Here is a 115343-nt window from a genome sequence, read left to right as displayed (position 1 = left end):
AACTCTAAATGGTGAAGTTTTCTTATGCTTAATCATAAATTTAGCAGCCGCAACATTCGCCACAAGCATACATTCCTCAATCAACCTATGAGCATCATTACGATGCCTTGGCACAATTGAATCTATATGGTTATGCTCATCAAGGATTATCTGAGTTTCGACAGTATCAAAATCTATCGCACCTCTAATTTCCCTAGCACCATGTAGTACTTTAAATAAATCGTATAAATCAAATAGATTAGGTACTAATTCAGGATTTTTTTCAACAATAGTATTTTGTTTTTTCTCTAAAAGTTTAGCAACTTCTGTATAAGTAAGTCTTGCTTTTGAATTAATAACAGCTGAATAAAAGTTATATCTTGAGAGCTTACCTTGCTTACTAATATTCATCTCACAAACAAGAGAATATCGATCTTCTTCAGGCCTTAGTGAACATAAGCCATTAGAAAGTTTCTCTGGTAACATTGGTATAACATAGCCAGGAAAATAAACTGAAGTTGAACGACGCTTAGCATCTAAATCTAAACCAGAGTCTTTTGCTACATAATTTGATACATCAGCAATTGCGACATATAACTTCCAACTACCACTCTTTGTCTTATGTGCATATACAGCATCATCAAAATCTTTAGCATCTTCACCATCTATAGTTACAAAATGCTTATCACGTAAATCTACCCTACTACCAACAGACACCTCTTCAGAGATACTGTCTAAATACCTAAGTGCTTTTTTACTCCACTGTTCAACTAAATCATACTTTTGCGTCGCCATCATCATAGCTTCCTTGACAGGAGATACAGCTTCGACTTCTTGTTTAAATTTAGCAACAGCGCAACTATTTACACTTGGTTGAACAATTATTTCTACTTCTATTAATGAATTATGTTCGATCTTCTCTTTTGGTGGTAGAAGAACAATATCATTAGTTATATTTTTGCTTATTGGTTTTATAAAGTGGCAATCAAAACTTTTATAATAATATCCTGTAACAGTCTTTTGAGCTCTTGAAACAATAGTTTTTATTTCAGCCTCAACCCTGCCTCTCTTATTTATACCTAGAACTTTAGCTGTAACCTCATCACCAACCATTACTAGCTTTGATTGGTACGATAAAATGCCAACTTTAGTATTTAAAGTATTACTAAATAACTCTAATCGTGAATCTCTATCAGATGTAACTTTTGAAGTTATATAAATAGGAACCATCTCTGGCAAACTATAGTATGATTTATCTTTCTCTAACTGCTCATCCCTAACCATAGCTCCAAGGCGATTGACTAACCCCTCAAATAGACTTTTTTTAAAAATCTCTAATGCTGTCGCTATATTCTCAATACTTACAGGTAGCTTAGTATCTTTTATATAATTTAATATAACCTCTCTACTCGGTATAGGGTTATCGTATTTTTGTGCTTCTAGATCCTTATTAGGATCATTTTGTATGCTATATTTACTCACTTATCAATATATCCTGATCAAAAAATTTTTTACTTATTAATTTACCTTTATCAAATTCAGCTATAGCAACAAACTTTCCATCATCATATATTCTAACTGTTTTATCTAGGTTTGGTTTATCTGCTAAAAGCCCTCTTTTATATAAATTATCCTTCTCTTTTTCTTCAAGAGAATATATCGGCTTATCAACAAACACACTCTCTATATTAGCTATACTAGCAATTTTTTCTTCAAAGTTTAAACCTTTTAGTTGCTCAAGGCTAAATGCCTGATCTAAATTAAAAGGCCCACTTTGAGTTCTCTGTAAAGCTATCAGATGTCCACCACAGCCTAATTCTTTACCTATATCTATAGCTAAACTCCTGATATAGGTTCCTTTAGAGCATTTAACTCGCACTCTTATAGTAGTTTCAGAGAAATCTAATAACTCTAATTCATATATTTTTATACTACGTGGTTTTATCTCAACTTTTTTACCCTCTCTAGCAAGCTTATACAACGGTTGACCATTATATTTAAGAGCTGAATACATTGGAGGTACTTGAGATATTTCTCCACGAAACTTTTCTAACACAGTCTCAATTAAAAATTCTGTTAGTTCTGGTATATCTTTATTTTCAGCAACTACACTACCTTCAGCATCACCACTATCAGTCTCAATACCTAACTTAATAGTCGCAATATATTCTTTATCCGCATCAAGCAAATATTGGGCTATCTTAGTTGCTCTACCAAAACATATAGGTAAAACTCCTGTCGCCATAGGATCTAGCGTACCTGTATGCCCGGCTTTCTGAGCATTGAATAAGTATTTAAGTTGTTGAAGAACTTTATTTGAACTAATATCTTTAGATTTATTGACTACTATTACACCATTTAGATTTAATCTATTTTTTTTCATGTAAGCCTTGCTTTGCTAATATTTCTATCATTTTACCAGCAGCTTGTTGTTCTGCCTTTCTACGCGATGTACCTTGAGCTTTTATGTTAACCCCTAGCTCATTCGAGCTTACTTTAACAGTAAAAATCTGCTCATGATCTTTACCTTCTATAGTCTCAATACTATATTCAGGCAAACTTAGAGAATTTTGTAAAAGAATTTCTTGAAGCTTTGATTTGTTATCTTTTATTTTGACGCTATTTAAATTGATATTTGCTATTACATCTTTATACCAACTAAGCACAACTTTCTTAACAGTTCTAAAATCACTATCTAGATAAATAGCTCCAATTATAGCTTCAAAAATATCCTCAAGTATTTTTTCTCTCTTTTGTCCGCCTTGCTCGCTTGCACCTAAGATAACATACTCATCAATCTTAAACTGTAAAGCTAATTGAGCTAAAGTTGCTCCTTTGACTAGCTTTGATCTTATCTGAGAAAGTTTACCTTCCGCCATATCTGGAAACTTAAGGTATAACTCTTCTGCTATCACAAAACCAAGGATAGAATCCCCTAAGAACTCTAATCTTTCATAGTTTTTCTTTGTTTTACTACGATGAGTTAGAGCTCTTATTAAAAGAGTATGATCTTTAAACTTATAACCAAGAATATTATAAAGTCTAGAGTATTCAGGAATCATTTACTTAAAAAACCTTTCCGATTTGATCCCAGCGCACTTTCTTATCTATTTTGTCCCAGCTCATCCATACTAATTTAGCTTTTCCAACTAGATCTTTCTCTGGAACAAATCCCCAATAGCGACTATCCTCACTATTATCACGGTTGTCTCCCATAACAAAGTAGTGCCTTGCAGGAACTTTTAAGTTTTCGAAATTGTTGCCTTTGACCGACTCTATCCAATCAACTTGATGCTTAACACCATCAAGATCTTCTGTACAAATAGTATCACCAGCACCATCTGATATAGACTGATTATAGTAATTTACTGCATCTTTGTCACAATTAGTATACTTAAGCTTTTTACCATTTATCGTTAACATTTTGTCTTTATACGATATAACATCACCTGGTAGGCCTATAACTCTTTTGACAAAATCAACATTTGGATTAACTGGGAAATGAAACACAACGATATCCCCACGCTTAGGCTCACCCATCTTTATTAAGGTCTCATTTGAAAATGGTGCTCTTATACCATATGCTGTTTTATTTACAAAAATAAAATCACCAACAGGTAATGTTGGTGTCATCGATGCTGTTGGAATTAAAAAATTGCCAATAAAAAATGTTCTTATAAAAAACACTATAACAAAAACACTAAATAATGATCTTGCTTGATCTGCTATAAAAGGTGCTTTTAAATCATTGTCTTTATAAAACTGTCGTTTTTGTTTTTTATTAAGTCCATCTAAGTGTTCTTTATAAGGAGCTAGTCTCGGCTTTTGGAAAAAGAAATAATCTATAGCATAGATCAAACCACTAGCTAAAGTTAAGAATAATAACCAAAATGTAAAACCTAAATCTAAGAAATAATTAAATAATTCCATAAGGTTACTTAACTATTTTATCCTTTTGTACAAAGTAACCAACCCCTCTTATTGTTTGAATAAAACCTGGGATATTTAGTTTCTTTCTTAAGTTATGCATATGGACTTCTAAGGTATTTGTATCCATTTCCTTATCTGTTGCATAAACTTCTTCTAAAAGCTGTGTTTTAGGAACAACTCGACCAGCATTTTGTACTAAAATAGTTAAAAGTGCTAACTCTTTTTTAGATACAGATATAATCATACCATTTTTAGTAACAGTTTCTGAGCTAGGATTAAAACTATAATCGCCAAATTTAATTTCCTCAGTAACTTTTTTACCTGATCTTTTATCTATCCTACGAGAGATAGCTTTAATTCTTGCAACTAGTTCTTTAAGTTCAAAAGGTTTTGTTAAGTAGTCATCAGCACCTAGATCTAAGCCTTTAATTCTATCTTCTAGACCATCTCTAGCAGTTAATAGTAAAATTGGCACCTTGATACCTTTATTTCTTATATTTCTAAGAACTTCCAAACCAGTTTTAATAGGTAAACCAATATCTAACACTATTATGTCATAAAGACCTGATTCTATAAAAGTTTGTGCAGCCTCACCATCAGAAACCAAATTTACGACAAAACCTTCTTTCTGTAAAGCTTCCAATAACCCTTCTCCTAGATTCAGATCATCTTCTGCTAATAATAGTCTCATAGTTCATATACCTTTATAAATTTTATTAAAAAACCAATCATATTTAGAGTAACACATATCATGATTAGTATACCCTACAAGGTAAATAAAGCAAATATTTATTTAGTGTTCAGAACAATTGAAATACTTACATTTAAGTTTAATAAAATTGATAATTAGAATATAAAATAAACTAATAAATAATTATAAATTGTCACTAAACTCTTGAGTTAACTCTTTTGCTCTATCTGTATTTGCTTGAATTGCTTTATCCACAATACCTCCAAGATCAAATTTCTCAAATGTTTGTAAAGCTTCAAATGTTATACCATTTTTTGATGTGACATTTTTTCTTAAAGTTGCTATATCTTGATCACTATTTAAAGCCATCTGTGCCGCACCTAGACATGTTTGTGCAACTAACTTCTCTGCTTGTGATTTTTCCAGCCCTCTTTTAATAGCTGCATTAATCATATGTTCCATAAACTGAAAATAATAAGCCGGCCCAGAACTTGCTACAGCTGCGATAACATCAATTTCTTTTTCATCTTCAACTACTGTTACTACACCCATAGTCTTCATAATATCGATAATCATTTTTTTAGCTGTATCATTCACATTATCATTAAAATATACTCCTGTAGCTCCATAACCTAAGCTACTAGGTGTATTTGGAATGCTTCTAACAAACGAAACTTCTTTAGCAAAAAGTTTTTCATATGCTTTTGTTTCTATACCAGCGGCAACTGTTACTATCATTTGTCGATCCGTAACAAAGTCTCTAATTTGCTTAATTAAATCAGCCATTCCTTGTGGCTTAATCGACAATATTAGAATATCTGCCTGCTTAACTGTGTCTATTAGAGAATTAGAAGTTTTAATAGAATACTTTTGAACTAAACTCTCGAGCTTCTCTTCGTTTCTATCAAAAACGATTATATCTTGGCTATTATAACCATGAGCTACCATACCGGCTATCATCGCTGATGCCATATTTCCACCACCAATAAAACATATTTTCATAACACCCTCACTTTTTTACTTTCTTTGAAACATTTAAAGGATAACATTTACAACAAATATTGCTAACATATACATAAATAAAAAATTAACCTATAGTAAAAACATGAAAGAAGTAGTCTTGGCATCAAGCAATAAAGGCAAAATACAAGAGTTTACAGAGATTTTTGCTAAAAAAAATATAAAAATAATCCCCCAAACTGAATATAATGTCCCAGATGCTGAAGAAACTGGCCTTAGCTTTATTGAAAATGCTATTTTAAAAGCACGTAACTGTTCTGAACATACAGGACTGCCTGCAATAGCAGATGACTCTGGACTAGAGGTCTTCTCTTTAAACGGAGAACCAGGGATATATTCTGCTAGATACTCAGGAGAACATGGAAATGATAAGGCTAATATCGCAAAGTTACTCGACAAGTTAAAAGAAATTACTTGCAGAAAAGCTAGATTCGTATGTGCCTTAGCTTATGTAAGACACCCTCTAGATCCAACTCCAGTTACAGCTCTAGGGTTTCTAAATGGAGAAATCTCAAATACTCCCAAAGGTGATTATGGGTTTGGCTATGATCCTGTTTTTTTCATACCCAAACTTGAAAAAACCTTAGCTGAGATTTTACCTGAATATAAAAATAAAATTAGTCACAGAGCAATTGCTTTAAAGAACATCATTAAAGATTTAACTTAATTTTATAGCATTTCAAATTATCTAAATAATATATTATATGTTACAATAATTTGACATATTAACGGTTATTAGTTTATCAAATAAAATATTAGGCTAGAATGTGAAACATTTAAAAACTTTTCTTTATTCTCTTCTATCTCATGTATATTCGAGCCTATTTACTATTTTCATACCTATAATATATTTAAAAAAACTCCGTCGTAGTTTTAAAAACCCAAATTATAGGAAAAGATGGTCTGAAAGGTTTGGACAAACAAAGATTCGTTTAAAAGATTGTATTTGGTTACACTCTGTCTCTGTTGGTGAAACAGTTTCAGCAGAACCTTTAGTCAAAAAATTGCTTGAGAATTATCCAAATGATAATTTTGTAATAACGACTACTACTCCCACAGGAAGTGATGTCGTTGAGCGCTTATATGCAAATTATAAAAATGTTCACCACCTTTATATCCCTTACGATATATTACCGTTTATAAATAGCTTTTTCACAAAACTAAACCCTAAAATATTTATAATAATTGAAACCGAAATTTGGCCAAACATTTTAAATAAATGCTTTAATGAAGATATTCCCGTAATAATAACTAATGCAAGACTTTCAAAAAGGTCTATGCGTAACTATACAAAATTACCATTTGCCAGAGAATTTTTATTTAGTAGAATTTCTCATGTAAATGCGCAAACAGAGAAAGATGCAAAAAGATATCATTCATTAGGGATACCAAAAGATAGAATTTCATTAACAGGAAATTTAAAGTATAACCTTATCACTCCTGAAAACTTACAGGAAAAAATGGCAAACTTAAAAGAAAGTCTAGAAGGAAGACCTATATGGATCGCTGGCAGCACCCATCAAGGTGAGGAAGAAGAAATCCTCAAAGCACATAAAGATATTCTAAAAATCTATCCTCAATGTTTATTAATAATCGTTCCTAGACATAAAGAAAGATTTTTAAGAATAGAAAGACTTATTAATGATGAATGTTTTTCTCTTCAAAAAAGAAGTTTATTTAAAAATGAAATCTTTAGCCATACACAAGTATACCTTGGTGACACAATGGGCGAACTTCTAGACTTATATTATATCTCAGATATAGCTTTTGTTGGAGGCAGCCTAATAGATAATGGTGGTCATAACCTTCTTGAGCCAGCAGCATTAGCAAAGCCTATTATTAGCGGTACAAGTTTATTTAACTTCAGTAAGATATCTAAAGAATTAACTGAAAATGAAGCATTAGTAAAAGTAGCTAACCACAATGAATTAGCTGAGAATATAATACAAATTCTAGGCGATAAAAGTCTATCTGATAAAATGTCGACTGGATCACTTAAAACTTTTAGAGAACACAGTGATGTTCTAGAAAAACAATACAACAATATCATAAAGTTTTTATGAAAACTAAAAATACTTTAATAGACTTTAATAATTTTGCTGAAGATGTCTTTAACAATATTGCTTGCCCTTCTGATACTTTATTAGAAGCTATGAAATATAGTTTTTTTAGCGGCGGAAAAAGAGTAAGAGCGCAGTTTGTTTACTGTATAGGTGAAATATTTAATCTAAATATTAATAATTGTCACAAGATTGCATTTGCAATAGAAGCTATCCATACATACTCATTAATTCATGATGATTTACCAGCTATGGATAATGATGATCTACGTAGAGGTAAACTAACCTGTCACATAAAGTTTGATGAAGCCACTGCAATTTTAGCTGGCGATGCACTTCAAGCGTTAGCTTTTGAAGTGATACAAGATATTGAAGTAAAAAATATTGCTCAACTTAGAAACATTAATAAAATCTTCAGTAGATGTAGTGGCTCAGCTGGAATGGTCGCAGGTCAACAACTTGATATCGAAGGAGAAAATAAAAAGCTTAAATTAAATGCTTTAGAAACCGTTCATATCAATAAAACCGCAAAAATGTTTACAGCTAGTATACTACTTCCCTATTTAACTTTAGATCATCACTGTTGTGATATAAAAGCTTCCTTAATTAAGCTTTCAGAATTAATTGGTTTATGTTTTCAAATTAAAGATGACATTTTGGATGTCACAAAAACATCACAAGAGTTAGGTAAGACTAGCGCTAAAGATTTAGCCGCAAATAAATCAACATATGTTTCTTTAATGGGTTTATCTCAAGCTAATGAATACCTTAATAATAAGAGAAACCAAATCGATGCTATTCTCGAGCAATTTGAAGAAAAAAATCTAAATTTAGTAAAGCTTAAAGAACTTATTAATTTAGTTATTAATAGAAACTATTAATTATTTTTGCTACAATTTCGTAAATTTATTCATAATAAGTCAATTTAACAATGCAAATAATACAGAAAATATATGCTTGGTTAGTACACCTTTTCACATCTTTAGGAGCTGTATTTGGTATATTAGCTATTATTTTTTCAATTGAAGCAGCTCAAGCAAATGTAACTGGTCAGATAAACCTACACCACTATTATATTAAACTTTCTATGTTTAGTATAATAATGGCTATATTTATTGACTCAATAGATGGAACTTTAGCCCGACTAGTAGATATTAAAAATTTAGCTCCATTAGATGGAGCTCTTTTAGATAACATCATCGACTTTACAACTTACTCTATTGTACCTTGTATTTGGATATATGTTTCAGGAGTTGTAAGCCAGGAATGGTTAATCCCTGTAGTAGTAATGATAACAATTTCATCATCATACCAATTCTGCCAGCCCAATGCTAAAACCAACAATAACTTCTTTGTTGGTTTCCCAAGTTATTGGAATGTGATAGTAATGTTTATGCTGTGTTTTCAATCTTCGCAATTGATTAATGAAATCATAATAATTGTATTAACAATATTCTCTTTTATACCTATAAAATATATTTACCTTTCAAGAACAGAAAATATCAGTGATAGCAAAGCAGTAAAATTATTTACTTTTATATTTACCATGTTAGCTTCAGCATCAACATTTTTAGCAGTTCTTATCTACCCAATGAGAACTCCATCACTATTTATCGCTATAATAGTTTTATTCACAATTTTTTATATACTATTTAGCTTCAAACTAAACATAAAACCCGTAAAAAATTAATCTATCTATTTACTATCTCTATATGCTAATATATTACTCAAATCAATTATTTGAGTGTTGTTTATGAAAGTTCTAAGTCAAGAAGAACGCCAAAAACTTTTTGTTGAAAATATTTTCCCATATAAACACAAAATACCTCGTAAAGTTTATGAGAAACAAAAACATCACTTACAAATCGAGTTATTAAAATTCCAACGATGGGTAAAAGAAAACAACAAAAAGGTATTAATAATTTTTGAAGGCCGAGATGCTGCTGGTAAAGGTGGAACTATCAAGCGTATGATGGAACACCTTAATCCTCGTGGAGCTAAAGTTATTGCACTTGAGAAGCCTTCTGAAAGAGAAAGAAATCAATGGTATTTTCAACGATATATTGAACATTTACCATCTGGAGGAGAGATAGTTCTCTTCGATAGATCTTGGTATAATAGAGCTGGTGTAGAAAGAGTTATGGGATTCTGTACTGAAAGAGAATATTTCTCATTTCTAGAGCAGGCTCCACAGCTTGAAAAAATGTTAGTTGATAGTGGCACTATGATAATCAAGTTTTGGTTCTCAGTAAGCCAGCAAGAACAGAAAAATAGATTTACCGCTAGAGAATCGCATCCTCTAAAGCAATGGAAACTTAGCCCTATTGATAAAGCATCTCTTGATAAATGGGATGATTATACTGAAGCTAAAGAAAGAATGTTTATTTATACTGATAAACCATATGCTCCTTGGGTAATCGTCAAATCAGATGATAAGAAAAGAGCACGATTAAATGCCATAAGACACATTTTAAGCATTGTTGACTATGATAATAAAGATTCTGAAGTTGCTATTTCTCCAGATCCACTAATTGTTGGTACATCTTCAAAAATATATAAATAAAAGGCTATAATTTTAAAAATATATATTGACTAACAGCATTATTTTAAATATAATCTTGCTTATGTTTTGGGCCTATAGCTCAGTTGGTTAGAGCGCCGGACTCATAATCCGTAGGTCGTAGGTTCGAGTCCTACTGGGCCCACCATTACATTCTAATAGATCCAAGTTATTTCCTTATAAAAAAATTATCTATTTCTCTTTATCGGGATAAATATTTGAGCCTTTATGCTTATTTTCATCCCAAATTTCTTCTTCTGTTAAATCAGTTTCTATAAACTCGATTACAGCACCATTTTCCTCAACTATTGCGACTTTAAATCGCTCTATAGGAAAGTAAGGTCCTAAAAGAATGTTTTTACCTTTAATCACCTCTTCTAAATCTTCCACCTTATATGCTATATGAGGTACAGTCTGAATTAACTTATCTAGAGGACAGTTAGGTCCAAATCGATGATACTGTATCCTACCTGGTAGCTCGCCCCCAGAGGTATACATATCCATAACAGAACTATAACGTTCTCCTTGGAGAGGTTCTGTAACAGGAATTCCTACATGATGATATTCATATTTCATTTTACTAAAAACACCTTTATTATACTTTATTAATAATTATAATACTTTTATTCTAGATTTTAACTGAAACTATTTCAATAACTATGAACTTATAGTTTATAATAAAGTAATGCCCTATAAACCCTTTGTTACTAAGATGCTTAATTATTTACAGATTAAATATTTCATAAAAGTTGCCGAACATTTAAACTATAAAAATGCTGCCGATGATTTATGCATATCCCCAACAGCCGTAAGTAAACAAATAATAGCTCTGGAAAATTACTTATCTGAAAAATTATTTCACCGAAATACTCGAAGTGTAGAGTTAACTCCCTTTGGAATAATAATGTTAGATAAGTGTAAAAAACTAATCCAAGAAACTATTAATCTAGAAGAGTTTATAGAATCTCAACAAAGCATCCCTCAAGGTAAATTAACTATACTTGTCTCAAAAATACTCGCTAGAGAATTTATTCTAGAACGTTTGAATGATTTTATAAGAGAATATCCATCAATCCAATGTGAATTAATATTCTCTGAGCATGATTCAGATTTAGCACGAAAAGATATTGATATAATGGTTGGATTTCCACAGATTCCTCCTACTACAGATTCCTTTAAATATAAAAGAATGCAGCCAATAACAAATATACTATGTGGATCACCTGAATTAATTAAAAAGTATGGAGTACCTCAATCAATAGATGATCTGTTATCTTACCCCTTTATTTCTCATAGTCTAAGAAAGCCCGCTACAAAACTACCTTTACAAAATGGTGATTATATCCCTTGCTCCACCCCAATATTATTCATTGATGATTTTAATGCTCTTAACGAGGCATGTAAGAGAGGTATTGGACTTTTCTTAACTGGAGATAGGCTAGTAGAAAAAGACCTTAAAGAAGGCTCTTTAATCCAGCTTTTGCCAGAGATAAAATTCAAAGAGTACGAAATATTTACTTTTTACCAAAACTATGGATATGAAATCCCTAAAATAAGGGCTTTTTTAGATTTTTATCTTTAGATTATAATATAGCTTCTAAATAATTTTGTTTGTCCTTATTTGTAAGCCTAATCTTATGCTCATTCATTAAAGTACCGTGAAACGATTTACCCATAGCCTCTAGAATATCCATCATCAACTCATAGCAAGTTTTAACGTCATATTCCATTCCAGCTAATTTTCTATAGTTCATTACAGCTATAATACCTTCTACCTGACCTTCTTTTGCATCAGCAAATACTTGTTCTTCATTATCAGGTAAAATACTAAATATCACATCATTATAATTAAGCTTCTGAAAAACTTTTTCATCCGTATATTTGACTCCATAATACTTTAAGAATGTCGCTAAATCTTTTACATCAATTTTTTCAATCCCTTCAAAATAGAATAGCAAAAACCCTTCTCTTAATAATGGATATTCACGTTGAACATCCTCAACATACGCATATCCTGATGAGTTTTTTGCCTGCTCAAGAAGTTGCTCACTATCTTTCTGCTGAGTTCCTTCAAGAATCTCTTTTTGCTTAATACGAAGACTTTTGCGGTATAAGTCGATTATAATCAATACCACTAAAATTAAAACTAATACTAATATTAATGTCATTTATTGAACACCTAAATATAATTTTTTCTACACATGTATTATATATATAAAGCTTATAAAAATTAAGATTTTTCTAATAACATAGCATCTAATACCTCAATTATTTTATCATCGGTATCTACTATCATACTTTTATGAATTTTCTTAAACTCTTGTACAATGTAATCATTTCTTTGCTTGTCATCAAATAATTTCTTTAACTCTATAAATAAATTATCTACAGTACAATCTTCTTGAATTAACTCTTTAATAATCTCACTCTTATGTAAAATATTAGGAAAAGCCCAGTAACTATGACTCCCTACAAGCAATCTACCAAGAAAAGCTGAAATAGTTGATAGTTTATAACCAACAACCATTGGCAACTTACATAGCATGGCTTCTAAAGTAGCTGTACCAGAAGCTAACAGACTAAGATCAGAGGCTTTTAATACATCATGAGAGTTTGTTTTATAAACTTTTATACCAAGATTATCAATCTGCTCTTGATATTTATCAAATAAAGGTTCTAATGATGGTTTTGCTAAAGGCATAATTGCTTGGAATTTATAGCCCTCTTTAGCCAACTTATCTAATGCATCCAAAAACAAAGGTAGAAGTCTGGTTACCTCTGTGCTTCTACTTCCTGGCAACACAGATAATATCGGTAAACTAACATCATTTAAGCCAAGATTTTTCCTATAACTAGTTCTATCTATATTTACAGGTATGTCTTTTGCTAATGGATGACCTACATATATAGCTTCAAAGTTATGTCTTTTCTTATAGTAATCAACTTCAAAAGGAAGTATTGCTAGAATCTTATCGGTAGCCTTTCTAATCTTTTTAATGCGATATTCTCGCCAAACCCATATTTTAGGACTAACATAATGAATAGTCTTGATACCAGCAGCCTTTAAATCCTTTTCAACTGTAAGATTAAAATCAGGAGCATCAATACCTATAAAGATATCTGGTCTATTTTGTTTAAAATGATTAATGATCTTTTTGCGTATACCTAAAATACTTAGGCCCTTTGATATAATCTCAAAGAAACCTATCAATGAAAGAGCATCCATTGGATATAAGCTTTTAAAGCCAGCGGCTTGCATCTTAGGACCGCCAATACCTTCTATAACAGCATCAGGGTATTTATGTTTAAGAGCTTTTACTAAAGTCCCCCCAAGTTGATCCCCTGATAGCTCTCCAGCGACAATACCTATTCTCATTATCTCAAGATACCTCTTCTAGAAGTACTAATAACATCAACAAAAGGTTCTAATACAGGATCATTTTTTGCCATATCTTTAATAACTTCAGCAGCTTCTTTCATCATCAAACCGCGACGATAAAGAACTTTATAAACATCCTTTATCTTCTTTATATCTTCAGGACTAAAGCCACGACGTTTTAACCCTTCTGAGTTAATGCCACAAGGAGTAGATCCTGCTGTAACAGCTGTTACCATAAGATATGGGGGAACATCCTTTCCTATTAATGCTGCATGAGCAATAAATGCATGCTTACCAACCCTACAAAACTGATGAACACCAACATTAGAGCTAATTATAACAAAATCATCAATATGAACATGACCAGCTAAGCCAACACCATTGACTAAATTTATATGGTTACCAATTTTACAATCATGACCTATATGCACATAGCACATAATAAAATTGTTACTACCAACAGAAGTCACACCCGTTTCTTTAGCTGTTCCGCCATGGATTGTCGCACATTCTCTAATAATATTATTATCACCTATAGTAACTTGAGAGAAGTCACCTTTTTTGTAGGTATAATCAATAGGATCATCGCCAATTGAAGCATATTGATAAATACGATTATTTTTACCAATAATTGTATTATCACCTATAGTTACATGGCTTTTTAGTTCTGTACCTTCACCAATAACAACATTTTCTCCAATAACACAGAATGGCCCTATTATAGCACTATCTGCTATCTTGGCACTTTCATGTACTACTGCCAAACTATGTATCACGATTAATAATCCTTATATGCTGCCATTAATTGAGCTGAACAAACTACTTGCCCATCTACTTTTGCTACAGATTCTGCTGTACAAATAATATTTTTCTGTTTTACCATTTTTGACTCAATAATTAATACATCGCCAGGCACTACAGGTCTTTTAACTCTAACTTTATCAATGCCTGCTAGCATGAATGTTCTTCTACCACCACCTGCTTTTTTAACTACATGAGCAAACAAAGTTTCAGCCATTAATTCACCCAGTATAGCTGTAGCTTGTGCCATAGCTTCAACAATTAAAACTCCTGGCATTACTGGAAAATCAGGAAAATGCCCGTTAAAGAAATCTTCATTTATTGTTACATTCTTTTGAGCTGTAATAGTTCTTTCTTCAACATCCCAGTCAACAATTTTATCTAAAAGAGCAAAAGGATACCTATGAGGTAAAATTTCTCTAATCCCCATAATATCAATCTGTTTATTTTTCTCATCAAAATGGCTCATCAAACAATCCTTACTTATTTTAATTTTTCTTCTAATTCTTTTACTTTTGCCATTAGTTTATCTATTTTAGATAACTTAGCTACAAACCTACCCCACTGAATCCTTGGTTTAGCTTCAAAAGCAGCGTAATACATACCCGGCTTAGTTATAGATTTACCTATATTTGAAGCGCCTCCAATAACAGCGTTATCACAGATAGTTATATGTCCAGTTATTGCAGATTGTCCTCCAATTAGACAGTTATCGCCTATTTTTGTACTTCCTGCAACAGCTGTAACTCCTGCTAAGGCAGTATTTCTACCTATAACTACATTATGAGCTATCTGTACCAAATTATCAATACGAGCACCTTCTTTAATGATAGTATCATCAATAGCTCCTCTATCAACAGTAGTACCAGCACCAATCTCAACATTATTCTCTATGATTACTTTTCCTAACTGAGGAATCTTTGTCCAACTACCATCTTCATCACGAGCATTACCAAAACCATCACAGCCGATTGTAGCATTTTGATGAATTATACAGTCAGCACCAATCTCAACATCATGAGCTATTGATACATTACTTTTTATAATTGTATCTTTACCTATTCTTGTACTATCATGAACAGTTGCACAAGCACCTATGGTTACACCATCTTCTATTACAACATTTTCGCCTATTACTGCATTTGCATCTATTGTTACATTTTCACCAATAACTGCACTTGACGCGATAACTGCTTTACTATGGATTTTACCGTTAGGTTGCGGTGACTTATCAAATAGTTCCATAACTTTTGCTAAAGCCATATATGGATTGGATAAAACTACAGCATTAGTATTACAATAATCCAAAGCTTCTTCTGTAATTAAAACTGCTGAAGCTTTTGTTTCAGATAAATCCTTTAAATACTTAGGATTAGTACAAAATGAAATATCACCTTCACCAGCTTGAGATAGCGTTGCAATCTTTTTTATCTCAACACTACCATCGCCTTTTACTACACCATCAAGGTTAGATGCTAAAAAATCTAAAGTATACATTTAAAATTCCCCTAATTAAGAGTCCTTATTCATTAAGGTTATTACATCATTTGATATATCATCAACACCATCAACATATGCCAAAGCCTGTGTTGTAAGAACAACATTATAACCCTTTTGCTTAGCTATAGTTTTTACTGATCTATCAAAAGAAGCTTGGAATTTTTTAGCTAGCTTATCTTTTGATTCACCTTCTTTTTTCTGTAGAACCATTGCTTTTTCTCTGAAAGCTTGTTCTTGCTTTTGAATTTGTTGTTGTTTTTGAGTCAACTCTTGCTTAGTCATTGTAGCAGAGTTCTCTTGTAATGTTTTCATCTGCTGCATTATGTTATTTTGCTCTTGTCTTAATTGTGCTGCTTGTGGCTTAAGATCATTCTCTAATTTTTTCACGCTAACAGAACCAAGATCAGAATCATTAAAAATCTCAACCGGATTAACTACAGCCATTTTAGTATCAGCATAAGCACCTGTAAAAGCCGCTGTTATAAGTGATAGTGATAAAATTATTTTTTTCATACTCTTTTAATCTCCTTGATTATTTAATTTATATTTTAAAAATTCTGTCCTAGTGAGAACTGGAATTGCTGAGTTACATCTCCTGCTTGAACATTGAAAGGTTGGGCAAATGAAACAGCTAAAGGCCCCATTGGTGAATCCCATCTAAACTCAACACCTACTGAATATTTCAAGTTAGTAAAAGATGGTGAAGTTGGATGAGGTGGAGTCGGAGACAACACGCCTGGTATATCATAAGTAAGATATGTGTTACCCAAATCAAAAAAAGCACCTATTCGCATTTTTGAACTATCCTTAATAAATGGTACTGGAAACAGTAAATCATAGTTGTTATAAATATTAAGGTTACCACCAATTGAGTTCCCTGTCGAGGCTGGATTGGTGGCTAAGTTCATATCACGTGCACCTAATGAACCCTGTAGGAAACCACGTACGCTTCCCCAACCACCACCGTAGAAGTTCTCATAAAAAGGAAGCTCTTGAGTTTTACCATAGCCACCACCATAATCAACACCTGCTCTGATCTGTAAAGCTGACTGATCTGTATTTGGTACAGCTATATTGTAAGTACCACTAACCTGTACTTTATATGCTTGGATATTACTCACACCTGGTAAGTTTATTGAGCCATTTAACCCAAATGATCCACCTTCTGTAGGGAATATATACCTATTTGAATTATCATAACTCCAACCGGCAGTAAGGGCAGTCTCATAGAAATTGTTACCACCCTGCTGTTTCGTGAACCAATCTACAACAGCTGACTGATAACCCTGAGATTGCTTGACTGTATTGTCAGCAAATGTAAGACCGCCTGTTACATTACTAAAAGTTGATACCGGCACACCATATATTAACCTTGCACCCCACCTATCTAACTGGTATGCAGCAATTGCATTAGTTTCTGCAAAGTTTGAACGACTAACATATGCTGAAATACTTTGACTGACACCTGAAGTAGTAAAGTATGGATTAGTATAACTTACACCTAAGTTTTGATAAGGAACTGCTAACTGAGCATTAACATTAAATGTATTTCCCGTACCAAAAACATTTGGCATGTTTAATCTACCACCGATCATAAAACCGTATAGATCTGAATATCCTAAACTACCACTAACAGAGTTAGCATTCCTCTCTTTGATATTATAGTTAACATCAACCAAGTCATCAGAGCCTTGTACCGGGACAAGCTCCATATCAGCTGCCCCTACATAAGGTAACTGCTCTAATCTTCTTTGAGATTTATCTATTTGTTTTTTATTATATTGACTTTGCTCATAATACTGCAATTGCCTACGAAAAACATAATCATTTGTTACATTATTACCAAAGAAATTAACTCTATTTACATAAACCTTCTTACCCGCATCAACGACAAACTTAAAAGAAACTGTCCTTTTCTTTTTATCGACACTTGGGATAGGATTAACAGTAACGAAAGCATAACCTTTACTACCAAGCAAAGTTTTTATGGCATCAACACTTTCAACAAGTTTTTTCTTAGAAAAAACTTCGCCTTGTTTCAGCTTAATCAAAGATTGAATCTCAGATTTTGGCAAGAGAAACTTACCACTTAATGAAATACTACCAACCTTATATACTTTACCTTCAGTAACGCCAAAAGTTATATAAGAATGCTCACGATCTTTCGACATCGAGGCTTGCTTAGATTTAACTTTAAAATCCAGGTAACCTCTATCTAGATAATAGTTTGTGACTCCTTGAACAGATTGACCCATTCCTTGAGGAGAGTAATCATCAAACTTCGCTAGAAATCCCCACAAATTCCACATTGAAGGAACCGCAAAAGCTACACTTCCTTTTAAGTCGCTATCATCAAACTTCTTATTACCAATAAAGTTTATAGCGTTGATTTTAGCTGGTTCTCCCTCTTTAATATCTAGACTTATATCAATCCTATTGTTAGGCAGTTTTCTTATGTTCTCTTCAATTTTAGCGCCATACAACCCCATTGCAGAATATTGATTTAATAGAGATTGCTTAAGAAGAAACATCGTATTGGGGTTATAAACGTTACCAACATAGATACCAGCATCAGTAAAAACTTTTTGTAAATCTTCTTTTTTAAGTTTTTTATTACCATGGAAACTAAAACCAGAAATAATCGGACGCTCTTTAACATTAATAAAAAGATTACTTCCTTTACGATAAAGATCTACACTATTAAAAAAGCCTGTTCCATAAAGATTATTAATAATTTGGTTTGTATCCTCAGGTGTGATGTAGCTACCCTTTTTATAGCCTATACGACTTTTAACTACCTGACTCTGTAAACCTTGCAAGCCCTCTATAGATACATCATTTAAGACAAAGCTATTATTATCTGCTAAGCCATTTAATGCAATCCCCATAAGAAGAGAGGCTAATACAAACTTCTTTCTAAAAAAAACCACTCTAATTTACCCCAAAATAGAATCCACATATTCACGAGTTTTTCTATCAATCTCAAAAACCTCTTCTATATCGCATGGATTCCTAAAACTCAATTTTTTTGTTACTTCTTTATTTAATCTAATAATTTCTAAATATTTAATTTTCTCATTCAAAAAAGCTTCAACTAACTTCTCATTAGCTGCATTAAAAACTATATTTGCAGCATAATTTTTATTTTGTAAGTTATCAAATACAATCTTCAAAGCCTCAAATCTTTCAAGACAAGCCTTTTTAAAAGTTAGTTCCTGCTTTGTAAAGTCAAGCTCCTCAACATTTACAAAACCTCTTGTTGGATAATATAAGGCATTTGCAATCGGTGTTCTCATATCAGGAACACCTAATTGAGCCAAATAGCTACCATCAACATACTTTACCATCGAGTGAATCACACTCTGCGGATGGATTAAAACGCCTATTCTATCAATTTCAACATCAAAAAGCCAATAAGCTTCGATTACTTCTAATGCTTTATTTACCATTGTCGATGAATCAATGGAGATTTTTCTTCCCATATCCCAGTTAGGGTGGGCACATGCTTGCTCAGGTGTTACATTAACAAGCTCATCTAAATTTTTATCTCTAAAAGGTCCTCCAGATGCTGTCACAATTATTTGACTAATATCTGAAGCATATTTTTTTGTATTATTATCAATACATTGGAAGATTGCATTATGCTCACTATCAACAGGTATAAGTTGAGCATTATTCTTTTTCACCTCATCAACAAGTAAGTGACCCGCTGTTACTAGTGATTCTTTATTTGCCAAAAGTATTTTTTTACCAGCCTTAGCAGCTGCAAAAGTAGGTCTAAGACCAGCTATCCCAACTATAGCCGACATAACAATATCAACATCGCAAGAACTAGAAACTTTCTCAAGGCCATCGTTTCCAACTAAAATATCAACACCTGATATAATCAGTTGTAGCTGATGCTTTTTATCCAAGTCAGGTACTACTGCATATTTAGGTTTAAATTCTTCACAAAGTTTTGCTAATTTTTCAATATTATTAAACGCGGTTAATGCAAAAACTTCAAAATCAGCACTCTCTCTAATTACAGCAAGAGTACTATCTCCAATTGATCCAGTAGCTCCTAATATAGTAACACTGTTTACTTCAGACATATATTTATTCACTCTCTAACGAGCTATCTTCTAAAGATTCTTCTACTTGCTCATCAATTTCATCAAGATCTTCATCATCTTGTTTGACTACTTTTAAGCTGATAAGTCTTTCATTATTTCTTAGATTTATTAATCTAACACCTTGGGCAGAACGACCACACTCTCTAACTTGATCAGATGATGTTCTGACTAAAGTACCATTATCAGTAATTAAAACAATATCCTCATCATTTCCAGCAAGTACTGCAACCACAACTTTACCATTACGTTCTGAAGTTGAAATCGCAATAACACCTTGACTTGCTCTTTTCGTTTTTCTATACTCAGAAACAGCAGTTCTTTTTCCATAACCATTCTCTGTTGCTGCTAATACAACACCTTCATCAGGATTTGTAACAATCATAGAGACTATTTTTTGATTTGGCTGTAAACGCATACCTGTTACACCTGCAGCAGAACGCCCCATAGCTCTTACATCTGATTCATCGAAACGTATAGCTTTCCCTGCATCTGAGAATAGCATAACTTGCTTATTACCATCGGTAAGAGCAACATATGATAGCTCATCCCCATCATTCAAGCCAATTGCAATCTTACCAGTTGAACGTGGTCTAGCAAATTGAGACAAGTCAACTTTTTTAACACGACCTAACTTAGTAGTCATAAATACAAACCAACCTTCTTCAAACTGCGAAATTGGCATCAGTGCTGTTATCTTCTCATTCTTTTCTAATGGTAAAATATTATTAATTGGCCTACCTTTTGAAATTCTACTCGCTACAGGGAAATCATAAACTTTCGACCAATAAACTCGGCCTAAGCTAGAAAAACATAACATCGTATCATGAGTAGAAGCTAGCATTAACTTAAAGATACTATCTTCTTCTTTAGTCTTAGTTGCTGATTTACCTACTCCACCACGTTTCTGTGCGTTGTACATACTAAGAGGTTGTGTCTTTACATAACCATCCATAGAAAGTGTAACAACCATATCCTCTTCAGCAATTAAATCTTCTCTTGTTAAATCAAGCCTAGAAGTAATTATCTCTGATTTTCTTTCATCGCCATAATTATCTCTAATCTCAACAAGTTCTTCTTTAACTACACGAATTAGTTCATTAGTATCACTTAAAATACCAATCAAATATTTAATTCTTTCAATAAGTTCTTTAAATTCATTTGTAATTTTATCTTGCTCAAGACCAGTTAATCTGTGTAGCCTTAAAGCTAATATAGCCTCAGCTTGCTCTTGAGTTAAATTATATGAAGCATCTGTTTGAATACCGTAATGTGACGCTAAAGTTTCTTTGCGATACATTTTAACATCAACACCTTCAAGCATACTTTTTACTAAAGTACCATTCCATGATCTAGCTAGCATTGATTCTTTAGCATCTGCTGGCGATGGTGATGCTTTAATAAGCTCAATCATCTCATCTATATTTGCTAAAGAAAGCAATAGACCTTCTAAAATATGAGCTCTTTCTTTTGATTTTCTCAGTTCAAAAATAGTTCTTCTAGTTACAACTTCTTTTCTATGCTTAATAAACTGCTCTAAAATCTCTTTAAGGTTTAAAAGCTTAGGTCTATTGTCACTAAGAGCAACCATATTAATACCAAAACTACATTGAAGTTGAGTCTGGGCATATAGCGTATTTAGAACAACATCAGGAGACTCATCTCTTTTAAGATCTACAACAACTCTGATACCATCCTTATCTGACTCATCTCTTAACTCTGAAATTCCAGTTATTTTTTTCTCTTTAACTAATTCAGCTATTTTCTCAACAAGCTTAGCTTTATTGACTTGGTATGGAATTTCTGTAATAACTATTTGAGACTTACCTGAAGCTTCATCCTCATGAATGTCAGCTTTCGCACGCATAATTACTCGACCGCGCCCAGTTTTATAAGCCTCCAAGATACCATCTGTACCATTTATGTATGATCCTGTTGGGAAATCTGGTGCTGGAATATATTGTATAAGCTCTTCTATTGTAAGTTGTGCATTATCAATAAGTGCAATAGTTCCATTTATAACTTCTGTCATATTGTGAGGAGGTATATTTGTCGCCATACCAACAGCAATACCTGAAGACCCATTTACCAAAAGATTTGGTACTCTAGTTGGCAAGACATCAGGAACTAGCTCTGTACTATCATAGTTAGGAGAAAAATCTACAGTTTCTTTATCAATATCTATTAAAAGCTCATGTGTAAGCTTTTGCATTCTAATCTCTGTATAACGCATTGCTGCTGGAGAATCTCCATCAACAGAACCAAAGTTACCTTGCCCATCAACAAGTGTATAGCGTAATGAAAATGGTTGCGCCATTCTAACGATAGTATCATAAACTGCTGTATCACCATGTGGGTGATATTTACCTATAACGTCACCGACAACCCTAGCAGACTTTTTATAAGGTCTATTGTAATAGTTTGATAGCTCATTCATTGCAAAAAGTACACGACGATGCACCGGCTTCAAACCATCTCTAACATCTGGCAGAGCTCTACCAACAATTACACTCATTGCATAATCAAGATATGACTGTCTTAATTCTTTTTCTATATTTATAGATGATGATTCTTTAGTAGCTATAGACATTACTTACCGCTTTTAATAAAGATAAAACATATAGTCGATATTCTAGCATATCGAATAGAAAAAAGCACTCTTTAACACTTTGATTAAAATCATCAAAATAGATGTAACTATCAAAGGTTCCAATCTATCATTGGCTTTCCAATACTATTAAGATATTCATTAGCCATTTTAAAATGATTACAGCCTAAGAAACCTCTATGGGCTGATAATGGTGATGGATGTGTTGACTCTAAAATTAAATGCTTTGAACTATCTATAAGATTTTTTTTCTTACGTGCATGAGACCCCCATAACATAAAAACAACATGCTCTTTATGCCGTGAAATTTTCTCAATAACTGTATCTGTAAATATTTGCCAACCAATATCTTTATGAGAGTTCGCTTTATGTGCCTCTACAGTAAGGGTTGTATTTAAAAGAAAAACACCTTGTTCTGCCCATTTTGTCAGACATCCATGATCAGGAGTCTCAAATCCTTCTACACTGTTTGAAAGCTCTTTATACATATTGCGTAAAGATGGCGGTACATCGACTCCATTTTGTACAGAAAAAGCTAACCCATGTGCTTGATTATAGTTATGGTAAGGATCCTGGCCTAAAATGACTATTTTTAAATTATCTAACTCAGTATATTTAAAAGCATTAAAAATATTCTCTTTAAGTGGAAAAATAACTTTACCACTATTTGTTTCATTAGCCAAAAAATCTAGTATCTTCTTGAAATAAGGCTTTTGTTTTTCTTCTGAAAGAATATCTGACCAGCTCATAATGAACGCCTCTTAATATATTTTTTAACCCCACATACTCAATAGTTTTTTAGCTTTAGAACTGCCCATCTCGCTAGCAGTTTCAAGCATTTGTTTACCTTTTTCTTTATCAGAATCAGAAATTAAACCTTCAACATTTTCTTCACCATACTGAGTATATAAGGCTTCTGCTATTTTTTTAACATTATCGCTATGTGATGCTTTTGGATCATAATGATCTGTGAACATTTTTGCATACTTGGAACCTTCGTCAAGATTACCTACTTTCATATTTGATAATGCTGTAACTCCAACAGCATAAAGATCTGTAGGATTTGCTAAAGGTTTACAATAAGTTATAGCATCAACGTATTGTTTATTTTGCCATGCATTCATACAATTTTTCATAGCTGTTTCTGTGCTTGCAAAAGCTGATAATGATGTTGTCAGTAAAATAGTCGATAATAATATTTTTCTCATAAGTCTGATATTTAATAAAAATTGAACACAAAAGTTAGTATATCAAATCATATAAGATTTTTAATAACTATATCCGGTGAATTAAATTTAGATTTGATTAAACCACCTAAAGTGGTGGGTGCAGAGGGGTTCGAACCCCCGACCCTCGCCTTGTAAGGGCGATGCTCTCCCAGCTGAGCTATGCACCCGATTTTAAAAAAAGATCGAAAACTTTAATGGCGGAGAGGAAGAGATTCGAACTCTCGATAGGGTTTAACGCCTATACTCCCTTAGCAGGGGAGCGCCTTCAGCCACTCGGCCACCTCTCCTAAACCATGTGAGAAACTATTATATCTAGATAAAATATAGTGTCAAGAGTAATATAGAATTTTCAAAACAATTATTAAACTATTCAGCTAAATTTTCTAAGCAAAATAATTTAAAATCATTATAATATTTAAAATCAACGTAAAATTTCTTAATTAAATCTAATCAATATGCGAAAGATTCTAGTTACCAATGCCCTTCCTTATGCAAATGGAGATCTTCACTTAGGCCATATGCTTGGCTATATACAGTCAGATATCTGGGTTAGATTCCAAAAGCTACAAGGAAATAAGTGTATATTCGTCTGTGGTAGTGATACTCACGGCACACCAATTATGCTAAAAGCAAAAAACCTTGGTATAACTCCTGATGAATTAGTAGAAAAATACTCAAATAATCACCAAAAAGATTTTGCTGACTTTGAAGTTGCTTTTGATAATTATCACTCTACACATAACTCTTTAAACAAAGAAATTGTTGAAGATATCTATAACAAGTTAGATCAACAAAAGCTTATATCAAAAAAAGAAATAGCTCAGGCGTACGACCCTGAGGCTAAAATGTTCTTACCTGATAGGTTTGTAAAAGGCACATGCCCAAAATGTAAAGCCGAAGATCAATATGGCGATAGTTGTGAAGTTTGTGGTGCTACTTATGATCCAACTGAATTGATAGATCCAAAATCAGTTGTCTCTGGCAAAGCTCCTATACAAAAAAATTCAGAACATTTTTTCTTTGATCTACCAGCATTAGCAACAGATATAGAAGACTGGATAAAATCTAACAAAAACTTACAGCCAGAAGTTGCAAATAAGTTAGCCGAATGGTTTGACCAAGGTTTACAAAGTTGGGATATTTCTCGTGATGCCCCATACTTTGGTTTTGCAATACCAGGAACTAACGAGCAAAAATTCTTCTATGTTTGGCTAGATGCTCCTATGGGTTATATTGCTAGCTTTAAAGATTTTTGTAGCAAAAATGATGTTGATTTTGATCAATATTGGGGTGAGAACTCTAACGAAAGTGAACTTTATCACTTTATTGGTAAAGATATTATCTATTTCCACGCATTATTTTGGCCAGCAATTCTAACTTCTACAGGTTACAAGACACCTACAAGTGTATTTGCTAATGGCTTTTTAACCGTAAATGGTAAAAAAATGTCTAAATCTCGTGGAACTTTCATCCAAGCTAGAACATATTTGGATACTCTTGAGCCTAGTTATTTAAGATATTACTTCGCATCAAGACTAACATCTCGTATAGATGATATAGACTTAAATCTAGAAGAATTTGTTACCAAATCAAACTCTGATATTGTTGGGAAGGTAGTAAATATTGCTAGCCGTTGTGCTGGATTTGTTTATAAAAAATTTGATGCGACTTTAGCTGATGAAGTTTTTGATAAAGAGCTAGAAAAGGAATTTGCTGAAAATCATAGCACTATAACTCAGGCTTTTGAAAAAAGAGAATTTGCAAATGCTGTAAGACTTATAATGTCGTTAGCTGATAAAGCAAACCAGTTTATTGATCATCATAAGCCTTGGCAACTTGCTAAAGAAGAAGGACAAGAGCAAAAAGTCCATCAAGTATGTTCACAAGGTATAAACATGTTTAAGGTTTTAGTTTCATATCTTAAACCAATTATTCCAAGTATTGTTACTAAAGCTGAGAATTTCTTAAATATAGAAATATCTAACTGGGATGAAGCTCCAATATTTTTAAGAAACCATAAGATAAATAAATTTAAACCTCTTGCTACTCGCATAGAAAAAGAGAAAGTTGACAAAATCGTAGAGGATACAAAGAAAATGCTAGAAAAAGAGCAAACTGAACAACCAAAAAAAGAAGAGTCTAAACTTGATATCGCTGATGAATGTAGTTTTGATGATTTTATGAAAGTAGACCTACGCGTAGCTAAGATTGCTGAAGCGTCACATGTTGAAGGTGCTGATAAATTACTTAAGCTAATATTAGATTTAGGTGGTGTTAGAAAACAAGTTTTTGCTGGTATTAAATCAGCATATAACCCTGAAGAGCTTGTTGGCAAACATACAGTTATGGTTGCTAACTTAGCACCTAGAAAAATGAAATTTGGTATTTCTGAAGGTATGGTACTTGCTGCGGGAGATGGCAAAGGAATATACATATTAGAACCTCATGATGGTGCTCAACCTGGTATGCGCGTTAAGTAACACCCTATACAAATCAATTCTTTAAGGAAATTTTTTCCATCTGTTTATAAAAATTAGAAGCTAAGAAATCCTTATTATCTTTTTTTGAAAGTGATGCTAACCCTTGATAATAGTAGTTAGCAACTTTCATTGGTGATGAGAAGTCTTGAGATTTCCCAAAACCAACTATTGAAACTAATTCTCCTTTTCTACTTTTATTTAATTGTTTAGCTATTTCTTTATTAAAGTCATGTTTTTTTAATAGCATATCATACGGTCTTGCCCCAAAGCTTCTAAGAAAATAATAAGAGTAACCAATATTATTAGTAATAATTGAGTTATTAAAAATCTTTCCAGGAATATCAAAAACAGCAATATCAATATCAATACCCTTTACATTATTTTTAGCTAAATAGTTATTTAACTTTGATACCTGATTAAATAAAGATAAAAGATTTCGTGGTGAATACTCCATATTAACAGCTGCAATTAATTTAAAGCCAACCTTGTCATTCTTCGCTTCATTAAATAATATTTGTAAGTCGTCTTTCTTATAAGCATTACTAAAAATCAATTTACTACTATTTTTAGATGAATACAGTCCAAATATTGCTTTATCAGTAAAATACTCTCTCAAATTGGCTTTTTGAATGTATTGATTAACTAATTTAGTCGCTAAATAATATGACTGATAGCTATCGACAAACTCATTACTCTGAATATCATAAAAGCTTGTAAAGAGCATTCCACTGCTATCACGTATTACAAATTGATATGGAAGCTTTTTATTTGAAGGTGACATCTGCTCTCGATAAAGCACAAACTTCTTATGATATTTATTTTCTAAGTAAGGTATTACTTGCTTTGAATATTTATCAAGATTAGCTTGTTGCTGTGTAGTAATACCAAAAGTCACATTAATGCTAAGTATAAGGATAATAATAGATAAGGCTTTTTTCATATTCATTTACATTTAATTTCACTAAATTGTTTAACTTTATAATATAAATGATTACAATCAATAACAAAATGCATTCAATATATTTTTAATGAAAAGATCTCATTACGTAATAATAGTTAGCTTAATGTTTTTTTTAGCATTACTGAACTATCTTGATCGTTCAACCCTAAGTATTGCAAATACTGAAATAGCAAGTGCTTTTAACTTTGAGCCTACAGAAATGGGAATTCTACTTTCTGCATTTATGTGGCCATATGCTCTAGCAAGTTTACCAGCTGGCTACTTAGTTGATCGTCTTGGTATAAATAAAGTGATGCTAATAAGCATGGTTGCATGGTCAGCTGCTTGTGTCTTAGGTGGTTTAGTTGTTGGGTTTTACTCAATACTTTTTACAAGATTATTATTAGGGATTGCTGAGGCTCCTTTTTTTATAGTTGCCACAAAAATAATCCAACAAAACTTCCCAACCTCACAACGCGGACTTATATCATCAATTGTATCTTTAGGTCCAAGACTTGCAAACATCCTAGCTCCATTAGTTCTGGTTGCACTTATGATACTAATCAGTTGGCGTGGAATGTTTATCTTACTTGGAGTTGTAGGATTAATAGCTGCTGCATTCTGGCAACGTTTGCAAAAAAAAGGGCTACTAAAAGAGCCTCGTTCCGTAAGTAAAACACAGCAAGTATCTTTTAAAAAAGCCCTAAAGAATAAAAACGTTATCTTTTTATGTATAGGAAATCTCTGCTCATCATATGCTTACTGGCTATTTTTAACATGGCTACCTTATTACTTTATTAAAGTAAAAGGTTTAAGCTTATCTGAAATGAGTATTGCAACATCTGCCTCGTTTATTTCTGGTGTAGCATCTGTCATGCTTGGTGGAATAATTTCTGATTTTATGATTAAACGTAACTTTACTGCCGTATCTTCGCGTCTAACTCCAATAATAAGTGGCTGTTTAATTGCATCGATAGCAATACTCGCTTTACCATATATACAGAATATATTTTTAATCGTTGTTGTTATTGGCATAACAATATTTTGCCTAGGCCTTAGAGTTTCACCGACTTGGGCTCTTGTAGCAGATATATCTCCCAGTCACTTAGTAGGTACAATAGGTGGAGCACAAAATTTTGCCAATTTTGTTGGCGCTGGACTAGCTCCACTAATTACAGGTGCTATACTTCAAGCTACAAATAACAACTTTTTTGTTGTATTTATCTTTAGTGGAGTAATTTGTTTATTTGGATCAGTTATTTACATGCTTATTCGTAATCGAAGAGTTGTATAACAAATCAATCTTTCTCAAAAACTTTAAATTCAACTCTGCCTTTAGTTACACTTTTAAGTTCTTCTAAGAAACTTAGCTTATCTGAAGCGCTAATTTCAACAACCAGTTGAATCATTTCAGAATATTCTTGACTTAATATATTAGCATTAAAATGCTTTAAAACGATATCAATACTAGCTGTTTCATTATATCTGTATATTACTTGGATAGAACAATTAGGCTCTACAGCTATAATACTTGCTGATTCAAGCACTTCTTTAGCTGCATGTCCATATGCTCTTATTAGCCCTCCAACACCAAGTTTAGTCCCTCCAAAATATCGCACTACAACAACTAATGTATTTAACAAGCCATTACCCTGAATATGCGATAGTATTGGCTTACCAGCTGAGCCACTTGGTTCTCCATCATCACTAAATCTAAACTTATTATCTTTAATAAGTGCATAAGCCCAGCAATGATGATTAGCATCACTATGTTTTTCTTTAATATTAGTAATACTATCTAAGGCTTCTTGCTCATTCTCAATATGAAAGGCATAAGCAATAAAACGCGACTTTTTTATAGGCTCAATTTCAGTATTTATATCCTTTGATATTGTTTTATAAGCATTCATATTTTTTACAATTACTATCTTCTTTTTAACTCTTCTAAGAATTGACTTGCTTGTAATAACTGATCCTCATTAAATACTTTAACATCATTTTGCATCAGTAAGCTTGCAGTGACTCCATAACCATCCATTTTATTATTACTAAAAGTTCCGTCATATATTTGTTGATTACCACAGGATGGGCTATTTTTCTTTAAAACAGCAATTTTGATAGAGTGTTTTTTAACTAATTCTAAGACCGCTTCTGCACCCTTTATATATTCAGCAGAAAAGTCCTCGCCTATTTTAGATAAAACTTTAGCTTTATATACCAAAACTGTCCTACCATCACCACCGACAATCTCACAGGCAGATCTAGGAATAGGCAATCCACCGGCAGTCTCAGGACATACAGATACCAACCGCCCTTCATCCCTCCAAGACTTAAAAACCTCATCTGTAACTAAGTTACTATCACCATCATATCTAACTTTACAACCTAACAGACAACTACTTACTAATATCTTATGCATAATTAAAGATCTATATCACCAGCACCTTGTCTCAAAATCTGATATGGTAACTCTAGCATCTCTACAACAGTTGTTGATTCATAACCACAGTAGTCAGATTCTACAACTGCATCAATATTATTCATAACTTGATCATCAACTTCAGAACAATCAGTAACTGCATATTCTTGGCCTGGAAGAATAAAAGTACTGATAACTAAAGGCTCGCCAATCTCAGCTGAGATCGCTTGTGGCACATAATGCTCACTAACTCTTATTCCCACAGTATTCTTTGACTTAGTCACAAGTAATGATGAAACTTTTTTTGTAGCATTTAAAATAAATGTATATGGGCCGGGTGTATATCTTTTTAACAACCTATAAGCATTATTATCAACTTTTGCATATTCAGATATTTCAGATAAATCCTTACACGAAAGTGTAAAATTATGACTATTGTCTAAATCCCTTATTTTTATAATTTTATTAATCCCTTTTTTTGACTTCATCTTACAAGCCAAAGCATAGCCAGAGTCTGTAGGAATAGCTATAACCCCATCATTTTCTAATATATTTTCTATGTCTTTTAGCTCTAAATCATTATTACCATAACTATATAATTCTATTAATCTCTTCATAATCTTTAAAACAAGCGTTATACTTCTAGGACATTATACAATACTTACCGTTAATAAAAATGAATAAAATGATTAATGATTTGCTTCCAGCAATCGTTTTTTTTACCGTTTATAAAGTCTATGATATATTTTTTGCTACTGCAGCACTCATTATAGTAACATTAGCTCAGGTTGTTTGGGAATATATTGCCCACCGTAAAGTAGCTAAAGCACAGATCATTATTGCAATACTTGTTGTAATATTTGGAAGTGCAACATTATATTTTCATAATGAGGAATTCATAAAATGGAAAGTAAGTATTATTAACTGGCTAATGGGAGTTGGCCTAATAATAACTACTTACACCATGAAAGAAACACCTATGCAAAAGATCCTTAAAGACACTATTGATCTTAAAGAACACAAGTGGAAAGAAATTAACAATATGTGGGGAGCTTATTTTACAGTTCTTGGCACTTTAAACTTATTCGTAGCATACTTTTTTTCTACAAATATCTGGATGAACTTTAAGCTCTTTGGATTATTAGGTATAACATTTGTCTTTTTAATTATACAATCACTTTACCTATCTAAACATATTAAAAGATAATTTTAATTTTTAGTTTGCAAAGAATTCTTTTACAAATGTATAATAACAACACAATAATAAAAGTTTAGACAAATGAGCGAAAATAACTCTGAAATAAATAGTGCCACCATCTCTAAAAAATCAGCCTGTTCATATAAAGGTCTTTTAGGTTGTGCCTCTTTAGTATTTATATTAGCTATTTTTAGCATAGCAGAATTAGCTATAATGGTAGGTATTTTTATAGTTTTTATGTTTTTTTATATTGCTATAGCTGTATTTGGAGGAGCATACTTATTGTGTCTTGTCGCAATAAAAGTATCTAAATACCTAAAGGAGAAAAAAAGAGAAAAAACTACTAAAAACTGATCTAAGCTTATTTTACTAGACCTGCTGCATAAGTGCGCGCACCAACTAACCCAACATCAGTATTAGTTATTATATGGATCGGGAAATCTTTCATCATATTAGACATTCTTCCTTTATCTCTAAACTTCTCGAGAAATTTACTTTCCTTGATCTGCTTAATAAGTCTAGGGGCTATACCTCCAGCAATATATAGGCCTCTAAATGGTAAACTTGTAAGAGCCAAGTTCCCAGCTACAGAACCATAAATACTTAAAAATATATCTATTGTTCTTAGCGCAGATGGTTCTCTATGTTCGATAGCATATTTAACAATAACAGCTGCTTTGTCTGAATCTGAAACACTAAACAACTCTCTTCTTAAAGTCATGCATTCAGGTTGATCATATAATGGATTACGTACTACATACTTGTAGATATTATAAATACCATAACCACTACAGAACCTCTCTGGTGAAATTCTATGGAAAGTTTTACGCATAAATTTGAATAATTCTACTTGCTCATCATCAACTGGAGAAAAATCAACATGACCGCCTTCAGTCTTATAAACTCTAGGGGTATGATCCTTATCATAGCTAACCAAGCACATCCCAAGCCCTGTACCTGCCCCTATAACAGCACAAAGAGTATCTTCATCCTTTTTACCCTCTTGAATAGTTAAAATATCCTTATCTCTATCAAGAGATTCAATTCCATAACCTATCGCCTCAAAATCATTTATCACTTTAACCATGCTTTTATCTATACCTAGACTCTCTGATATATACTGTTCAGAAACCATCCATGGCAAATTAGTAACTTCTACTTCCCCATTTGATACAAAGCCAGCAACAGCTAAACATGCCGAATCAATTTGACCTGTTAGATCAACCTCTGAAAGAAACTTCTCTATAATAGCTGATAAACAATTATAGTTAGCTCCTTTATATTTTCTTACCGCTATACTTTCAGTTATGCCATTTTCTAAAAAAGAAACCTCTAGTCTCGTATTAGTCCCACCAATATCTCCAGATAATATATACATTTCTTATACTCCCATTTAGTAGTATCTTGTCAATACAAATAAATCATATTCTGCTATAATGAAGCAATAACTTAATATTATAATTTTTAGTTTAAATGTCTAAAGAAAATAAAACAACTGATTTTGGGTTTACAGAAGTCCCATGGGAAGAAAAACAAAAAAAAGTTGCTGGAGTATTCCATTCAGTAGCAGCTAAGTATGATCTAATGAATGATTTAATGTCTTTTGGCATACATCGTATTTGGAAAAAACAAACTCTTGCAAAGACAGGTGTCCGCAAAGGAGATAAGGTTTTAGATCTTGCTGGTGGAACTGGCGATTTAGCATATAAGTTTTGTCAAATGGTCGGCTCACAAGGCAAAGTTATTTTAAGTGATATTAACTCTTCCATGCTGGAAGTAGGTAAAGAAAAGCTTACTAATAAAGGCTGTGTCGGTAATATTGAATATGTCCAAGCTAACGCCGAATGCTTACCATTTCCTGATAACTATTTTGATTGTATAACAATCTCTTTCGGACTTAGAAATGTCACAGATAAAGCAAAAGCTATAGCATCTATGTGTCGAGTATTAAAACCAGGTGGACGACTTTTAGTCTTAGAGTTTTCTAAACCAATTGTACCTTTACTCTCAAAAGTTTACGATGAGTACTCTTTCAAAGCATTGCCTTTTTTAGGCAAAATCATTACTCAAGATGCTGAGAGCTATAAATACCTTGCTGAATCAATACGTAAGCACCCAGATCAAGAAACTCTAAAACAAATGATGCTTGATGCAGGTTTTGATAATGTTGAATATCAAAATATGACTGGTGGAATTGTAGCATTACATATTGGGTATAAATATTAAAATGATACAAACAATAAATAAAGCTCTTAGTTTTTTGCCAAAGCTTGACCCTCAAGCAGATGCTTTGTTATCACCACTAAAAGACAAAGCTCTAAGTGTAGTTATTAGTGACCTTGACTATAATATTTCTCTAAAAGTAGAAAATAATAACCTACATGCCACAAACGAGATCACTGATAATGTTTTAACAGGAAAACTAGCATATATTCTTGAGCTTGTTTTTAATAAAAACTTACAAGAGTTAATAATTGCTGAAAAACTTGATTATCAAGGTAGCCTAAAAGATCTAAATGAGTTCAATACATTTTTAAATGCTATAGACATAGATGTAGTTTATAGAATTTCTAGTCTGACTAGTCCAGAGTTTGCTAATATCATAACTAAGCCTTTTGATAAAGTGAAAGAATATTTGAAAACTTCACGTCAAGAAACAGTTATAGATATTAAAGACTATTTAACAGAAGAGAAAAGGACTTTAATCTCACAAAATGAGATTAATATCTTCTACAAGCAGGTACAGGAGTTAAAACAAGCTACTGATAGAGTAGAAGCAAAGCTAAAACTATTACAAGGCTCATAATATGATTAGAAAGTTCTTAAGACTCATATATATTTTTTATATTATAAATAGATACTGCCTACTTAATGAGCCTATTCGCGCCACAAATGTAAAGCCTTTAAAGGCATTACTCTTACTTAATCCTTTTTACTATTCAAGAAGAATTCGCAAGCTAGAACATGGTGTGCGTATTAGAGAAGCATTAGAAAAATTAGGGCCGATATTTATAAAATTTGGTCAAGCCTTATCTGTCAGAGCTGACTTACTTCCTCCAGAAGTTATAAAAGAAGTTGCAAGGCTTCAGGATAATGTGCCTCCTTTTGATAGTAATATAGCTACAACCCAAATTGAAAAAGCTACTAAGCAATCCATCAATGATATATTTAAAAATTTTGATAGCACTGCTTTAGCATCAGCCTCAGTTGCTCAAGTTCATAAAGCCACGCTTAAAAATGATGAAGAAGTAGTTGTTAAAGTATTACGTCCAGGAATTGAGAAAATATTAAAGCTAGATACCTCTTTGATGCTAATATTTGCAAAGGTCCTGAATCAGCTAAAAGAAATTCGACGCTTTAAGCCGGTAGAAATTGTCAAAGAGATTAATCAAAGTTTTTTTGATGAGTTAGATCTTGTTCGTGAAGCATCAAACGCCTCACAAATCCGTAGAAACTTTGAAAATTCACCTATACATTACGTACCAAAAATATACTGGGAATATACAAGCTCAACTGTAATGGTAATGGAAAAAGTTAGTGGCCTAAGAGTATCAGATATAGAAACTTTAGATGCTCTAGGTGTTGATCGTCGCCTACTAGCTCAACGCGGTGTTGAGATATTTTACTCTCAAGTGTTCGATGATTGTTTTTTCCATGCTGATATGCACCCTGGTAATATGTTTATTGATGCATCAAATCCAGCTGACCCCAAGTACATTTCAATTGATTTTGGAATTGTAGGAACCCTAAATCGTGATGATCAGCGCTATTTAGCTGGTAACTTCTTAGCATTTTTTAAACGTGATTATAGAAAAGTTGCCGAGTTACATATCGAATCTGGTTGGGTACCAAGTGATACCCGAGTTGATGTACTTGAGTCCGCGATTAGAACTGTGTGTGAGCCAATATTTGAGAAACCTATTCGTGAAATTTCCTTAGGATATACATTAATGCAGCTTTTCTCTGTTGCAAGACGCTTTAATATGAATATCCAACCTCAATTAACTTTGTTGCAAAAAACTCTTTTTCATGTAGAAGGTCTAGGTCAAAGGCTTTGTCCTGAACTAAATATTTGGGAAACGTCTCGCCCTATCTTAGAAAAATGGATGAAAGAACAAATGGGATTAAGAGGTTTTTATCATCGTTCTATCGAGAATATGCCAAGAGTTAGTGACAAACTTCCTGAGTTACCACGTATGGTTTTTGATATATTGCAGCAAACACAAATAAACCTAAAGCAAGGAATATCAAATCAACAAAATACATCACTAAAACCAAAGAAAAAGTACACATTTGCATTAGCAACTGGTGTTATTCTAACTGGCTTAGGTGTTGTATATACTTTACATAATGATTTATCACCTTTAGTTAAACTGCAAGGATTTATCGAAAATCATAGTACCGGCTTTATTGTAACAGGTATCGCATGTTTAATTTATTATGGTTTTAAAAAGGAGAAATAAATGTCTGACTGTATTTTTTGTAAAATTATTGCTGGTGAAATAGCATGTGAAAAAGTTTATGAAGATGAAAATATATTAGCCTTTCATGATATCAACCCAGTCGCGGATGTGCATGTTTTAGTTATTCCTAAGAAGCATATTGCTAGTTTAAATGAACTTTCTGACTCTGATGAAGGACTTATAGGAAAGTTTATGCTAAGTATTCCTAAAGTTGCTAAAAAGATGGGACTAAAAGGTTTTAAAACAATTTTTAATACAGGTAAGGAAGGCGGACAGACTGTTTTTCATATTCATGCACATATCCTTGGTGGCACTATCCATTCTATGCCACAATAATATTTCTATCTCTTAAGCAAAATTCATAACTGGTGGAGGAAAAGAGCCTGTTGCTACACCTCCAACTTGATGCAGTCCAACTCCAAAACTTACTGATACTACACTCATCATTAATCCTGCTACGATAACTACTTTTTTCATAATTTAACCTTTTAAAATATTCTCTTCTAATCTTATGTGAGTATTATGGCAGGCATCTAATATAAATAAAAATATATAGTTCTTATTACACTTATAACATTTTCTTATGACATATGATGTTAGTGTTGAGGTCGTACCAGTGTTACAATAGATATCTTTTCTATCTGACTATTTTCTTTGATAGTTTGAATAAATTCTTGCATTGTTGAGCCTGTAGTTAAAACATCATCAAAGATAAGCAAATGTTTCGCTGTAATTGGTTTATTTAAGATAAAAACACCTTTGATTTGTTCAACACGTTTTTGTCTTATAGATTTTGCCTGGGACTTTGTATATTTTATCCTTGAATAGCTTTCAAAAGTCTTTTGAATATTTGTATATTCAGACAGTTCCGTGATTAAAACCTCAGCTTGATTAAAACCTCTATATAAATATCTAAAACGATGTATCGGCACAACTGCTAAGGCATCAACATCTTGTAGATGTTCTTTTGTAATACTGTTCCACCAGTACCTAATAACTTTAGAAAAAACATTTGCTGATAATAAGTCTTTTTGGAACTTAAACTTTTGAAGAATATATTTAACTTCTGCAGAATAATTAAGTAGATGAAAATAGTCATATCCCTGATCCAAATCAACTTGTTGCTTCTCAAAATTTAAATGGTTTAGCAAATTCTCAAAGCAATAACTACAAACAATATCATTCGAGCTTTGTTTACACAAAAGACAGTTTTGTTTAAACAAGAAATTACAACTAGAGAGCATATTTATCAATATATTTATCATGCTTTGTAGAATATCTCTGAGGCATTAATATATTAATATTTTTACCTATAATTTCCTCAGTATCATATCCAAATAACAACTCTACAGTAGGATTCACATAAACGATAGCCGCTCTTTGATCTATTATGATAACACCATCTAATAGAGTAAATAATAATTTCTTTAATAGCGAATTTGGTTCAATATCTATTCCCATACAACCCTACTTTGTAAAAGTATAAGCCTAGCTATCAAATATAATAGGCTTTTTATTTCTATATTAATGATATATCTACAAACGTGCCACATCAATCTCAACAGGTACATTATTTATATTATATTCTTCAGGAATTTCTTGTATAGGCTTTACAATAATGACAACTTTTGGCTCTTTTGAATCAAACATATCTCTATCATCATTCATCTCGGCAAATACAGGTCTAGATTCTATAACACCTTTAAATTTTGCACCATCTTGGAAACGTATATCCACTTTAGTTCCTTTTGAAACATAAGAAATAAACTCAGAATCAATATATGCTCGAATAAAAGGTTTATCAAATAATGATAATAATGCTAATTCTTGGCCTTTTTGCACAAATTCGCCTTTATAAACAAACACTCTATTAACTACTGCATCAACATCTATTTTTATATTAAGGCTGTTTATCTTTTCTTCAAGAATCTTCTTTTGTAAGATAAGTTTTCTCAATGTTTCAGCATAATTATTGTCTTTATCTAAAGAGTATTGCTGTTTCTCTACCTGAACATTCCCTAGGTCCATTTCTGCATTATGTAAAACCTGTGAAGATTGTTGTAACTCTATGATATTTATAATATTTTTCTTCCTCAATTTAACCATTGCATTATAGAATTTCTCATTAACATCAACATATTTCTTAGCAATATTGTATTTATGCTCTAAAGCTTTAAGATCACTTTTGTATAATTTTTGCTGTTGATTTTTGACATCTTTTATCTGAGAATTCACCTCATCAAGCTCAGTATTTAGAAGCGGCGAAGACATTATAAAAACATCATCACCATTTTTAACAAGCTTTCCTGCATGAATATTATTTTGTTTTATAAAACCATCTTCATGAGCTCTGATAAGATATTTTTTAGTCACTACAGAACCCTCTGCAACTATAAAATAATTACTACTAAAAATTAACCATCCTATATATATTAAAGGAGATATAACTACAATTATGACCGCATACCATTGCAACTTTGATATATTTTTCTTTACAGGAGATATCTCGGTTTGAATTGTCTGTTTATTTTTTGGTGGTTTAAACTTCATAACTTACAAACCTTTATTTAACTTTTTTGTTAACCCAAGTAGGAGCCATTGTACTGTCTCTATGTGTTTTTATAAAAACTTCGCTCAGTACAGCAACAGTTGCAACAAATTTTAGAAATATTGAATAAAAAGGCATAAGTGGAATTACATACCACATTGCTAAATCCTGTTTTTTTCTCTCTGATACTAAGATTATAAATGTCATAAACAAAAAACTACTAATTAAAAGATAATAAAAATATACCGCAATATAAATTGGGATAATAATATAAAATGGGAAAATAATTGCACTATAAATCAAACTTATAACTATTGCTATTGGTTGTACCGCATGAAAAAATAAACCTGAGAAAACTGTAAAAAAGAAAGTTCTCCATCCCAAGTACTTAGGCAATATCCTCTTGAGATGTCTTCTGATATATATAAAATATGTATCTCCATCCCAGCGCATCCTTTGCTTGATTAATCCCCAAACCTTCTCAGGCACTTCAGTATGAGCTATACTATTTTGAGAATGTGTGATCTTAAAATTTTTATGCCTTTTAAAAAAAATTGAAGTCTGAGTGTTAAATCAAGATCTTCAGCAGAACCATTTCGCCATAGTGTAGTCTTTTTTAATAATGATTTTCTAAAACAACCATAAGCACCAGATATATTATTTACACTATTAGCATTAGATAAAGCAATACGTGACATATGAATACCAAGCATATATTCTATCCCTTGCATACGTGTAAGAATATTTTTTTTGATATTTCTCGCCCTTAATGTTCCTGAAGAAGCTATCACATTTGGATCTGCAAATTGTTGTACCATATTACTAATCATATCATTATCATACGAAGTATCTGCATCAAGAGTCATAACTAGCTCACCAGAACTTAATTTAAACCCAAGGTTAGAAGATGATGCATGCCCCCTCTTTGCCATTTAGGAACTACTTTTAGTGATCTTCTAGCATCTGCTACAAAAGTTTTTTTATATTGCATTGCCACATCAAGAGTTTCTTTATTAACACTAGCACCATCTATTATAATTAAAACCTCGACATGTCCTTTGTATAATTGCTCTTCTAAACTTTTTAGTGTTATTAATATATCTTCTCCTTCATTATATGCTGTAATTACACAACTGACCTTTGGATAATAGGGAGCTCTTTGATTTGGACGTATTATTTGTTTTAAATAGCTAACTAATACACCAAGAAATATAAATATAGTGAAGGGCATTTCTAACAATAAGACAAAAGCAAAAACAAAGATAAAAAACTCTTTAGGGTTAGAAGAGATTAACAGTACCTGCTGATATAGCACATGCAATATATCCAAAAAATCACCTTTTATTAGCTAAGCCTTTTAACAAGCTCTCTGCTGTTTTAGTTATACTTATATCCGTTGAGTGAAAAGCTCTAACACTTACCGACTCTTCAAGCTTTTTATTTTCCATTGTCATATTTTTTAACTTTTCAACAACTTTTGTTGCGCCAGATAAGCCTGTACCCGGCAACCAAATCCAAATATTTTGATTATTAACTCTAGTTAACATATCTGTTTTTCTGAGTATCTCCCTTAACTTTTTTGATATGCTAGAAATATCAATCATAGTTATATAATCAAAAATATTAATATGTAGCAACGAAAACTCATATGCAGTATTTCTTTTCTGCATCTGAAAAGCCCATTCAATTAAACTATAGAAAAAATCTGGAGCTATATAGTTGATTTCATCAAATATCGACATTGAATATTCAAGTAGATTCATTTTTATATGGTGATGAGCTTTTTTTGTTAATTCATAATTATTAACCTTTTTCTTTATCATTTTTTCAGTCAAAGTTTTAAAACTACAGTCTACACATTCAGTGATAACCTCAGGATCAACAAAAATACTACCACAATCATTACATGAGTAACTCTCTAGTGGTCGATCATAATCGTGACCAATATGCTTGAGTTTTGTTTTACATTGAGAACAAACAAGTTCATCCTCTAGCATAAATTCTCTTTCAGGAGAGATATTACCACAGGTATAGCAATGCAAAAAATCTGCCAGTAAGATATTTTCGCTTTTGCAATCAGGACATCTTTCTGAAAATAAAGCTCTTACTGAATAACAATTACTACAACAAAAAAATGATTTAACGAAACTTTCAACTTTAAGAATTTCTCTTTGTGCAAGCTCTTTTATCCACTCAAAATAATCAAAGTTTTTTGTTTGACAAAAAACATCTAAAATAGGATAACTAAAGAATGATTTACTTGATATATCAGTACTAACATCAAGTGTCCTAACACTTCTTCTTGTATATAAATAAATCAAAAAACGTGCTTGCCAATCTTGTTCTATATTATCTTTTTTTTGTGTAACTTCCTCTATAGTACTAATCTCATAATCAACCATTTGCATAAATTTTTCTAAAGCAGCAAATGTGGTAAAAACTGTAGCTGTATAGTTAACAAAGCTATCATCCAAACAAAATACAGGTTTTAGATAAGTATGTATACTTGCTCTAATTTTTTTTACAAAATTTAAAAACTCTTGTATATCTCTAGTATTTAAAATAAAAGCATCAACGTCATCAAAAGACTCATCTATATCGTCATTTAAAGATATAGCAATAATTTCACAAGAAGATAATTTTTCTTTGAGATCTGTATTTAAATTATCTAATGTAACTACCTTATTAACTAATGACATATATAAAAAATAATTCTTACCTATAGTTAACAAAGTATATTTTTTACTAATTAATGTAAATGTTTTTTATATTTTTATACCAAATAGCATATAATTATGATTAAGTAATACAAGATTTTAGGATTACTTTAATGTACTTACCACAAAGAAAAGCTCAAACAGTTTCTAGCTTGATTGTTGTTGGTATCTCTTGTATTGTAATATTTGGCTGGATTACAAACAATACTAGTATAATTAAATTAAATCCTAGTTTTCCGCCAATGCAATTCAATACTGCATTGTGTTTTACTCTACTTGCTCTAGTTAACTTTATCCCAAAGACATCAAGATTTAATTATACTCGATGTATATTATCTATTATTGTTTTAATAATATCTTTCTTAACTCTATTAGAATATTTATTTGGGCTAAATTTTGGCATTGATCATATAATAGCTACACAAACCTTAGATCAATCATTATATCCAGGCAGAATGGCACCAAATACTGCCATTTGCTTCCTACTCTTGGCTATTGCAAATATACTACCTCGTTTTAAGAAAAATGTCTTGCTATTCAAAGGGCTATTTTTCAGCATGAATCTTATAGCTTTTTCATTAGCATATATAGCATTACTTGGATACTTTTTTGATATTTCATATTACTTTAGCTGGGGCCATATTACAGGTATGGCATTGCATACATCTATTTGCTTCTTTCTATTAACACTTTTTCGCATTTCTTTTGAGGGAGTAAAATCTAAAGTTCATATTGCAGGAATCATACTAAGTTCAGCTACTTTTGTATTATTTTTCTTATTTTGGCTATATACATTTGACCAAGATAATAATGCTATAAAAAGTAACGTCCAAAAAGAAATATCTCTAGTAAATGTAAATCTAGAGAAAAAACTAAACTTAGAAGCAACAGCTATAGATAGACTTTACAAACGCCTAAACACATCATCATACTCTAGTAGAAAAGCTATAATAGCTGATATGCAAGCTTACGAAGATGATTATCCAAATATCTACTTTATATACTACATAGAAGCTAAACAACAAAAGCCAATTTTCTTATCTAACTATAATATAACGCAAAACCAGGCTCTAGATGTTCTAAAAGAATGTGGTTCAAGTACAACTTTCTCTAAAGCAAAGATTATCTGTATTAGAAAACAAAATAACAACTTTAATGTTGTGTTTAAACCTAATTTTTCAGAAAAAGTCATGTCTGAGATAAATCGCAACGGCTATAATATTGAAGTTTATCTTGAAGGTCACAAAATATATTCAAACTTAAATCCTAAGCAATATTACGGATTAACGCTATCATATAACTTCTCTGGAGAAAAAAATTGGCAAATTAAAGTTTTCTTTACTGATAAAGGATATGAGGAGTTACAAAAAAGCTTCCCTTCATTTTTCTTCATATTAGGAATAATTATAGCATTAATGGTACAAGGATTATTTTACTTTATTACTATTAACTTCAGGAAAAATAGAATCCTTGAACAGAGACAAATAAAACTTAAAAAATTTAGCTCTATAGATACTTTAACAGGATGTTTAAATAGACATAGCTTTGAAAAAAAATTAAATACTATACTAAATAGTGATCGAGGATCTGATAATAATATCGTTATACTATTTATTGATCTGGATAATTTCAAATATATCAATGATGAATATGGTCATGAAGCTGGCGATATGATACTAAAAGAAGTAGCTCTTAGACTAAAACATCAACTTAGAGAAAATGATCTAATTTCAAGGATTGGTGGCGATGAGTTTGTAGCTGTTCTAAGGGATATTGATAGTAAAGATAGTGCTACAGCCATCATTAAAAGAATAATTGCTTCATTTGAAGAGAAAATAATCATTTCTGAAAACATTCAAATCATTCAGACTTTGAGTATAGGAGCCACTTTTGTTTCAAAAGAGCACCATAATATAAGCGGCGATAAGTTGATAATCAAAGCTGATTTGGCTATGTATGATGCTAAAAAATCAGGTAAAAATAAATTTACTTTTTCTAAATAGCATAAACCTTTAAGTAACATATTTTATTCTAAAAATTGTTTAACTTATGTTTATAGTTTATAATTTTTAGATATATATTGACTGGTTTTGTAATGTTATGAGTCACTACCTTAAAGAAGAGCTCTATGAGCTAATAAGCAAAAATCATAAAGTTTTTGACTCTTTACAACATTCTAGTCTTGATGGCTTATGGTACCTTGATTTAGAAAATCCTGAAAATGAATGGATGAATGATAAATTTTGGGAAATACTAGGTCATGATCCAAGAGAGAAAAAACCTCTATCTTCTGAATGGCAAGATCTAATTTTCCCAGAAGATTTTCAAGTTGCAATGCAAAATCTTGAGAAACATCTTAAAGACCCTAACTATGAGTATTCACAGATAGTTAGATATAAACATAAAGATGGTTCTACAGTATGGATAAGATGTCGCGGAATAGCAATTCGTAATGAAGAAGGTAAACCTATTAGAATGCTTGGAGCGCATAATGATCTAACTAAACTAAAAAATATACAGCAAGACTTAAAAGAATCTAAAGAATTCTCTGAGTTAATGTTTGATGCTAGTGAAGATATTATGTTCGTTAAAGATGAGAATTATCGTCTTGTCAAAGCAAATAAAGCTATGCTAAACCTATATCCAAAGGATATCCAACAGTCTGTCATTGGAACAACAACTGTTGAAAAATTCTCACCTGAAGAAGCTGAGTTTTTTTTAAAATATGACAAAATTGCTTTTGAAAAAGGCTCATCAAGAACTATTGAACATATAACTACTCCTGCCGGCGAAAAAAAAGTTATAGATACTTATAAGGTTAGGTTCTACAATAAAGCTGGAGAGCCTTTTATATTAGGAATAGCTAGAGATGTCACTGAAAGGGAAACATTACTTCAGAGTATAAAAGAAAAGAATACCAAACTTAACTATATAGCATATAATGATGAGCTAACTAAGCTTCTTAATCGTAAAGGATTTATCAAAGCTGCCGAAAAATCTCTTAAAAAAACTAAAGAAGATCACTTAGCGGCTCTAATAATGATAGATCTAGATAATTTTAAGTTTATAAATGGTTCTTTTGGATATTCTGTAGGTGACAAGCTTATAGTCACTATCTCTAACATACTAAAATCTTGTCTACCTGAGAATAGTGTCATTGGTAGATCTGGTGGCGATGACTTTTTAGTTCTAGTTGAAAATCAAAAAAGCCTTCAAGAAATCGAAGAAATTACTAAAAATATAATAAAACAGATATCTACTCCAATCGACATAAATAAAAACACTATAACCCAGTCTGTTAGTATAGGAATCGCAACATACCCTGATATCGCATCAAATATAGAAAAGCTGCTACAAAATGCTGATACAGCTATGCATAATGCTAAAGCTATGGGTAAAAATATATATTCTCACTATAGTATCGATTATGATGAAGCTACAAAGCGGCGTAATAGCATAGAACGCGAGTTATTAAATATAGATATGAGCGAGTTTAATATTGTTTATCATCCTCAGTTTGATATTAATACAAACATTTATGGAGTTGAAGCTCTAATACGTTGGAACTCACCTACCTTAGGCAATGTCACACCTGATGAGTTTATACCTATAGCAGAAAAAAATCAAACTATTGAAAAAATAGGCAAATGGATATTTAAAAGGACTATATCTGACTGGCAAAAGTTATTAAAAGATAAGCTAATAGGAAATATAAAGCTATCTATAAACATATCGAGTATACAACTTATTAACAATGAGTTTTCTGATAAGATAATTAAATATTTTGATAAAGTTGATAAAAAGCTAATAACTTTTGAAATTACAGAAACGTATTTACTAAGTGATATAAATTACACCAAATCAATTATTAATAAATTAAATAATAAAGGTTTTAGTTTTGCTCTAGATGATTTTGGTACAGGTTACTCTTCATTAAAATATCTGGCTAATTTACCTATTAGATACCTAAAAATCGATAAATCATTTGTAAGCGATCTTGATAAAGAAAATAACAAAACAATCATAAAAGCTATAGTACAATTGTCAAATAATTTAGATAAGAAGTGTGTTGCCGAAGGTGTTGAAACAGCTCAACAACTTGAGTTTTTAAAATCAATTGGCTGTGATTTTTATCAAGGATTCTATTTTAGTAAACCTATACCTTTTATAGAGCTCAAAAAACTATTACAATCACATCAACAAAATTAAATTTTAAATCAATATGTTTAACTATAATCTTTTTTTGCAGCATCTATCAAATAGAAAGATCTATCAAACATCATTTATAAAAAATGAAATTGCTCAAAGACTCTTAAAAAGGCTAGATTTTATAAAGCTTAATCCGATCGATATATTAGTTGTTGGATATCAGGATATAGATTATCTAAATATACTTAAGAGTCGCTTTCCTAATGCAAATATTCATAGCAATCAAACGGATAAAGAGCTATTTGATATTGTTATATCTAATTCTATTATTCATTTAACAGATAATTTAGCTCAAGAATTAGACAATTATTATGGGCTACTAAATAATGATGGAATCTTACTTTTTTCAACTTTTGGTGATAAATCTTTTACCTCAATGAAACAAGCATTTGCAACTGTGAGTGATAAAAAGCATACCAATGATATGATAGATTTATTAACATGGGGAAATACTCTACAATCAAGCAGATATAAAACCCCCGCTATAGAATCAGATTTAATTACTTTCACCTATGAAAATACAACTACTCTTTTTGAGGATATTAGAGCACTAAACGAGCCGCTAGCCGATACGACTATGCATGTAGGTTTAACTGGTAAAAAGTTATGGAACAACTTCCTAATAGAAGTTAAACAAAATTTACAATTAGAAATAGAAGCTCTATATGGCTATGCAATCCGTAAAGATGATGATAGCTTAAAGCCTCGTACCAATCCTAATAGAGTAAGCTTAGATGAGCTAAAAGAACAAATTGCTAACTTCAAAAAAGCTAACAATACATAATCGCCATTGTTGATAACTGTTTCCAATCATAATCAGGACATTGCGTTGGCTTCTTAAGTGGCTGACAATATGTACGCCAAGTACCACCACCATAGGTTTTCATGATCAAACATTTTTTTAAACGTTTATTTTGACCTGTTAAAGCTCCTACTGTAGTGACATCCTCAATTGAATAACCATCAGATAATTTATATTTAGACTTACTACTATTACTATCTATCTTATTAAATGAATTGTCTATTTGTTTTGGGGTTTTTACATCAGCCAAAAGTTCTTTATAATTTTTCATTTGATAAGCATCGGCATCATTGTAGCCTTGAGCTTCTTTTGTAATGTAATCCTTAGTTGACTTATCTCCTTGGTAAGCTCCGTACGAATCTTTAAAATCTTTACTAATTTCATTATGACGCTTGAGAATATCTCCAGCTGCTTTAACATCTTTTTGCATAGCTGCTTGTCTTTGATTTTTCTCTACGACAACTTTATTATCAGTATGCTTATTAATATGTTGTATTCTTTCAGCTATTTCTTGATCTGATGGTTTTTTATTATTATCACGGTCTGCTAGTATTTTCTCGGCATCTGCCAAAAGTGCATCGTAACTAGCATTACTAGTATCAACCATAATGCTTAAATCATCACCATAGCCCTGTGTAGCTGTTTGTTTAGATTTAGCTTGATTTTTACTAGTTTGATTTGCTGATGTAGCTTCTTGGCTAACTGTAGTGCTCGCTGTATCTTGCTTAGTTTGAGTAGCATTAGTATCAGCAAAAGCAGCACCATAACTTAGAGTCATAGAAAATAAAAGAAATATAATATTTTTTTTCATAATTAAATAAAAAACTTTTTCTTAAGCAAAGTATATTAGATATTAAACATATAAAAAAGTATTTTATATAAACACTTTAAATAACTATCTGTTCCTCATGAAGTTTTATATTATAATTTTCTAAAATTGTAGATTTTATAAACGCAATAAGCTCTATTATATCATTACCCGAAGCATTACCATTATTAACAATAATTCCACCATGCTTCGGCGAAATCTGTGCATCACCAATTGTTTTACCTTTAAGGCCAAGTTCTTCAACCATAACTCCCACAGGCATGTTTGCTTGTGGTCTTTTAAACACACTTCCTGCTGTAGGTTTTTGTGGTAAATTAGATAACCGACGTGAGTAAATATCATCCAACTTAGCTTTAATATCTGATTTTGACTTTCTTTCAAACTCAAATTTAGCAGATAATATACAAATATTACTATCATTTTTAAACATAGAGTATCTATAACCGTATTCTATATCTTCTTTTTTATACTCTATTATCTCTTTTTTATTGAGATCTAGAACTCTAACACTTTTGATATAAGTATAAATCTCATCTCCATAAGCTCCAGCATTCATAATTAACGCGCCACCTAAACTAGCTGGAACATCATAAAATGTCTCAATACCACTTAAACCAGCATCATATGTTGCTAATGCTAAATCTTGTAGCAAAGCTCCTGCTTGCACATCAACATCACAATCTGAAATACTAAAAGAATTAAAATTTTTACAGAAAACAACAAAAGCTATTTCATCATCATAATATTCTTTAGAAAAAATCACATTACTACCATTACCAAGAAAAAATACATTCTCATGTTTATCTACAATCTCTAAAAGATCCTTTTCATTACTGGGAAAATAAACATGTTTTGCAAATGATTTAATTCTATAAGTATTATATTTTTCTAAAGATATATATTGTGACATTATTTACCTAAATATTATTATCTAAAATCTCAATTTGCATAAAATGAGACATATTTTCTATGAGATTATTATACCCTCTAAATATCTGATGAGCATTATTTATAGTTGAAAATTCATCAAGTAATGATCCTGCCATTAGACAAGCCATTCCCGCACGCAGATCTTTAACACTCATCACTGCTGGGCGAATATTCTTAAAATTTTTCACTGGCTTTATTTCAATGAGATTATTATCTATAGAGATATCAAAACCCATTTTGCGAATCTGATACACATAGTTAATACGCTCAGGATAAACAGTATCTTGGATAGTACTACAGCTATTTGCCATAAATAGCATTACAGCGTATATGGGTTGTAAATCTGTCGGAAAATGAGGAAAAGGTGCGGCTATTATATCAACACCTTTGATATTACTACCTTTACCAAAAAACTTTAATGCCTTATTTTTTTGATCATATTCCCATTTAGCAGTCGCATTAGTAAGTTTTTCTAAAGGCTTTGCAATATTATATGTATCTTTTGTATTTATATTTGTAATAGTTACATTTGTTTTATATAAATACGCCATCGCAGCATAAGTCATAGCTTGAATACGATCAAAAATTATCTCAAATCCACAACCTAATAGTCTTGCAACACCTAATATTCTAATTTTTCGGCTCTCAATATCAAACTTGATACTTGCTCCACATTTATTTAAATAATCAATTAAGGTAACAACTTCAGGCTCTAAAGCAACATTCTCAAGAATAACTTCAGAGTTACCAATAACCGCATACATAACTAAGTTCATAGTTGCTCCAACAGAAGGAAAAGGCATTTTAAACTCAGCATCTTTTTCTTCTTTATAAACAACCTCTATATGCTCTTCTGCTAAAATAACTTTAGCACCTAGTGCTTCTAGTCCTTTTAAGTGAATATCAAAAGGTCTCTTTTCACTAAAACTACAGCCTCCAGGAAATCCAATTTTCACACGTCCTTTTTTCTTTAGCATTGAACCTAAAAGCATTAAAGAACAACGAGTCTTTGAGGTCATTTCACCACATAGCTCTAATGTCTGTGTTGATATCTTAGATGTCTCAATTGTTACATCTTCACCTTTTTCTGTAACAACTGCACCAACACTCTCTAATATTTCTTTTGCACCTTTATAATCTAATAAAGTTGTTGGGACATTACTAAATGTAGTTTCTGTATCTGGAATTAAACTAGCGAATATTAAATGCAATAAAGCATTCTTTGCACCACTAATATTTATTGTTATTTCATCAGCAATATTATTTAACTTTTTTACTCTTACTGCCTTCATCTTTTGATCTCTTATTTTTTTTAGTCGCAAATGGATTCTCTGATTGCCTAAATTCAAATACTATAGGAGTTCCTCTAAATTCTAAAGCTTCTCTAAAGAAGTTTTCTAAATATCTCTTATAAGAATGTGGTAGTTTAGTTACTTGATTACCATGTATAACAATTACAGGCGGATTATGACCACCTACATGAGCATATTTTAGTTTAATTCTAAATTTACCCACCATTGGCGGTGAATGTGCATCTATAGCAAGCTGTAACAATCTTGTAGCATCTGCTGTAGTTATTTTCTTATTGGCACACTCATAAGCAGTTTGTATAGACTCAAAAACATGACCTACATTTGTGCCATGAAGAGCTGATATAAAGTGAATATCTACATAGTCTTGTAAGAAATATAATCTTCTTTTTATATCTTCTTTAACCTTATTACGATCTTCTTCTGTCATGCCATCCCATTTATTGACAGCTAAAACTAGAGCTCTTCCGTTCTTAATTGCAAAATGTATCAAACTTAAATCTTGATCTGATATACCTTGCCTAGCATCAACTACTGCTACGACAACATTTGAATCTTGTATAGCCTGTAAAGTTTTAACTACTGAGAATTTCTCTAGTGTTTGTTTTACTTTACCTCTTTTGCGCACCCCAGCTGTATCAACTATAGTATATTTTTGGCCATGTCTCTCAAATGGGATACTGACACTATCAATAGTTGTTCCAGGCATATCAAACACCACAACTCTATCTTCCCCAAGCATCCTATTTGTAAGAGTTGATTTACCAACATTAGGCCTACCAATCAATGAGTAATGAATTCCATGACGGAGCTGCTCTTTATGCTCACCTGTTTGAGTATAGTCTTGATAGTAATCATTCAATGGTTTTTTTAGAAACTTATCTACTAACTTTTGAGTATTTCTGCGATGTGCTGCTGATATTGCAAAGACTTTATCAAAGCCAAAACTATAAAATTCAGCCATTGCAGCTTCTTCATCAACACCATCAACCTTATTAACGACAACTATTACCTTTTTGTCTCTTTGACGCAATAGATTAGCCACATACTCATCACCAGCTGTTAAGCCAGATCTACCATCAACAACAAAAAATACTAGATTAGCTTCATCTATAGCCATCTCAGATTGTTTCGCCATAAACTCATCAAAACCAGCATCCTGATCAGATATACCCCCAGTATCGACTACTAAATAATCTAAATCATCATATTTTGCTTGACCATATTGACGATCACGCGTCACACCTTCAAAATCAAAAACTAAAGCATCTCGAGAATTAGTAAGCACATTAAATAATGTTGATTTACCAACATTAGCTCTGCCCACTATAGCAACTAAAAAAGACATATACGTCCCATATTTTGTAACTTATATATTTACGCTAATGTTACTCTATTTAGATTATTTTATAAAGCTATATCTTTTTTAATCAAAAACTAAAATATTTTTTCAAAGATACATAATTGCTTTGATGATTATAATACTACTAGCTTTTTAGATCTTTTTATTAGATAAATATTCTACAAGAAAATATAAACGTACTATACGTATACCGACATATCTAGAGTAATAGTATTCATATATTGACCATTATATAGTTTTTGATATGAATATTCTGGACCAAATAAGACATTATTATCAAAATAAGCTCTGTTGGCGTTGAAAATAAGCTGCTCTTTTATTCCTGAAGTAGTACTATTCCCATTTATTGGTGATGCTGATAAGCTCATTGGTAGATTTGCAGCATTATATGACTGACCATACGAGACACCGAAACTGGTATTTCTACCGCCTAATACTAATGAGTAGTTGGCTGCACCATACCATGCTCCTGCAAGCACATTAGCCCCTGTTCCATTAAAGTCTTGTGCATTTGTTGTTGTCGACCAACCAGCACCTAAGTTTAAAAACCCTCCTAGTAAGCCATAAGTTAAGTTACCATCAAAGTTAAACGCTCCTATTGGCGTTGCTTTTGAGAGACCTACAGTATTTAAATAACTACTTAATGAACCATTATCTGCACCTGCCATATTATAAACATAACCAACGTTAAATGCTCCAATTAAGTTATCTGTCCAACTATCAGCATAGAATAGGCCTGTTGAGAAATCTGCTGTTTGGTCATCTGAACCAAAAACAGTAACATTAGCGTTCCATACTTCACTCTTATAATTCACTGAGACATTAGTAACTGTTCCAGGAGATAGAAAATCTGTAATACCTGAAGTCCATGGACCACCACCACCATATGTACCAACTGATAGTTTACTTCTACCTGCTGTAACAAAGAAAGGGGATGTATCTAAATTACCAAATATCACAAAAGCATTACCTAAGCTAAAATCACCTGATTCAGAAGTATCAAAGTCAAACTGTGCTGTTACATAGTGACCAAGGTTAGATAAGAAGTATAACTTTGCATTTGTTAAATAAATATTTTGTCCATTTCCAGATATTCCACCAGTACCATCAGATGATGGCGGAACAATATTACTACTACCAAACCAAGCTTGTGCATCTGCCTCAATGAAGCCACCAAAGAAAACTGAGTAGTCATCGAATCTCTCTCTTTGACCTAATAAAGTTGAAGCAAAAAGGTTTGATGGAATCTGACCAATAGGGATACTGTTGTTACCTGAATATGAACCTAGGAAAGTAACCTGACCTTGAGTCGTAATTGCTGGAGCACCGCCAACGTCAATACCACCATTTTGGTTAAATACCCCTCCTAATGATTTATTGCCTAAATCAATTATCGAGTTACTCGCGTTAACATTCTCCATAATATCTGATGCACTTTGTCCGCCTACTAAAGTTTGGCTTAGATCACCACTAGTTATTGTTTCAGATGAATTAGGCTTATTATCATATACTTTCCTACTATATGTAGTAAACTGTGAGTCGCCACCAGACATGTTTTTGACTTGCTGGCCTTTTTGCGATTTTATTTGCTGTAACTGTCCCTGTAACTGCTGAACTTGTTCTTGTAATTTAAGCAAAAGCTCCTTTTCATTAATATTTTGAGATCCTGACTTTGAGCTTTGTGGCTGAGTTGCTGTTGGGTTAGCACTTTTTGAGGTATTTGTAGTTGATGTATTATTTAGGTTTTGATCCCCTATACTTGTAGCGCCAAGAGGGCCTCCTTGAGAAACAACTTCAGGAGAGCTTTCTGAATATCCCAGACCATAGCAAACTAATACACTACCAATTACAATAAAGCTTTTTCTTAACTTTCGTACCACAATCGCGCTTCCTCAAAACATAATTAAATAAAAAAAGACTTATTGAGTTTAGCATAAAATAAAATCTATTTTCAATAAATTTTATTGTGGAGCAAACAATGTGAAATTTAAATTAAATAAGAGTTTTGAGAAGCTTAGTTTACTATATTTTAAAACTTTTAGATTGGCATATATGGTGCGTAAGTTGGTGTCCATGAAGATAAATTAATCAGTCTATTAATCTCATCATCAAGCTCTTCAGGTGTTAAGTCTTCTAAATCAATATCAACACCATGAACATCTTCTAATATAGCTTGTTTTGCTACAGCTTTTGTAATCTCTTTACTCACCGTTACTAAATCTGAAATATTTGCTAATAACGGCTGCGTTATATCTTCATGAACAACCATAGGAGATAACTCACTTAATCTATAGCACGCTGCTCTAATCATTCCATCAGTTAAAACTTTGGCATGTACTGCCACAGAACCAAGACCTAACCCAGGGAATATAAACGCATTATTACCTTGAGATATTCTATATTCTCTACCATTATATTCAACATCAGCAAAAGGACTCCCTGCTGCTATTAGAGCTTTTCCTTCAGTCCATTTAATAATATCTTCAGGTAAAGCTTCACAAAGTGATGTAGGATTTGACAACGGCATTATGATAGGATAATTGTTACACTCAGCCATTGTTTTAACAATTTCTTCTGTAAATGATCCTGGTTGACCAGAAGTACCAATTAAGATATCTGGTTTTGCATTTTTCACAGCTTCTGTCAAAGTTATATAATCAAAATCCTCAACATCCCATTTATCTATTTCATCACTTGTCTTAACAAAAGGTTTTTGCTCAGGAGTAATTCTTTTAGCTCTTAACTTATCACATACTAAACCATATCTATCAACTAGATAAATACTTTTTCTAGCTTGCTCAATTGTAATACCTGCTCTATCAGCTATCACATCAGCAAGTTGTCTAGCAATACCACAGCCAGCACTTCCTGCACCATAAATAATTATTTTAAGATCACAAATGCCGCCAATAGCTTCTTCTTCTGTCAATTCACCAGAATTAACTCTAATTGTCATTGCTGTTTTAATTGCAGCAATACAGTTAGCCGCAGCAACAATACCTGTACCTTCAATATCATCATTAAATGTACACAATCTTTCTTTATATTTCTCTAATATACGAGTAGCATTATCTCTACCTAAATCTTCCCAGTGTAAGAATACATTAGGGAACCTTGCTTTAACCTGAGTAACAAACTCTTCTATGAACTCATCGTATGTCTCACCAGAAACTCTTGGAAGACGCACCCCTAAATAACCAGGAGCAGCAAGAAGATCATCATTATTAGTTCCCATATCAAGCTGTACTGGTAAAACTCTAGCTGGATCTATACCACTAGCAGCAACATAAACCATAATTTTACCAATACTGATATTCATCCCACCAATACCTTGATCTCCAATACCAAGAACCGCCTCTCCATCTGTCACAAGAACAAGGTCAATACTGTTATACTCATATCTTTCTAGAATTTTAGGAATATGTCTTTTATGGTTAATTGATATGAAAAGACCATTTTGCTTCCTAAATTGACTACTATATTTCTGTACTGCCTCACCAACAGTAGGTGTATATATAATAGGCATTATTTCTTCTAAATTCTCACGCACAAAATGATAAAAAAGTGTTGTATTTAGATCATGTAGTCTATTTAAGAAAACATACTTTTCTAATGATGTTTGTTTAATGTTAAGCTGCTTTTTAACTCTTACTGCTTGCTCGTCCAAGCTCTCAACCTTTTCAGGTAGATAACCAAGTAGGTCAAATGCTATTCTTTCTTCTTGACTAAAAGCAACATCTTTATTCAAAACTCTATTATTGAGTAGTTGCCTACCTGTAAGATTTGTTTCAATTGCAAAAACCTTACCACTTTTATTTCGTAATTTTCTTATTCTCTTTACACGTCTTTCCATGACAAAACCACTTAAAAATATTTCACACAAATACAATAAAAAACTTCTAACTAATAAGTATCTAACAGTAGTTGCATTTTTTCAACAAAAAATGAATACTATTAGGTTATTATATTCCTTTAAAAAAAATAGCTTTAAACTATCTTCTTATAATGAAAATTAACACAAGCTTAAGAAAAGTTAAAAACTCTAAGCCTACAGCAGTAGCTATAGGATCTTTTGATGGTGTCCATTTAGGCCATCAAGCAATTATAAAAAAGTTGACATCTATTGCCAGAGAAAATCAGCTACAGCCTTATATTTTATTTTTTGAACCCTTACCAAAAGAATTTTTCCTTAAAGAAAACGCGCCAACTAGAATTTATGATTTTAGAAATAAAATCATAAATCTACATAATCTCGGTCTGGAAAATATTATATGCCAAAAATTCAACACTAACTTTGCTAATATTGAGGCTGAAGATTTTATAGAAAAATATTTGATAGAGAAATTAAATATAAAACATATTATCGTTGGCGATGATTTTAAATTTGGCAAAAAACGTAAAGGTGACTACGATCTTTTAAAAACATTTTCAACTAAATATAATTTCAAAGTCGATAAAATATCTACCCTAAATCTAGATAATCACCGCATTAGCAGCAGTCAAATACGTCAGGCTATTGCTGAGCATAATTTGGTTCAAGCTAGCAAACTTCTCGGAAGATCTTTAAAAATTAACTCAAGAGTTATACATGGGCAAAAAAACGGTAGAAAAATTGGCTTTCATACAGCAAACCAAAAATTACCAAAGAATTCTGCTCTTAAAGGCGTATATTTGACAAAAGTCCATTTTGATAATAACGAATGTTTTTATGGGATCTCCAACGCAGGAACTAGGCCTACTGTAGATGGTAAAAATAATCTTCTAGAGACACATATCTTTAATTTTGATAAGGATATTTACTCTAAACATATAACAACTGAGATAATAGAATTTATAAGACCAGAAAAAAAATTTAACTCTTTTGAAGAATTAAAATCTCAGATCTCTCAAGACATTAAGAAAGCAAAAAGTTTAATAACTACATTATAGACTATTAACATAATTACCTTTGTACATTATAATTTGTGCTTAAGTAATTTTTAAATTCTCAATAATTAACTATTTTAGATACCTAAGGAATTCAAATGAGTGACTATAAAGACACATTAAACCTTCCAAAAACATCTTTTTCAATGAAAGGTAACTTAGCCAACAAAGAACCAATGATTCTTAACAAATGGGAAAAACAAGGTATTTATAAAAAAATTAGAGAACATTTTGCTGGACGTGATAAATTTGTTCTTCATGATGGACCTCCATATGCAAATGGTAGTATACATGTTGGTCATGCTGTAAATAAGATTCTAAAGGATATAATTGTAAAATCTAAAACATTAAGTGGTTACGATGCCCCTTATATTCCAACTTGGGACTGTCATGGACTTCCAATTGAGCTACAAGTTGAGAAAAAACATGGTAAAGCTGGTCAAAAAATCTCTGAAAACTCTTTTAGAAAAGAGTGTCGTAAATACGCAAAAAAACAAGTTGAGATACAAAAGAAAGACTTTAAAAGGCTTGGAGTTTTAGGAGAATGGGAACAACCATACCTAACGATGAACTTTGACTACGAAGCTAATATGATTAGAACATTAGCTAAAATAGTAGAAAATGGTCATTTAAGTAAAGGGTTCAAACCTGTACATTGGTGTACTGACTGTGGATCAGCTCTAGCTGAAGCTGAAGTTGAATATGCAGACAAAGTCTCTCCTGCTATTGATGTGAAATTCAAAATCAAAGACCAAGATAAACTGGCTAAAGCATTTGGATTAGATTCTTTAAATCATGAAGCCTTCGCTATTATTTGGACAACTACTCCATGGACATTGCCAGCTAACCAAGCTATAGCCGTTCGTAATGACTTAAACTATAGCTTAATTATGATAGATGATTTCTATATAATCCTTGCGGAAAATCTAGCTGAGCAAACACTAAAAAGATATGCTATAGAAGATGCTAAAATAGTAGCTTCAACTACAGGTGAAAAGTTAGTAGGAATTATAGCTGAGCATCCTTTTTATAGTCGTCATGTACCAATCTTACACGGTGAGCATGTAACTGATGATTCCGGTACTGGTATGGTTCATACAGCTCCTACACATGGTGTTGAAGATTTTGCTCTAGGTAAAGAACACAATCTATCTATGGAAATTTTTGTCAAAGGAAATGGCTGCTACAGTGAAAATACTAAACTATTTGCTGGTGAATTTATTTTCAAAGCCAATGATAGAATTGTCGAGCTTTTAGGTGAGAAAAAGCGTTTAATGAACTTTGATAAAATTAAACACAGCTACCCTCATTGCTGGCGCCATAAAACTCCACTTATGTTTAGAGCTACTCCTCAATGGTTTATTAGCATGGAAAAAGAAGGTTTACGTGATAAAGCGTTAAAGGCTATTAGCGAAACAAATTGGGCACCTAGCTGGGGGCAAGCTCGTATAGAAGGAATGGTCAAAGATAGGCCTGACTGGTGTATATCTCGCCAAAGAACTTGGGGAGTACCTTTACCGTTATTTATTCACAAAGAAACTGAAGAGCTGCATCCAAACACTATAGAAATACTTCACAAAGTAGCAGAAAAAATAGAAAAAGGTGGTATTGAAGCATGGTTTAATGCTGATGATAGCGAGTTTATATCTGAAACAGACAAGTATAAATCTGTAAAAGATACTCTTGATGTTTGGTTTGATTCTGGCTCATCTAGCATGTGTATTTTAGATATCGACAAACGCCTAAGCTACCCTGCTGACTTATACCTAGAGGGTTCTGATCAACACCGTGGCTGGTTCCAAACATCATTATTAGTTGGTATGTCAGCTAAAGGTAGCCAACCATATAAAGAAGTCTTTACACATGGTTTTGTAGTGGATGAGCATGGCCGTAAGATGTCGAAGTCGTTAGGAAATGTAACATCTCCTCAAGATATTTATAACACGCTTGGCGCTGATATATTACGTCTTTGGACAGCTTCAACTGATTATAAAAGTGAAATGGCAGTATCTGATCAGATTCTAAAAAGAACCGCTGATACTTATCGTAGATTACGTAATACAGCTAGATTCTTGTTATCAAACCTAAATGGTTTTAACCCTGAAACAGATATTATCGAATTTGATGAGCTAGTTAAACTAGACCAATGGGCTATTGCTAAGGCTAAAGAATTCCAGGATAAAATCATCGATGCTTATGAGAAATATCAAACTCATACAGTAGCTCAGTTAATACATCACTTCTGCTCTGTTGAAATGGGAAGTTTCTATTTAGATATTATTAAAGATAGACAATACACTGCAAAAGCCGATGGTCATCCACGCAAATCAGCACAAACAGCAATCTATCATATTGTACATGCATTAGTTAGATGGATGTCTCCGATATTATCATATACTGCCGATGAAATATGGCAAGCAGTACCAAAAACAACTGACTTACCAATACAGCTGTGTGAATGGTATACAGAACTTGAATCATTTGATTCGAATGATGAGCTAAATCTAGACTTTTGGACTAAAATACAAGAGATACGTTCAGAAGTTAACAGGGTATTAGAGATCAAAAGAAATGAAGAGATTATTAAAGCATCACTAGAAGCACAAATAACTCTATATGCAGATCAAGAGAAATATACTCTTCTTAGTAAACTACAAGATGAGCTTAGATTTTTATTAATATCTTCTAAAGCAAACTTAAGGCCTCTAGAAGAGAAATCAGATAATTCAACTGAATCTCACATCCCAGGTTTATTTATTGATATTGATAAAGTAGAAGAACCTAAATGTGAAAGATGTTGGCATCGTAGCTCTAGTGTTGGTGAAAATGATGAATATCAAGATATTTGTAGTCGTTGTGTTGAAAATATTACGACTGAAACTGGAGAATCTCGTGAGTTCGCTTAAACCTAAAATAAAATACTTTATCTTAGCAATTATCATTATAGCTACTGATTTATATACAAAATATCTTGCCAATACCTCTTTGGAATTTGCTCAACCAGTCAAAATAACTAGCTTCTTTAACTTTACTCTTTTATATAATCATGGAGCGGCATTTAGTCTTTTAAGTAATGATCAAACGTCATGGCAAATGATTATGTTTTCAATAATTTCATTAATAGCAGCTATTGTTCTTGTTTATCTAATTATCAAACAACCTACTGATGCAAAACTTAACCTATTTTCGTTCTCACTTATTTTAGGTGGTGCTCTAGGTAATTTCTATGACCGCGCATTTAGAGGATATGTTATTGATTTTCTTGATTTTCATATTGGTGGCTATCATTGGCCATCATTTAATATAGCTGACTCTGCTATTACATGTGGGGTTATATTACTAATATTAGCATCATTATTTAGTAAGAAAAATTTATAAAGTTTTCTTATAATCATTATAGAATTTGCGAGCTTTAAATTTATTTCCTCCATAAGAAATATTATAAACTGTCTGTTGTAAGCGAGTATTCTGTTGCATTAATACACCTATATATTTAAGATCTGGCATAGGCTTATTAACCTCAGCAATCACAGTTGCTGTCAAAGGAAGCTTTTCGTTAGACATAATAGTATAGCCATTATCTTTTAGGTAACTAATTAGTTTGTCATATCTTTTATCAAAATCATCACTACCTTTAAGATTAATAATTTGATCTGGATAGTTAGCAACTAAAAAATTAATACCCTCGACACTATTTGTATGTTTTGAATATTCAACAGGTTTAACTTCACCATACCTTGTTAGCTTTTTATAGTGATCAATATTATCCTGTATACCATCCTCTACGGTAGAACAGGAGCTAACAGCAAATGAAACTAAGCAAATTGCTAAAATTTTCTTATTCATATTATTTGAAGAAACATATCTAATACTATTAATTATAACGATAAAGCCTATTTTTTAATACTATTATCAATCCAAATAAATCATAAAAGCTTTTAATTTACGAGTGAAATTATTTATAATATAACACCTAAAACAAAGATCATAAACTATACTAACAAATGTCAAAAGCCGCAAATACAAAACGCTGGATGCAAGACCATACTTCTGACTTTTACGTTAAACAAGCCAATAAGTTAGGCTATCGTAGTAGAGCAAGTTTCAAAATCCTTGAGATACAAGAAAAATATAAGATTTTTAAATCAAACATGTTTGTAGTTGATCTTGGAGCTGCTCCAGGAGGATGGTCTGAGCAAATTGTAAAATATATTGGTAATAATGGTAAACTTATAGCTCTTGATCTACTAGATGTGACTCCTATAGCTGGAGTTGACTTTATTCAAGGTGATTTCTCAAGTGATGAAACTTATGAAAAATTAAATAACCTTGTTAATGGACAAAAAATCGATTGTATCGTCTCAGATATGGCACCGAATCTAAGTGGCAATAAAACCTCAGATCAAGCAAAATCAATATACCTTTTAGAACTAGCCTTAGATTTTGCAAACACCAACCTTAAAGCAAATGGCTCATTCGTAGCAAAAATCTTCCAAGGGCAAGGAAGTGATGAATACTTGAAGCTAGTTAAAGAATCTTTCACTAAAGTAATACAATTTAAACCTAAATCTTCAAGACCAAAATCAAGAGAGTTTTATATAGTAGCAAGTGGCTTTAAAGGATAACTTTTCTCAATCAAAAAAATCTAAGATAGAAGTTTTTTATCATCATAATAAGGTTTTGTGATCTTCTTCCCTAAATACAGAATAGACACATATACTTTAGAATTAAACTCTATTCGTCAATTTTATATTAATTAGCATCAATATTTACTTTTTAGACAATAATTGTGGCTTTAGGTGCGCTGATCATTATTATCTGTAAAGGTTTAACTGATTAGAAAAGTTGATGTTAAAGTGATAATAATTAACTTTCTCTGAGAGCTAAGAGAATTACTAAACATTATACTTCCACAATTCAAACATCCTATTAGCCACGACCTTATTAGCTTTTGCTGTTGGATGACAATAGTCCCAGCATAAATATTTATCAGGATCACCTAGAATCTCTATATCATACTGAATATTACCTAATGAGTCTGCACCACCATAGCTGTCTATACAAGCATCGGTAACATTCTCAAAACCATACTTTACAGGATTATCTATGCATTCATTCAATAATGTAAAAAAGTCAAAAAGCTTAAGATTTACCTCTGGAAAATACATCTGTAGGTCTGCGACTCTATTTCTTAGTAAACCATTTTGTAAATTAATGTTTAGTTGCAAATAAGATTTAAAAAATTTACCTACCCAGTTAGATAAGTACTCTTTATATGCAGGAGCTCTTGTTACATCTGGAATATTCCAAACTATTATATTTTTTGCTCCCATCTTAATAGCTTTTCTAATTATTTTTTTTAAATCTCTAGCAACTCTAAGCTTTGCTGTCAGATTTATATATGGTATCTCATTATAAACAGTAAACATAAAGTTATTAGCGCCACCATTTATAATAACCATATCATCATTAGCAAACCTGCCCTCTTCATTCTCAAATCTTGCTAATTGCTCAGATACAGCAAATGCATGGTGCTTAAGTAGAGAAGATGGGTTTGGACCATGTGTTAATGCTCCACCTATTGCATAATTTTTATGCTTTACTTGATCTGACTTTTGTTCTTTAGTGATCAGCTCTGCTAAATACTCAGTCGAAACAAGTCCATTAGAGAATCTTCCTTCTAAATAAGGTTTTCCGGGAATATCAAGAGTTTTAATAATATTACCATTATCTAAAAGACTATCTCCAAAAACTACAAGTCTATTTATATTCATATTTTCACTGATCCTTATATTCAAAAAAATTAGCCATCCAATGAGCCATTATCAAACTATTATCTCTTATTCTTAAACTCTCTAAAGCATGTTGAAATTCATTCTTAATATCATCTTGATATTCTTTTATTAAAGCATGATTATGGACTTTTAACATCTCTGGATGTGCTTGAATTCCTAAAATATGATTATTGATACAAAACATTTGTACTTTACAATAATCACTAGTACTTATAAGCTCCGCACCTTCAGGTAATTCTACAACCATGTCTTGATGATAAAATAGCAAACTTAAATAATTATGAAATGGATTCATCCAGGGTCTCTTAGTTAGAACCTTAACATTTCTAACTCCCACTGCAAAACCTTTAGGTCCACGCTCAACTCTGCCACCTAAGGCTTGAGCTAATATTTGATGCCCAAAACATATTCCTATTATTTTCTTGTTTTTATTATATAGTTTTACTATTTCAGACTTTAGCTTAGTTATCCACGCTAAATTATCAAATGCTGTTGCTTTACTACCTGTTATTATAAAACCATCATAAATATCATAACTTTCAGGATATTCCTGCTCTGTTACATCAAAAATATCCAAATCAACAACTACTGATAGTTTAAAAAATAGATTAGCAAACATATCTGGATAATTTCCCCCTGAAACTACCCTTCTATGTTCAGGTATGTGATCTGTTTGTAAAATTGCGATTTTCATTTTTGTTATCTTTATAACTCTATTTTATTAATGCTTCAAATAATATTTTTTTAAATTCTTCTGTAATCTCAAAACTATATGTATGTGCTTTTCCGCCTAAACGAGAGCCTTTTATTTTTAGCAAATTATTATCTTTAGTAATATCTTTAATACTGATCACATCTGATTTTGAGTCATCCAAAATTTCAGCTTTACGTTTCCAATTATCTCTATATCTTGTAATTGCAGTACGATAAGATCCTGAAATCTTATTTTCTAAAGCTCTTTGAACAAACTCTTGTGCTCCTTGAGGAATTTCTTCAGCAAATTTCTTTAACTCATAAAGAGTTCTTACATCATCAATAATCCCTTTGTTTGATAACTCACGAATATTATCATCTGAATCAGAAATTTTAAGACGCATAGAAATCCAGCTATTATCTCTACCTAAGATTTTAGCGATATCAGATTTCTTCATTTGTTTATTATCTATTAAATCTTTTAAAGCATCTGCCTCTTCAAAAGGTGAGACACTTTCACGCTGATCATTCTCTAAAAGTTGTAAAAGTACAATACTAGCATCAGATTCATCTTGTCTAACTATACAAGGGATTGTCGTAAGGCCTGCTTCTTTACTTGCTAAATACCTTCTTTCTCCTGCTATGATATAATGTAAACCATCATCTTTTTTAGTCGTAACAATAATTGGTTGTATAACACCATTTTCTTTGATACTTTTGGCTAATGAGTCAATATTTTTAAAAGTTTTACGTGGCTGATCTTTATCTGGCTGAACAATATTTAGAGGCAACTCAAAAAGCTGACCTACCTTACTAGCCTGCTCATTTAGCTCTTGTAGCTGCATAGCTCTGAGCATATCTTTTTTCTCTTGAGCTACAGTATCATGAACTTTTTGATTAACTTTACGATTCATTAAAGATACTTTCTTAGCCATTATTTTTCTCCAAAGAATTCAGTTATCTCTCTAGCAAGCTTTTTAACTTGTACATGGACTTTGCTCTGCTTTGCATAATCACCAATATATAAGCCTTCTGCTTCAGATTCTATAAACTTGACACTTTGAGAAACGTAAGCTTCAAAAAAATTACCATCCTCTTCAAAAAAGTCCATCAAACTTTTTGACATATTAGATTGCATTTGCACTCTATTGGCAAAAAACTTATATGGCTTATCTGCAGTTAAAGCTAAATCCTTAGCTTCAATAAGTCCAGATAGATCCATGCCACTAGGAGAACATGGGATAACTACCAAATCAGATAATAAAGCCGATTTTAAGGCTGCTGTTTGAAAGTTTGGTGGTGTATCAATAACAATATAGTCCAAACCTGTTTTTAGCTCAGAAACTTTCTCACGGACAGTTTTCTCATCTAAATTATAGACAAAGCCTTCCGAATTATCGTTTTTCGTCATCCACATATATGCATCAGGCTTATCTTTGTCCATATCTATTATAGCAACTTTATAGCCTAACTCTTTCAATCCGCAAGCAATATTTATAGCTGTCGTAGTTTTTCCAGAACCACCCTTCTGTTGAAGCAAAGAAATCACTTTTGCATTTTTTTGACTCATCTTTTTAACCTTAATAAATATATAACTTATTTTATTTATATAAAATACTTAAAGAATTATAGTCTATATTTGTTCGCTATAAAACCAACTTTTGTACATTAGCTATTGATAAGCGAGATGTTTTCTTATATTTTATTAGATCACTGACGAGTGTTTCAAATACTCTTTTTATAAAAAAATTCATTCTAAAGGTTAAAAATGGCAAAAAACTTAGTAATTGTAGAGTCTCCAGCAAAAACAAAGACTATAAAAAAATATTTAGGAAGTGACTTTGATATCTTAGCATCTTTTGGGCATGTGCGTGAAATACCATCAAAAGATACTTCTATAGATGTAAATGATAATTTTAAAATTAAATTTACAACTAGCGATAGAAGTAAAAAACATTTAGATGCGATCAAAAAAGCCGCTAAAACTGCAGATAGTATCTATCTAGCTACCGATCCAGATAGAGAAGGTGAGGCAATATCATGGCATGTTAAAGAAGTTTTGAAAAATGCACGCTTACTTAAAGATAAGAATGTTTATAGAGTTAGCTTTAACGAAATTACAAAGTCTGCTGTTACTAATGCTATAGATAATCCTAAAGAGCTCTCTATGGACTTAGTAAATGCACAAAAAGCACGTCAAGCTTTAGATTTCTTAGTAGGCTTTAACTTATCTCCGCTACTATGGCGTAAAATAACAAGTGGACTATCTGCAGGAAGAGTTCAAAGTCCCGCACTAAGAATGATTGTTGAGCGTGAAATAGAACGTGAAAATTTTGTCAAAAAAGATTACTGGAGCCTAACAGCTGACACCTTCAAAAAGAAAAAAATTCTTGCTAATTTAATAGAATTTGATAATTCAAAGGTTGAGCAATTCACATTCACTAAAGACCAAGATGCAGAAACTGCAAAAGATACTATCTTAAAAGATGCTAATGGTTTTTTAATCGTTGATGGAATTACTGAGAAGAAAACCAGAAGAAATCCTTATCCTCCATTTATAACATCCACATTACAACAAGAAGCATCTAAAAAACTTGGTTTCACTGCAAAAAGAACTATGTCTACAGCTCAGAAATTATATGAAGGTATAGATCTAGGAAATGGTGAATCTGTAGGTCTTATCTCATATATGAGGACTGACTCAACAAACCTTTCTAATGATGCTTTAAATGATATTAGAAGTTTTATTGAATCAAAATATGATAAAGATATGTTACCAGCAAAACCTAGAGTTTTTGGTAAGAAATCACAAAATGCTCAAGAAGCTCACGAAGCTATTCGTGTAACTGCTGCAAACAGAACTCCTGAATCAATAAAGCAACGCCTAACAGCTGATGAGTTTAAGCTTTATAGCTTAATTTACAATAGAACTATAGCTTCTCAAATGAAGCATGCAACATTAAATAGCACTTCTATTGATTTAATTACTGAAAATAATAAACATAAATTTAGAGTTACTGGAACTGTTATCGTTGATGCTGGATTCTTAAAAATCTATAACGTTGAGAAAGATGAAGATGACAAAGACTCTGATGATGAAATAACTTTACCTAAGTTTGAAAAAGGTGAGAAGATAAAGCTTAATGATGTACTCGTTAAAGCTCATTCAACAGAGCCACCTCCTCGTTATACGGAAGCTTCCTTAGTCAAGGCTTTAGAAAAATATGGCATTGGCCGACCATCAACATACGCAACCATTATCTCCACGCTACAACAAAGAGAATACGTTGAAGTTGAGAAGCGTCGTTTTATCCCTACAGATAAAGGCCGTATTGTAAATAAATTCTTAACAGAATACTTTAAGAAATACGTTGAGTATTCATATACTGCTGGTCTAGAAAAAGAGCTTGATGAAATTGCTCATCATAAGAATGATTACTTAAATGTTTTAAATAGTTTCTGGCATCCTTTTATTGAGAAGATAAATAAAATCTCAGAAGATGTCTCACGTAAAGATGTTGTCACAGAAGAGCTTGATGAAGACTGCCCTGAGTGTGGTAGTAAGTTGTCTTCTCGTTTAGGTAAGAATGGTAGATTTATTGGTTGTACTAACTATCCAACTTGTAAATATACCCGTCGTGTTGATAGTGATGGCAAAGAAATCGAAAAAGAAGAGCCTACTATAGTTGAAGGTAGAAAATGCCCTGAATGCGAATCTGATTTACATATCAAACAAGGACGCTATGGTAAGTTTATAGGTTGTTCTAACTATCCAAAATGTAAACATATGGAGCCACTAGAAAAGCCAAAAGATACCGGTGTAATTTGTCCTAAATGTAATAAGAATAATATTGTTGAAAAAAAATCACGTAAAGGTAAAGTCTTTTATGCTTGTTCAGGATTCCCTAAATGTAAGAATGCCTACTGGTATCCTCCAATAAAAGAACCCTGCCCTAAATGTAACTCTCCGATTCTTTTACATAAGACAACTAAAAAAGATGGTGAACAAAAAGCATGTCCTAATACAGAATGTGATTATGCTGTACCTTTCGAAGATAGTAAATAACATCTAACACCATAATTAAAATCTATTCTATAGCAAGTTCTTTAATAATAAACTCTTTTAGATATATTTCAGAGACTTTAACCTTATGCTGAATATATATAGTTAATCCGAATGACTTATGTAAAATAAAACCTGTCATTCCGGGCTTGATCCGGAATCTCCCAAAGTAAAGAGATCCTGAATCAAATTCAGGATGACTGCATAAAAGTACACAATACAATCGGATTGACTATATATTTATTTCAGTATCTGATAAAAGTTATTAATTTTATTAAGTTCTTAAAATGAGTTTAAGATGACTGAGTATAATAAATTTGATGCTGAATTAAATCCACATTGGTGGAAAAATGATAGGTAAAATAACTATACAGAATAAACTAGCAATTATAGCTAGACTAATTATTAAATAGCTAATCTTTGATATATTTATATTATCTATAGTTTGTATTTTACTGGCAAATATAGATAAACAAAATCCAAATACAAAGACACAACCAAATAATCCTAATGAAGTTTTAAACATCGCATTTAACATCCCATCTATCATGCCAGCTGTTAGCATCATTATAAATATAAGATGATAAGGGTTTGAGCATATTTCTACTCTATTTTTAAATAAGTTTTTAACACTTGTAATAATAACTGTTGCTGCTGCTATAAATGCAGGTATGCCCCACTGTGACCATATTTCAAGTAATAAATTATGAGGGTAGCCATGCTGTTGGTATTTTGTAACAGCTATATAGTTCCATTGTCCAATACCTGTTAAAGGATGATTAATCCCAACCCAAAAAGCCTCATTCCATAAACCAAGTCTACCACTAGCACCAGTTCGCAAGAGATCTTCGGTTGAAGTTATTCCTGAATGTACATTTGCCATAATGAAATTAGTATAAAATAGATCAAGTAAAAAACCACAAATTAATGCAGATATTAGCAGTGTAAAAGCTAATCTAAAATACTGGCGCGCAAAAATAAAAAGTAATGGTAGTATCACTATATATTCTGCAAATATTGTTCTAAATGCATGATTAATTAATATAAACCAAGAAAGAGTTAAAGCAATAAATGCACCAATTTTATATATAGGTCTTAGATCAACAAACCATGGTAAAAGCAGAAGTGGTAAAAACCAACTAAAATAATTATCTAAAAAACGGGGATTTAAACAGTTATACATATACAATAAAACTTTCTGTATATTTCCTGCTATAGCTGGACCATATACAGAATAGTTAGCTAGAGATAGCTGCAAGAATAAAGCCCCGCCAAAAAATATTAGTGACAATAATATAATAGTAAAGAAAACTTGTATATTTTTAGTATTATCCCTGATATGAGTTGCTATAAATAAAACACAAAAAAATTGCAAAAACGTTACCGCGACACCTTTAAAGGCTATTGATGGTGATATAGCAAAAGCTGACGAAATAATTCCAAATATAAAAAATATAGCTATCGCATATTGAATCAATTTAGAGAAACTTTTAAATAATTCTATTACCTTTGACAATAACTGTTTATTGAGTAAGATCGCAGCACTTGCGATACAAAGGCTATAATAAAAAATATAATATCTATCTATAAATAGATAAAGATTCACCGAACGCAGGTCATTAAAATACTTACCTTTTTCTCCAGCTATAGACATTATATTTAACGTTGTAAAATGCATAAATGGCATTAAAAATACAATGAATATAGCTACTGCCAAAAAGTAAAAAACACAATCACTATATGTTATTCTTTGCAAGAATTGCTTCATTACTATTATTTCCAAATTAAAAGATTTATTAATCTAATAGTTTAGCAAAAATATAGACTTTATTCTTTGAAAAGATTAGAAATTTTAGTTACTTAATAGAGACAGAACCTTTAGCTAAAGTAGAATTATCTGATTTATTAACAATTGTTGCCGTCCACTTTCCTTGACAAACTTTACCATCACTAAGAACACTTTGACTATCACTTGTAAGATCTTGAGTATCTTTAAACTTAGTGATTGGAAATGAAGTACTATAACATTTAGTATCTTTAGGTGCTGACCATGTTAGGTAAATTGTCCCTTGAGGCGCACCATTCCAGTTTGTAACAATCTTAGCATCAATTTCATGAGTCTTAGGTTTGTATTTCAAATTTACTGTTGATGTTGGTTTATCTACAGCTAAATCCTCGCCATCTTGGTCTGGATTATCTAATTGATCATCAGGATTAACTTTTACTGAGTCATCAGAGCCATATAACCCACTAATAAAAGAACTATAAGATTTACTAAAAGAATGATAAGTATCACTACAACCAGCTAATCCTAAAACCATTATACAAAGCGCTATTTTCTTCATTAATTTTCACCTATTTTTCCAATCTACTAATATTTATTTTATTATCTATTTTCTTTCTAAATTCTCTCAAACTACTGTTTTGTTCAAGATCATCTTCTTATCTATACAATTACTAAATCATAAATACAAAGAAACATACTAAGTAACAAAATATTTTTCATAAAGATTTAATTAGTTTCTAATATAAGCTATATTTTAACACTTGCTCAAAGCAAGTAAAGAATATTAGCAACTATAAAGAGTAAAATCAGACTATTTATTATCTGCTTTTAATTGACTGATTTGCTGAGATATTTTAGAAGCCTCATTTGCCTGAGTTTGTGAAGTTACTTTTAGATCATCTATTTTAGCTTGATACTCATTAGCCTGAGCTCTATATTTATTTATTTTTTCATCTAATTTTGCTTTATCTAAAGTTTTTTGTACTAACTCTTTATTTACTGCAATAGCACTACTATTATTAGGATCTTTAAACTGAGAATATGCTGCTTTTAAATCACTAATATCAGTAGTCATAGCATCTGATTTCTTCTGTAGAGCATCGGCTTGTTTTCTATATGCAACCACTTTAGCACTATATGCCTCAGTATTAGCTAAGTTTTGTGAAGCTTGCTGATTTAATTGCTTCTGTGTTTGTTGCAACTGCTGCATTTGCTTATCTGCATCTGATGCACAAGATGTTAATATAGTAGCTGCTGCTAAAACTATTGATGCTGATATAATTTTATTCATAAATTTCAAGTCCAATAAAACAAATTATTTATTTACACTATACCAAAATATTAGGCAAAAAGACAAGAAAATAGATTTTAATTGATAAGATAAAAATTTTAGAAAGATTAAACAGTTATAGAGTCAGTAGCTATTACATTTTTATCAAATACTACATTTGCTGTCCATGTACCGTGACAATACTTATTACCTTGTTTAATTTCAACTGAAGCCCAAGTTTTATCTTTCTTATCACTATACTTAGTAATTGGGAAGCTAGTATTATAGCACTTAGTATCTTTAGGTGCTTGCCATTGCAGTTTAACACTTCCTTGAGGATTATTGTTATATGTAGTATATATTGTTGCAACAATTTGATCTTGAGTATTTTTCTTAAGACTAATTGTAGCTGTTGGCGCAGCCGAAGCAGATGCTACTGCTTCTTTAGTAGTAGCAGTTTCTTGAGCTTTATCTTGTGTAGCCGGCTGATTTTGCGAATCTTTCGCATCTTTATCGCTATCTAGACCTAATGTTGAGCAACTAGCAAGACCAATAACAGCTAAAGAAATTGCGCTTAACTTAACTATATTCTTCATAAATAACACTCCTTTAAGTAGCTTTATATTTTTTAACACTCAATAACATTATAACAACAATCAAAAGGAAACACACAAGTTATTTAACTAAATAACTATACAGCTAACATTGCGATTTTCATTGACTAAAAGGTTGTATGTTTTACATGCAGCATCACTTGCCATAAAATCAACACTTTTACCATTTTTAGCTAACTCTGCTATTATCTGTACTGGTGGTATAACCTGTGTTTTACCAGTCCCTATAATTACAACTTCCGGATCACTCTTAAGGATAAGCTCTAAATGGCTTTTCTTAATATCTTTAACTTCACTAATCTTGTCTTTATAGTCAAGAACCTCTGTTGAGGATAAAATAAGAGGATAGTTATATTCACCAACATTAAGTCTAAACTCACCATCGATATATTCTTTAAAAAAAACTGGTGCGGTTATTTTTTCTTCTTGTAAAGTCATCATAGTAAAAAAACCTTGATTATAATAATATAGTTATCATATATAAAATTATAACTTATCAATATCATATCTAAACAATATTTTAAGGTGATTATGAATTCAATAACTCAAAATACCGATTTACCTAATCTTTCACAATTTAAAGTAGATGAAGTAAAACCTGCAATAGACTCTTTATTAGAAATAGCAGATAAAAATTTAAAACAAGCTTTAGAAACCAAGGAACCAAACTGGAACACATTATTAAATTTAGAAGAAAATGATGAAAAAATTACCCAAGCATTTTCTTCTATTTCACACATGAATGCTGTTTGTAATACTAAAGAGCTTCGTGAAAGTTATGAATATGCTATAGCTAAACTGACTGAGTTTTATACAAAAGTTGGACAAAACAAAGAACTGTACAATTTATACAAGCAAGTTCAGAACCAACAGCTTGATAAAGAGCAAGCGCAAGCAGTACGTAAAGCTATAGTTAGTTTTGAGCAATCAGGTGTAAATCTTGATGAGTCTAAAAGAAAAAGGCTACAAGAAATATCTCAAGAATTAGCACAACTAAGTTCTAAGTTTGAAAATAATGTTTTAGATGCAACAATGGATTGGATATATTCCACAAGTGATGAAAAAGAGCTTAAAGGTTTATCCAGCAACACTATTGAAGCTGCAAAAGCTAAAGCAAAACAGAAAGAGCTAAATGATGTATACGCTTTTGGTATTGATATTCCAACATATCTTGCAGTTTTACAACAAGCAGATGACAGATCTCTAAGAGAAAAATTCTATAAAGCATACTGTTCAAGAGCATCAAAAGAAGCTGAGAATAAGAACTTTGATAATGATGAAGTAATAGAGCAAATACTCAAACTACGTATTGAGAAATCAGAAATTTTAGGTTTTAAAAACTATGCCGAGAATTCTCTTTTCACAAAAATGGCAGAGACTCCAGAGCAAGTCTTAGCACTTCTAAATAATCTTTTAGAAAAATCCACTCCACAAGCAAAAAAAGATCTTAACGAACTGCGTAGATTTGCTGAGGACGCTGGCTTAGTTGACGGACTACAACCTTGGGATACAGCATACTATTCTGAGAAACTTAAAAAAGCCAAGTTTGACTTTACAGAAGAGGAGCTAAGAGAATATTTTCCTCTAGAAAAAGTTCAACAAGGTTTATTTACTATACTTAATAAAATATACGGTTTAGAAATACGCGAAAATACAGAATATGCCAAGTATATAGATGAGCAGCAAACTTTTGATTTTTATAAAAATAATGAATATATTGGTAGTATAATTTGTGATCTTTTTGCTAGAGATAATAAACGCGGTGGTGCATGGATGGATGGATCGCGTACAGCATTTATTGACTCAGCCAACCAAAAACAAAAGCCTGTTGCTTATGTTAACTGTAATTTCCTTGCTCCATCAAAAGATGGTGCTAACTTAACTCATAACGATGTTGTTACACTTTTTCATGAGTTTGGTCATGCTTTACACCATATATTATCTCAAGTTAGTATACCATCTATTTCTGGTACAAATGGTGTTGAGTGGGATGCTATCGAACTGCCAAGTCAATTCATGGAGAACTTCTGTTGGAGTGAAGAAGGTCTAGAGTTAATGTCTGGCTCTCGTGATGGCAAAGAGTTAACTAAAAAGCAAATAGACAAACTTGTTGGTACAAGAGAATTCCATGCGGCTTTAATGATGGTTAGACAACTTGAATTTGCTATCTTTGATATGAATATTCACTATAAAAAACTAACAACAGTGGCAGATGTCCAAAGCGAGTTAGACAGTGTAAGAGAAAAAATAAATCTAATAAAAACTCCTAGCTATAATAAATTCCAAAATGGATTTTCACATATTTTTGCTGGAGGATACGCAGCTGGATACTATAGCTATAAATGGGCAGAGATACTATCATCAGATGTTTTCTCTCGTTTTGAGGAGGAAGGAATTCTTAGTGATAAAGTTGGCCAAGATTTACTTGAAAATATTATCTCAAAAGGTTCATCACGTGATGCTATGGATAACTTTGTAGCATTCATGGGTCGCAAGCCTAGTGAAGAGGCACTACTTAGACATAGTGGAATTAGTTAGCTGTAAATTTAACTGTCATTTCGGACTTGATCCGGAATCCTTTGACTAATGGTTAAGACTATAAAGGTTCTACCTGTGTAGGAATGACATAAAAAACTTCATAATAAAATACAACACATATTGTTCTATCACTACAAAAATAATCAAGTATGAATAAAACTAAGACAGAAATTGGCAACAAAGCAGAATTACAGGCCTGTAAATTCTTAAACTCTCAAGGTTTGAAAATTATAGATCAAAATTTTAAAGCTCTACCGTATGGCGAAATTGACATTATTACTTTAGATAAAAATATTCTGATTTTTGTTGAGGTTAAATATCGTAGCAAAACTAAATTTGCTAAAGCTGAAGAGATGCTTACTTATAGCAAACAACAAAAACTTATAAATACAGCAAATATATTCTTACAGCAAAATCCCAACTATGAAAATTATGAATGTCGCTTTGACTTAATTGCTATAAATGAAAGTGATATTAACTGGATTAAAAATGCTTTTGGTGTAATGTAAAACTTATAAACCACTACAAAGATTAGTAAAGCTACCTGTTACAAAAGAAGCCTTTTCACTTAATAACCATAAAATAGCTTCTGCAACCTCTTCAGGTTTGCCCCCTCTATTCATTGGTAAAGTTTTAGCAATCCTATCAACTCTATCAGGCTCTCCGCCATCTGCATGAATATCTGTATAGATAAAACCAGGCCTGACACAATTTACACGTATACCATCGGCAGCAACTTCTTTAGCAAGTCCAGTCGTTAGAGTATCAATAGCACCCTTAGAAGCTGCATAATCAACATATTCAAATGGAGCGCCTTTTCTAGAGGCTCCGGATGAGACATTTACTATTTGCCCCACTTTGACCACCTTTAGCTTTAGACATCCTAACTATTGCTTCCTTACAACAGTAAAAATGACTCATGATATTTGTATTAATAACAGTTTTAATACGCTCTCCACTCATTTCCATTAAAGGCATTTTAGTTTTTAAAATACCGACATTATTTACTAGATGAGTAATAGTTCCCATTTCACTATCAATTGTTTTAAATAGTTTTGAAACTTCTTTCTCATTAGAAACATCAGCCTGTATAGCAATACATCTAGCACCAGTTTCTAAAATTTCATTTCGAACTTTAAAAGCTGAGGACTCATCATTTAAGTAATTAATACATACAGAATACCCCTCTCTTGCTGCTTGAATTGCTGTAGCAGCTCCGATACCTCTACTTGATCCAGTAATTAGTAAAACTTTGTTATCCATATTCATACTAAGTTTTTCTATGGTTATTAAAGAATATACATAAACTTAGTTTTTTGAAATATATTAATGAGAAATAAAATTGAAGTAGACTGTTACTTCTATGGGATTATGCTAGATAACGTATTAGTTAAAGTTCTTCAGAAAGAGCAATTAGCTTCTTAGCCTGTAAAAGCTGATATTCATCAGTTTCATCATTAAGGTTAAGATTTAAATGTCCTACTTTACGCCCTTTTCTAGGCTCTTTGTTATAATTATGGATTTTAACTCTATCTAAAGATGATAAATCTTTTGTCGATGGCATACCACCTATACAATTTAGCATCATCGTTCTTCTACTTGTAGTATCACCTAGAATTAATCCAGCTATAGCTCTTACATGATTTTCAAATTGTGATGTAACTGCTCCATCTATGCTCCAGTGACCACTATTATGCACTCTAGGAGCTATTTCATTGACAATCAACTCATCACCTTTGACAAAAAACTCAATCGCAAGCGTACCAACATAACCAAACTCTTTAACTAAAGTCTTTGCAACTTGCTGAGCTTTTACTTCTAAAACATCATTTTCAAAAGGTGCTTCTGACACAACTATTATACCTTGCTTATGAGTATTTTTAGCTAAGGGATAAAACGCAATATTACCTTTAATATCAGCTGTACATATTTGAGAAACTTCATAATCAAAATTAACAAAAGCCTCATATATAAGACCATCTGGTGCATCTTTTAAAGCATTCCAAGCTTTGGCAACATCATCTTGCGATTTAATTACAAACTGACCTTTACCATCATAGCCAAATCTACGTGTTTTAACTATAGCTGGTAATCCATGTTCTTTAACAGCATTCTCAAGCTTCTTCAAACTATCAATATTGACAAACTTTGCAGTCTCAATACCATGATCACGCATAAAAGATTTTTCAAGTAAGCGATCTTGTGAAATCGCTATAGCTTTAGCAGATGGATAAACATTTACCTCATGATTAACTGCTTTTATAAGCTCATGAGATATGTTTTCATTTTCAAAAGTTATCACATCAAATTGCTTAGCCCAATTTACAACCTCATTGACCTTATCTAAATCAATATCTGTAACACTTTTTACAACCTCTTCAGCACAATCACCTAACTTACCTAAACAATAAAACTCTAGTCCAAGGGGTGTACCAGCAACACTTAACATCCTAGCAAGTTGACCTGCTCCAATAATACCTATTTTCATACTTACTGCTCTCTAGGGTTGGGATTTTCTAAAACAGTCTTAGTTTGATCAGCTCTAAATTTCTCTAGTGCCTGACCTATCTTAGAGTTTGTATGTTGTAAAATACTCGCTGCAAAAAGTGCTGCATTCTTGCTTCCTGCTACTCCTATTGCAAAAGTAGCAACTGGAATACCCGCTGGCATTTGCACTATAGATAGTAAACTATCTTTACCACTTAATGTACTAGATTTAACTGGAACTCCTAATACTGGTAGATCAGTTTTTGCAGCAACCATACCTGGAAGGTGCGCAGCTCCTCCAGCTCCAGCAATTATAACTTGAAGCCCTCGTTGTTTAGCAGTTTCAGCATAGCTAAACATTTTATCTGGAGTTCTATGAGCTGATACAACCTCACATTCGTATTTAATACCTAATTGCTCTAAAATATCACAACACTCTTTCATTGTACTCCAATCAGATTTAGAGCCCATTATTACACCAACATCTATACTCATCTCTTCTATCTCCAGCCCAATTTATAAGTTTATAAAACTATTAATTTAATACTTCTGGTCATTCCCGCGCAGGCGGGAATCTTTCTATAGTAAGCCAAAATGTAAGAGATACCCGCCTACGCGGGTATGACTATTAAATATAGGCTTTTTTAGCTTAAAAGCTTATCATATAAGTCGACCCAGTCAGAATTCATAGTATTTATAATTCTATCTTTCCAAGCCCTATTCCATTTCTTAAGCTGTTTCTCTCTAATTATAGCTTCTTCAATATTTTCATAAACCTCAAAATAAACAAGCTTATTTAAGCTATATTTCTTACTAAAACTATCTACAAATTTATTCTTATGTTCATAAACTCTTTTTATAATATCAGAAGTAACTCCTATATATAAAACACCATTATTTTTATTAGTTAATATGTATACATAGCCATTCTTCAAAGCTATTTCTTCCAACCTTTAATAACTTCAATCCACGCTTTACTTTCTAAATCCTGTACCTTAACTTTTAAACTTTCAGCTGTTTCATTTTCACTAACATCACACTTAAGCTGTAAAATAGTATCTCCAGCATCCACTTCTTCTGTGACTTGATGGATAGTGCAACCCGAGACATTATCGCCAGCATTAATAACAGATTGATGTACATCAATATCCATTAATCCTGCATGTTTTGGTAAAAGTGATGGATGAATATTCAAAATTTTATTTTTAAAGCTATTTATAAAAACAGGACTTAAAATACGCATAAAACCAATCAATAAAATCAAATCTGGATTATATTTTTGAATTTCATTAGCAATTATTTTATCGTATTCTTCTCGATCTAATCCTTTAGCACTTAAAAATTTATTTGGAATATTATAGTTTTCAGCTCTTTCTAATATATATGCAGATTTCCTATTTGAAATTACAGCATCTATACTAGCATGTATTTCTTTTGCTGATATAGCATCAATTATAGCTTGCATATTAGTACCTCGAGTTGAACCTAATATTACAAGTTTTAGCTTAGCCACGATTTATAGCTCCTGATACTTATCGCCACGTAATAAATTCATATGATTTATGCGTTTATTTATAAGTTTTTTTGTACCAATATCTGGACGATGATACATTTTTCCATAAATATTCTTCACTGCATTTTCAGCTTTTTGTTCAGCTTCTGCAATAGTATCTCCCAAACCAAGTACAGCTATTGCTCTTGATCCTGTGCCAATCAACTTACCACCTTTATAATCAACAGCTCCAAGGAAAAGCTCAACATTATCTGGACATTGTGAAATATCAATTTCAAAATTCTTCACTGATTGATTTGGATATCCAAGAGGAACCAGATATTTACAAACACTTGCTTGTTTTTTAAAGCTTGAACTTATCTTATCAAGTGTCCCTTTTGTTATTGCCTCAACAATTTCAACAAAATCAGTCTCAAGTAGCGTTAGCAAGTTCATTGCTTCAGGATCACCAAAACGAGCATTATACTCAATGACTTTGGTATCATTTTTAGTAGCCATAAAGCCACCATATAAAATACCTTGATATAGTTCACCAAATTTCTCTGCCAGTGCATGCACTACTTTTTCATTAATTTCTTTAGCTCTTTGGATATCTTTATCAGATAAAAACGGTAAGCTATGATCTGCATCAGAATATGTTCCCATACCACCAGTATTAGGACCTTTATCACCCTCATGAGCTCTTTTATGATCTTGCACAGCCGGCATATGGATAAAATTTTTACCATCAGTAAATGATATTAGAGAAAACTCTTGTCCGACTAGTTTCTCTTCTATTACAAACTCTTGTCCTGCATCTACTAATGATTGACAATGTTTGATAGCCTCTGACATGCTATGTAAATGATCGCCCCATACAAGTACACCTTTACCTCCGCAAAGTCCATCTGCTTTAATCACAAATTGCTTGGCATACTTCTTTAGTGTTTCCTCAACACCATCCATTGAGTTAAACTTCTTGAAAAACGGATTAGCTCCAACCTCATAATCACGAATTAAGTCTCTAGTAAAACCTTTAGAAGTTTCTAATTGAGCCAATTTTTTAGTTGGTCCAACTACGCCTATACCTTGAGATTTTAGAGTGTCTGCAAGACCAGCCTCTAAAGGAGCCTCTGGACCAATTATTGCTATATTTACATTTTTTGCTTTTGCATATTCCAAAACAGCATCACAATCACAGATATTAGCAATTTTATAACCTTGTGCTATTTTATCAATACCCGGGTTCACTGCACCACTGACACAATAAAGATTATTTTCAATAGAGCTCTTCTTAACAGCTTCAGCAATAGCATGCTCTCTACTTCCTGAGCCAACTAGAAGAATATTCATTTGTTTCTCCGTATTTAAATAATTTGTAACATTATCAGCTATTCGCTGATTTATATTTTCTAACTCTTTTGGTAACTCAAACTTTTGTCCAGTTATCATCTCAAAAAGCGTTATATACTTTTGTGATAGCTCAACAACTAGATCTTCAGGCGCTTCAGGCAAAACCTCATCATTATATGGATCACAATTTTTGGCAAACCAAAGTCTAAAGAACTCTTTATCAATATTCTCAGGCTCTAAACCTTTCTCGACTCTATCAATATAACTACTTTCTAACCAGAACCTTGAACTATCAGGAGTGTGTATTTCGTCAATTAAAATAATTTCGCCAGTTTTCTCATCAATACCAAACTCATACTTAGTATCAGCCAATATTAATCCATGCTCTAGTGCTTTCTGCTGTCCGAACTCAAAAAGCTCCAATGCCTTTTGTGAGGCAAAATCCCATTGTTCTTGAGTCAACCAACCTTCTTTAACAATATCTTGTGCTGAAATTGGACGATCATGATCTTGCTCTTTGGTAGTTGGAGTAAGTATATTTTGTGGAAGTTTTTGGTTTTTGACTAAACCTTCAGGCAGGATATTACCACAATAGTCACGACTACCATCTTTATAATGAGTCCATAAAGAAGTAGATGTTGAACCTGTTATATAACCTCTAACTACAAACTCAATAGGTAGTACTTTTGCTTTTCGAGCAATCACAACATTTGGATCTGGTGAGGCTATAAAATGATTTTTGACAATATGAGCAGTTTCTTTAAACCACCATACTGATGATTGTGCAAGTATCTGCCCTTTAAAAGGAATAAATCCTAAAGATCTATCAAATGCAGATTGTCTATCTGTGGATATCAAGATACTTCTATCATCTGTAAAGTACATATCTCTAACTTTACCTGTATACTTATCTTTGATATCGAGGTTTGTTGATTTTAAAACATTTCTTATATTATTTACGATAATCTGTTTATCAATCATTAGATGATTTCCACCTTACCTGAATTTGTAATTTTACCTATTTGATATAGCTTCGTATTAGTATGTTTTTCAGCAAGCTGTTGCATTTTCTCATATTGATCTTGACTAGCAATGATAGCCATACCTATACCCATATTAAATGACCTATACATTTCAAACTCACTAATTTCACCTATTCTCTGCATTACCTTAAAAACTGCAGGAGTATCAAAACTATCTTTAGAAATCTGCGCACCTAAACCTTCGGGTAACACACGTGGAATATTCTCGATAAAGCCACCACCTGTAATATGAGCCATACCTTTAATATCTACACCATTATCTAAAAAATCATGAACAATATTTGTGTAATTGATATGTGGCTCAAGTAACACATCACCGATTGTTTTACCTTCTAGCTCAGGGTAAGTATCTGTATGCTTATTACCAGCCACATCAAAGAATAGTTTACGTGCAAAAGAATAACCATTTGTATGCAGACCAGATGAGCTTAGTCCAAATACAACATCGCCCTCTTTAATATTTTCACCGTTAATAACTTTATTCTTATCAACTACTCCAGTAATAACACCCACCATATCAATTTCACCAGCTTGATATACACCAGGCATTTCTGCAGTCTCACCACCCACTAAAGACACTCCACACTCTGCACAGGCTTTTGACATCCCTTTAACAAGCTCTTCCATAATTTCAGGATCTAGCTTATCATGAGCAACATAATCTAAAAAAGTAATTGGCTTAGCTCCCATTACAACAATATCATTAGTAGCAGCTGAAAAAAGATCATAACCAAGATTCTCAAACTTGCCACACATTACAGCAACTTTAGTCTTTGTCCCAACACCATCTATAGACTGAACTAAAACAGGATCATCATAGTTATTAATGATATTCTTTAATGAATATAATGAGCCAAAGCTTCCCAAGCCAGTTAAAACATCTTTCGTGAATGTCTTTTTGACATGACCCTTCATTCTTTCTACAGCTTGGTTCCCTGCTTCAATATTTACTCCAGCATCTTCATATTTTAAGCTTGCCATTTTAAGTTCCTTTTTAATCAATTCAAAATATAATGTCATTCCGGACCTCGATCCGGAATCTTTTATAAGCAAAACTCAAGAGATCCTGAATCAAGTTCAGGATGACCAAAGCTTAAGTAACTATCCTTTCATATAAATCCTCAAAAGTAGGATTTACACTTTTCACCAAATCCAGCTTCCAGTTTCTATGCCAATTCTTCAATTGTTTTTCTCTAATTATAGCATCTTCAATATTTTCATATATTTCAAAATAAACTAATTTGTTTAAATTATATTTCCTGGTAAAGCCATCTACAAACTTACTTTTGTGCTCATAAATTCTTCTTACAATATCTGATGTAACTCTTACATACAGTACACTACTATTTTTATTTGTTAGCATGTATACATAACCATTTTTCATTACACCACTTCGTTATTCCCACGAAGGTGGAAATCTTTCTAATTAATAACCAATATCTAACAGATACCCGCCTTCGCGGGTATGACTTTTTAGGGATGATATAACAAATCCTAACTTTTCTAAGTCATTCCAGACAATGGTCCGGAATCTTTCAATTTATAAATCCTAAATCGAATTCAGGATAACCCTAATTTCATATCATTTCATTCTGCTCTTTACAACACTGGAATGTATTATATAAAAGCTCTGTAATTGTCATAGGACCAACACCTCCTGGTACAGGAGTAATAGCAGAAACTTTATCTTTCACAGCATCAAAGTCAACATCTCCACGTATTTTTCCATTAACATGATTTATACCAACATCGATCACCACAGCTCCAGGCTTAACCATGTCCGCAGTAAGGAAGTTATGTTTACCGACAGCTACAATCAATATATCTGCCTTAGTTGTATGAGACTTAAGATCTTGTGTAAATCTATGACAGGTTGTCACAGTTGCCTTAGCATTCAATAATAACTGAGAGACTGGCTTACCAACAATATTACTCGCACCAACTACTACAGCATAAGCACCTTCAGTTTTTATACCATACTCTCTTAACATTGTCATAATACCTTTAGGAGTACACGACTCGAGACATTTCTTATCTCTTAGCTGAAGTCTGCCTACGTTAGTAGGATGAAAACCATCCACATCCTTCTCAGGCTTAATATTGTATATAACCTTTTGTTTATCAATATGTGCTGGCAAAGGAAGTTGCACAAGAATCCCATTAACACTATTATCATCATTTAATTTGTCTATTAATGTTAATAGCTCTTGTTCTGAAGTTGTTTCAGGTAAAGTAATCACATCAGAATCAATACCAACCTTCGCGCAAGCTTTCTCCTTAGAGCCAACATAAGTTTTACTAGCAGGATCATCTCCAACTATTATAGCCACAAGCTTTGGAGTTATTCCTGTATCATTTTTATATTCTTTGACTTGTTGTGATAACCTCTCTTTTAGACTCAGAGAAAGAGCTTTTCCATCGATTAAAACCATAGTTAATTTGTTTAGGACATAAATTAAGATCTATGCTTATAATAATAACAAATTTATGTAAACTTTTGATATTTTTTTGAAACTATTTTTTGAACTAAAGATACAATAAATTTAGATTTAATCTTACAGCATTTTTCTATTTTTCATCCAATAATAAATATAAGTTGTACTATATAAGCCTATAGCTACACCAAATATAACATCACTGGGATAATGAGCAGCAATTATCACTCTACTACCAGCAAATATTACAATTAACACATACCACATATATTTTAACCTTGGTAGCATATACATAAATACTAAAAACATTGCTGCTACGGTTATTGAATGTCCTGATGGCATACTTGCAAAATTATATCCAGGAGCATGAAAGTGCTCAAAGTAATGAGAGCCATACTGCAAAAAGAACTTAGGACGTGCTCTACCTATTATCATTTTTAATATTTGCCCTACAATACCACTAATTGCAACTGTTGCAATCATAAACCCAGCATAAACTGATAATTTATTAAACAAACCTTCAAATTTTTCAGAAATCTTTTTAGGGTTACATACTAATCTTGCAAGAATTATAACTACACAGATTATCAGAATATATTCAGCCTTACCTACATTTGTAATATCTCTAAAGATAGTATCTATAATATGAGGCATAGAATGCTTGATATAATCCTCAACTGGGGTATCTACATTGTAAAACACAAATACCACAACTAGCATTATAAGTATAAAAGTATATTTTAACTCTAAGTATTTAGGAATTTTTTCATCTAAAACTTTAGGCTTTTTAAAAAAATCTTTTAGCTGTTCAAAATTATTTTTAACAATTTCTTTCATTATCTTTTTTCACATAAAGTATTTCTTTATAGAACAAGTATAACAGACATTTCCAGTACTCTATTAAAAATATAAAAGGCTGTTGGTTTAATATCTCTGGTCCTTCCCGCGTAGGCGGGAATCTTTGAAATAGCCAAAAGATCCCCGTGTCAAGCACGAGGATGACGATGTTTTATGGTATTATTATATAATTAATCCAAATGACTTATGTAAAATAAAACCTGTCATTCCGGATCCGGAATCAAATTCAAGATGATCGCATAAATATACACAATACATTCGGATTGACTATATTTTATAATTACAGGTTTGGAGTATTATTAAATCAACAATCTTTATAATCTTCCCGCCTTCATTAAATAAGGTTAATTACTTTTTTTTCAAAAATACTTGATTGAGTTATTTTTATCTTTATAATTACTCATACCTGATGGTAAGGATGAAATTTTCACCAAACCCTCAGAGAAATGTAAAATAACCTATAAGGAAAATAATCATGAAAAACTTAAAAGCAAAAACTCAAAAAGGTTTCTCACTAGTTGAGTTAATGGTAGTGATTGCTATTATTGCTATCTTAGCAGCAGTAGCTATCCCTATGTACTCGAACTATACGACTCGTGCAAGAATCGGTAGTGAAATCTCAAAAGTTGGTGGTGTAAAAGCTGATGTCAGTGAAGCTCTAAATCATGGAAGTACTCTACCGAGTACTCTTACAAATATTAATAGAGATCCTGAAATAGCATATGATGCTAATGGTAATATCAGTATTTCTATGGATGCTAATGGTGACGGTACTGCTGATGCTACTACTGGTCCTAACTTTGTTAGACTATCACCTACTAAAAACTCTGGTTCTGTAACGTGGACTTGTACTGGTTCTGGCTTTACTCAATCTCAACTGCCAAGTAACTGTACTGTATCAGGATCATCTGTAGCAGTAACTCAAATGACATAAAAGAATATTTCTTATATAATATATTAAATTAATCCTCTTACTATGTTTTTTTATTTCTAAATTTATTCACTTTTCTAATTTTTCCAAATATTGTTGCATAAGACCTTTTTATCTTTATAATTATTTATACCTAGTATTGTATATGTATAATAAACTAGGATTTTATAATAATATGTAAGGATAAAAATGAAAATTTTTAAAACAAAAACTCAAAAAGGCTTCTCACTTGTTGAGTTAATGGTTGTGATTGCTATTATTGCTATCTTAGCAGCAATAGCTATGCCCATGTACTCAGACTATACGGTTCGTGCTAAACTAGGATCTCAACTTACAAAAATTGGAGCAATAAAAACTAGTGCTGTAGAATATATTATAGAAAATGAAGGCAATACTAATTACTCTGTAATTAATATACAAAACTTACCTCCCGGAGTAACTGTAAATGATGGAGTAACTACTGGAAGAATAGACATAGATACAAGTAGTATTATTAGTGGTTCAAAAATAATGCTAACTCCAACTGCAGGAAGTGGATCGGTTACATGGGATTGTAGCGTAGAAGGTGTCGATCGGTCACAAGCTCCAACAAGTTGCTCTATAGTTTAGAACTAATAAAGATGTCTTAAAAAGATTGGATTTTTATAATGAAAATCAGTAAGTCAAAAGGTTTTACACTAATAGAGCTAATGGTAGTTATTGGTATAATAAGTATATTGGCCTCTATATCTATCCCAATATATAGCAACTATAAACTCCGTGCTCGAACAATATCTAACATATATGCCAATACTGGTCAATTACGTACAGCTATAGCTGATGATCTAAATTCGGGGCTAGGTATTTCCGAACAAGATTATACTTTATCTCAGGGTTATTCTGTAATAAATGTTAATACATCTGGAGCAACTATACAGTTAAGTCTTGGAGAATTATATCCCGACAGCGAATTTGACAGTACAGATTTAATTAGACTAGTCGGACAAATACAAGGAACTATTATAACTTGGCAATGTACATACAATGAAGATGCTAATCACTTAGAAAATGGAGATCTTCCAAATACTTGTATTAGTGAGTCATACTAATATTTACAGATCCAACAACTCCTTAGCATGCTTAAGCGTATTCTCAGATATATCTACTCCGCCTACTATCTTAGCTATCTCTGTAATACGCTGATCATAGTTAAGCTCTATAATTTTAGACTCTGTTGTATCTTTAAGGTACTTCTTACTTACATGCAGATGAGTTTGACCTTGAGCAGCAACTTGAGGTTGATGTGTAATACATAAAACTTGTAACTTCTCAGAAAGTTTCTTCAAAAGCTTACCAACTATTTCAGCAGTTGCCCCAGATATACCAACATCCACCTCATCAAAGATTAAAGTCGGATATGAACGTTTCTCAGCAGAAACAGCTTGTATTGATAACCCTATCCTACTTAATTCACCACCTGAAGCTACTTTTTTAACAGGCGCAAGTTCTTCTCCAAGATTAAAATTAATCATAAACTGACATTCATCAAACCCCCTTGAAGTATTTGTGTCGGTTTTTATCACTTGTGCAACAAAACTACCCTTAGGAATATTTAATGAACGAATATTTCTCTCTACTTGCTTTGAAAACTCTTTTGCAGCTTTATTACGAGCATTACTAAGCTTAGTTGCATACTCAGTATATTTTTGCTCTAAATCTTGCTTTTGCTCTTCAAGTTCATTTAATCTAGTATTTTCATTAGCAAAACTCTCAAGTTCAGCTTGTAGTTCCTGAATATATTGATATAAATAACTAGGCTCTACCTTATGCTTACGCGCAAGATCATATACTTCACTCATTCTTTGTTCTATTTTTGCAAGCTCTTTAGGATCTTGCTCAAGTGACTCTAATTTATTTTGAGCTTCTTGGTAAGCTTCTTGGGCATATACTTTTGTCTGAGATATTAGTTCTTGCAGATTACTAAAGCTTGCTCCTTCTAATTTTAATGCCTCTTTTTCAAGTTCACTAAGCATCGCTGTTATATTTGTCTCTTCATCATACATTAAATTAGATATGAGATTTAAACTATAACTAATATCATCTACGCTAGACAAATCCTTTTGCTTTTGAGATAACTCTTCAAACTCATTTTCACCCAATTCTAGAGAAATAAGTTCTTCTAATTTATATTCAAGCAACTCTCGTTGACTATTTTGGCTATCAACCAACTCTTGTAGACCTTTTATTTGGGAATTTACTTTTTGTAGTCGATAAAAAAATTCTGAAACAGAAGCTAACAATTGATCATTATTTGCAAAGCTATCTAATAAGCTTAACTGAGATTTTGGATCTAATAAATCTTGATGTGAATTTTGGCTATAAATATTTATTAGTTTATCTGATACCTTTTTGACATCTGCTGCTTTAACTACACTACCATTTATAAATAAGCGACTTTGTTTTGATTTATTAACAACACGTCTAAAAATACATTCATTACTTTCATAATCAATAAAGAGTTCATCCAAAAGCCTCTTTGCTTTTTGATTATCTTTTATACAGAAAGCAGCCGACACTTCAGTAACTTGATCATCATGCAAAAATGTCTTTTCAAGTCTGGCTCCAAGTACAAAACTTAAAGCATCAAGTAGTATAGACTTACCAGCACCGGTCTCTCCAGTTAAAACTGTCATACCACCTTTAAAATCGATCTCTGTAGATTTTATGATCGCAAAGTTTTTTATAGATAAATGTAGCAACATAAGTGATCAGATATTTTTTTATTGAACATACCTAATATATATTCTAGTTTGATTTTATACAAGTTTTGTCAACAAATATAATTCATTAACCTTTCTTTACTAGACAAAAATATATTATAATCGATTATGTGAAACCCAAAATATAGGATCAACAAAAAATGCAATTATCAAAAAGAGTACAGGCAATGCAAGCCTCTCCCGTGCGTAAGTTAGTGCCATATTCAATCCAAGCTGAAAAAGAAGGTAAAAAAGTTTATCATCTAAATATTGGTCAGCCAGATATTAAAACTCCTCGCGAGTTTATGGATGCTATTAGAGCTTATGATAAAGAAACTATTGCTTACTCAGTAGCAAATGGCGAACCTAGCCTAATCAAGGCAATTTCAAAATACTACAAAAGGTTTGGTATAGATTTTGCTGAGAATGAAATTTTAATCACAAATGGTGGTTCAGAAGCTCTTATATTTGCAGCAATTGCAACTTGTAATGCTGGTGATGAGATACTTGTACCAGAACCTTTCTATACAAACTACAACGGTTTTACTACTGCTGTTGATGTAGCTATCAAACCAATTACAACAAAAGCTGAAGATGGTTTTCATTTGCCATCAAAAGAAGAAATCTTAGCATGTGTTACAAATAAAACTCGTGCAATTATGATTTCTAACCCAGGAAATCCAACAGGTGTTGTCTATACTAAAGAAGAGCTTGAACTTTTAGCTGAAGTTGCTAAAGAGAAGGATCTATTTATTATTAGCGATGAAGTATATCGTGAGTTTACATATGATGGACTTACTTGCACTTCTTTCGGTAATATCAAAGGTGTTGAAGATAGAGTTATAGTAGTTGATTCAGTTTCTAAGCGTTATAGTGCTTGTGGAGCTAGAATTGGCTCTCTTTGCTCAAAGAATAAAGAGTTTATCACTCAAGTAACAAAGCTTTGTCAGACAAGATTATGTGCACCAACTCTTGAGCAAATAGGCTCAGCAGCTCTTTATGAAGTTTCTGAAGAATATTTACAAGAAGTAAATAAAGAGTATCAAAAAAGAAGAGATGTAACTTTTGAAGCTCTTTCTAAAATGGAAGATGTGATTTGTGAAAAACCAACTGGTGCTTTTTATGTAGTTGCAAAACTACCTATCGATGATGCAGAAAAATTTGCTCTGTGGTTACTAACTGATTTTGAAGATAATAAAGAAACAGTAATGGTATCACCAGCAGCTGATTTCTATGCGACTAAAGGTCTTGGTAAAGATGAAGTCCGAATTGCATATATCTTAGAAGAAAAATCGCTTAGAAGAGCTCTAGAACTACTTGAAAAGGCTATTAAAGCTTATAACAATAAATAATTTATTTTCTAGATATTTTTATTATAAAGCTAACTATACATAAAAATGTCATGCTGAATTTATTTCAGCATCTCACTATAAGTATTGATTTTTTGAGATCCTGAAACGAGTTCAGAATGATAGAATGTACTACTTTTATCCCTAATAAGCTATAACCAAATCTACAATAAAATGATACTGAATTAATTCGGTATCTCCTATAAAAAAATTATCGTCATCCCTCTAGTCACTGGAAGTGTGAGTAACCTCCTAGCTATTTAAAGGATTCCCGCCTTCGCAAAGAATGACTACAAAAATTTCTAAGAAATAATACTAAAAAGTAACAACTGTTCTAATATTGTTATACATATCTTCAAAACCTTTATTAATATCTTCAATTTTTATATTTGAAGTAATAAGGTTATCAATATCTATACGACCATCCATATACCAATCAACTATCATTGGCACATCAGTTCTACCACGCATACCACCAAAGGCTGAGCCCTTCCAAGTACGACCTGTTACAAGCTGAAATGGTCTTGTGCTAATTTCTTGACCAGCTCCGGCAACGCCTATTATTACACTTTGCCCCCAACCTTTATGAGCACACTCTAAAGCCTGGCGCATAACTTTTGTATTACCAATACATTCAAAACTATAATCAGCTCCACCACCAGTTAGACGTATTAAGTGTTGTACAAGATCTTCATCAATTTCATTTGGATTCACAAAATCTGTCATGCCATACTTTTCTGCTAACTCTTTTTTATCATTATTAAGATCAACACCAACTATTTGTCCAGCTCCAACAAGTTTAGCTCCCTGAATCACATTTAAACCAATTCCTCCTAGCCCAAATACAACAACACTAGATCCAGGCTCAACATTTGCAGTTTTAACAACAGCTCCAACACCAGTGGTTACTCCACACCCGATATAACAAACCTTATCCAAAGGGGCATCTTTACGGATCTTAGCCACAGCTATTTCTGGTAAGACTGTATAGTTTGAAAATGTCGAGCAACCCATATAATGAAATATTTCTTGACCATCTTGTGTAGTGAATCTTGAGCTACCATCAGGCATTAAACCTTTTCCTTGAGTCTCTCGAATTGCCTGACATAGATTAGTTTTTGGATTTAAACAATATTCACATTCTCTACATTCTGGAGTATAAAGAGCAATTACATGATCACCAGGTTTTACAGATGTAACATTTTTACCAACCTCTACTACAACACCAGCACCTTCATGACCTAATATTGCTGGAAATAGACCCTCTGGATCTGCACCTGATAGAGTAAATGCATCTGTATGACAAATACCAGTTGCTTTAATCTCAACTAAAACTTCATTATCTTTAGGTAAAGAAACATTAACCATCTCAACAGTTAATGGTTGACTTGCCTTATATGCAACAGCTGCCTTTGATTTTATAGTCATTAACTATCTCCAGTTTATAGCTTCATACTTACTTAACACTGAAATATCGTCATTCCAGACTTGATCTGGAATCTCTAAAATATAATCCATTAGCCAAGAGATCCTCGTGTCACAGCACGAGGATGACACAATTATTCTCTGAGGCTTTTATATGTTTAAACTAGGTAATCCTAATCACGCTTGTAGATATCTTCTAATCGTACGATATCGTCTTCACCAAGGTAATCACCTACTTGAACTTCAATAATTTGAATATCACCATCAGTAAAGTTTTCTAATCTATGTACAGACTCTTTAGGGATAAATATATGCTCTCCAACATTAAATTCTTTAACACTATCATCAACTGTTATAGTTGGCTTACCTGTCACAACAACCCAATGCTCAGCTCTTTTAAAATGTTTCTGCAAAGAAAGTTGTCCTTTAGGCTTTACTGTGATGATTTTAGTTTGACTTTTTTCTGTAAAATTAATTGTTTGATAAGTTCCCCAAGGACGCTCATAAACTTTACCTAACTCATTTATTGCTGACATCATTGATATCTCTCTTCTAAAGTTTAACTAGCTATTATTATCAATTAAATTAATCAACAATTCAAGCAAAAGCACGCACATAGAATTACCTAAGAAAAGGGATTTTAAGCATACTTTTAAGTTTTTGAGTTGTATTAGAATCTTTATATTCATCTAAACCTATATCCATTAATATATGACCTTTGTTAGGCTGACTTTTATATGTTCCAAGTAACCTATCCCAAAAAATTAAGTTAAAGCCAAAGTTTGAATTAGTTTCAGAGGATATAGTTGAATGATGCACTCTATGAACATCTGGAGTAACTATAAAGAATCTTAAAAAACCATCTAATTTCTTAAAAAGTCTAATATTGCCATGATTAAATAAGGCTAATCCATTTAAAGTAACCTCAAAAATAACTACCGCTAATACAGGAGCTCCTATAAAATATATTACTGCAAATTTTATAAACATTGATAAAACTATTTCAATAGGATGAAAGCGTAACCCTGTAGTAACATCATAATCTAAATCAATGTGATGAACCTTATGAAATCTCCATAACAAAGGTAAATAGTGAAATAATACATGCTGGGTATATATAGCAAAATCTAAAACTAAAAATGCTATAGTAATCTTAGACCATAAAGGTATATCCAATATATTAAGTAAACCCAAATTATAATCATTACAAAGTAACGCAACCCCAACTGCTGTTGTAGGGAAAATAACTCTAAGTAAAAGAGTATTTAATACTACTAACGCTAAGTTATTACTCCAACGCTTTTTCTTTGATATTTTTAACTTCCTCATAGGCGCAATAAGCTCCCATAAAGCTATAACTAGAAATATTCCTATAAAAAATCCTAAACGGATTACTGTTTCGTAATACATAATACTTAATCTGAAATAACTCCGCACCAGACTCTTTTACCTCCACCACCAAGAGGCTTAGGATTATCTGAATAATTATCTGATCCCTCATGAATCATTAGACTATGCCCAACGAGCTCCTCTAACGAATCTAATTTAGGTGCCAGCACAGGTTTATTAGCTGTACCATTAGGATTAACAATCAGAACAGGTAAATCACCTTTATGGCCATTTTCATTATACGGACCTAAATGCTTACCATTCTCTTGAGGATCCCAATGTCCTCCAGCTGCCTTTCCTTTATCTGCGCAACTTGGATTAATATGGATATGCATGCCATGTGTACCAGATTTGGGTAAATTATATAGATGAGGAGTTATCAACATGCCTTGTTGCTTATCATTTTGAATATAAGGTGATATTGTGATTGTGCCTACTTCTTTACCTGTATCTGTACTTTTCATATGAACAATTAGCTCGCCATCATGACCTCTATCATATGAACCCTCTTCAAAAAGAGAAAATCCTGTTAATAAAATTATAGCTATTCCTAAGCCTAATATTTTATAAGATTTATTTATAGTCATAAGTACTCTCCTATGTCTTAAATATACACTCTATTCAATAATACAAATATTTATAAATATAGTCCACATTAAAGATTTTTAATCTAAATAATACTCTTAACCTATGATATTTGCGAAGTTAGTTATGCTAAAATCAAAATATCATATTATTTCTAAATTCATCGCCTTTATGAAAAATTTTCTAGTTTTATTAATATTAACTATTCCAATATTTGGTTTATCTGAAACACCGAAGTGGCAAAATTATAATAAACAAGAAGCTCTAGGAAAACTTAATAAACTACAATACTACGTAACCCAAAAAGGAGGAACTGAAAGAGCCTTTAATAATAAATATTGGAATAATCATAAACAAGGTATATATGTAGATATTGTTTCAGGTGAGCCTTTATTTAGTTCAACAGATAAATATAACTCAGGAACAGGTTGGCCCAGTTTTACAAAGCCAATTGACAAGTCTTTTATTATCACAAAAACTGACAATAGCTGGTTTATGAGCAGAACAGAAGTTTTATCTAAACATGGCAAATCTCATTTAGGTCATGTTTTTAATGATGGTCCTCAACCTTCTGGTAAAAGATACTGTATGAATTCTGCAGCTCTTAAATTCATTCCCAAAAAAGATATGAAAAAAGATGGTTATGGTGCATATTTATATCTTTTTAACAAAAGTTAAAAATAAAGATAATATATTTAATAAAAAACTTATATAATATTAATAAACCACATTAATTATAGATTGAGGTTAATATTATTACTAAAGAGCTTGTTGGTGCAATAATTCTTAATGCTGGTTTTTTTGCATACTCAATACAGTACTTTCCGCAAGTCATATACAATATGAAACATAGGGAAAGATTAACTAACGTAAGTGTTTTATCTCAATTTGCAATTTTTATTTCTGTGCTATGTGATATGGTTATAACTATAGGATGTGGATATGAATGGCAATATGCAGTTGTAGCCATCTTTTACCTACTTGGAGTCTGTATCCAGCAGTTACAAATCACATTCTTATCTAAAAAGGTTCCTGAACTAGCTAACTTGCTTTTTATAATATGTTTTGCAATTGCAATGTTAGCAATGGGCTCAAACTCAGCTATTGTATATCAGGTTGCACAATATGTTGGTTTTACTATAAGCATATTCTTTTGGTTTCCCCAAATCTATAAAAACTATAAGCAAAAAAGAGCAGATGGATATAGTTTAGCTTTTATACTAATAGCTCTAGCGGGTACTTGCCTATATTTATCAAGTTGCATGTTTTTTTCTTGGGATAAGGTCTATAAAATTAATGCCGGCTCAATACTTCCAGTAATATTAGTTCTATTAATTCAGAAGATTTACTATAAAAATGCAACAAAAGCCAACTAAGACTATACTTTATAAATAAGTAGGTGACTAACATTGCTATACTTTGAAACTATTTATTTTCTTTTATCGCTGTTTTTATTAATTCTATCATCTAGAGCAAGTATCAATATAAAACAACTACCTACTCCTATAACTTTACAATCTTATGCAATAGGTCTTATTGTTTTATTTATTCCAACAGAAGTCATGCTTCTAAGTATCTTTGCTTATGTAATTCTTGGTATTGTTGGATTACCCATATTCTCAAATAACTCAACGGGAATAAAGGCTTTGCTTGGTCCTACTGGTGGATATATTATTGGTTTTCTTATAGTTGCAATTTTTTTCTATTTATTAAAAGAAAACTCATATTTTTCAGATGATAAAACATTTGTCATTTTTAATTGGATGATAGTTCTACATCTTATAATTATTATTTGTGGTTTTTGTAGGCTTATTTTTATAATTGGATCTAAAGAAGCATTTAATAAAGGAGTTGTATTAATATTTCCAGCAGTAATTAAATCCTTAATGCTAACTTTGACCTTTGTTATACTAAGGAATATAAGCCTATTATAATATCACCTACAAAGTTATAGAATCAAAACTAGATACATGTAAAATAAAATTAGTATTTATGCTATTATAAAACACATAAACTACTTACTATTTTCAAGCATGTCAGGAAACACTTTTGGTAAAATTTTTACAGTAACAACATGTGGCGAAAGTCACGGAGATTCTCTTGCTGCCATTATTGATGGTTGTCCGAGTAATATCCCACTAACTGAAGAAGATATTCAAATAGAGCTCGACAGACGTAAGCCAGGACAATCAAAATTTACAACGCAACGCAAAGAGCCAGATGAGGTTAAAATAATTTCTGGAGTTTTTGAGGGTAAAACAACAGGTACTCCTATTGGCTTAGTTATAAAAAACCAAGATCAAAAATCAAAAGACTATGGTGAAATAAAAGAGAAGTTCCGCCCTGGTCATGCTGATTATACATATTTTAAGAAATATGGAATTCGTGACTATAGAGGTGGTGGTAGATCTTCAGCACGCGAAACTGCTATGCGTGTTGCCGCAGGAGCAATAGCTAAAAAGATTTTGAAACATCATAATATTGAGGTTTATGGATACTGTTCACAGATAGGAGATCTCAAGATAGACTTTAAAGAACAAGATTTCATAAATCAAAATCCTTTTTTTATTGCTGATAAAAATGCTATCGAAAACTGTGAAAAACTAATTCATAAAATTCGTAAAGAAGGTGACTCAATAGGCGCTGAAGTAACAGTTGTTGCAACTGGCTTAGATGCGGGGCTAGGCAGGCCTGTCTTTGATAGACTTGATGCTAATATTGCTCATGCTCTAATGAGTATAAATGCTGTTAAAGCTGTAAGCATTGGTGATGGGTTTGACTGTGTTGCACAAAAAGGTAGTCAACACCGTGATGAAATAACTCAAGACCAAGGCTTTTTAACAAATCATGCCGGAGGAATTCTTGGAGGAATCTCTACGGGGCAAGATATAACTGCAAAACTAGCTTTTAAACCAACATCTAGTATTTTACAACCAGGTAAAAGCATAGATACTAAAGGTGATAATACTACAGTCATAACTAAGGGAAGACATGATCCTTGTGTTGGTATAAGAGGTGTACCAATAGCAGAAGCTATGTTAGCACTAGTTATATTAGATGAACTACTAATCACAAAAGCTTATAAGAAATAACTATGAGCCAACATGAGTTTTGGAGCCTATTAATTGATTGGGGCTATTTAGCTGTGGCTTTAGCTGTCTTTATTGAAGGAGAGATTTTCCTAATTATGGTAGGTATTGCTACAGCAGCTACTCTTTTTAGTTATCCTTTAGTTATTATAGCCGCAACTTTAGGAGCTATTGCACATGATAATACTATTTTTATTCTTTCTAAATTTATTGGCAAGAAGCTTATTCAAAGAAAAGCATCTTGGAGCTGTAAAGCTAAAAAATCTTCAGAATTTTTAGAAAAATATGAAACATTAGCTATCCTTAGCATTAGGTTTTTATATGGCTTAAGGACTGTAACTATATTGATAGTTGGCCTTAGTAATGTTAGTAAGTGTAAATTTGTTAGCTTGGATGCTTTAAGTAGTTTGATATGGTCATTTATCTATATAACATTGGGATATTTATTTGGTCATGCTATCTTAAAGTTTGTCAACCATGTAGATATATCTAACTGGATATCTGATAATAAATATCTATCTATATTTATACTTATTTTACTTTCAAGTATTATATATCTTAGCTATAAGATACTAAAATTAAGATCAAAGAGGCGTATGAAATGAGCAGTAGATTAGATCTTCTAAAAAAAGGTGCTGGAAATACTAAAGAAAAAGATAGCAAAAAAAATTCTCGATCTGGATTGCTTGATGAAAAACCTCAAAAATCACAACGCAGACAAGATGATTTAATAGATAAAGATAAACATAAAGATGATGAGTTTGAAAATGAGACTGATCATTCACAAAATCCTGAATATGATATTGATGATGACGATGATAATGATGATTCAGACGAGAATGTTAATGTTATTGAAATCAATTTAGATGAAAGCCAAGGCTTAGATCCATCGTTATTAGATGATGATTTTATCGAGGAAAAAGAAACAACTGAACCTTCTAAAGAAACGCATCAGGAGGAACCTGAAGAGAAGCATCAAGAGGAACCTGAAGATAGCTTTAATAGTGATATAGTAGAAGGTAGAGTATCAGTAGATTATGGCGAAGAAGATATTAAACAAGAGCTAGAGTACACCTTTGATCATCGTGAACAAGTTTACAACTCACATTTTCGTATAATTAAAGATGGTGGTATGGAAATTAGCACTCCTCAAACTCTACATCTAGGAGATATTATTAGAATTTCAATCACGCTAACTGAACTAAAAGAGCAAGTTGGTTGTGAAACACGAGTAGTTTCTGTTTACCCTAAAAATATTCGCTTATCAAATAAAGAAAATAGTAACCAATACCGCTACATAGTTCAATTCATTGGACCAAATGCATCAGAAACAGAAAGAATTCTTAATAAATATTTATTAGGATACAAAATAAAGTAATCTTTTTATGTCAAAGCAAAAAACTATATTTATTTGTCAAGAATGTGGCGCTACTTCGCATCGCTGGCAAGGACAATGCTACAGTTGCAATCAATGGAATACTCTTGTTGAGGAAATCCAAGCAGACCCTAAAAAGACTCCAAAATCTCGAGCTGGTTTTTCAGGAAGCATCTCAAAAGCTACAGCACTTTCAGATATCAAAGGTAAAGAATATTCTCGTACATCAACAAGCATAGCAGAGTTTGATCGGGTCCTTGGTGGTGGAATAGTTAAAGGCTCTGTGACTTTAGTTGGTGGAGACCCTGGTATTGGTAAATCTTCTATTTTATTACAAATAATGGCCTTTTTATCCTTAAATAAGAAGGTCTTATATGTAAGCGGAGAGGAATCTCTAGAACAAATCGCATTAAGAGCAGAAAGACTCGATCTACCTAAAGATGAGCTATTGGTAATGTGTGAAACTAATATTGAACAAATCTCTAATTACATTATTAAGCACAAGCCAGAAGTTATTGTTATCGACTCAATTCAAACTATGTATAACCCTGAGCTTCAATCTATGGTCGGGGGAGTTTCACAAGTACGTGAATCTACAGCATATATCACACAAGTTGCCAAACAACATGAAATAGCAATATTCCTTGTTGGACATGTCACAAAGTCTGGAGATGTAGCTGGGCCCAGAGTTTTAGAGCATATTGTTGATGCTGTAATCTTTATTGAGTCTCAAGATAATGGTAGATATCGTATGATGCGTGCACTTAAAAACAGATTTGGTGCTGTCAATGAAATAGGTATATTTGCCATGACTGACAAAGGTATGAAAGAAGTCAAAAACCCTTCGGCAATATTCTTAAATAACGGAAGGACAAATCTTGTTGGTAGTGTAATAGTCTCTGTCTGGGAGGGAACTCGTCCATTACTAGTTGAGCTACAATCTTTAGTTGTTGATAAAAATATCAACCAACCTCCAAGAAGATTATGTGTCGGTATTGATAGTAATCGTCTAGCGATGATTTTAGCTGTTATACAACGCTATATGCATATCGATTTATACGACAAAGATGTTTTTTTAAATGTTGTTGGTGGTATTAAAATAAATGAAACAAGTATCGACTTAGCACTTATTTTGATAATTTATTCAAGTATCAAAGAAATAGAAATACCTCATGATATGCTAATAATGGGAGAGGTTGGCTTATCTGGGGAAATACGCCCTATTCCATATGGCATCGAAAGAATTAATGAGGCTAAGAAACATGGTTTCAAAAAAATTATAGTTCCTCAGGCAAATATTTCAAAATCAGCAACTCCTAATGGTATTGAAATTATCGGAATAACTAATCTAAACCAAATAAAAGATATTATATCGGGATAGTAGAATATGGATTTTTTAGAGAGCATTAACTTTTTAGATATTTTAATAATAATAGTGATTTTAATATTAAGTCTTTTTGCTTCAGTAAAGGGATTATTTAAAAATATAGTATTACTGGTTCTTATGATTTTCTCAGTTGTTCTAGCTGGAATTTTAGCCCAAAAAATACAACAAGCATATATAAACTCTTTAATAGAAGATCTCAATATTGCGTATATCGTATCGTTTATATTAGTTCTTCTTGGCGCATATTTGATAATTTTCGGTATTATGAAAGTTTTTTTACGCAACAATAAAGAAAAAGAAAGTCTCACAAATACAATATTTGCTTTTTTTATTGCTTTAGTGCGTTTTGGCTTTGTCTTTGCAATAGTTTGTTCGACATTAAACTCTTTTGATTCAGTAAAAGAAAATAGTCTTTGGGAAAATTCAGCTCTTGTTAAGCCTCTTGTTAAAGTTGGTGATTATGCGTTTAATACAAGAGTTAGAATGCAAGAAACAAATCTTAAAGATTATGTTCCTAAAGAAGTTGCTGGAGGCTAAACTTAGTTTTCATTTTTTAGTTGACGAGTCATTAACTCTTTAACTATATTCTTGGGTTCAACAGACTCATATAAAACCTTATAAGCTGCGAAGACTAAAGGCATATCTACATCGTACTTTTTAGCAAGCTTATAAACCGCTTTTGCTGTTGAGTAACCCTCGACAACATTATTAACCTTTTTCAATGATTCTTCAATACTCATACCTTGGCCAAGATAAAGCCCAAACCTACGATTGCGTGATTGGTTATCAGAACAAGTCAAAAGTAAATCACCTAGACAACTAAGCCCCATAAATGTTTCTGAGCTTGCTCCTAGTTTAAGCCCTAATTTTTTAATCTCTGCAAGACCACGGGTAATTAAAGCTGCATGTGCATTTACACCAAACTTCATACCATCAGCTGCACCAGCTACTATTGCAAGAACATTCTTAACAGCGCCACCGACTTGAGCACCTATAATATCTGTAGTTGTATAACATCTAAAATTTTCATTGCTAAATAATTGCTGTGCATATTTAGCATAATCAATATCTTTAGATGCGATTACTACCGCAGTTGGTAATTTATTTGCGACTTCTTTAGCAAAGCTAGGACCTGTTAATAATGCAAAACTTACATCTGGCAAGATACTCTCGACAATTTCACTTAATAATGCATAAGTATCATGACAAAATCCTTTCGTTGCGCTAATGATATTCTGATGAGGTTTTATAACCTCTTTAATTTCTAAAATAATATTTTTAAATCCTGAGCTTGGAGTTGCTACCAAGATATCATCGAAGCCTCTAATATGAGTTTTCCAATCTTGAATAGCTTTTAATGTATCTGGAAACTTTTCTATACTTGGAAGGTAAGCTAAATTATTATTATCTTCTAACATTTGTTGATTATGCTCTTTTCTCCAAGAACTAATTTTGACATTATGTCCTTTGTAAGCCAGCTGTAAAGCTAGTGCTGTACCCCATGCCCCTGCTCCTAAAACAAGTATATTTTTTTGCATAACTAAAACCATATGACTACTTTATTTCTACTATATTCTATAGTTATTGAAGTGTAAACACTTGTTATGTTTTAATCTATAGTAATAATTCTTCTAACCAGTCATTTAACTTATCTCAGGATAGGCTTAGAATTTAAGCAATATTAAAAGAAGTTTATTAAAAAAATTGCTATAACAGTTGAAAATCAATATTTTTAAATATATTATTTCGTTATTTAGCGAAATATAGTTGTAAGAATGAAACTTCCAGACATTGTTGACTTTCAAAAAGCTTTAAGTGATGAAACAAGAATACGAATTTTAATGGTAATATACCAACATGAGTTGTGCCTTTGTCATTTAGCACATATATTCAAGCTCGCTAACTCTACTATATCAAAGCATCTAGATATTCTCAGACGTAATGGCTTTATCCATAAACGTAAACAAGGCCGATTTCATTATTTCTATTTTAACTCTATCTATAAAGAACAATTAACCTGGCTTTTTCAAATGCTTGGTGATGATAGTACCATCCAAAGTGATCAGAAATTAATTAAACAGATGATTAAAGAGAAACTCGAACATCTTCCTGAGATACATGCAAAGGAGAACTTAAAATGAATAAAAGTAATCAAAACTTAGAATTTAAGGTATACGGTTTAGATTGTGTCGAAGAAGTAAATATCATAAAAAAAGCTCTAGGTAGAAAAGTCTCAGAAGATAATATGCAGTTTGATTTACTCAATGGAAAACTTCTAATAAATCAACAAAATATTTCTGCAAAAGAAATTATTTCTGCAATTAAAAAGTCTGGATTAAATGCTGTAATATGGGAAGATTATATTTCAAATAGCCAAAATCCTAGCTTTATAAACAAACATCTTCGCTTAATTACAACATTATTTAGTGGAGCTTTGATTATTATTGCATATCTACTTCATGCTTTTGATCATGGCTTTATAAATGCATTTATAGATAATGATAATGGTTCGAATACAACATTAATTTTAATATCACAGCTTGGTTATATATTAGCTATATTATTTGGAAGTTGGTTTGTTTTTCCCAAAGCCCTATCTTCTTTAAAACGCCTCGATGCTGACATGAACTTACTTATGGTAATTGCTATAGTTTGTGCTGCGGCTATTGGACAACTTTTTGAAGCGGCTGTTGTGAGTTTCTTATTTTCACTTTCTCTGGTATTAGAATCATGGAGTGTTGGTAATGCTCGTTCAGCAATAGCTAAACTTATGGATCTTACTCCAGATACGGCTTTAGTCTACTGCTGTCACGATAAAGAATTTGAAGAAAAACCTTTAGCAGAAATTAATGTAGGTAAAAGACTACTTATTAAACCTGGGCAAAAAATTGCCCTTGATGGAGTTATTATAAAAGGTGATAGTTTCATAAACCAAGCTCCTATTACTGGAGAGTCAATCCCTGTAGAAAAACAAGTTGGTGATGAAGTCTTTGCTGGTAGTATAAATGGCAATTCAGCTATTGAAATTAAAACTACTAAAACAGCAAGCAACTCATCTATAGCAAAAATTATTCAAGCTGTAGAACATGCTCAATCAAAGCGTTCATCATCGGAAAAATGGGTTGATAAGTTTGCTAGAATTTATACTCCTTGCATGATAGTGCTAGCTATATTTATTGCTATAGTCCCTCCACTACTTTTAGCTCAATCATGGGTTAAATGGATATACCAAGCTTTAGTTATCCTTGTAATAGCTTGTCCTTGTGCGCTAGTTATATCAACTCCAATATCAATAGTTTCTAGCCTAGCAAGAGCTGCACGAAATGGTATTTTAATAAAAGGTGGTAATTTTATTGAGATTCCTACAAAGCTTAAAGCTATTGCATTTGATAAAACAGGAACCTTAACCAAAGGCCAACCTATAGTAAAACAAATTATCACCAGTGATAACTTTTCTGAAGAACAATTAATAACTATAGCTGCTAGCTTAGAAAAAGCTGTTGATCACCCTATTTCTAAAGCGATTATTGATTATGCTAATCAAAATAATATACAAATTGAAGAAACTATAAATACTAAGGTTATTGGTGGTAAAGGTATAACGGGACAAATAAAAGACTCGCCTTATTGGTTAGGAAGCCATGCTTTTGCCCATGAAAAACAACTTTGTAATAATACATCATTACATGAGCAAACAACAAAACTTGGAGATAATGGTTTTACATTAATATTTGTTGGCAACAATAAGCAGATAATCGGAGCTATTGGAATACAAGATAGTATAAAAGATAGTATTAGCGAGGCTTTAAAACAGCTAAAAGAATCTGGAATTAGCCAAAATGTAATGCTTACAGGTGATAATATTGGTACTGCAAAAGCTATTGCTAAACAAGCTGGTATTGATGAGTTCTATGCCGAGCTTCTACCAGAAGATAAAGTTACTAAAGTTGAAGAGCTTGTTAAAAAATATAAAAATGTTGCTATGGTTGGTGATGGTATTAATGATGCCCCTGCTCTTGCTAGATCAAATCTAGGCATTGCTATGGGAGCTATTGGCAATGATATCGCTATAGAAACTGCTGATATTGCTCTAATGTCTGATGATATTGGTAAGTTACCATGGCTGATTAGGCATTCTAAAAGAACACTGAATATAATAAAACAGAATGTAACTTTTGCTATAGCAATCAAAGCTATATTTATATCACTAGCTATGGCAGACTTAGCAACTTTATGGATGGCAATTGCCGCAGATATAGGAACGACATTTATTGTCATAATAAATGCACTAAGATTATTAAAATAATTTAGATATCATATCTCATCCATAAAGGTAACATTCTATTGATGTCTTTCATAAACTTAAATAGTCCAACATTTAACTCAACATTACCATTAGGATCTGTAACTTTTTGAGGGAAGCCAATACCAACACCAAAGAGCCCTGGCGCTATAATCCCAGTTGTCGGATCATATTGTCTTACATCAACACCTTCTGCACTTGGGACTCTTTGTTGAAATCCTGTAGCATAAATAACTTTATTATATTTATGTAGATGATTGTTAATATGCTCTTGTGTAGATGAGTACCTTTTAATTCTATTATCTAAATTTTGAGAAACATTTTTTCTAACCCACTTGGCAGTCTCTCCCTTTAAACCAGAGTTATCATAAAGAGTATAATCCCCCATATTAACAGCATACTTTAATGGCTCTAAATAAAAGTTAGCAACATCATTAACCCCTGCCTCTAACAGATTTCTAATAATTATCATAGCAGAATGAGAAGATCCAAAAACTGCTACCTTATCATCAGATTCAAGCTCTTGTTTTAGTTTACTAGGTGTAAGTGCTATCGATAAGTCAATTTCTTTTGTCACTTCAAAGTTATGAATATTTAATGATTTAGGCAAAGCTCCCGTAGCTAAAATAACTTTTTTTGCGATATAATCATCACTTTCACCACCAATATTCCAAACTCCATTAAATACTTTTAAATCGCTAATCATATCTTGATTATGATCTACTCTACCTAAAAGATCATTTGTAACCCACTGTAGTGATTTAGTCACCTCATTTAATCTAGTAAAACCCTGTCTATCAAAACTATCTAAAGCAAATTCTTGATCCCTTTTAACATAGTTAAATGATTTTATATCACTTAGGAATCTAAGAAAAAGTTCTACAGTAGTATTACTACTTACTTCGCCCCATTTCTCGCCAAAGTCTCCAACCTTAAAAAAAGGATCGATCCATAATATATCACTAGCTTTAACATTGTTATCCAATAAGATTCCAAGTGTTGCCATACCTGCTGGACCAGCTCCAATTATGGCCCACTCATATTTTTTAGCTTTACTCATTTGCTTCTCTCTTCCATCTATTACTTATTTTATTTTATATTAATTTTATATTATATCGAAGCAATTACTGGGCAATTAATTACTAATTACAATATTGCATATCAGAAAATCTTATAATACAATTCAAGCATATAAGTTTAACTAAAGTTTATATGCGAATTACATTAAAACAACTTCAGGTTTTTGTTAATACCGCCAGATCAGAGTCAATTAGTGCCGGAGCAGAAAAATGTTTTATTTCCCAAGCTGCTGCAAGTATGTCACTATCTCAACTTGAAAGTATGCTTAATACAACTTTGTTTGATCGTGTTGGTAAACGTATGAAATTAAATGCCAACGGTAAAAATCTCTTAACAAGAGCTATAAAGATACTAGATGAAGTACAAGAATTTGAAACTTTCAATGACAGTGATTCTAGCTTATCAGGAAAAATAACTATTGGTGCTAGTACAACAATAGCAAACTATATACTTCCTAAATACATTGCCACATTTAGAAAAATTCATCCAGACACAGATTTTGAAATAATATCTGGCAATACTAAAAAAATTATCAATAGCGTTGAATCTTTAAACTGTGATGTCGCTTTTATAGAAGGTGAATGTAATAATCAAACTATAGAGACTAAATTATGGAAAAAAGACGATTTAAAAATTATTTGCCGTCCAGAACATCCATTATGTAATAAGGAAAATATAAAAATAAAAGATCTACTAAAATATGAATGGGTTACTAGAGAACAAGGATCTGGAACTTTTGATATTTTTTTTAATGCTCTTGAAGATAATATGTCAAACATTAAAAAGGCGATTACCCTAAGTAGCTCAGAGGCAATAAAACAATATGTCGCTCATAGTGACTGCTTAGCATGCTTATCTGAAATAATAACAAATAACTCAGAAGATGCTAATATATATAAAGTACTTGAAGTACAAGATCTCGACCTTAGACGTAACTTATATAAATTACTACATAATAAAAAATATCATACAGCTCTAACAAAAGGTTTCTGCGACTTCATAGAAGAAAACATAAAATAGACTTGAAAAAATAATCATTTCATACCATCTTTATACTTAGATAACTCATTAGAAGGAGAGAAAAAATGACATTTGGAATAATTCTACTAATTATTATTGCAATACTTGCAGTATATATAGTAATGACATATAACAAACTAATAGCTGAAATAGAAACTGTCAAAAACTCAGAAAAGCAAATAGACGTGCAACTAGATCGTAGAGCTAAAGTTTTTGATTCTTTAGTTAATGTTGTAAAAAAATATATGGACTACGAACAAACAACTTTAAAACAAGTGGTAGCTCTAAGAAGTAAGGCAAATATTGCAAAAGAGCAAGGAGACACTAAAACAAGAATTGCTGCTGAAAATAAAATATCTGATTTAGCAAGAGGTATAAATGTTCAATTTGAAAACTACCCAGAACTAAAAGCAAATCAAAATGTAATCCAACTACAAGAAGAAATCACATCTACTGAAAACAAGCTTGCTTTTGCCAAACAAGCTTTTAATGATTCAATAGAAAGATATAATGCCCATAAAAAATCTTTCTTTGCTGGTATTGTGGTTAATTTCTTCAAAAAATTAAATGAAGAGTTTATTTATTGGAATATTTCAGAAGAGAAAAAACAACAATTAGAAGACTCTAGAGTGGAACTATAAAATGTCAAATACTGATAATCTTCAATATGGCTCCGTAAATTGGCGTGATGTTGTTCGCAAGAATACTCGTCGCACATATTTTGTAATAGCAACATTCTTGATTGTGTTTTTTTTACTAGGAATCTTTGTAGATACTTTTTGGCGCTATAGTGAACTGGCAAATTATTACTATTCACATACAGGTAAGCAGTTACCAATTAGTCAAGTGTTTATGTGGTTAGCAACTTTCCAGATACCTCCATATGCTACTATGATAATATCAGTAGTTGCTATAATATGGGTTTTCATAACTTTTAACATGTATGACAAAATCATGCTCACAGGCACACAATATCGTGAAGTCGCCGCTGACAGCCAAGACCCACTAGCAAAAAGAGTCTACAATGTTGTTGAAGAAATGAAAGTTGCTGCCGGAATGCGTTACATGCCTAAGGTATTTTTAATTGACGCGAACTATATGAATGCTTTTGCATCAGGGTATTCTGAAAAATCCGCAATGGTTGCTATCACAACAAAACTTGCAAATGCTCTAAATCGTGATGAGCTCCAAGCTGTAATGGCACATGAACTAACACATATCCGTAATCAAGATATTAAATTAAACCTATTTACAATGGTCTTATCTAATATGATGCTAATTATTATGGATTTCTTGTTCTATTCAGCTTTGTTTTCAGGCAATAATCGTAATAGTAATAATCGCAACAACAATGCTGCAGTTTTTTTCATCATAATTATAGTCTTAAGATATGTCTTACAGATATTTACTATATTTATGATGCTGTTCTTGAGTCGAACTCGAGAATATATGGCTGATGCTGGAGCCGTTGAATTAATGCGTACAAATATGCCGATGGCAAATGCTTTAATCAAAATCGCAAATGATAGTCATACTCAAGAGGCACAATATAGCTACAAACATAACAAAAATGAAAACCTTCGTCGTGCATCATATATATTTGATCCATTAAGTGCTGGTTTTAGTGGTGGTGATATGTCAGATCTTTTCTCTACTCACCCTTCTATAGAAAAAAGACTAGCATCGATTGGAGTTAAGTCACAGTAAATATAAACATTAAAAAAATCACATCTTTTAACATTACAACTCGTTAAATCTACATTTTTTTTGAGAAATATATTATAATGACTGGGAAATTTCATTCACAACTATGATTCTAAAACAAAATTAACACAAAATAAGTGAAATAAATGTCAGATCAACAACCTCGTAAGAAACTTTCATTAGGTAGAAAAAAGCTATCTACAACTAGAACATCTAATATTAGCTCTAACCTTAAAACTAAGCTGCAAGCTAAGAAAGAAGATAACATTCAAAATTTCTTCCAAAATACAAGTAAAGAGCTTAGAGACCTGTATCAAGAAAGGAAAACTTTAAAAGAGCAAATCAAGCAAATAGAACAACGATTACTTTTTGCAAAGAGTGAACCTTTGCAGGATTTTTTATTTGAATTAAAGTCAAAAGATTTTGATTTATTGGTAAAGATAAACTCTTATATTCAAAGTATCTAAAGATTATTTCTTAAAATACTGATTCAAATATCTCATTAATACCTTTTTTAGCAAGACCTAGCATCTTAGCAAACTCTTCTTCTGAGAAGTCTTTGCCTTCGGCTGTTCCTTGAATTTCAATCATACCACCATTTGAATTCATCACAACATTCATATCTGTCTCAGCATTAGAGTCTTCATCATAATCAAGATCTAGCACTGGCTCATCATTATAGATACCTACAGAAATAGCTGCTACCTGTGATAGAAGAGGATTAACATCAGCCTCTATCATCCCCTTAACTTTCATATACTCAACAGCATCTTTTATTGCCAGTGACGCTCCAGTTATAGAAGCTGTACGAGTTCCACCATCTGCTTGGATTACATCACAATCAACTTTTATAGTATTCTCACCTATTTTAGTCAAGTCAACGCTAGCACGTAACGCTCTACCTATCAGACGCTGAATTTCTTGAGTTCTACCAGATTGCTTACCGCGAGCTGCTTCTCTATCCATTCTAGTATGTGTTGAGCGTGGAAGCATACCATACTCAGCTGTTAACCATCCCTCTCCAGAATCTTTTTTAAATCTTGGTACACCAGCCATTACTGAAGCTGTACAAAGAACTTTAGTATCACCAAATTCTATAAGAACAGAGCCTTCAGCATGCTTTGTAAAATTATGTGTAACTTTTACATTACGTAACTGATCATTATTTCTACCACTTGGACGCATTTTGGAATCCTTTTATTAATTTCATAACGTTATAAGTGTATAATTATACAAATCGAAAATAAATAAGAAACCTTAACTTTAAGGTATTTCTAAGATATGAGTATAATAGATAAAAATAACTTAGATAAATCTAAACGATATTGGCTTAATGATGCTAAAAATTTAGTTACAAGCCTATCCAAATTTCATGGTGATATAAAACTAGATATAGTTTCGCAAGATTTTACAAACTTAACTCCTCTGGAGACAAAACTACTAGATGCCAAAGAAGCTCTTGTAAGACAGATTACACTTTCTAACTCGAATAAGACTTTTGTTTTTGCTAGAACGATCGTCCCAAGAAATACCTATAATTATTTTATCCAAGAACTAGATGGCTTAGGTACAAAACCAATAGGTGATAACTTACTTTTTGATAAATCAAAATTTAATAGGGATGAGTTTATAATTCGACAATTATCAACTAAAGCTTTTTATGAAGAAACTGGTAAAAATCAACAACAAGATGTATTCTCGCGTAGTTCTATTTTTGAATATAAGAATGATAAAAAACTTAAATTTTTAATTACAGAATATTTTCTAACTTTACCGGAACAATATGATGCTAAATAAAGAAAAGTTAAACGCATATTTTATGTTAATGAGGCTACATCGCCCTATTCCAATACTTTTGATTCTATGGCCAACTCTTACAGCTTTAGTTTTAGCAAGTCATGGGGTACCAAATATTAAATACTGGGTTATTTTTACTCTTGGTGTTGTAATTATGCGTACAGTTGGCTGTATTGTTAATGATATTGCTGATATTGATTTTGATAAGCATGTTGCTCGTACCAATACTCGACCATTAACTAGTGGCAAACTTAGTGTAAAGAATGCTATATATCTTTGTTTAATCCTTACTCTAGTTGCTTTTATTTGTGTACTTTTTTTAAATACTTTTACAATACTACTATCTTTTGTCGCATTATTTTTAGCGGTGCTATACCCTTTCTGCAAAAGATTCCTTGCTATACCTCAATTAGTATTAGGTTTAGCTTTTAACTTTGGTATTTTTATGGCTTTCTCAGCTATACAAAACAAAATACCTTTAGAAGCTTTGATTTTTTATTTATCTACAATATGCTGGACTATAGCTTATGATACAGTTTATGCTTTGGCTGATAGAGAGTTTGATTTAGAAATAGGTATAAAATCATCTGCTGTTTTATTTGGTGATAAAGTATTCAAATATATATTTTTATTTAACCTTATCTCTTTAGTGTTACTTTTTATTTTAGGAATATATTGCCACTTTAATATAATCTTTTATTTAGGAGTTCTAATATCAGCTCTCTTTTTTATTAAAAATTATTTTATTTACAAAAAACTAGGTATAAATAATTGTATAAAAGCCTTTTCTGATAACCATTGGGTTGGACTAATAATTTTTGTTACTGTATTACTTCAATTTTATTAAGATAAAATTATGATAAAAGTTTTTTATGATGGTAAATGTGGTATTTGTTCCAAAGAAATAAATCACTACAAAAAAATAGCTGCTAAAGATATTTTTGCCTGGATCGATATAACAGAAGTTGATGGCTCTGTTTTGAATAATGAGAATTTAGATAAAATTGAATGCCTAAGAATGCTACATGTAAAAGATATTGATAATAATTTATATAAAGGTATTGACGCTTTTATCTTGATATGGAAACAATTACCAAAATGGAAAATCTTAGCAAGGCTTGTCAATTTACCAGTCATATATAGCATATTCAAAATTCTATACAATTTATTTGCAAAATACCGATTTAAGCAAATAAAATACTGTAACACAGATGAGTAATAAAGGAGAAAAAAATGAATTTAGCAATAGGCGCTATTCTAGGTTTTATTTCAGTGGCTTTTGGTGCATATGCAGAGCATGGACTCAAAACACAGATTTCAGCAGAGCATTTTGATTTTATTATGACTGCTGTTCGTTATAATCAAACTTATGCTATCGTAATTAGCGGTATTGGAATAGCTCTTTTAAGTAGTAAGAGCTTAGCACAAAGCTTAACTCTTAAATTAAGTAGCTTTTTATTTATCTTAGGAACTCTACTTTTTAGCTTTAGCATTTATATCTCTATAGTATGGAATATTCCTAGTATCTTAAAGCTTGCACCAATTGGTGGGACTAGTTTAATGATTGCTTGGATTGTATTAGCGATATCTGCTATTTGTATTAAAAAGAATTCACAAAATAAAAATTAATATGGCGGAGAGGAAGAGATTCGAACTCTCGATAGCTGTTAAGCTATACACGCTTTCCAGGCGTGCGCCTTCAACCACTCGGCCACCTCTCCAAAGAAATATAAGTATACAGTAAAAGCTTATATTTTCAACTTTTAGGCAATCATAATTATGCCAGAAACAAACATCAAAACTATAAATAAAGACTTAAGCAACTTAGGAGATATCACACCTAAATAATTAACTGCCATAAAACTTCCTAACAAAGCAAATGGTACAGAAGATAAAAGCAAAGGTACACTTAGATAACCAAGTGTTGATGGTACATTTACCGAAATGCCAAAAGTAAGCATAAGTGTACCAATACCTGCTGAAATAAATACACATACACTAGTAATTGCTATTGCTTTTTTAATATCGGTACCAATTTTAACAAAGAACATCGTTGCAAATGTTGATGAACTAGCTAATACACTTAATATTCCACAAAGTCCAAATATACTATATCTAGAAGCTTTAGGAAGTTTTATGATCTTATTATCATTATGCAATATCATCCATACTCCACTACCAAATAGTAGAAATGCAAAGATTATTTTTAGTAAACCAGTATTTATATATTTTGCTATTATTGCACCTAATATAGCTCCTACTGCTAAGTATATTAAATAATATTTTAGCTCCCACAAGTTGATATTACCTTTTCTATAATGCTTGTATGTAGCCATCAAGCTAAGAAATACAGACATCCCAAAACAAGTTGTTAAAGCTATTTGCATTGCAAAAGCTGGTCCATAAACATGAACTATAACGTAATAAAATGCTGGAACAGCTATCAAACCAGCACCACCACCAAGTAAAGTAGATATAAAGCTAGCTGTAAAACCAACTATAGCTCCTAAGATAATTAACATATTTTTTCCTTTTAAAATTATTTGAGATAGTTATAAACAGTAGCTCTACTAACACCCAATGCTCTAGCTATATATTGACTTGCATTTTTGCCATCTAGCGCACCCTGGTTTTTGAGCTCCAAGATTAAGTCTTTTTTCTGTAAGCGAGTCAAATTATCTACTGATAAACTATTTTCAATACAATATTTTTGTACAAATTTATTTATTTTCTCATACAGTGTATCTTTAAATAGACTCTGATTTTGCTCAGACATTTTATCATCGTTATTATTTAAGAATGCATTTATTAACCCTTGATACTTATCAAAGATAGAAATATCTAAATTTACACAAAGTGTCCCAATAACATTACCTTTGTCATTCTCAATTACCGTAATAATACTTTTGATCTTACGACCATCATAATTGAGTTTTTCATAAGGTCCTATTACTTTAGGAAGCTCATCATAAACATCTAAGCCAATATGATCCATATACGATGAATCTCCAACTTCCCTTTTAGATATAGGATTAAAAATAGCCTTTATTTGTTTCTCTTTAAGATCATGAATAACAACTTCAGCAAAAGGATATAGTAGCTTACTAATAGCTTCTGCTACATTAGAGTATTCTTTAAATTTAGAATCCATACAAGTATGTAATTTAGATATTTTTGGATATTATATTCTAATTTAGACTTTTTTGTCAATAAGATATTTTAAGAAGATTTAAAGTTGGTCTTACGGCATATATTTATAAAGTTAACAATTATAGGCCCAATAATGTTCTGCCAAATCGCATAGAAAGTTGCAGCAATGGCTGCCTGATTACCAAAAAATACTAGAGCAATAACAATTCCTAAGCCAACATCTAATATACTAAACTCAAAAAGTAACGCTAACCTGCTTTCAAAATCTAAACTTAGAACTTTTCCTATTAAATAGCCAAAAATATTAGCAAATATACTAAGTATTATAACGCTTAGAATAATATCACTTGGTACAAGCATAATAGTATCTTTGTTTAAAGCTGTCACTACCATTACTATCAATATAATCAAAAGTATTGGAATATTAGAAACTTTACTTAAAGTCGAATCACTTATCTTAGCAAACTTACTAATCAAGATTCCTAAAACTATCGGCACAATAACTATTATTGCCATAGTTTCAAACATACCAAACCAATCTAACTTAATACTTTTTGCAAAGAAAAAATAAATGATTAATGGCATAAATATTGGTGCTAACAATGTTGTTAAAAAAGTTAAGCTAACAGTAAGTGAAATATTTGCTCTAGCTAATAGTGCCATCACCCCAGAAGCTGTACCTCCTGGACAAGCTCCAACAATAACTAAGCCTATTAATGCCATCAAATTTAGACCGAAAAGCTTACCTATTATAAAAGCTGCTATAGATGTCACAGTTAATTTTAAAAATAATATTATTAATAACTTTCCTTTTAAACTAGCAACTTTTGCAAAATCTTTTGCTTGCAAATGAAGTCCTATAACTAACATAATTGCAGCTAGTAGATAAGTGATATAAGGCTTTAACGGTATAAATATAGATGGAATTGAGATTGCTAAAACAACTCCAACTATCACTATAATTGCAAAGTATTTCTGGATAAAATTCATTTTCATATGAAATTTTTTTATTTAATTAATTCTTTAGCTTATTTTACATACTAGTTAACAATAAGAATACTTTTTCATATTTTAAAATACTCAATATATAAAAACTAGTTTGGAAAACTATAGTAGCTTGCTATAATGAATTTGTGAAATTATTTTAATTCATATAACAAACAACACTATGAGGTGAAATTATGATGAAGAAAAAACTAATAACAATTGCGACACTATTAGCCGCTTCTGTGGCTATTACATCATGTACGGCTGAGGCTGTTGCAGTAACAGGTTTAGTTTTAGCCAGTGTTGCAGTAGGTGCTTTAGCATATAAGTGGATGGAAAATCCTGATGCATACAATGCTTATGCAAAAGATAGAGAAACAGTATTTTCAGCTGCTACAGAAGTATTAAAAGAAAATAATTACACTACAACAGAGCAAACAGTTGATCAGAAAAAATCTGAAATCAAAGCGGTCTCTCCATCAGGAGACTCTATTGATATAGTAGTTCAATCAGCAAAAGATAACCCTAATCAATCAGCTCTTTATATTAAAGATGATAGTAAAACTGATGCAACTATTATCCTTAATAAGATTAATGCGAAACTTGCCGATTCAAAATAAACTACCATACAAATAAGTTTTGCTAAAAAAATAAATCCAACTTTTTTAGTAAATTTTTGTTTTTTCATATTATAACTAGCAACTTAATTATAGCTTCGGCTAGATTAAAATATTTCTCATATTTTAAGATTTACTTTTTATTTTTTGTTCTCCGACACTTTTCAGAGCAGTATTTTACCTCATCCCATACTTTTTTCCATTTCTTACGCCAAGTAAATGATAAGCCACAGACTACGCAAATCTTTGTAGGCAAATGTTGCTTTTTCATATACCTAATTCCTCAAGAAATTTTTTACTATCTTGGCTAATTAGTTTTTTCTTCTCATCAGTCATCTTTTCATAAGATTTATAAATCATTGCCAAGCGTGGATTATTAGCTAGCTTTGATTTATTTCTAGCTAAGAAATTCCAATATAAGTAATTAAATGGACAAGCATCACCTCCATTTTTCTCACTGACTTTATAACTACAATTATCACAATAATTTGACATTTTTTTGATATAGCTCCCACTAGCTGCATAAGGCTTACTTGCAAAATATCCACCATCTGCAAAAAGTACCATTCCTGATACATTTGGTAGCTCGACCCACTCATAAGCATCAGCATATACTAATAGATACCATTCATTGACATACTTAGGATCAATTCCAGCTAATAATGCAAAATTACCAAGCACCATTAGTCTTTGAATATGATGGGCATAGGCATTTTGTTTAGTCTCTTTAATACACTGATGTAGACAGTTCATCTGAGTATCAGCATCCCAATAAAAACTTGGTAATTTACGCGTAGCCTCAAGGTAGTTCATATTTCGATAGTCTGGCATTTTCAACCAATAAACTCCACGCACAAACTCTCGCCAACCAAGAATCTGACGGATAAAGCCCTCAACAGCATTTAAAGGTGCACTACCATTATAATATGCTTTTTCAGCAGCTTTGATACATTCCATAGGCAACAGTAAGCCACTATTAATATACATAGAAATATGCGAATGATACATCCATGCCTGTTCCTCAAGCATTGCATCCTGGTAATCTCCGAAACAACTGAGTCTTTCTTTAACAAATGAATATAATGCCTCAAGGGCTTCTTCTCTAGTAACTGCATAATGAAATGGCTCAATATCACCAAAATTATCAGCAAATGTTTTCTCAACTAACTTAATTGCACGCTTAGTTATATCATCAACTTGGACTTTATATGGTTCTGGAACTTTAGTATCAGTGCTTGGCATTTTACGATTTTGGCTATCATAATTCCACTGTCCACCTTCTGGTTTGCCATCACTATCAAGCAAAATATTATGTTTGGTACGCATATAACGATAGAAATATTCCATGCGTATTTGCTTGTAGTTTTTTGACCACTTTGCAAACTCATCTATTGTAGCTAAGAATCTATCATCTGTGCGTACTTCAACATCTATAGAGAAATCTTTTTGCCAACTTTGAATATCTTCTAATACACGATATTCCCCTGGCTCTGTGACAATAAGCTTTTGTATACCAAGCTTTTCAACAACTTTTTGAACTTCATTATAAAATGAATCTGTATTCTTTGGATCATCCAATTTTGTATAGCAAACTTTATAGTCTAATTTATGTAACTGCAGTGCAAAATGACGCATTGCTGAGAAAATATATACAAGCTTCTTTTTATGATGCTTAACATAACTAGCCTCTTTCATTACTTCACACATCATCACAATATCATTGGCTTTATCACAATCTCTCAAGCTAGAAATACTTTGTGAAAGCTGATCTCCTAGGATCAATCGTAAAGTCCTCATAAGAAAAGCTCTCCTTGAATATTGTCTTCCTTTTGTTGTTTAGATTTGATTTTTCTAGGCTTTTTCCTACTAGCATGTTTTTTGACAATATTTTTAGTTTCTTGACTATTCTTTGAATTTTTTCTAATTTTATAAATATTATCTGCGGCAAATTTCCGTGCTTGCTTTTCATCAACAATAGGATTTGGATAATCTACCGCATTATGCTTTTCTAGCCATGGTGTATGGATATTCTCATTACTTATATTTTCTAACTCAGGTATCCATCTTCTAATAAATTCACCTTTAGGATCTTGATCGATACTTTGCTTAATAGGATTATAAATACGGATACTATTTATTCCTGTAGTACCCGATTGCATTTGCACTTGTGAGTAATGAATCCCTGGTTCATAATCAGTAAACAATCTTGCTAAATACAATGATGTCTTACGCCAATCTAACCACAAATGATAGCTTGCGAAACTCATGAGCATTGCGCGCATACGAAAGTTTAACCATCCTGTTGCAATCAAAGCTCGCATACATGCATCTATCATCGGGAAACCGGTATTACCTGTTTTCCATGCTTCAAAATATTGTTGATTTAGCAGCTCTTTGCGTAGTTGATCATAAGCTGGATGTAGGTTTTTACATTCAATACTTGGTTGGTCCTCTAGTTTTTGCATAAAGTGACAATGCCAACGCAGACGCGATAAAAACGAACGCATTGCACTTAGCCATTTTGTTTTATTTTTTATACTACTATCTTTGATTGCTTTTTTACGCTGATTAGCTAATTGATACACCTCTTTTATCGAGATAACTCCAAAAGCAATATATGGCGACAATCTCGAACAACTTTTAAAGGCAGTAACTGGAGAAGACATCTCCTTAGTATAACCAAAACCTCTTTGATACAAGAAACTATCAATGATTCTAAGTGCACGAATTCGACCACCTTTTTGTCTTTTATAACAATTATCATACTCTAGACCAAGACTCTCAGCAGTAGGTATTTTAGTTTGATTTTCACAAATAAATTTAAGTTTAGTCGGTGCTTTTATAAGCTTTTCGCTCATTCGTTTGTGCCATAGCAAACCCCATTTATCTCTATCTGTTAAACAGCGAACTACACCATTTTGATATGGCTGATACCATGTAATATTATTTTGTTTAAAAAACTTCTCAAGCTTAATATCACGCTGATATGTCCAATCATTCCAAGTTTCTTGATGCGACCAAACGCTATTGATAGGGTATTGCTGTATTAGTTGCTCAAAAACTTCTACAGCCTCTCCAACCATTATAATTAAAGGCTGACCTAACTTTGTAAGCTCACTATCTAGCTCTTCTAAACACTCAGACAAGAACAAATATTGTCTATGACTCATATCAGGCTGTTGCCAGAGCTCAGGCTCAATTATATATACAGGCAAAATATCTCCTGTTGTAGCTGCCTGTGTTAATGCTAAATTATCATCTATGCGTAAATCACGCTTAAACCAAACTACTTGCATTTGTATAATTTAACCTTTTCTTATGTTTAGCAACTCTGCCTGTCACTCGTTTGCACCAAAGTCTAAAACTATTCGGCTTAAGATTATTACGCATGATTTTTATAACTTGTGACTCTGATAATCCAGTTATATTTTTGATTGAATCAAATGATATTTTATCACTCCAAGCCATTTCTATAATTTCACTGGTTGTTATACTCTTATCACTCATAAATACCTCTCAAAACTTTAACTATGGAATAATCTCTTTGCCATCCCATGCAAAACATTTACCACTATCTTCTGATTTCAATCCATCTAACACTTCAAATAACTTACTAGCTGAATACTCAGGTGTAAAAAGCTTTCCTTGAGGTACTCTTGCTTGAAAAGGCTCTGATAAATGACTTTTGACAGTCCCTGGATGTACCCCAACTATTACAGCGTTTGGATTTAAACGCTTTGCCTCAATACTTGCCGTTTTGATAAACATATTTAAAGCAGCCTTTGAAGCTCTATAAGCATACCAACCACCAAGCTGATTATCCGAGATACTTCCAACTCGTGCAGAAATAGCTGCAAATACAGATTTAGTATCTTTGGCTAGTTTCGGTATGAAATGCTTTGCCACCAAAGCTGGAAAAATTGTATTTGCCTTAAACAGTTCAATAAATTTATCAGCTGATAGCTCTCTTAAAGCTTTCTCAGGCATTATATCTTGTGTATGCAATATACCAGTAGCTACAAAAACTAAGTTAATAGCTCCTGTCTTTTCATAAATATATTTTACAGCTTTCTCGATTGTTGACTCATCAGAGTAATTAATATTTTGGTAAACCACCCCTTCTACACAGTCTACAACTTCCGTACGTGAAAAAGCATATATATTAGCATCTGGGTACAAATATCTTAATTTCTTGGTTACAGCATGACCTATAGAACCAGAAGCACCTATAACAACTAGATTACTACTCATAACACTCTTCCAAATAAAGGTTTAGTATTCTAAGTATACAAATAAGATTATGGATTTTTTATACAGATAAATAAATATTAAGAAAGTTTAATTTTAAACAAACATACTCAAGAAGCTAAGGAATCAACTCTAACCCTAACTCTCTCAAGAATTCATTATGTTTACTTTTACTTGATTCTATTTTACTTTCAATATCTATCAAATCTTTATTTACGCCTTTAATATCAACTTTAGGTTCTGGCTTGGCTGTGCTTATATATCGAGATATATTCAAATTAAAATCATTCTTTTCAATTTCTTCTAGCGATACACAACGCGAATAGCGATCTTCTTCTTTGCGATATTGATAAGTACTTATAATCTTTTGTATATGCTCTTTTTCAAGAGTATTTTGTCGCTTACCTTTTTTATAGTTTTCTTCAGAACTTGCATTTATAAACAATATATCATCCGATTTCTTACACTTTTTAAGGACTAATATACAAACTGGTATTCCTGTTGAGAAAAATAGATTTGAAGGTAGCCCTATTACAGCATCAATATTACTATCTTTTAAAAGCTTAGTACGAATATTTGCCTCTGCCCCTCCTCTAAACAAAACACCATGAGGCAATATAATAGCCATAGTCCCACCATTATCAAGAAAGTTAAAACCATGTAGCAGAAAAGCAAAATCAGCTGCTGATTTCGGAGCGACTCCATGACTTTTAAAACGGGTATCTTCTTTTAGTCTATC

122 protein-coding genes and 4 tRNA genes (2 of these 126 running past the window's edge) are annotated in these 115343 nt (G+C 32.0%); 48 read left to right on the top strand and 78 right to left on the bottom strand.

All coding sequences use genetic code 11. The features are described 5' to 3' along the window. The 6 genes from rnr to proC form a co-directional block, all read right to left on the bottom strand. Positions 1-1461, bottom strand: the 5' portion of a protein-coding gene (gene rnr / locus F7310_RS02655; protein ID WP_072711550.1) for a ribonuclease R. Its footprint begins 849 nt before the window's first position; only the first 1461 of its 2310 coding nucleotides appear in the window; its start codon is at positions 1459-1461; its stop codon lies off the left edge, out of view. Then, complete coding sequence (gene truB / locus F7310_RS02650) at positions 1454-2362, bottom strand: tRNA pseudouridine(55) synthase TruB (protein ID WP_072711549.1); 909 nt, start codon at positions 2360-2362, stop codon at positions 1454-1456. Before truB ends, rnr begins: the two co-directional genes overlap by 8 nt. Beyond that, a complete protein-coding gene (gene rnc, locus F7310_RS02645) occupies positions 2349-3041 on the bottom strand; it encodes a ribonuclease III (protein ID WP_072711548.1) in 693 nt (230 codons plus the stop codon). The genes truB and rnc overlap by 14 nt, the downstream gene beginning before the upstream one ends. A gap of 4 nt (positions 3042-3045) precedes the next feature. Next, on the bottom strand, positions 3046-3909 hold the full coding sequence (gene lepB, locus F7310_RS02640; protein ID WP_072711546.1) for a signal peptidase I: 864 nt from the start codon (positions 3907-3909) through the stop codon (positions 3046-3048). Between the two features lie 4 nt (positions 3910-3913). After that, positions 3914-4600: a response regulator gene (locus F7310_RS02635; RefSeq protein WP_072711544.1), complete on the bottom strand. Its 687-nt coding sequence runs from the start codon at positions 4598-4600 to the stop codon at positions 3914-3916. Between the two features lie 183 nt (positions 4601-4783). Beyond that, complete coding sequence (gene proC / locus F7310_RS02630; RefSeq protein WP_072711543.1) at positions 4784-5602, bottom strand: pyrroline-5-carboxylate reductase; 819 nt, start codon at positions 5600-5602, stop codon at positions 4784-4786. Positions 5603-5705: 103 nt separating this feature from the next. Between proC and rdgB the strand changes: the two genes are divergently transcribed. The 6 genes from rdgB (at position 5706) to F7310_RS02600 (ending at position 10388) form a co-directional block, all read left to right on the top strand. After that, positions 5706-6287: an RdgB/HAM1 family non-canonical purine NTP pyrophosphatase gene (rdgB, locus tag F7310_RS02625; RefSeq protein WP_072711541.1), complete on the top strand. Its 582-nt coding sequence runs from the start codon at positions 5706-5708 to the stop codon at positions 6285-6287. 100 nt (positions 6288-6387) lie between these two features. Beyond that, a complete protein-coding gene (gene waaA, locus F7310_RS02620) occupies positions 6388-7683 on the top strand; it encodes a lipid IV(A) 3-deoxy-D-manno-octulosonic acid transferase (RefSeq protein WP_072711539.1) in 1296 nt (431 codons plus the stop codon). After that, entirely contained in the window at positions 7680-8561 is an 882-nt protein-coding gene (locus F7310_RS02615) for a polyprenyl synthetase family protein (protein WP_072711538.1), read from the top strand. The genes waaA and F7310_RS02615 overlap by 4 nt, the downstream gene beginning before the upstream one ends. Before the next feature lie 50 nt (positions 8562-8611). Further along, positions 8612-9370 carry a CDP-alcohol phosphatidyltransferase family protein gene (locus tag F7310_RS02610; protein ID WP_072711536.1) on the top strand — a complete coding sequence of 253 codons (759 nt, stop codon included), beginning with the start codon at positions 8612-8614 and terminating at the stop codon, positions 9368-9370. 63 nt (positions 9371-9433) lie between these two features. Next, the gene (gene ppk2 / locus F7310_RS02605; RefSeq protein WP_072711535.1) at positions 9434-10243 is read left to right on the top strand and encodes a polyphosphate kinase 2; all 810 of its coding nucleotides are present in this window, start codon (positions 9434-9436) and stop codon (positions 10241-10243) included. Positions 10244-10311: 68 nt separating this feature from the next. Then, positions 10312-10388: transfer RNA gene (locus F7310_RS02600), tRNA-Ile, on the top strand. Positions 10389-10432: 44 nt separating this feature from the next. Here the strand turns inward: F7310_RS02600 and F7310_RS02595 are convergent. Then, a complete protein-coding gene (locus F7310_RS02595) occupies positions 10433-10816 on the bottom strand; it encodes a helicase (RefSeq protein WP_072711533.1) in 384 nt (127 codons plus the stop codon). A gap of 136 nt (positions 10817-10952) precedes the next feature. On the opposite strand from F7310_RS02595, the gene F7310_RS02590 reads away from it, so the two are divergent. Beyond that, a complete protein-coding gene (locus F7310_RS02590) occupies positions 10953-11822 on the top strand; it encodes a LysR family transcriptional regulator (protein WP_072711532.1) in 870 nt (289 codons plus the stop codon). Position 11823: 1 nt separating this feature from the next. Here F7310_RS02590 and F7310_RS02585 read toward each other — a convergent pair whose 3' ends face one another. The 13 genes from F7310_RS02585 to F7310_RS02525 form a co-directional block, all read right to left on the bottom strand. After that, positions 11824-12408: a cell division protein ZipA C-terminal FtsZ-binding domain-containing protein gene (locus F7310_RS02585; protein WP_072711530.1), complete on the bottom strand. Its 585-nt coding sequence runs from the start codon at positions 12406-12408 to the stop codon at positions 11824-11826. A 62-nt stretch (positions 12409-12470) separates the two neighbouring features. Beyond that, positions 12471-13616, bottom strand: coding sequence for a lipid-A-disaccharide synthase (gene lpxB / locus F7310_RS02580; protein ID WP_072711529.1), 1146 nt, complete (start codon positions 13614-13616; stop codon positions 12471-12473). Next, a complete protein-coding gene (gene lpxA, locus F7310_RS02575; protein WP_072711528.1) occupies positions 13616-14395 on the bottom strand; it encodes an acyl-ACP--UDP-N-acetylglucosamine O-acyltransferase in 780 nt (259 codons plus the stop codon). The genes lpxB and lpxA overlap by 1 nt, the downstream gene beginning before the upstream one ends. Positions 14396-14397: 2 nt before the next feature. After that, a complete protein-coding gene (gene fabZ, locus F7310_RS02570) occupies positions 14398-14889 on the bottom strand; it encodes a 3-hydroxyacyl-ACP dehydratase FabZ (RefSeq protein WP_072711526.1) in 492 nt (163 codons plus the stop codon). Between the two features lie 14 nt (positions 14890-14903). After that, positions 14904-15917, bottom strand: a complete 1014-nt coding sequence (gene lpxD, locus F7310_RS02565) for a UDP-3-O-(3-hydroxymyristoyl)glucosamine N-acyltransferase (protein ID WP_072711525.1) — start codon at positions 15915-15917, stop codon at positions 14904-14906. Positions 15918-15932: 15 nt separating this feature from the next. Beyond that, positions 15933-16433 carry an OmpH/Skp family outer membrane protein gene (locus F7310_RS02560; protein ID WP_072711524.1) on the bottom strand — a complete coding sequence of 167 codons (501 nt, stop codon included), beginning with the start codon at positions 16431-16433 and terminating at the stop codon, positions 15933-15935. A gap of 35 nt (positions 16434-16468) precedes the next feature. Continuing rightward, complete coding sequence (gene bamA / locus F7310_RS02555; protein WP_072711522.1) at positions 16469-18850, bottom strand: outer membrane protein assembly factor BamA; 2382 nt, start codon at positions 18848-18850, stop codon at positions 16469-16471. A 6-nt stretch (positions 18851-18856) separates the two neighbouring features. Then, positions 18857-20014: a 1-deoxy-D-xylulose-5-phosphate reductoisomerase gene (dxr, locus tag F7310_RS02550; protein ID WP_072713524.1), complete on the bottom strand. Its 1158-nt coding sequence runs from the start codon at positions 20012-20014 to the stop codon at positions 18857-18859. A 4-nt stretch (positions 20015-20018) separates the two neighbouring features. Continuing rightward, on the bottom strand, positions 20019-22622 hold the full coding sequence (gyrA, locus tag F7310_RS02545) for a DNA gyrase subunit A (protein WP_072711521.1): 2604 nt from the start codon (positions 22620-22622) through the stop codon (positions 20019-20021). 110 nt (positions 22623-22732) lie between these two features. Beyond that, a complete protein-coding gene (ung, locus tag F7310_RS02540; protein WP_072711519.1) occupies positions 22733-23389 on the bottom strand; it encodes a uracil-DNA glycosylase in 657 nt (218 codons plus the stop codon). 24 nt (positions 23390-23413) lie between these two features. Further along, the gene (locus tag F7310_RS02535; RefSeq protein WP_072711518.1) at positions 23414-23848 is read right to left on the bottom strand and encodes a hypothetical protein; all 435 of its coding nucleotides are present in this window, start codon (positions 23846-23848) and stop codon (positions 23414-23416) included. 112 nt (positions 23849-23960) lie between these two features. Continuing rightward, positions 23961-24036: transfer RNA gene (locus F7310_RS02530), tRNA-Val, on the bottom strand. Between the two features lie 28 nt (positions 24037-24064). Beyond that, positions 24065-24156, bottom strand: a tRNA-Ser gene (locus F7310_RS02525). 168 nt (positions 24157-24324) lie between these two features. Between F7310_RS02525 and metG the strand changes: the two genes are divergently transcribed. Further along, complete coding sequence (metG, locus tag F7310_RS02520; protein ID WP_072711516.1) at positions 24325-26349, top strand: methionine--tRNA ligase; 2025 nt, start codon at positions 24325-24327, stop codon at positions 26347-26349. Positions 26350-26362: 13 nt separating this feature from the next. On the opposite strand, the gene F7310_RS02515 is transcribed toward metG, so the two are convergent. Continuing rightward, on the bottom strand, positions 26363-27289 hold the full coding sequence (locus F7310_RS02515; protein ID WP_158513246.1) for a hypothetical protein: 927 nt from the start codon (positions 27287-27289) through the stop codon (positions 26363-26365). Between the two features lie 88 nt (positions 27290-27377). On the opposite strand from F7310_RS02515, the gene F7310_RS02510 reads away from it, so the two are divergent. Next, a complete protein-coding gene (locus tag F7310_RS02510) occupies positions 27378-28583 on the top strand; it encodes an MFS transporter (protein ID WP_072711513.1) in 1206 nt (401 codons plus the stop codon). A 4-nt stretch (positions 28584-28587) separates the two neighbouring features. On the opposite strand, the gene F7310_RS02505 is transcribed toward F7310_RS02510, so the two are convergent. Genes F7310_RS02505 through F7310_RS02495 form a run of 3 tightly spaced genes read right to left on the bottom strand, consistent with a single transcriptional unit; the run spans position 28588 to position 30325 of the window. Further along, positions 28588-29199 carry a YigZ family protein gene (locus tag F7310_RS02505; protein WP_072711512.1) on the bottom strand — a complete coding sequence of 204 codons (612 nt, stop codon included), beginning with the start codon at positions 29197-29199 and terminating at the stop codon, positions 28588-28590. A 14-nt stretch (positions 29200-29213) separates the two neighbouring features. Next, positions 29214-29708: a 2-thiouracil desulfurase family protein gene (locus tag F7310_RS02500; RefSeq protein WP_072711510.1), complete on the bottom strand. Its 495-nt coding sequence runs from the start codon at positions 29706-29708 to the stop codon at positions 29214-29216. A 2-nt stretch (positions 29709-29710) separates the two neighbouring features. Next, positions 29711-30325, bottom strand: a complete 615-nt coding sequence (locus F7310_RS02495; protein WP_072711509.1) for an L-threonylcarbamoyladenylate synthase — start codon at positions 30323-30325, stop codon at positions 29711-29713. 59 nt (positions 30326-30384) lie between these two features. On the opposite strand from F7310_RS02495, the gene F7310_RS02490 reads away from it, so the two are divergent. Both F7310_RS02490 and F7310_RS02485 read left to right on the top strand, forming a co-directional pair. Beyond that, positions 30385-30915, top strand: coding sequence for a septation protein A (locus tag F7310_RS02490; protein ID WP_072711508.1), 531 nt, complete (start codon positions 30385-30387; stop codon positions 30913-30915). Between the two features lie 72 nt (positions 30916-30987). After that, positions 30988-31260, top strand: coding sequence for a hypothetical protein (locus F7310_RS02485; protein WP_072711506.1), 273 nt, complete (start codon positions 30988-30990; stop codon positions 31258-31260). Between the two features lie 7 nt (positions 31261-31267). Here the strand turns inward: F7310_RS02485 and glk are convergent, their stop codons facing one another. Continuing rightward, a complete protein-coding gene (gene glk / locus F7310_RS02480; protein ID WP_072711505.1) occupies positions 31268-32284 on the bottom strand; it encodes a glucokinase in 1017 nt (338 codons plus the stop codon). 95 nt (positions 32285-32379) lie between these two features. Here glk and ubiE point away from each other — a divergent pair, with 95 nt between their 5' ends. Genes ubiE through F7310_RS02460 form a run of 4 tightly spaced genes read left to right on the top strand, consistent with a single transcriptional unit; the run spans position 32380 to position 35705 of the window. Next, positions 32380-33132: a bifunctional demethylmenaquinone methyltransferase/2-methoxy-6-polyprenyl-1,4-benzoquinol methylase UbiE gene (ubiE, locus tag F7310_RS02475; RefSeq protein ID WP_072711503.1), complete on the top strand. Its 753-nt coding sequence runs from the start codon at positions 32380-32382 to the stop codon at positions 33130-33132. A gap of 1 nt (position 33133) precedes the next feature. Beyond that, on the top strand, positions 33134-33712 hold the full coding sequence (locus F7310_RS02470; RefSeq protein WP_072713523.1) for a ubiquinone biosynthesis accessory factor UbiJ: 579 nt from the start codon (positions 33134-33136) through the stop codon (positions 33710-33712). A 1-nt stretch (position 33713) separates the two neighbouring features. After that, a complete protein-coding gene (gene ubiB, locus F7310_RS02465) occupies positions 33714-35369 on the top strand; it encodes a ubiquinone biosynthesis regulatory protein kinase UbiB (RefSeq protein ID WP_072711501.1) in 1656 nt (551 codons plus the stop codon). Then, positions 35370-35705 carry a histidine triad nucleotide-binding protein gene (locus F7310_RS02460; protein WP_072711500.1) on the top strand — a complete coding sequence of 112 codons (336 nt, stop codon included), beginning with the start codon at positions 35370-35372 and terminating at the stop codon, positions 35703-35705. 12 nt (positions 35706-35717) lie between these two features. On the opposite strand, the gene F7310_RS10790 is transcribed toward F7310_RS02460, so the two are convergent. From F7310_RS10790 to F7310_RS02435, 8 genes are all read right to left on the bottom strand, one after another. Further along, the gene (locus F7310_RS10790) at positions 35718-35846 is read right to left on the bottom strand and encodes a hypothetical protein (RefSeq protein WP_257786355.1); all 129 of its coding nucleotides are present in this window, start codon (positions 35844-35846) and stop codon (positions 35718-35720) included. A 119-nt stretch (positions 35847-35965) separates the two neighbouring features. Next, on the bottom strand, positions 35966-36592 hold the full coding sequence (locus tag F7310_RS02455; RefSeq protein WP_236939885.1) for a ComF family protein: 627 nt from the start codon (positions 36590-36592) through the stop codon (positions 35966-35968). A 10-nt stretch (positions 36593-36602) separates the two neighbouring features. Then, positions 36603-36830 (bottom strand): PAS domain S-box protein, encoded by a 228-nt coding sequence (locus tag F7310_RS02450; RefSeq protein WP_072711498.1) that lies wholly within the window; start codon positions 36828-36830, stop codon positions 36603-36605. A 75-nt stretch (positions 36831-36905) separates the two neighbouring features. Next, positions 36906-37919 (bottom strand): HlyD family secretion protein, encoded by a 1014-nt coding sequence (locus F7310_RS02445; RefSeq protein ID WP_072711497.1) that lies wholly within the window; start codon positions 37917-37919, stop codon positions 36906-36908. Between the two features lie 13 nt (positions 37920-37932). Beyond that, complete coding sequence (locus F7310_RS10655; protein ID WP_236939884.1) at positions 37933-38124, bottom strand: hypothetical protein; 192 nt, start codon at positions 38122-38124, stop codon at positions 37933-37935. 293 nt (positions 38125-38417) lie between these two features. Further along, on the bottom strand, positions 38418-38849 hold the full coding sequence (locus F7310_RS10750) for a glycosyltransferase family 2 protein (RefSeq protein WP_250637430.1): 432 nt from the start codon (positions 38847-38849) through the stop codon (positions 38418-38420). Continuing rightward, a complete protein-coding gene (locus F7310_RS10745) occupies positions 38801-39247 on the bottom strand; it encodes a glycosyltransferase family 2 protein (protein WP_250637429.1) in 447 nt (148 codons plus the stop codon). Before F7310_RS10745 ends, F7310_RS10750 begins: the two co-directional genes overlap by 49 nt. Before the next feature lie 4 nt (positions 39248-39251). Beyond that, the gene (locus F7310_RS02435) at positions 39252-40616 is read right to left on the bottom strand and encodes a TackOD1 domain-containing metal-binding protein (protein WP_072711495.1); all 1365 of its coding nucleotides are present in this window, start codon (positions 40614-40616) and stop codon (positions 39252-39254) included. A 131-nt stretch (positions 40617-40747) separates the two neighbouring features. On the opposite strand from F7310_RS02435, the gene F7310_RS02430 reads away from it, so the two are divergent. The 3 genes from F7310_RS02430 to F7310_RS02420 all read left to right on the top strand — a co-directional run bounded on the left by F7310_RS02430 (position 40748) and on the right by F7310_RS02420 (position 45627). Continuing rightward, a complete protein-coding gene (locus F7310_RS02430) occupies positions 40748-42637 on the top strand; it encodes a GGDEF domain-containing protein (protein ID WP_072711494.1) in 1890 nt (629 codons plus the stop codon). A gap of 97 nt (positions 42638-42734) precedes the next feature. Then, entirely contained in the window at positions 42735-44843 is a 2109-nt protein-coding gene (locus F7310_RS02425) for a sensor domain-containing protein (protein ID WP_072711492.1), read from the top strand. A gap of 13 nt (positions 44844-44856) precedes the next feature. Beyond that, positions 44857-45627 (top strand): methyltransferase domain-containing protein, encoded by a 771-nt coding sequence (locus tag F7310_RS02420; protein ID WP_072711491.1) that lies wholly within the window; start codon positions 44857-44859, stop codon positions 45625-45627. Here the strand turns inward: F7310_RS02420 and F7310_RS02415 are convergent. The 6 genes from F7310_RS02415 to F7310_RS02390 all read right to left on the bottom strand — a co-directional run bounded on the left by F7310_RS02415 (position 45614) and on the right by F7310_RS02390 (position 53930). Continuing rightward, positions 45614-46456, bottom strand: coding sequence for a hypothetical protein (locus tag F7310_RS02415; protein WP_072711489.1), 843 nt, complete (start codon positions 46454-46456; stop codon positions 45614-45616). The two genes, F7310_RS02420 and F7310_RS02415, sit on opposite strands and share 14 nt — an antisense overlap. A 76-nt stretch (positions 46457-46532) precedes the next feature. Further along, the gene (gene murB, locus F7310_RS02410; RefSeq protein ID WP_072711488.1) at positions 46533-47384 is read right to left on the bottom strand and encodes a UDP-N-acetylmuramate dehydrogenase; all 852 of its coding nucleotides are present in this window, start codon (positions 47382-47384) and stop codon (positions 46533-46535) included. A 7-nt stretch (positions 47385-47391) separates the two neighbouring features. Further along, the gene (locus F7310_RS02405) at positions 47392-48696 is read right to left on the bottom strand and encodes a UDP-N-acetylglucosamine 1-carboxyvinyltransferase (protein ID WP_072711486.1); all 1305 of its coding nucleotides are present in this window, start codon (positions 48694-48696) and stop codon (positions 47392-47394) included. Next, positions 48665-50062 carry a ribosome biogenesis GTPase Der gene (gene der, locus F7310_RS02400; protein ID WP_072711485.1) on the bottom strand — a complete coding sequence of 466 codons (1398 nt, stop codon included), beginning with the start codon at positions 50060-50062 and terminating at the stop codon, positions 48665-48667. The genes F7310_RS02405 and der overlap by 32 nt, the downstream gene beginning before the upstream one ends. Positions 50063-50256: 194 nt before the next feature. After that, on the bottom strand, positions 50257-51957 hold the full coding sequence (locus F7310_RS02395; protein ID WP_072711483.1) for a DUF3573 domain-containing protein: 1701 nt from the start codon (positions 51955-51957) through the stop codon (positions 50257-50259). A 158-nt stretch (positions 51958-52115) separates the two neighbouring features. After that, positions 52116-53930, bottom strand: coding sequence for an NAD-dependent malic enzyme (locus F7310_RS02390; RefSeq protein WP_072711481.1), 1815 nt, complete (start codon positions 53928-53930; stop codon positions 52116-52118). A 152-nt stretch (positions 53931-54082) separates the two neighbouring features. On the opposite strand from F7310_RS02390, the gene ribF reads away from it, so the two are divergent. The 3 genes from ribF (at position 54083) to lspA (ending at position 58381) form a co-directional block, all read left to right on the top strand. Then, entirely contained in the window at positions 54083-55006 is a 924-nt protein-coding gene (ribF, locus tag F7310_RS02385; RefSeq protein WP_072711479.1) for a bifunctional riboflavin kinase/FAD synthetase, read from the top strand. A gap of 95 nt (positions 55007-55101) precedes the next feature. Further along, entirely contained in the window at positions 55102-57909 is a 2808-nt protein-coding gene (gene ileS, locus F7310_RS02380; RefSeq protein ID WP_072711478.1) for an isoleucine--tRNA ligase, read from the top strand. Further along, positions 57896-58381: a signal peptidase II gene (lspA, locus tag F7310_RS02375; RefSeq protein WP_072711476.1), complete on the top strand. Its 486-nt coding sequence runs from the start codon at positions 57896-57898 to the stop codon at positions 58379-58381. Before ileS ends, lspA begins: the two co-directional genes overlap by 14 nt. Here the strand turns inward: lspA and F7310_RS02370 are convergent. After that, on the bottom strand, positions 58376-58849 hold the full coding sequence (locus F7310_RS02370) for a hypothetical protein (protein WP_072711475.1): 474 nt from the start codon (positions 58847-58849) through the stop codon (positions 58376-58378). The genes lspA and F7310_RS02370 overlap by 6 nt on opposite strands. 158 nt (positions 58850-59007) lie before the next feature. Here F7310_RS02370 and F7310_RS02365 point away from each other — a divergent pair, with 158 nt between their 5' ends. Continuing rightward, positions 59008-59628, top strand: coding sequence for an RlmE family RNA methyltransferase (locus F7310_RS02365; protein ID WP_072711473.1), 621 nt, complete (start codon positions 59008-59010; stop codon positions 59626-59628). A 270-nt stretch (positions 59629-59898) separates the two neighbouring features. Here the strand turns inward: F7310_RS02365 and F7310_RS02360 are convergent, their stop codons facing one another. The 4 genes from F7310_RS02360 to F7310_RS02345 are packed head-to-tail and all read right to left on the bottom strand — an operon-like array spanning position 59899 to position 63061. After that, positions 59899-60777 (bottom strand): SGNH/GDSL hydrolase family protein, encoded by an 879-nt coding sequence (locus tag F7310_RS02360; protein WP_072711472.1) that lies wholly within the window; start codon positions 60775-60777, stop codon positions 59899-59901. 4 nt (positions 60778-60781) lie between these two features. Beyond that, complete coding sequence (locus F7310_RS02355; RefSeq protein ID WP_072711470.1) at positions 60782-61492, bottom strand: glutamine amidotransferase-related protein; 711 nt, start codon at positions 61490-61492, stop codon at positions 60782-60784. A 19-nt stretch (positions 61493-61511) separates the two neighbouring features. Further along, on the bottom strand, positions 61512-62426 hold the full coding sequence (locus F7310_RS02350) for a ParB/RepB/Spo0J family partition protein (RefSeq protein WP_072711469.1): 915 nt from the start codon (positions 62424-62426) through the stop codon (positions 61512-61514). After that, positions 62426-63061, bottom strand: a complete 636-nt coding sequence (locus F7310_RS02345; RefSeq protein ID WP_072711467.1) for a ParA family protein — start codon at positions 63059-63061, stop codon at positions 62426-62428. The genes F7310_RS02350 and F7310_RS02345 overlap by 1 nt, the downstream gene beginning before the upstream one ends. 198 nt (positions 63062-63259) lie before the next feature. Here F7310_RS02345 and topA point away from each other — a divergent pair, with 198 nt between their 5' ends. Continuing rightward, positions 63260-65557, top strand: coding sequence for a type I DNA topoisomerase (gene topA / locus F7310_RS02340; protein ID WP_072711466.1), 2298 nt, complete (start codon positions 63260-63262; stop codon positions 65555-65557). 325 nt (positions 65558-65882) lie between these two features. On the opposite strand, the gene F7310_RS02335 is transcribed toward topA, so the two are convergent. From F7310_RS02335 to F7310_RS02315, 5 genes are all read right to left on the bottom strand, one after another. Then, positions 65883-67331 (bottom strand): O-antigen ligase family protein, encoded by a 1449-nt coding sequence (locus F7310_RS02335; RefSeq protein ID WP_072713521.1) that lies wholly within the window; start codon positions 67329-67331, stop codon positions 65883-65885. A 79-nt stretch (positions 67332-67410) separates the two neighbouring features. After that, positions 67411-67899, bottom strand: a complete 489-nt coding sequence (locus F7310_RS02330) for a TUL4 family lipoprotein (RefSeq protein WP_072711464.1) — start codon at positions 67897-67899, stop codon at positions 67411-67413. Between the two features lie 252 nt (positions 67900-68151). After that, positions 68152-68631, bottom strand: coding sequence for a hypothetical protein (locus F7310_RS02325; RefSeq protein ID WP_072711463.1), 480 nt, complete (start codon positions 68629-68631; stop codon positions 68152-68154). Between the two features lie 107 nt (positions 68632-68738). Further along, positions 68739-69206, bottom strand: a complete 468-nt coding sequence (locus tag F7310_RS02320; RefSeq protein ID WP_072711461.1) for a TUL4 family lipoprotein — start codon at positions 69204-69206, stop codon at positions 68739-68741. Between the two features lie 87 nt (positions 69207-69293). Beyond that, complete coding sequence (locus F7310_RS02315; protein WP_072711460.1) at positions 69294-69665, bottom strand: Mth938-like domain-containing protein; 372 nt, start codon at positions 69663-69665, stop codon at positions 69294-69296. Between the two features lie 90 nt (positions 69666-69755). Here F7310_RS02315 and F7310_RS02310 point away from each other — a divergent pair, with 90 nt between their 5' ends. Then, positions 69756-71762, top strand: coding sequence for a M3 family metallopeptidase (locus tag F7310_RS02310; protein WP_072711458.1), 2007 nt, complete (start codon positions 69756-69758; stop codon positions 71760-71762). A gap of 149 nt (positions 71763-71911) precedes the next feature. After that, positions 71912-72271 (top strand): YraN family protein, encoded by a 360-nt coding sequence (locus F7310_RS02305; protein ID WP_072711457.1) that lies wholly within the window; start codon positions 71912-71914, stop codon positions 72269-72271. A 3-nt stretch (positions 72272-72274) separates the two neighbouring features. Here the strand turns inward: F7310_RS02305 and F7310_RS10880 are convergent, their stop codons facing one another. From F7310_RS10880 to lpxE, 11 genes are all read right to left on the bottom strand, one after another. Further along, positions 72275-72619 (bottom strand): SDR family oxidoreductase, encoded by a 345-nt coding sequence (locus tag F7310_RS10880; RefSeq protein ID WP_250637428.1) that lies wholly within the window; start codon positions 72617-72619, stop codon positions 72275-72277. Continuing rightward, positions 72582-73025, bottom strand: coding sequence for an SDR family NAD(P)-dependent oxidoreductase (locus F7310_RS10875; RefSeq protein ID WP_250637427.1), 444 nt, complete (start codon positions 73023-73025; stop codon positions 72582-72584). The genes F7310_RS10880 and F7310_RS10875 overlap by 38 nt, the downstream gene beginning before the upstream one ends. Positions 73026-73152: 127 nt before the next feature. Further along, positions 73153-74250 carry a 5-(carboxyamino)imidazole ribonucleotide synthase gene (locus F7310_RS02295; RefSeq protein ID WP_072711456.1) on the bottom strand — a complete coding sequence of 366 codons (1098 nt, stop codon included), beginning with the start codon at positions 74248-74250 and terminating at the stop codon, positions 73153-73155. 2 nt (positions 74251-74252) lie between these two features. Beyond that, positions 74253-74744 (bottom strand): 5-(carboxyamino)imidazole ribonucleotide mutase, encoded by a 492-nt coding sequence (gene purE, locus F7310_RS02290; protein WP_072711454.1) that lies wholly within the window; start codon positions 74742-74744, stop codon positions 74253-74255. A 149-nt stretch (positions 74745-74893) separates the two neighbouring features. Then, entirely contained in the window at positions 74894-75184 is a 291-nt protein-coding gene (locus F7310_RS02285) for a GIY-YIG nuclease family protein (protein ID WP_072713520.1), read from the bottom strand. Between the two features lie 2 nt (positions 75185-75186). After that, positions 75187-75762 carry a phosphoribosylglycinamide formyltransferase gene (purN, locus tag F7310_RS02280; protein ID WP_072711453.1) on the bottom strand — a complete coding sequence of 192 codons (576 nt, stop codon included), beginning with the start codon at positions 75760-75762 and terminating at the stop codon, positions 75187-75189. A gap of 3 nt (positions 75763-75765) precedes the next feature. Continuing rightward, positions 75766-78075 (bottom strand): phosphoribosylamine--glycine ligase, encoded by a 2310-nt coding sequence (gene purD / locus F7310_RS02275; protein ID WP_072711451.1) that lies wholly within the window; start codon positions 78073-78075, stop codon positions 75766-75768. Further along, on the bottom strand, positions 78075-79118 hold the full coding sequence (purM, locus tag F7310_RS02270) for a phosphoribosylformylglycinamidine cyclo-ligase (RefSeq protein WP_072711450.1): 1044 nt from the start codon (positions 79116-79118) through the stop codon (positions 78075-78077). The genes purD and purM overlap by 1 nt, the downstream gene beginning before the upstream one ends. Before the next feature lie 112 nt (positions 79119-79230). Continuing rightward, entirely contained in the window at positions 79231-79521 is a 291-nt protein-coding gene (locus F7310_RS02265) for a GIY-YIG nuclease family protein (protein ID WP_072711448.1), read from the bottom strand. A 193-nt stretch (positions 79522-79714) separates the two neighbouring features. Further along, a complete protein-coding gene (folD, locus tag F7310_RS02260; protein WP_072711447.1) occupies positions 79715-80569 on the bottom strand; it encodes a bifunctional methylenetetrahydrofolate dehydrogenase/methenyltetrahydrofolate cyclohydrolase FolD in 855 nt (284 codons plus the stop codon). Positions 80570-80692: 123 nt separating this feature from the next. Continuing rightward, entirely contained in the window at positions 80693-81412 is a 720-nt protein-coding gene (gene lpxE / locus F7310_RS02255; RefSeq protein WP_072711445.1) for a lipid A 1-phosphatase LpxE, read from the bottom strand. 493 nt (positions 81413-81905) lie between these two features. On the opposite strand from lpxE, the gene F7310_RS02250 reads away from it, so the two are divergent. From F7310_RS02250 to F7310_RS10825, 3 genes are all read left to right on the top strand, one after another. Beyond that, positions 81906-82364, top strand: coding sequence for a pilin (locus F7310_RS02250; RefSeq protein WP_072711443.1), 459 nt, complete (start codon positions 81906-81908; stop codon positions 82362-82364). A gap of 186 nt (positions 82365-82550) precedes the next feature. After that, on the top strand, positions 82551-82970 hold the full coding sequence (locus F7310_RS02245; protein ID WP_072711442.1) for a pilin: 420 nt from the start codon (positions 82551-82553) through the stop codon (positions 82968-82970). 38 nt (positions 82971-83008) lie between these two features. Then, positions 83009-83449: a prepilin-type N-terminal cleavage/methylation domain-containing protein gene (locus F7310_RS10825; RefSeq protein WP_072711440.1), complete on the top strand. Its 441-nt coding sequence runs from the start codon at positions 83009-83011 to the stop codon at positions 83447-83449. A gap of 3 nt (positions 83450-83452) precedes the next feature. Here F7310_RS10825 and recN read toward each other — a convergent pair whose 3' ends face one another. Further along, the gene (gene recN, locus F7310_RS02235; RefSeq protein WP_072711439.1) at positions 83453-85102 is read right to left on the bottom strand and encodes a DNA repair protein RecN; all 1650 of its coding nucleotides are present in this window, start codon (positions 85100-85102) and stop codon (positions 83453-83455) included. A 158-nt stretch (positions 85103-85260) separates the two neighbouring features. Here recN and F7310_RS02230 point away from each other — a divergent pair, with 158 nt between their 5' ends. Next, positions 85261-86451: a pyridoxal phosphate-dependent aminotransferase gene (locus F7310_RS02230; RefSeq protein ID WP_072711437.1), complete on the top strand. Its 1191-nt coding sequence runs from the start codon at positions 85261-85263 to the stop codon at positions 86449-86451. A gap of 312 nt (positions 86452-86763) precedes the next feature. Here the strand turns inward: F7310_RS02230 and F7310_RS02225 are convergent, their stop codons facing one another. The 4 genes from F7310_RS02225 to F7310_RS02210 all read right to left on the bottom strand — a co-directional run bounded on the left by F7310_RS02225 (position 86764) and on the right by F7310_RS02210 (position 89849). Further along, positions 86764-87876: an S-(hydroxymethyl)glutathione dehydrogenase/class III alcohol dehydrogenase gene (locus tag F7310_RS02225; protein WP_072711435.1), complete on the bottom strand. Its 1113-nt coding sequence runs from the start codon at positions 87874-87876 to the stop codon at positions 86764-86766. Positions 87877-88046: 170 nt separating this feature from the next. After that, positions 88047-88409 carry a phosphomannose isomerase type II C-terminal cupin domain gene (locus F7310_RS02220; protein ID WP_072713519.1) on the bottom strand — a complete coding sequence of 121 codons (363 nt, stop codon included), beginning with the start codon at positions 88407-88409 and terminating at the stop codon, positions 88047-88049. An 85-nt stretch (positions 88410-88494) separates the two neighbouring features. Further along, positions 88495-89283 (bottom strand): sterol desaturase family protein, encoded by a 789-nt coding sequence (locus F7310_RS02215; RefSeq protein WP_072711433.1) that lies wholly within the window; start codon positions 89281-89283, stop codon positions 88495-88497. Between the two features lie 5 nt (positions 89284-89288). Further along, on the bottom strand, positions 89289-89849 hold the full coding sequence (locus tag F7310_RS02210) for a superoxide dismutase family protein (protein WP_072711432.1): 561 nt from the start codon (positions 89847-89849) through the stop codon (positions 89289-89291). Between the two features lie 169 nt (positions 89850-90018). Between F7310_RS02210 and msrB the strand changes: the two genes are divergently transcribed. The 8 genes from msrB (at position 90019) to F7310_RS02170 (ending at position 96235) form a co-directional block, all read left to right on the top strand. Next, entirely contained in the window at positions 90019-90525 is a 507-nt protein-coding gene (msrB, locus tag F7310_RS02205; protein WP_072713518.1) for a peptide-methionine (R)-S-oxide reductase MsrB, read from the top strand. 164 nt (positions 90526-90689) lie between these two features. Beyond that, positions 90690-91223, top strand: a complete 534-nt coding sequence (locus tag F7310_RS02200) for a PQ-loop repeat-containing protein (RefSeq protein ID WP_335583436.1) — start codon at positions 90690-90692, stop codon at positions 91221-91223. Between the two features lie 33 nt (positions 91224-91256). Next, positions 91257-91781 carry a biotin transporter BioY gene (locus F7310_RS02195; protein WP_072711429.1) on the top strand — a complete coding sequence of 175 codons (525 nt, stop codon included), beginning with the start codon at positions 91257-91259 and terminating at the stop codon, positions 91779-91781. A 99-nt stretch (positions 91782-91880) separates the two neighbouring features. Beyond that, positions 91881-92939 (top strand): chorismate synthase, encoded by a 1059-nt coding sequence (gene aroC, locus F7310_RS02190; protein ID WP_072711427.1) that lies wholly within the window; start codon positions 91881-91883, stop codon positions 92937-92939. 2 nt (positions 92940-92941) lie between these two features. Continuing rightward, positions 92942-93541 (top strand): DedA family protein, encoded by a 600-nt coding sequence (locus F7310_RS02185; RefSeq protein WP_072711426.1) that lies wholly within the window; start codon positions 92942-92944, stop codon positions 93539-93541. Continuing rightward, positions 93538-94314 carry a PilZ domain-containing protein gene (locus tag F7310_RS02180; RefSeq protein WP_072711424.1) on the top strand — a complete coding sequence of 259 codons (777 nt, stop codon included), beginning with the start codon at positions 93538-93540 and terminating at the stop codon, positions 94312-94314. Before F7310_RS02185 ends, F7310_RS02180 begins: the two co-directional genes overlap by 4 nt. Before the next feature lie 7 nt (positions 94315-94321). Then, positions 94322-95692, top strand: coding sequence for a DNA repair protein RadA (gene radA, locus F7310_RS02175; protein WP_072711423.1), 1371 nt, complete (start codon positions 94322-94324; stop codon positions 95690-95692). Between the two features lie 6 nt (positions 95693-95698). Beyond that, positions 95699-96235: a CvpA family protein gene (locus tag F7310_RS02170; RefSeq protein ID WP_072711422.1), complete on the top strand. Its 537-nt coding sequence runs from the start codon at positions 95699-95701 to the stop codon at positions 96233-96235. A 2-nt stretch (positions 96236-96237) separates the two neighbouring features. Here F7310_RS02170 and F7310_RS02165 read toward each other — a convergent pair whose 3' ends face one another. Beyond that, positions 96238-97236 carry an NAD(P)H-dependent glycerol-3-phosphate dehydrogenase gene (locus tag F7310_RS02165; protein ID WP_072713517.1) on the bottom strand — a complete coding sequence of 333 codons (999 nt, stop codon included), beginning with the start codon at positions 97234-97236 and terminating at the stop codon, positions 96238-96240. 237 nt (positions 97237-97473) lie between these two features. Between F7310_RS02165 and F7310_RS02160 the strand changes: the two genes are divergently transcribed. Then, entirely contained in the window at positions 97474-97839 is a 366-nt protein-coding gene (locus F7310_RS02160) for an ArsR/SmtB family transcription factor (protein WP_072711421.1), read from the top strand. Further along, positions 97836-100004 carry a heavy metal translocating P-type ATPase gene (locus F7310_RS02155; protein ID WP_072711420.1) on the top strand — a complete coding sequence of 723 codons (2169 nt, stop codon included), beginning with the start codon at positions 97836-97838 and terminating at the stop codon, positions 100002-100004. Before F7310_RS02160 ends, F7310_RS02155 begins: the two co-directional genes overlap by 4 nt. Position 100005: 1 nt before the next feature. On the opposite strand, the gene F7310_RS02150 is transcribed toward F7310_RS02155, so the two are convergent. Beyond that, positions 100006-101061, bottom strand: coding sequence for an FAD-dependent oxidoreductase (locus tag F7310_RS02150; RefSeq protein ID WP_072711419.1), 1056 nt, complete (start codon positions 101059-101061; stop codon positions 100006-100008). Positions 101062-101213: 152 nt separating this feature from the next. On the opposite strand from F7310_RS02150, the gene F7310_RS02145 reads away from it, so the two are divergent. The 4 genes from F7310_RS02145 (at position 101214) to F7310_RS02130 (ending at position 104272) form a co-directional block, all read left to right on the top strand. After that, positions 101214-102101: a LysR substrate-binding domain-containing protein gene (locus F7310_RS02145; RefSeq protein ID WP_072711418.1), complete on the top strand. Its 888-nt coding sequence runs from the start codon at positions 101214-101216 to the stop codon at positions 102099-102101. A 65-nt stretch (positions 102102-102166) separates the two neighbouring features. Next, positions 102167-102742, top strand: coding sequence for a LemA family protein (locus F7310_RS02140; RefSeq protein ID WP_072711417.1), 576 nt, complete (start codon positions 102167-102169; stop codon positions 102740-102742). A gap of 1 nt (position 102743) precedes the next feature. Beyond that, positions 102744-103808, top strand: a complete 1065-nt coding sequence (gene htpX, locus F7310_RS02135; RefSeq protein WP_072711416.1) for a zinc metalloprotease HtpX — start codon at positions 102744-102746, stop codon at positions 103806-103808. A 143-nt stretch (positions 103809-103951) separates the two neighbouring features. Next, positions 103952-104272, top strand: coding sequence for a hypothetical protein (locus tag F7310_RS02130; RefSeq protein WP_072711415.1), 321 nt, complete (start codon positions 103952-103954; stop codon positions 104270-104272). A 10-nt stretch (positions 104273-104282) separates the two neighbouring features. Here F7310_RS02130 and rph read toward each other — a convergent pair whose 3' ends face one another. Next, on the bottom strand, positions 104283-104990 hold the full coding sequence (gene rph, locus F7310_RS02125) for a ribonuclease PH (protein WP_072711414.1): 708 nt from the start codon (positions 104988-104990) through the stop codon (positions 104283-104285). A gap of 96 nt (positions 104991-105086) precedes the next feature. Between rph and F7310_RS02120 the strand changes: the two genes are divergently transcribed. The 4 genes from F7310_RS02120 to F7310_RS02105 are packed head-to-tail and all read left to right on the top strand — an operon-like array spanning position 105087 to position 107231. Next, the gene (locus F7310_RS02120; protein WP_072711413.1) at positions 105087-105602 is read left to right on the top strand and encodes a chorismate--pyruvate lyase family protein; all 516 of its coding nucleotides are present in this window, start codon (positions 105087-105089) and stop codon (positions 105600-105602) included. After that, positions 105592-106449 carry a 4-hydroxybenzoate octaprenyltransferase gene (gene ubiA / locus F7310_RS02115; RefSeq protein WP_072713516.1) on the top strand — a complete coding sequence of 286 codons (858 nt, stop codon included), beginning with the start codon at positions 105592-105594 and terminating at the stop codon, positions 106447-106449. Before F7310_RS02120 ends, ubiA begins: the two co-directional genes overlap by 11 nt. Before the next feature lie 9 nt (positions 106450-106458). Beyond that, positions 106459-106821 carry a thiol-disulfide oxidoreductase DCC family protein gene (locus F7310_RS02110; protein ID WP_072711412.1) on the top strand — a complete coding sequence of 121 codons (363 nt, stop codon included), beginning with the start codon at positions 106459-106461 and terminating at the stop codon, positions 106819-106821. 14 nt (positions 106822-106835) lie between these two features. Beyond that, complete coding sequence (locus F7310_RS02105; RefSeq protein ID WP_072711411.1) at positions 106836-107231, top strand: DUF423 domain-containing protein; 396 nt, start codon at positions 106836-106838, stop codon at positions 107229-107231. Positions 107232-107233: 2 nt separating this feature from the next. On the opposite strand, the gene F7310_RS02100 is transcribed toward F7310_RS02105, so the two are convergent. From F7310_RS02100 to F7310_RS02085, 4 genes are all read right to left on the bottom strand, one after another. Continuing rightward, positions 107234-107323 (bottom strand) — tRNA-Ser (locus F7310_RS02100). 42 nt (positions 107324-107365) lie between these two features. Further along, positions 107366-108124 (bottom strand): sulfite exporter TauE/SafE family protein, encoded by a 759-nt coding sequence (locus F7310_RS02095; protein ID WP_072711410.1) that lies wholly within the window; start codon positions 108122-108124, stop codon positions 107366-107368. Between the two features lie 17 nt (positions 108125-108141). After that, on the bottom strand, positions 108142-108753 hold the full coding sequence (locus tag F7310_RS02090) for a helix-turn-helix transcriptional regulator (RefSeq protein ID WP_072711409.1): 612 nt from the start codon (positions 108751-108753) through the stop codon (positions 108142-108144). Positions 108754-108821: 68 nt separating this feature from the next. Next, positions 108822-109742: a bile acid:sodium symporter family protein gene (locus tag F7310_RS02085; protein WP_072711408.1), complete on the bottom strand. Its 921-nt coding sequence runs from the start codon at positions 109740-109742 to the stop codon at positions 108822-108824. A 191-nt stretch (positions 109743-109933) separates the two neighbouring features. Between F7310_RS02085 and F7310_RS02080 the strand changes: the two genes are divergently transcribed. Continuing rightward, the gene (locus F7310_RS02080; RefSeq protein ID WP_084645169.1) at positions 109934-110359 is read left to right on the top strand and encodes a DUF3568 family protein; all 426 of its coding nucleotides are present in this window, start codon (positions 109934-109936) and stop codon (positions 110357-110359) included. A gap of 130 nt (positions 110360-110489) precedes the next feature. Here the strand turns inward: F7310_RS02080 and F7310_RS02075 are convergent, their stop codons facing one another. The 6 genes from F7310_RS02075 to F7310_RS02050 all read right to left on the bottom strand — a co-directional run. Next, a complete protein-coding gene (locus F7310_RS02075) occupies positions 110490-110627 on the bottom strand; it encodes a DUF2256 domain-containing protein (protein ID WP_072711406.1) in 138 nt (45 codons plus the stop codon). Further along, positions 110624-112153, bottom strand: coding sequence for a cryptochrome/photolyase family protein (locus F7310_RS02070; protein ID WP_072711405.1), 1530 nt, complete (start codon positions 112151-112153; stop codon positions 110624-110626). The genes F7310_RS02075 and F7310_RS02070 overlap by 4 nt, the downstream gene beginning before the upstream one ends. After that, positions 112150-113652 carry an FAD-binding domain-containing protein gene (locus F7310_RS02065; RefSeq protein WP_072711404.1) on the bottom strand — a complete coding sequence of 501 codons (1503 nt, stop codon included), beginning with the start codon at positions 113650-113652 and terminating at the stop codon, positions 112150-112152. Before F7310_RS02065 ends, F7310_RS02070 begins: the two co-directional genes overlap by 4 nt. Further along, positions 113633-113863 (bottom strand): TIGR03643 family protein, encoded by a 231-nt coding sequence (locus F7310_RS02060; RefSeq protein WP_072711403.1) that lies wholly within the window; start codon positions 113861-113863, stop codon positions 113633-113635. Before F7310_RS02060 ends, F7310_RS02065 begins: the two co-directional genes overlap by 20 nt. 21 nt (positions 113864-113884) lie before the next feature. Beyond that, the gene (locus F7310_RS02055; protein ID WP_072711402.1) at positions 113885-114607 is read right to left on the bottom strand and encodes an SDR family NAD(P)-dependent oxidoreductase; all 723 of its coding nucleotides are present in this window, start codon (positions 114605-114607) and stop codon (positions 113885-113887) included. A gap of 115 nt (positions 114608-114722) precedes the next feature. After that, positions 114723-115343, bottom strand: partial view of a type I restriction-modification system subunit M gene (locus F7310_RS02050; RefSeq protein ID WP_072711401.1) — the 3' portion only. It continues 1071 nt past the right edge of the window; 621 of the gene's 1692 nt are visible here — the last part of the coding sequence; its start codon lies beyond the right edge, outside the window — the gene reads right to left on this strand; the stop codon is at positions 114723-114725.

The organism is Francisella uliginis, assembly GCF_001895265.1.
Classification (GTDB): Bacteria; Pseudomonadota; Gammaproteobacteria; order Francisellales; family Francisellaceae; genus Francisella; species Francisella uliginis.
Note: the sequence above shows the minus strand (reverse complement) of the source record. Positions and strands in the feature narration are given on the sequence as shown.

Coding starts and splice junctions, on each gene's coding strand:
- F7310_RS02105 (WP_072711411.1), top strand. CDS start 106,836: ATGAATTTAGCAATAGGCGCTATTCTAGGTTTTATTTCAGTGGCTTTT.
- glk (WP_072711505.1), bottom strand. CDS start 32,284: ATGTATATATTATCTGGAGATATTGGTGGGACTAATACGAGACTAGAG.
- F7310_RS02390 (WP_072711481.1), bottom strand. CDS start 53,930: ATGGAAAGACGTGTAAAGAGAATAAGAAAATTACGAAATAAAAGTGGT.
- F7310_RS02130 (WP_072711415.1), top strand. CDS start 103,952: ATGTCAGATCAACAACCTCGTAAGAAACTTTCATTAGGTAGAAAAAAG.
- rdgB (WP_072711541.1), top strand. CDS start 5,706: ATGAAAGAAGTAGTCTTGGCATCAAGCAATAAAGGCAAAATACAAGAG.
- F7310_RS02430 (WP_072711494.1), top strand. CDS start 40,748: ATGTACTTACCACAAAGAAAAGCTCAAACAGTTTCTAGCTTGATTGTT.
- F7310_RS02405 (WP_072711486.1), bottom strand. CDS start 48,696: ATGAAGGCAGTAAGAGTAAAAAAGTTAAATAATATTGCTGATGAAATA.
- F7310_RS02075 (WP_072711406.1), bottom strand. CDS start 110,627: ATGAAAAAGCAACATTTGCCTACAAAGATTTGCGTAGTCTGTGGCTTA.
- recN (WP_072711439.1), bottom strand. CDS start 85,102: ATGTTGCTACATTTATCTATAAAAAACTTTGCGATCATAAAATCTACA.
- metG (WP_072711516.1), top strand. CDS start 24,325: ATGCGAAAGATTCTAGTTACCAATGCCCTTCCTTATGCAAATGGAGAT.
- F7310_RS02425 (WP_072711492.1), top strand. CDS start 42,735: ATGAGTCACTACCTTAAAGAAGAGCTCTATGAGCTAATAAGCAAAAAT.
- F7310_RS02585 (WP_072711530.1), bottom strand. CDS start 12,408: ATGACATTAATATTAGTATTAGTTTTAATTTTAGTGGTATTGATTATA.
- F7310_RS02250 (WP_072711443.1), top strand. CDS start 81,906: ATGAAAAACTTAAAAGCAAAAACTCAAAAAGGTTTCTCACTAGTTGAG.
- F7310_RS02110 (WP_072711412.1), top strand. CDS start 106,459: ATGATAAAAGTTTTTTATGATGGTAAATGTGGTATTTGTTCCAAAGAA.
- F7310_RS02330 (WP_072711464.1), bottom strand. CDS start 67,899: ATGAAGAAAATAGCGCTTTGTATAATGGTTTTAGGATTAGCTGGTTGT.
- F7310_RS02610 (WP_072711536.1), top strand. CDS start 8,612: ATGCAAATAATACAGAAAATATATGCTTGGTTAGTACACCTTTTCACA.
- F7310_RS02165 (WP_072713517.1), bottom strand. CDS start 97,236: ATGCAAAAAAATATACTTGTTTTAGGAGCAGGGGCATGGGGTACAGCA.
- lpxB (WP_072711529.1), bottom strand. CDS start 13,616: ATGAGAATAGGTATTGTCGCTGGAGAGCTATCAGGGGATCAACTTGGG.
- F7310_RS02515 (WP_158513246.1), bottom strand. CDS start 27,289: ATGAAAAAAGCCTTATCTATTATTATCCTTATACTTAGCATTAATGTG.
- F7310_RS02080 (WP_084645169.1), top strand. CDS start 109,934: ATGATGAAGAAAAAACTAATAACAATTGCGACACTATTAGCCGCTTCT.
- F7310_RS02490 (WP_072711508.1), top strand. CDS start 30,385: ATGAATAAAATGATTAATGATTTGCTTCCAGCAATCGTTTTTTTTACC.
- F7310_RS02420 (WP_072711491.1), top strand. CDS start 44,857: ATGTTTAACTATAATCTTTTTTTGCAGCATCTATCAAATAGAAAGATC.
- F7310_RS02160 (WP_072711421.1), top strand. CDS start 97,474: ATGAAACTTCCAGACATTGTTGACTTTCAAAAAGCTTTAAGTGATGAA.
- F7310_RS02320 (WP_072711461.1), bottom strand. CDS start 69,206: ATGAAGAATATAGTTAAGTTAAGCGCAATTTCTTTAGCTGTTATTGGT.
- dxr (WP_072713524.1), bottom strand. CDS start 20,014: ATGTCTGAAGTAAACAGTGTTACTATATTAGGAGCTACTGGATCAATT.
- F7310_RS02370 (WP_072711475.1), bottom strand. CDS start 58,849: ATGAATAAGAAAATTTTAGCAATTTGCTTAGTTTCATTTGCTGTTAGC.
- fabZ (WP_072711526.1), bottom strand. CDS start 14,889: ATGAGCCATTTTGATGAGAAAAATAAACAGATTGATATTATGGGGATT.
- der (WP_072711485.1), bottom strand. CDS start 50,062: ATGTCTTTTTTAGTTGCTATAGTGGGCAGAGCTAATGTTGGTAAATCA.
- topA (WP_072711466.1), top strand. CDS start 63,260: ATGGCAAAAAACTTAGTAATTGTAGAGTCTCCAGCAAAAACAAAGACT.
- F7310_RS02445 (WP_072711497.1), bottom strand. CDS start 37,919: ATGAAGTTTAAACCACCAAAAAATAAACAGACAATTCAAACCGAGATA.
- murB (WP_072711488.1), bottom strand. CDS start 47,384: ATGTCACAATATATATCTTTAGAAAAATATAATACTTATAGAATTAAA.
- F7310_RS02095 (WP_072711410.1), bottom strand. CDS start 108,124: ATGTTAATTATCTTAGGAGCTATAGTTGGTTTTACAGCTAGCTTTATA.
- F7310_RS02185 (WP_072711426.1), top strand. CDS start 92,942: ATGAGCCAACATGAGTTTTGGAGCCTATTAATTGATTGGGGCTATTTA.
- F7310_RS02325 (WP_072711463.1), bottom strand. CDS start 68,631: ATGAATAAAATTATATCAGCATCAATAGTTTTAGCAGCAGCTACTATA.
- rnc (WP_072711548.1), bottom strand. CDS start 3,041: ATGATTCCTGAATACTCTAGACTTTATAATATTCTTGGTTATAAGTTT.
- F7310_RS02215 (WP_072711433.1), bottom strand. CDS start 89,283: ATGTATTACGAAACAGTAATCCGTTTAGGATTTTTTATAGGAATATTT.
- lepB (WP_072711546.1), bottom strand. CDS start 3,909: ATGGAATTATTTAATTATTTCTTAGATTTAGGTTTTACATTTTGGTTA.
- F7310_RS02485 (WP_072711506.1), top strand. CDS start 30,988: ATGAGCGAAAATAACTCTGAAATAAATAGTGCCACCATCTCTAAAAAA.
- F7310_RS02360 (WP_072711472.1), bottom strand. CDS start 60,777: ATGAATATAAATAGACTTGTAGTTTTTGGAGATAGTCTTTTAGATAAT.
- F7310_RS02450 (WP_072711498.1), bottom strand. CDS start 36,830: ATGGGAATAGATATTGAACCAAATTCGCTATTAAAGAAATTATTATTT.
- ppk2 (WP_072711535.1), top strand. CDS start 9,434: ATGAAAGTTCTAAGTCAAGAAGAACGCCAAAAACTTTTTGTTGAAAAT.
- F7310_RS02365 (WP_072711473.1), top strand. CDS start 59,008: ATGTCAAAAGCCGCAAATACAAAACGCTGGATGCAAGACCATACTTCT.
- F7310_RS02595 (WP_072711533.1), bottom strand. CDS start 10,816: ATGAAATATGAATATCATCATGTAGGAATTCCTGTTACAGAACCTCTC.
- F7310_RS02460 (WP_072711500.1), top strand. CDS start 35,370: ATGTCTGACTGTATTTTTTGTAAAATTATTGCTGGTGAAATAGCATGT.
- F7310_RS02535 (WP_072711518.1), bottom strand. CDS start 23,848: ATGAGAAAAATATTATTATCGACTATTTTACTGACAACATCATTATCA.
- F7310_RS02065 (WP_072711404.1), bottom strand. CDS start 113,652: ATGCAAGTAGTTTGGTTTAAGCGTGATTTACGCATAGATGATAATTTA.
- aroC (WP_072711427.1), top strand. CDS start 91,881: ATGTCAGGAAACACTTTTGGTAAAATTTTTACAGTAACAACATGTGGC.
- F7310_RS02505 (WP_072711512.1), bottom strand. CDS start 29,199: ATGAATGCTTATAAAACAATATCAAAGGATATAAATACTGAAATTGAG.
- F7310_RS02170 (WP_072711422.1), top strand. CDS start 95,699: ATGGATTTTTTAGAGAGCATTAACTTTTTAGATATTTTAATAATAATA.
- F7310_RS02085 (WP_072711408.1), bottom strand. CDS start 109,742: ATGAATTTTATCCAGAAATACTTTGCAATTATAGTGATAGTTGGAGTT.
- htpX (WP_072711416.1), top strand. CDS start 102,744: ATGTCAAATACTGATAATCTTCAATATGGCTCCGTAAATTGGCGTGAT.
- msrB (WP_072713518.1), top strand. CDS start 90,019: ATGAAAAATTTTCTAGTTTTATTAATATTAACTATTCCAATATTTGGT.
- F7310_RS02305 (WP_072711457.1), top strand. CDS start 71,912: ATGAATAAAACTAAGACAGAAATTGGCAACAAAGCAGAATTACAGGCC.
- F7310_RS02635 (WP_072711544.1), bottom strand. CDS start 4,600: ATGAGACTATTATTAGCAGAAGATGATCTGAATCTAGGAGAAGGGTTA.
- radA (WP_072711423.1), top strand. CDS start 94,322: ATGTCAAAGCAAAAAACTATATTTATTTGTCAAGAATGTGGCGCTACT.
- F7310_RS02435 (WP_072711495.1), bottom strand. CDS start 40,616: ATGTCATTAGTTAATAAGGTAGTTACATTAGATAATTTAAATACAGAT.
- F7310_RS02495 (WP_072711509.1), bottom strand. CDS start 30,325: ATGAAGAGATTAATAGAATTATATAGTTATGGTAATAATGATTTAGAG.
- F7310_RS02415 (WP_072711489.1), bottom strand. CDS start 46,456: ATGAAAAAAAATATTATATTTCTTTTATTTTCTATGACTCTAAGTTAT.
- F7310_RS02510 (WP_072711513.1), top strand. CDS start 27,378: ATGAAAAGATCTCATTACGTAATAATAGTTAGCTTAATGTTTTTTTTA.
- F7310_RS02295 (WP_072711456.1), bottom strand. CDS start 74,250: ATGAAAATAGGTATTATTGGAGCAGGTCAACTTGCTAGGATGTTAAGT.
- F7310_RS02060 (WP_072711403.1), bottom strand. CDS start 113,863: ATGAGTGATAAGAGTATAACAACCAGTGAAATTATAGAAATGGCTTGG.
- F7310_RS02230 (WP_072711437.1), top strand. CDS start 85,261: ATGCAATTATCAAAAAGAGTACAGGCAATGCAAGCCTCTCCCGTGCGT.
- F7310_RS02150 (WP_072711419.1), bottom strand. CDS start 101,061: ATGAGTAAAGCTAAAAAATATGAGTGGGCCATAATTGGAGCTGGTCCA.
- F7310_RS02145 (WP_072711418.1), top strand. CDS start 101,214: ATGCGAATTACATTAAAACAACTTCAGGTTTTTGTTAATACCGCCAGA.
- ubiE (WP_072711503.1), top strand. CDS start 32,380: ATGTCTAAAGAAAATAAAACAACTGATTTTGGGTTTACAGAAGTCCCA.
- F7310_RS02470 (WP_072713523.1), top strand. CDS start 33,134: ATGATACAAACAATAAATAAAGCTCTTAGTTTTTTGCCAAAGCTTGAC.
- F7310_RS02055 (WP_072711402.1), bottom strand. CDS start 114,607: ATGAGTAGTAATCTAGTTGTTATAGGTGCTTCTGGTTCTATAGGTCAT.
- ubiB (WP_072711501.1), top strand. CDS start 33,714: ATGATTAGAAAGTTCTTAAGACTCATATATATTTTTTATATTATAAAT.
- F7310_RS10655 (WP_236939884.1), bottom strand. CDS start 38,124: ATGACATTTATAATCTTAGTATCAGAGAGAAAAAAACAGGATTTAGCA.
- folD (WP_072711447.1), bottom strand. CDS start 80,569: ATGGTTTTAATCGATGGAAAAGCTCTTTCTCTGAGTCTAAAAGAGAGG.
- purD (WP_072711451.1), bottom strand. CDS start 78,075: ATGATTGATAAACAGATTATCGTAAATAATATAAGAAATGTTTTAAAA.
- F7310_RS02355 (WP_072711470.1), bottom strand. CDS start 61,492: ATGAAAATCGCAATTTTACAAACAGATCACATACCTGAACATAGAAGG.
- F7310_RS02120 (WP_072711413.1), top strand. CDS start 105,087: ATGAGTATAATAGATAAAAATAACTTAGATAAATCTAAACGATATTGG.
- F7310_RS02225 (WP_072711435.1), bottom strand. CDS start 87,876: ATGACTATAAAATCAAAGGCAGCTGTTGCATATAAGGCAAGTCAACCA.
- F7310_RS02560 (WP_072711524.1), bottom strand. CDS start 16,433: ATGAAAAAAATAATTTTATCACTATCACTTATAACAGCGGCTTTTACA.
- F7310_RS02210 (WP_072711432.1), bottom strand. CDS start 89,849: ATGACTATAAATAAATCTTATAAAATATTAGGCTTAGGAATAGCTATA.
- F7310_RS02180 (WP_072711424.1), top strand. CDS start 93,538: ATGAGCAGTAGATTAGATCTTCTAAAAAAAGGTGCTGGAAATACTAAA.
- ribF (WP_072711479.1), top strand. CDS start 54,083: ATGAAAATTAACACAAGCTTAAGAAAAGTTAAAAACTCTAAGCCTACA.
- gyrA (WP_072711521.1), bottom strand. CDS start 22,622: ATGTCTATAGCTACTAAAGAATCATCATCTATAAATATAGAAAAAGAA.
- F7310_RS02615 (WP_072711538.1), top strand. CDS start 7,680: ATGAAAACTAAAAATACTTTAATAGACTTTAATAATTTTGCTGAAGAT.
- proC (WP_072711543.1), bottom strand. CDS start 5,602: ATGAAAATATGTTTTATTGGTGGTGGAAATATGGCATCAGCGATGATA.
- F7310_RS02265 (WP_072711448.1), bottom strand. CDS start 79,521: ATGAAAAATGGTTATGTATACATGCTAACAAATAAAAATAGTAGTGTA.
- truB (WP_072711549.1), bottom strand. CDS start 2,362: ATGAAAAAAAATAGATTAAATCTAAATGGTGTAATAGTAGTCAATAAA.
- F7310_RS02070 (WP_072711405.1), bottom strand. CDS start 112,153: ATGAGGACTTTACGATTGATCCTAGGAGATCAGCTTTCACAAAGTATT.
- purM (WP_072711450.1), bottom strand. CDS start 79,118: ATGGCAAGCTTAAAATATGAAGATGCTGGAGTAAATATTGAAGCAGGG.
- F7310_RS02315 (WP_072711460.1), bottom strand. CDS start 69,665: ATGATGACTTTACAAGAAGAAAAAATAACCGCACCAGTTTTTTTTAAA.
- F7310_RS02155 (WP_072711420.1), top strand. CDS start 97,836: ATGAATAAAAGTAATCAAAACTTAGAATTTAAGGTATACGGTTTAGAT.
- F7310_RS10875 (WP_250637427.1), bottom strand. CDS start 73,025: ATGGATAACAAAGTTTTACTAATTACTGGATCAAGTAGAGGTATCGGA.
- F7310_RS10790 (WP_257786355.1), bottom strand. CDS start 35,846: ATGAAAAAAGTAGTTATCGTAGCAGGATTAATGATGAGTGTAGTATCA.
- F7310_RS02140 (WP_072711417.1), top strand. CDS start 102,167: ATGACATTTGGAATAATTCTACTAATTATTATTGCAATACTTGCAGTA.
- F7310_RS02310 (WP_072711458.1), top strand. CDS start 69,756: ATGAATTCAATAACTCAAAATACCGATTTACCTAATCTTTCACAATTT.
- F7310_RS02220 (WP_072713519.1), bottom strand. CDS start 88,409: ATGTCAGCAATAAATGAGTTAGGTAAAGTTTATGAGCGTCCTTGGGGA.
- F7310_RS02350 (WP_072711469.1), bottom strand. CDS start 62,426: ATGGCTAAGAAAGTATCTTTAATGAATCGTAAAGTTAATCAAAAAGTT.
- F7310_RS02245 (WP_072711442.1), top strand. CDS start 82,551: ATGAAAATTTTTAAAACAAAAACTCAAAAAGGCTTCTCACTTGTTGAG.
- rph (WP_072711414.1), bottom strand. CDS start 104,990: ATGCGTCCAAGTGGTAGAAATAATGATCAGTTACGTAATGTAAAAGTT.
- F7310_RS02090 (WP_072711409.1), bottom strand. CDS start 108,753: ATGGATTCTAAATTTAAAGAATACTCTAATGTAGCAGAAGCTATTAGT.
- F7310_RS10825 (WP_072711440.1), top strand. CDS start 83,009: ATGAAAATCAGTAAGTCAAAAGGTTTTACACTAATAGAGCTAATGGTA.
- F7310_RS02590 (WP_072711532.1), top strand. CDS start 10,953: ATGCTTAATTATTTACAGATTAAATATTTCATAAAAGTTGCCGAACAT.
- lpxD (WP_072711525.1), bottom strand. CDS start 15,917: ATGTATACTTTAGATTTTTTAGCATCTAACCTTGATGGTGTAGTAAAA.
- ung (WP_072711519.1), bottom strand. CDS start 23,389: ATGAGCTGGTCAGATATTCTTTCAGAAGAAAAACAAAAGCCTTATTTC.
- ubiA (WP_072713516.1), top strand. CDS start 105,592: ATGCTAAATAAAGAAAAGTTAAACGCATATTTTATGTTAATGAGGCTA.
- F7310_RS02500 (WP_072711510.1), bottom strand. CDS start 29,708: ATGCATAAGATATTAGTAAGTAGTTGTCTGTTAGGTTGTAAAGTTAGA.
- F7310_RS02200 (WP_335583436.1), top strand. CDS start 90,690: ATGAAACATAGGGAAAGATTAACTAACGTAAGTGTTTTATCTCAATTT.
- purE (WP_072711454.1), bottom strand. CDS start 74,744: ATGAGTATAGATGTTGGTGTAATAATGGGCTCTAAATCTGATTGGAGT.
- ileS (WP_072711478.1), top strand. CDS start 55,102: ATGAGTGACTATAAAGACACATTAAACCTTCCAAAAACATCTTTTTCA.
- F7310_RS10750 (WP_250637430.1), bottom strand. CDS start 38,849: ATGGCAAAGAGGGGGCATGCATCATCTTCTAACCTTGGGTTTAAATTA.
- F7310_RS02345 (WP_072711467.1), bottom strand. CDS start 63,061: ATGAGTCAAAAAAATGCAAAAGTGATTTCTTTGCTTCAACAGAAGGGT.